This is a genomic window from Photorhabdus viridis (assembly GCF_040256935.1).
GTDB lineage: Bacteria > Pseudomonadota > Gammaproteobacteria > Enterobacterales > Enterobacteriaceae > Photorhabdus > Photorhabdus viridis.
Window position 1 is genome coordinate 57,672 of record NZ_JBEJZY010000001.1, and the last position, 115,343, is coordinate 173,014.

General features: G+C 43.8%; 105 protein-coding genes and 6 pseudogenes (2 of these 111 cut by a window edge). 54 read left to right on the forward strand and 57 right to left on the reverse strand.

Features of this window, described 5'->3' with window-relative positions:
• The 5 genes from ABR397_RS00270 to mcf all read left to right on the forward strand — a co-directional run.
• Nucleotides 1–87: the 3' portion of a hypothetical protein gene (locus ABR397_RS00270; RefSeq protein ID WP_350303954.1), read on the forward strand. It extends 1,152 nt beyond the left edge of the window; 87 of the gene's 1,239 nt are visible here — the last part of the coding sequence; the start codon falls outside the window, past its left edge; its stop codon occupies nucleotides 85–87.
• A gap of 16 nt (nucleotides 88–103) precedes the next feature.
• A complete protein-coding gene (locus ABR397_RS00275) occupies nucleotides 104–730 on the forward strand; it encodes a response regulator transcription factor (RefSeq protein WP_350303955.1) in 627 nt (208 codons plus the stop codon).
• Between the two features lie 3 nt (nucleotides 731–733).
• The gene (locus tag ABR397_RS00280; protein WP_350303956.1) at nucleotides 734–4,333 is read left to right on the forward strand and encodes a transporter substrate-binding domain-containing protein; all 3,600 of its coding nucleotides are present in this window, start codon (nucleotides 734–736) and stop codon (nucleotides 4,331–4,333) included.
• Between the two features lie 224 nt (nucleotides 4,334–4,557).
• On the forward strand, nucleotides 4,558–5,217 hold the full coding sequence (locus ABR397_RS00285) for a nucleoside deaminase (RefSeq protein WP_350303957.1): 660 nt from the start codon (nucleotides 4,558–4,560) through the stop codon (nucleotides 5,215–5,217).
• A gap of 501 nt (nucleotides 5,218–5,718) precedes the next feature.
• Nucleotides 5,719–14,493 (forward strand): insecticidal toxin MCF, encoded by an 8,775-nt coding sequence (gene mcf, locus ABR397_RS00290; protein WP_350303958.1) that lies wholly within the window; start codon nucleotides 5,719–5,721, stop codon nucleotides 14,491–14,493.
• Between the two features lie 76 nt (nucleotides 14,494–14,569).
• Here mcf and ABR397_RS00295 read toward each other — a convergent pair whose 3' ends face one another.
• Both ABR397_RS00295 and ABR397_RS00300 read right to left on the reverse strand, forming a co-directional pair.
• The gene (locus tag ABR397_RS00295) at nucleotides 14,570–15,736 is read right to left on the reverse strand and encodes a cupin domain-containing protein (RefSeq protein ID WP_350303959.1); all 1,167 of its coding nucleotides are present in this window, start codon (nucleotides 15,734–15,736) and stop codon (nucleotides 14,570–14,572) included.
• 114 nt (nucleotides 15,737–15,850) lie between these two features.
• A pseudogene (locus ABR397_RS00300) lies at nucleotides 15,851–15,994 on the reverse strand (GyrI-like domain-containing protein); the annotation flags it as partial.
• 218 nt (nucleotides 15,995–16,212) lie between these two features.
• Here ABR397_RS00300 and ABR397_RS00305 point away from each other — a divergent pair.
• The 5 genes from ABR397_RS00305 to ABR397_RS00325 all read left to right on the forward strand — a co-directional run bounded on the left by ABR397_RS00305 (nucleotide 16,213) and on the right by ABR397_RS00325 (nucleotide 21,029).
• A complete protein-coding gene (locus ABR397_RS00305) occupies nucleotides 16,213–17,091 on the forward strand; it encodes a PhzF family phenazine biosynthesis protein (protein WP_350303960.1) in 879 nt (292 codons plus the stop codon).
• A gap of 157 nt (nucleotides 17,092–17,248) precedes the next feature.
• Nucleotides 17,249–18,580 (forward strand): aspartate aminotransferase family protein, encoded by a 1,332-nt coding sequence (locus ABR397_RS00310; protein WP_350303961.1) that lies wholly within the window; start codon nucleotides 17,249–17,251, stop codon nucleotides 18,578–18,580.
• 18 nt (nucleotides 18,581–18,598) lie between these two features.
• The gene (locus ABR397_RS00315) at nucleotides 18,599–19,849 is read left to right on the forward strand and encodes a DmpA family aminopeptidase (RefSeq protein ID WP_350303962.1); all 1,251 of its coding nucleotides are present in this window, start codon (nucleotides 18,599–18,601) and stop codon (nucleotides 19,847–19,849) included.
• Nucleotides 19,850–20,202: 353 nt separating this feature from the next.
• A complete protein-coding gene (locus ABR397_RS00320; protein WP_350303963.1) occupies nucleotides 20,203–20,481 on the forward strand; it encodes a type II toxin-antitoxin system TacA family antitoxin in 279 nt (92 codons plus the stop codon).
• Nucleotides 20,478–21,029 carry a GNAT family N-acetyltransferase gene (locus ABR397_RS00325; protein WP_350303964.1) on the forward strand — a complete coding sequence of 184 codons (552 nt, stop codon included), beginning with the start codon at nucleotides 20,478–20,480 and terminating at the stop codon, nucleotides 21,027–21,029. The genes ABR397_RS00320 and ABR397_RS00325 overlap by 4 nt, the downstream gene beginning before the upstream one ends.
• 223 nt (nucleotides 21,030–21,252) lie before the next feature.
• On the opposite strand, the gene ABR397_RS00330 is transcribed toward ABR397_RS00325, so the two are convergent.
• Together ABR397_RS00330 and ABR397_RS00335 are read right to left on the reverse strand one after the other, a co-directional pair.
• A complete protein-coding gene (locus ABR397_RS00330) occupies nucleotides 21,253–21,561 on the reverse strand; it encodes a type II toxin-antitoxin system RelE/ParE family toxin (RefSeq protein WP_350303965.1) in 309 nt (102 codons plus the stop codon).
• Between the two features lie 17 nt (nucleotides 21,562–21,578).
• A complete protein-coding gene (locus ABR397_RS00335) occupies nucleotides 21,579–22,043 on the reverse strand; it encodes an antitoxin PaaA2 family protein (protein WP_350303966.1) in 465 nt (154 codons plus the stop codon).
• Between the two features lie 100 nt (nucleotides 22,044–22,143).
• Between ABR397_RS00335 and ABR397_RS00340 the strand changes: the two genes are divergently transcribed.
• Entirely contained in the window at nucleotides 22,144–22,266 is a 123-nt protein-coding gene (locus tag ABR397_RS00340; RefSeq protein ID WP_350303967.1) for a hypothetical protein, read from the forward strand.
• A gap of 311 nt (nucleotides 22,267–22,577) precedes the next feature.
• Here the strand turns inward: ABR397_RS00340 and ABR397_RS00350 are convergent, their stop codons facing one another.
• Nucleotides 22,578–23,111, reverse strand: coding sequence for a hypothetical protein (locus tag ABR397_RS00350; protein WP_350304067.1), 534 nt, complete (start codon nucleotides 23,109–23,111; stop codon nucleotides 22,578–22,580).
• A gap of 121 nt (nucleotides 23,112–23,232) precedes the next feature.
• Here ABR397_RS00350 and ABR397_RS00355 point away from each other — a divergent pair, with 121 nt between their 5' ends.
• On the forward strand, nucleotides 23,233–23,739 hold the full coding sequence (locus tag ABR397_RS00355; protein ID WP_350303968.1) for an FAD-dependent oxidoreductase: 507 nt from the start codon (nucleotides 23,233–23,235) through the stop codon (nucleotides 23,737–23,739).
• 90 nt (nucleotides 23,740–23,829) lie between these two features.
• On the opposite strand, the gene ABR397_RS00360 is transcribed toward ABR397_RS00355, so the two are convergent.
• The gene (locus tag ABR397_RS00360; RefSeq protein WP_350303969.1) at nucleotides 23,830–25,524 is read right to left on the reverse strand and encodes a glycosyl hydrolase family 18 protein; all 1,695 of its coding nucleotides are present in this window, start codon (nucleotides 25,522–25,524) and stop codon (nucleotides 23,830–23,832) included.
• A 410-nt stretch (nucleotides 25,525–25,934) separates the two neighbouring features.
• On the opposite strand from ABR397_RS00360, the gene stlA reads away from it, so the two are divergent.
• The 4 genes from stlA (at nucleotide 25,935) to ABR397_RS00380 (ending at nucleotide 29,154) form a co-directional block, all read left to right on the forward strand.
• On the forward strand, nucleotides 25,935–27,533 hold the full coding sequence (gene stlA / locus ABR397_RS00365; protein ID WP_350303970.1) for a phenylalanine ammonia-lyase StlA: 1,599 nt from the start codon (nucleotides 25,935–25,937) through the stop codon (nucleotides 27,531–27,533).
• Nucleotides 27,534–27,630: 97 nt separating this feature from the next.
• Nucleotides 27,631–28,380: a bifunctional NADP-dependent 3-hydroxy acid dehydrogenase/3-hydroxypropionate dehydrogenase YdfG gene (gene ydfG / locus ABR397_RS00370; protein ID WP_350303971.1), complete on the forward strand. Its 750-nt coding sequence runs from the start codon at nucleotides 27,631–27,633 to the stop codon at nucleotides 28,378–28,380.
• Nucleotides 28,381–28,494: 114 nt separating this feature from the next.
• Nucleotides 28,495–28,857 (forward strand): DUF1283 family protein, encoded by a 363-nt coding sequence (locus tag ABR397_RS00375; protein ID WP_350303972.1) that lies wholly within the window; start codon nucleotides 28,495–28,497, stop codon nucleotides 28,855–28,857.
• Between the two features lie 21 nt (nucleotides 28,858–28,878).
• Nucleotides 28,879–29,154, forward strand: a complete 276-nt coding sequence (locus tag ABR397_RS00380) for a DUF1161 domain-containing protein (RefSeq protein ID WP_350304063.1) — start codon at nucleotides 28,879–28,881, stop codon at nucleotides 29,152–29,154.
• 157 nt (nucleotides 29,155–29,311) lie between these two features.
• Here the strand turns inward: ABR397_RS00380 and bioD are convergent, their stop codons facing one another.
• From bioD to ABR397_RS00395, 3 genes are all read right to left on the reverse strand, one after another.
• Nucleotides 29,312–29,983, reverse strand: a complete 672-nt coding sequence (gene bioD, locus ABR397_RS00385; protein ID WP_350303973.1) for a dethiobiotin synthase — start codon at nucleotides 29,981–29,983, stop codon at nucleotides 29,312–29,314.
• Nucleotides 29,984–30,159: 176 nt separating this feature from the next.
• Nucleotides 30,160–31,377 (reverse strand): sugar metabolism global transcriptional regulator Mlc, encoded by a 1,218-nt coding sequence (gene mlc, locus ABR397_RS00390; RefSeq protein ID WP_350303974.1) that lies wholly within the window; start codon nucleotides 31,375–31,377, stop codon nucleotides 30,160–30,162.
• 123 nt (nucleotides 31,378–31,500) lie between these two features.
• Nucleotides 31,501–32,415, reverse strand: a complete 915-nt coding sequence (locus ABR397_RS00395) for a LysR family transcriptional regulator (RefSeq protein ID WP_350303975.1) — start codon at nucleotides 32,413–32,415, stop codon at nucleotides 31,501–31,503.
• A 146-nt stretch (nucleotides 32,416–32,561) separates the two neighbouring features.
• Here ABR397_RS00395 and ABR397_RS00400 point away from each other — a divergent pair, with 146 nt between their 5' ends.
• Together ABR397_RS00400 and ABR397_RS00405 are read left to right on the forward strand one after the other, a co-directional pair.
• Nucleotides 32,562–33,806: an MFS transporter gene (locus ABR397_RS00400; RefSeq protein ID WP_407072844.1), complete on the forward strand. Its 1,245-nt coding sequence runs from the start codon at nucleotides 32,562–32,564 to the stop codon at nucleotides 33,804–33,806.
• Between the two features lie 259 nt (nucleotides 33,807–34,065).
• A complete protein-coding gene (locus ABR397_RS00405) occupies nucleotides 34,066–35,097 on the forward strand; it encodes a hypothetical protein (RefSeq protein WP_350303976.1) in 1,032 nt (343 codons plus the stop codon).
• Nucleotides 35,098–35,166: 69 nt separating this feature from the next.
• Here ABR397_RS00405 and ABR397_RS00410 read toward each other — a convergent pair whose 3' ends face one another.
• Nucleotides 35,167–35,700 (reverse strand): hypothetical protein, encoded by a 534-nt coding sequence (locus ABR397_RS00410; RefSeq protein WP_350303977.1) that lies wholly within the window; start codon nucleotides 35,698–35,700, stop codon nucleotides 35,167–35,169.
• A 348-nt stretch (nucleotides 35,701–36,048) separates the two neighbouring features.
• Here ABR397_RS00410 and ABR397_RS00415 point away from each other — a divergent pair, with 348 nt between their 5' ends.
• Both ABR397_RS00415 and ABR397_RS00420 read left to right on the forward strand, forming a co-directional pair.
• On the forward strand, nucleotides 36,049–36,267 hold the full coding sequence (locus ABR397_RS00415; protein WP_350303978.1) for an antitoxin MazE family protein: 219 nt from the start codon (nucleotides 36,049–36,051) through the stop codon (nucleotides 36,265–36,267).
• Complete coding sequence (locus tag ABR397_RS00420) at nucleotides 36,236–36,439, forward strand: type II toxin-antitoxin system PemK/MazF family toxin (RefSeq protein WP_350303979.1); 204 nt, start codon at nucleotides 36,236–36,238, stop codon at nucleotides 36,437–36,439. Before ABR397_RS00415 ends, ABR397_RS00420 begins: the two co-directional genes overlap by 32 nt.
• A 223-nt stretch (nucleotides 36,440–36,662) precedes the next feature.
• On the opposite strand, the gene ABR397_RS00425 is transcribed toward ABR397_RS00420, so the two are convergent.
• From ABR397_RS00425 to ABR397_RS00445, 5 genes and pseudogenes are all read right to left on the reverse strand, one after another.
• Nucleotides 36,663–38,204 (reverse strand): NAD(P)/FAD-dependent oxidoreductase, encoded by a 1,542-nt coding sequence (locus ABR397_RS00425; RefSeq protein ID WP_350303980.1) that lies wholly within the window; start codon nucleotides 38,202–38,204, stop codon nucleotides 36,663–36,665.
• Between the two features lie 54 nt (nucleotides 38,205–38,258).
• Nucleotides 38,259–38,630, reverse strand: coding sequence for a DUF805 domain-containing protein (locus tag ABR397_RS00430; protein WP_350303981.1), 372 nt, complete (start codon nucleotides 38,628–38,630; stop codon nucleotides 38,259–38,261).
• A 95-nt stretch (nucleotides 38,631–38,725) separates the two neighbouring features.
• Nucleotides 38,726–38,836, reverse strand: a pseudogene (locus ABR397_RS00435) (aminotransferase class III-fold pyridoxal phosphate-dependent enzyme); the annotation flags it as partial.
• Nucleotides 38,837–38,961: 125 nt separating this feature from the next.
• Nucleotides 38,962–39,735 carry a nuclear transport factor 2 family protein gene (locus ABR397_RS00440; RefSeq protein ID WP_350303982.1) on the reverse strand — a complete coding sequence of 258 codons (774 nt, stop codon included), beginning with the start codon at nucleotides 39,733–39,735 and terminating at the stop codon, nucleotides 38,962–38,964.
• A 15-nt stretch (nucleotides 39,736–39,750) separates the two neighbouring features.
• Nucleotides 39,751–41,181, reverse strand: coding sequence for a gamma-aminobutyraldehyde dehydrogenase (locus ABR397_RS00445; protein WP_350303983.1), 1,431 nt, complete (start codon nucleotides 41,179–41,181; stop codon nucleotides 39,751–39,753).
• Nucleotides 41,182–41,542: 361 nt separating this feature from the next.
• Between ABR397_RS00445 and ABR397_RS00450 the strand changes: the two genes are divergently transcribed.
• Entirely contained in the window at nucleotides 41,543–43,150 is a 1,608-nt protein-coding gene (locus ABR397_RS00450) for an ABC transporter substrate-binding protein (RefSeq protein ID WP_350303984.1), read from the forward strand.
• A gap of 230 nt (nucleotides 43,151–43,380) precedes the next feature.
• Here ABR397_RS00450 and hcaD read toward each other — a convergent pair whose 3' ends face one another.
• Genes hcaD through hcaE form a run of 6 tightly spaced genes read right to left on the reverse strand, consistent with a single transcriptional unit; the run spans nucleotide 43,381 to nucleotide 48,554 of the window.
• Entirely contained in the window at nucleotides 43,381–44,550 is a 1,170-nt protein-coding gene (hcaD, locus tag ABR397_RS00455) for a phenylpropionate dioxygenase ferredoxin reductase subunit (protein ID WP_350303985.1), read from the reverse strand.
• A gap of 1 nt (nucleotide 44,551) precedes the next feature.
• Nucleotides 44,552–45,505: a 3-carboxyethylcatechol 2,3-dioxygenase gene (locus ABR397_RS00460; RefSeq protein WP_350303986.1), complete on the reverse strand. Its 954-nt coding sequence runs from the start codon at nucleotides 45,503–45,505 to the stop codon at nucleotides 44,552–44,554.
• Complete coding sequence (gene hcaB, locus ABR397_RS00465) at nucleotides 45,495–46,337, reverse strand: 3-phenylpropionate-dihydrodiol/cinnamic acid-dihydrodiol dehydrogenase (protein WP_350303987.1); 843 nt, start codon at nucleotides 46,335–46,337, stop codon at nucleotides 45,495–45,497. Before hcaB ends, ABR397_RS00460 begins: the two co-directional genes overlap by 11 nt.
• Nucleotides 46,337–46,654 carry a 3-phenylpropionate/cinnamic acid dioxygenase ferredoxin subunit gene (hcaC, locus tag ABR397_RS00470; RefSeq protein ID WP_350303988.1) on the reverse strand — a complete coding sequence of 106 codons (318 nt, stop codon included), beginning with the start codon at nucleotides 46,652–46,654 and terminating at the stop codon, nucleotides 46,337–46,339. Before hcaC ends, hcaB begins: the two co-directional genes overlap by 1 nt.
• Nucleotides 46,654–47,196, reverse strand: coding sequence for a 3-phenylpropionate/cinnamic acid dioxygenase subunit beta (gene hcaF / locus ABR397_RS00475; protein WP_350303989.1), 543 nt, complete (start codon nucleotides 47,194–47,196; stop codon nucleotides 46,654–46,656). Before hcaF ends, hcaC begins: the two co-directional genes overlap by 1 nt.
• A complete protein-coding gene (hcaE, locus tag ABR397_RS00480) occupies nucleotides 47,193–48,554 on the reverse strand; it encodes a 3-phenylpropionate/cinnamic acid dioxygenase subunit alpha (RefSeq protein WP_350303990.1) in 1,362 nt (453 codons plus the stop codon). Before hcaE ends, hcaF begins: the two co-directional genes overlap by 4 nt.
• A gap of 136 nt (nucleotides 48,555–48,690) precedes the next feature.
• Between hcaE and hcaR the strand changes: the two genes are divergently transcribed.
• The 3 genes from hcaR to ABR397_RS00495 all read left to right on the forward strand — a co-directional run bounded on the left by hcaR (nucleotide 48,691) and on the right by ABR397_RS00495 (nucleotide 51,438).
• Nucleotides 48,691–49,569 (forward strand): DNA-binding transcriptional regulator HcaR, encoded by an 879-nt coding sequence (gene hcaR, locus ABR397_RS00485; protein WP_350303991.1) that lies wholly within the window; start codon nucleotides 48,691–48,693, stop codon nucleotides 49,567–49,569.
• A 117-nt stretch (nucleotides 49,570–49,686) separates the two neighbouring features.
• Complete coding sequence (locus ABR397_RS00490) at nucleotides 49,687–50,586, forward strand: alpha/beta fold hydrolase (protein ID WP_350303992.1); 900 nt, start codon at nucleotides 49,687–49,689, stop codon at nucleotides 50,584–50,586.
• A gap of 69 nt (nucleotides 50,587–50,655) precedes the next feature.
• The gene (locus ABR397_RS00495) at nucleotides 50,656–51,438 is read left to right on the forward strand and encodes a fumarylacetoacetate hydrolase family protein (RefSeq protein ID WP_350303993.1); all 783 of its coding nucleotides are present in this window, start codon (nucleotides 50,656–50,658) and stop codon (nucleotides 51,436–51,438) included.
• A 119-nt stretch (nucleotides 51,439–51,557) separates the two neighbouring features.
• Here the strand turns inward: ABR397_RS00495 and ABR397_RS00500 are convergent, their stop codons facing one another.
• On the reverse strand, nucleotides 51,558–51,950 hold the full coding sequence (locus ABR397_RS00500) for a hypothetical protein (RefSeq protein ID WP_350303994.1): 393 nt from the start codon (nucleotides 51,948–51,950) through the stop codon (nucleotides 51,558–51,560).
• Between the two features lie 645 nt (nucleotides 51,951–52,595).
• On the opposite strand from ABR397_RS00500, the gene ABR397_RS00505 reads away from it, so the two are divergent.
• Entirely contained in the window at nucleotides 52,596–53,351 is a 756-nt protein-coding gene (locus tag ABR397_RS00505) for an FNR family transcription factor (RefSeq protein ID WP_021325777.1), read from the forward strand.
• A gap of 122 nt (nucleotides 53,352–53,473) precedes the next feature.
• Nucleotides 53,474–54,424, forward strand: a complete 951-nt coding sequence (uspE, locus tag ABR397_RS00510) for a universal stress protein UspE (RefSeq protein ID WP_350303995.1) — start codon at nucleotides 53,474–53,476, stop codon at nucleotides 54,422–54,424.
• A gap of 67 nt (nucleotides 54,425–54,491) precedes the next feature.
• On the opposite strand, the gene ABR397_RS00515 is transcribed toward uspE, so the two are convergent.
• The 7 genes from ABR397_RS00515 to ABR397_RS00545 form a co-directional block, all read right to left on the reverse strand.
• Nucleotides 54,492–55,457, reverse strand: coding sequence for an urease accessory protein UreD (locus ABR397_RS00515; RefSeq protein ID WP_350303996.1), 966 nt, complete (start codon nucleotides 55,455–55,457; stop codon nucleotides 54,492–54,494).
• A complete protein-coding gene (ureG, locus tag ABR397_RS00520; RefSeq protein ID WP_021325780.1) occupies nucleotides 55,454–56,089 on the reverse strand; it encodes an urease accessory protein UreG in 636 nt (211 codons plus the stop codon). The genes ABR397_RS00515 and ureG overlap by 4 nt, the downstream gene beginning before the upstream one ends.
• A gap of 32 nt (nucleotides 56,090–56,121) precedes the next feature.
• Nucleotides 56,122–56,808 carry an urease accessory protein UreF gene (locus ABR397_RS00525; RefSeq protein ID WP_350304065.1) on the reverse strand — a complete coding sequence of 229 codons (687 nt, stop codon included), beginning with the start codon at nucleotides 56,806–56,808 and terminating at the stop codon, nucleotides 56,122–56,124.
• Nucleotides 56,805–57,401, reverse strand: coding sequence for an urease accessory protein UreE (ureE, locus tag ABR397_RS00530; RefSeq protein WP_407072843.1), 597 nt, complete (start codon nucleotides 57,399–57,401; stop codon nucleotides 56,805–56,807). The genes ABR397_RS00525 and ureE overlap by 4 nt, the downstream gene beginning before the upstream one ends.
• A 76-nt stretch (nucleotides 57,402–57,477) precedes the next feature.
• Nucleotides 57,478–59,193, reverse strand: coding sequence for an urease subunit alpha (locus tag ABR397_RS00535; RefSeq protein WP_350303997.1), 1,716 nt, complete (start codon nucleotides 59,191–59,193; stop codon nucleotides 57,478–57,480).
• Nucleotides 59,194–59,226: 33 nt separating this feature from the next.
• Nucleotides 59,227–59,616: an urease subunit beta gene (locus ABR397_RS00540; RefSeq protein WP_350303998.1), complete on the reverse strand. Its 390-nt coding sequence runs from the start codon at nucleotides 59,614–59,616 to the stop codon at nucleotides 59,227–59,229.
• A gap of 92 nt (nucleotides 59,617–59,708) precedes the next feature.
• The gene (locus tag ABR397_RS00545) at nucleotides 59,709–60,011 is read right to left on the reverse strand and encodes an urease subunit gamma (protein WP_118984795.1); all 303 of its coding nucleotides are present in this window, start codon (nucleotides 60,009–60,011) and stop codon (nucleotides 59,709–59,711) included.
• A gap of 362 nt (nucleotides 60,012–60,373) precedes the next feature.
• Here ABR397_RS00545 and ABR397_RS00550 point away from each other — a divergent pair, with 362 nt between their 5' ends.
• Nucleotides 60,374–61,387 (forward strand): HoxN/HupN/NixA family nickel/cobalt transporter, encoded by a 1,014-nt coding sequence (locus ABR397_RS00550; RefSeq protein WP_350303999.1) that lies wholly within the window; start codon nucleotides 60,374–60,376, stop codon nucleotides 61,385–61,387.
• Between the two features lie 238 nt (nucleotides 61,388–61,625).
• Here the strand turns inward: ABR397_RS00550 and pntB are convergent, their stop codons facing one another.
• A complete protein-coding gene (gene pntB / locus ABR397_RS00555) occupies nucleotides 61,626–63,014 on the reverse strand; it encodes a Re/Si-specific NAD(P)(+) transhydrogenase subunit beta (RefSeq protein WP_350304000.1) in 1,389 nt (462 codons plus the stop codon).
• An 11-nt stretch (nucleotides 63,015–63,025) separates the two neighbouring features.
• Entirely contained in the window at nucleotides 63,026–64,558 is a 1,533-nt protein-coding gene (gene pntA / locus ABR397_RS00560; RefSeq protein WP_350304001.1) for a Re/Si-specific NAD(P)(+) transhydrogenase subunit alpha, read from the reverse strand.
• Between the two features lie 421 nt (nucleotides 64,559–64,979).
• Between pntA and ydgH the strand changes: the two genes are divergently transcribed.
• Nucleotides 64,980–65,933: a DUF1471 family protein YdgH gene (gene ydgH, locus ABR397_RS00565; RefSeq protein ID WP_350304002.1), complete on the forward strand. Its 954-nt coding sequence runs from the start codon at nucleotides 64,980–64,982 to the stop codon at nucleotides 65,931–65,933.
• Between the two features lie 77 nt (nucleotides 65,934–66,010).
• On the opposite strand, the gene stlE is transcribed toward ydgH, so the two are convergent.
• The 3 genes and pseudogenes from stlE to stlC form a co-directional block, all read right to left on the reverse strand.
• Nucleotides 66,011–66,253: a stilbene biosynthesis acyl carrier protein StlE gene (stlE, locus tag ABR397_RS00570; protein WP_350304003.1), complete on the reverse strand. Its 243-nt coding sequence runs from the start codon at nucleotides 66,251–66,253 to the stop codon at nucleotides 66,011–66,013.
• Between the two features lie 76 nt (nucleotides 66,254–66,329).
• On the reverse strand, nucleotides 66,330–67,478 hold the full coding sequence (gene stlD, locus ABR397_RS00575) for a beta-ketosynthase StlD (RefSeq protein WP_350304004.1): 1,149 nt from the start codon (nucleotides 67,476–67,478) through the stop codon (nucleotides 66,330–66,332).
• Nucleotides 67,479–68,427 (reverse strand): annotated as a pseudogene (stlC, locus tag ABR397_RS00580) (stilbene biosynthesis aromatase StlC).
• A gap of 941 nt (nucleotides 68,428–69,368) precedes the next feature.
• Here stlC and ABR397_RS00585 point away from each other — a divergent pair.
• Nucleotides 69,369–70,760: an amino acid permease gene (locus ABR397_RS00585; RefSeq protein WP_350304006.1), complete on the forward strand. Its 1,392-nt coding sequence runs from the start codon at nucleotides 69,369–69,371 to the stop codon at nucleotides 70,758–70,760.
• A 231-nt stretch (nucleotides 70,761–70,991) separates the two neighbouring features.
• Here the strand turns inward: ABR397_RS00585 and ABR397_RS00590 are convergent, their stop codons facing one another.
• A complete protein-coding gene (locus ABR397_RS00590) occupies nucleotides 70,992–71,834 on the reverse strand; it encodes an alpha/beta fold hydrolase (RefSeq protein ID WP_350304007.1) in 843 nt (280 codons plus the stop codon).
• A gap of 611 nt (nucleotides 71,835–72,445) precedes the next feature.
• On the opposite strand from ABR397_RS00590, the gene ABR397_RS00595 reads away from it, so the two are divergent.
• The 4 genes from ABR397_RS00595 (at nucleotide 72,446) to ABR397_RS00610 (ending at nucleotide 77,370) form a co-directional block, all read left to right on the forward strand.
• Nucleotides 72,446–72,976, forward strand: a complete 531-nt coding sequence (locus ABR397_RS00595; protein WP_350304008.1) for a fimbrial protein — start codon at nucleotides 72,446–72,448, stop codon at nucleotides 72,974–72,976.
• Nucleotides 72,977–73,100: 124 nt separating this feature from the next.
• Entirely contained in the window at nucleotides 73,101–73,775 is a 675-nt protein-coding gene (locus ABR397_RS00600) for a fimbrial biogenesis chaperone (RefSeq protein ID WP_350304009.1), read from the forward strand.
• Nucleotides 73,776–73,817: 42 nt separating this feature from the next.
• Nucleotides 73,818–76,358, forward strand: a complete 2,541-nt coding sequence (locus ABR397_RS00605; RefSeq protein WP_350304010.1) for a fimbria/pilus outer membrane usher protein — start codon at nucleotides 73,818–73,820, stop codon at nucleotides 76,356–76,358.
• Nucleotides 76,359–76,377: 19 nt separating this feature from the next.
• On the forward strand, nucleotides 76,378–77,370 hold the full coding sequence (locus tag ABR397_RS00610) for a fimbrial protein (RefSeq protein ID WP_350304011.1): 993 nt from the start codon (nucleotides 76,378–76,380) through the stop codon (nucleotides 77,368–77,370).
• A 152-nt stretch (nucleotides 77,371–77,522) separates the two neighbouring features.
• On the opposite strand, the gene ABR397_RS00615 is transcribed toward ABR397_RS00610, so the two are convergent.
• Complete coding sequence (locus ABR397_RS00615; RefSeq protein ID WP_350304012.1) at nucleotides 77,523–77,708, reverse strand: CcdB family protein; 186 nt, start codon at nucleotides 77,706–77,708, stop codon at nucleotides 77,523–77,525.
• A gap of 274 nt (nucleotides 77,709–77,982) precedes the next feature.
• On the opposite strand from ABR397_RS00615, the gene ABR397_RS00620 reads away from it, so the two are divergent.
• From ABR397_RS00620 to tssD, 3 genes are read left to right on the forward strand one after another with little or no spacing between them, the layout of a single operon-like run.
• Nucleotides 77,983–78,348, forward strand: a complete 366-nt coding sequence (locus ABR397_RS00620) for a tlde1 domain-containing protein (protein WP_350304013.1) — start codon at nucleotides 77,983–77,985, stop codon at nucleotides 78,346–78,348.
• Nucleotides 78,345–78,875 carry a hypothetical protein gene (locus tag ABR397_RS00625; protein WP_350304014.1) on the forward strand — a complete coding sequence of 177 codons (531 nt, stop codon included), beginning with the start codon at nucleotides 78,345–78,347 and terminating at the stop codon, nucleotides 78,873–78,875. The genes ABR397_RS00620 and ABR397_RS00625 overlap by 4 nt, the downstream gene beginning before the upstream one ends.
• Nucleotides 78,876–78,877: 2 nt before the next feature.
• Nucleotides 78,878–79,363 (forward strand): type VI secretion system tube protein TssD, encoded by a 486-nt coding sequence (gene tssD, locus ABR397_RS00630; protein ID WP_350304015.1) that lies wholly within the window; start codon nucleotides 78,878–78,880, stop codon nucleotides 79,361–79,363.
• Nucleotides 79,364–79,520: 157 nt separating this feature from the next.
• Here the strand turns inward: tssD and hrpA are convergent.
• Nucleotides 79,521–83,252, reverse strand: a pseudogene (gene hrpA / locus ABR397_RS00635) (ATP-dependent RNA helicase HrpA); the annotation flags it as partial.
• Nucleotides 83,253–83,517: 265 nt separating this feature from the next.
• On the opposite strand from hrpA, the gene ABR397_RS00640 reads away from it, so the two are divergent.
• The 3 genes from ABR397_RS00640 (at nucleotide 83,518) to hslJ (ending at nucleotide 86,059) form a co-directional block, all read left to right on the forward strand.
• On the forward strand, nucleotides 83,518–84,120 hold the full coding sequence (locus tag ABR397_RS00640) for an FMN-dependent NADH-azoreductase (RefSeq protein WP_350304016.1): 603 nt from the start codon (nucleotides 83,518–83,520) through the stop codon (nucleotides 84,118–84,120).
• Nucleotides 84,121–84,606: 486 nt separating this feature from the next.
• Entirely contained in the window at nucleotides 84,607–85,611 is a 1,005-nt protein-coding gene (locus ABR397_RS00645) for a 2-hydroxyacid dehydrogenase (protein WP_350304017.1), read from the forward strand.
• Nucleotides 85,612–85,633: 22 nt separating this feature from the next.
• Nucleotides 85,634–86,059: a heat shock protein HslJ gene (gene hslJ, locus ABR397_RS00650; RefSeq protein ID WP_350304018.1), complete on the forward strand. Its 426-nt coding sequence runs from the start codon at nucleotides 85,634–85,636 to the stop codon at nucleotides 86,057–86,059.
• A gap of 127 nt (nucleotides 86,060–86,186) precedes the next feature.
• Here the strand turns inward: hslJ and ABR397_RS00655 are convergent, their stop codons facing one another.
• Entirely contained in the window at nucleotides 86,187–86,825 is a 639-nt protein-coding gene (locus tag ABR397_RS00655; protein ID WP_350304019.1) for a hypothetical protein, read from the reverse strand.
• Between the two features lie 209 nt (nucleotides 86,826–87,034).
• On the opposite strand from ABR397_RS00655, the gene ABR397_RS00660 reads away from it, so the two are divergent.
• From ABR397_RS00660 to ABR397_RS00675, 4 genes and pseudogenes are all read left to right on the forward strand, one after another.
• Nucleotides 87,035–87,160: a hypothetical protein gene (locus ABR397_RS00660; protein WP_350304020.1), complete on the forward strand. Its 126-nt coding sequence runs from the start codon at nucleotides 87,035–87,037 to the stop codon at nucleotides 87,158–87,160.
• A 34-nt stretch (nucleotides 87,161–87,194) separates the two neighbouring features.
• Nucleotides 87,195–87,440, forward strand: a complete 246-nt coding sequence (locus ABR397_RS00665) for an AbrB/MazE/SpoVT family DNA-binding domain-containing protein (RefSeq protein WP_350304021.1) — start codon at nucleotides 87,195–87,197, stop codon at nucleotides 87,438–87,440.
• Nucleotides 87,440–87,772, forward strand: a complete 333-nt coding sequence (gene mazF, locus ABR397_RS00670; RefSeq protein ID WP_350304022.1) for an endoribonuclease MazF — start codon at nucleotides 87,440–87,442, stop codon at nucleotides 87,770–87,772. Before ABR397_RS00665 ends, mazF begins: the two co-directional genes overlap by 1 nt.
• Before the next feature lie 108 nt (nucleotides 87,773–87,880).
• Nucleotides 87,881–88,045: pseudogene (locus ABR397_RS00675) on the forward strand (helix-turn-helix domain-containing protein); the annotation flags it as partial.
• A 114-nt stretch (nucleotides 88,046–88,159) separates the two neighbouring features.
• Here ABR397_RS00675 and ABR397_RS00680 read toward each other — a convergent pair.
• The 3 genes from ABR397_RS00680 to ABR397_RS00690 form a co-directional block, all read right to left on the reverse strand.
• Nucleotides 88,160–88,594: a YcgN family cysteine cluster protein gene (locus ABR397_RS00680; RefSeq protein WP_350304023.1), complete on the reverse strand. Its 435-nt coding sequence runs from the start codon at nucleotides 88,592–88,594 to the stop codon at nucleotides 88,160–88,162.
• Nucleotides 88,595–88,615: 21 nt separating this feature from the next.
• Nucleotides 88,616–89,272, reverse strand: coding sequence for a fumarylacetoacetate hydrolase family protein (locus tag ABR397_RS00685; RefSeq protein WP_350304024.1), 657 nt, complete (start codon nucleotides 89,270–89,272; stop codon nucleotides 88,616–88,618).
• A 172-nt stretch (nucleotides 89,273–89,444) separates the two neighbouring features.
• On the reverse strand, nucleotides 89,445–89,717 hold the full coding sequence (locus ABR397_RS00690) for a YcgL domain-containing protein (protein ID WP_021325808.1): 273 nt from the start codon (nucleotides 89,715–89,717) through the stop codon (nucleotides 89,445–89,447).
• 140 nt (nucleotides 89,718–89,857) lie between these two features.
• Between ABR397_RS00690 and minC the strand changes: the two genes are divergently transcribed.
• The 3 genes from minC to minE are packed head-to-tail and all read left to right on the forward strand — an operon-like array spanning nucleotide 89,858 to nucleotide 91,650.
• A complete protein-coding gene (gene minC, locus ABR397_RS00695; RefSeq protein ID WP_350304025.1) occupies nucleotides 89,858–90,541 on the forward strand; it encodes a septum site-determining protein MinC in 684 nt (227 codons plus the stop codon).
• 23 nt (nucleotides 90,542–90,564) lie between these two features.
• The gene (minD, locus tag ABR397_RS00700) at nucleotides 90,565–91,377 is read left to right on the forward strand and encodes a septum site-determining protein MinD (RefSeq protein WP_350304026.1); all 813 of its coding nucleotides are present in this window, start codon (nucleotides 90,565–90,567) and stop codon (nucleotides 91,375–91,377) included.
• 3 nt (nucleotides 91,378–91,380) lie between these two features.
• Nucleotides 91,381–91,650, forward strand: a complete 270-nt coding sequence (gene minE / locus ABR397_RS00705) for a cell division topological specificity factor MinE (protein ID WP_023045613.1) — start codon at nucleotides 91,381–91,383, stop codon at nucleotides 91,648–91,650.
• Between the two features lie 196 nt (nucleotides 91,651–91,846).
• Here the strand turns inward: minE and rnd are convergent, their stop codons facing one another.
• Together rnd and fadD are read right to left on the reverse strand one after the other, a co-directional pair.
• On the reverse strand, nucleotides 91,847–92,974 hold the full coding sequence (gene rnd, locus ABR397_RS00710) for a ribonuclease D (RefSeq protein WP_350304027.1): 1,128 nt from the start codon (nucleotides 92,972–92,974) through the stop codon (nucleotides 91,847–91,849).
• 89 nt (nucleotides 92,975–93,063) lie between these two features.
• On the reverse strand, nucleotides 93,064–94,752 hold the full coding sequence (gene fadD, locus ABR397_RS00715; protein WP_350304028.1) for a long-chain-fatty-acid--CoA ligase FadD: 1,689 nt from the start codon (nucleotides 94,750–94,752) through the stop codon (nucleotides 93,064–93,066).
• Between the two features lie 354 nt (nucleotides 94,753–95,106).
• Here fadD and ABR397_RS00720 point away from each other — a divergent pair, with 354 nt between their 5' ends.
• Complete coding sequence (locus ABR397_RS00720) at nucleotides 95,107–95,403, forward strand: hypothetical protein (protein WP_350304029.1); 297 nt, start codon at nucleotides 95,107–95,109, stop codon at nucleotides 95,401–95,403.
• Nucleotides 95,404–95,588: 185 nt separating this feature from the next.
• Here the strand turns inward: ABR397_RS00720 and ABR397_RS00725 are convergent, their stop codons facing one another.
• From ABR397_RS00725 to ABR397_RS00740, 4 genes are all read right to left on the reverse strand, one after another.
• Nucleotides 95,589–96,170 carry a Slp family lipoprotein gene (locus ABR397_RS00725; protein WP_350304030.1) on the reverse strand — a complete coding sequence of 194 codons (582 nt, stop codon included), beginning with the start codon at nucleotides 96,168–96,170 and terminating at the stop codon, nucleotides 95,589–95,591.
• Between the two features lie 112 nt (nucleotides 96,171–96,282).
• Complete coding sequence (gene tsaB, locus ABR397_RS00730; RefSeq protein ID WP_350304031.1) at nucleotides 96,283–96,978, reverse strand: tRNA (adenosine(37)-N6)-threonylcarbamoyltransferase complex dimerization subunit type 1 TsaB; 696 nt, start codon at nucleotides 96,976–96,978, stop codon at nucleotides 96,283–96,285.
• Between the two features lie 134 nt (nucleotides 96,979–97,112).
• Nucleotides 97,113–97,316, reverse strand: coding sequence for a Tn3 family transposase (locus ABR397_RS00735; protein WP_407072845.1), 204 nt, complete (start codon nucleotides 97,314–97,316; stop codon nucleotides 97,113–97,115).
• Between the two features lie 268 nt (nucleotides 97,317–97,584).
• Nucleotides 97,585–97,713: a hypothetical protein gene (locus ABR397_RS00740; protein ID WP_350304032.1), complete on the reverse strand. Its 129-nt coding sequence runs from the start codon at nucleotides 97,711–97,713 to the stop codon at nucleotides 97,585–97,587.
• Nucleotides 97,714–98,090: 377 nt separating this feature from the next.
• Between ABR397_RS00740 and ABR397_RS00745 the strand changes: the two genes are divergently transcribed.
• Together ABR397_RS00745 and ABR397_RS00750 are read left to right on the forward strand one after the other, a co-directional pair.
• Nucleotides 98,091–98,486 carry a hypothetical protein gene (locus tag ABR397_RS00745; RefSeq protein WP_350304033.1) on the forward strand — a complete coding sequence of 132 codons (396 nt, stop codon included), beginning with the start codon at nucleotides 98,091–98,093 and terminating at the stop codon, nucleotides 98,484–98,486.
• 3 nt (nucleotides 98,487–98,489) lie between these two features.
• The gene (locus tag ABR397_RS00750) at nucleotides 98,490–99,437 is read left to right on the forward strand and encodes an aspartate/ornithine carbamoyltransferase family protein (RefSeq protein WP_350304034.1); all 948 of its coding nucleotides are present in this window, start codon (nucleotides 98,490–98,492) and stop codon (nucleotides 99,435–99,437) included.
• Here the strand turns inward: ABR397_RS00750 and ABR397_RS00755 are convergent.
• Together ABR397_RS00755 and ABR397_RS00760 are read right to left on the reverse strand one after the other, a co-directional pair.
• Nucleotides 99,410–99,686 (reverse strand): annotated as a pseudogene (locus tag ABR397_RS00755) (transposase); the annotation flags it as partial. The gene ABR397_RS00750 and the pseudogene ABR397_RS00755 overlap by 28 nt on opposite strands.
• Nucleotides 99,687–99,804: 118 nt before the next feature.
• Complete coding sequence (locus ABR397_RS00760; RefSeq protein WP_350304035.1) at nucleotides 99,805–101,736, reverse strand: ATP-dependent DNA helicase; 1,932 nt, start codon at nucleotides 101,734–101,736, stop codon at nucleotides 99,805–99,807.
• A 99-nt stretch (nucleotides 101,737–101,835) separates the two neighbouring features.
• On the opposite strand from ABR397_RS00760, the gene ABR397_RS00765 reads away from it, so the two are divergent.
• Complete coding sequence (locus tag ABR397_RS00765; protein ID WP_350304036.1) at nucleotides 101,836–102,180, forward strand: RidA family protein; 345 nt, start codon at nucleotides 101,836–101,838, stop codon at nucleotides 102,178–102,180.
• A 250-nt stretch (nucleotides 102,181–102,430) separates the two neighbouring features.
• On the opposite strand, the gene mdtI is transcribed toward ABR397_RS00765, so the two are convergent.
• The 3 genes from mdtI to zwf form a co-directional block, all read right to left on the reverse strand.
• A complete protein-coding gene (gene mdtI, locus ABR397_RS00770) occupies nucleotides 102,431–102,763 on the reverse strand; it encodes a multidrug/spermidine efflux SMR transporter subunit MdtI (protein ID WP_350304037.1) in 333 nt (110 codons plus the stop codon).
• Nucleotide 102,764: 1 nt separating this feature from the next.
• Nucleotides 102,765–103,181, reverse strand: a complete 417-nt coding sequence (gene mdtJ, locus ABR397_RS00775; RefSeq protein WP_350304038.1) for a multidrug/spermidine efflux SMR transporter subunit MdtJ — start codon at nucleotides 103,179–103,181, stop codon at nucleotides 102,765–102,767.
• Nucleotides 103,182–103,688: 507 nt separating this feature from the next.
• The gene (gene zwf, locus ABR397_RS00780) at nucleotides 103,689–105,164 is read right to left on the reverse strand and encodes a glucose-6-phosphate dehydrogenase (RefSeq protein ID WP_350304039.1); all 1,476 of its coding nucleotides are present in this window, start codon (nucleotides 105,162–105,164) and stop codon (nucleotides 103,689–103,691) included.
• 346 nt (nucleotides 105,165–105,510) lie between these two features.
• Between zwf and ABR397_RS00785 the strand changes: the two genes are divergently transcribed.
• Both ABR397_RS00785 and pyk read left to right on the forward strand, forming a co-directional pair.
• On the forward strand, nucleotides 105,511–106,371 hold the full coding sequence (locus ABR397_RS00785; RefSeq protein WP_350304040.1) for a MurR/RpiR family transcriptional regulator: 861 nt from the start codon (nucleotides 105,511–105,513) through the stop codon (nucleotides 106,369–106,371).
• Between the two features lie 769 nt (nucleotides 106,372–107,140).
• The gene (gene pyk, locus ABR397_RS00790; RefSeq protein ID WP_350304041.1) at nucleotides 107,141–108,583 is read left to right on the forward strand and encodes a pyruvate kinase; all 1,443 of its coding nucleotides are present in this window, start codon (nucleotides 107,141–107,143) and stop codon (nucleotides 108,581–108,583) included.
• Between the two features lie 396 nt (nucleotides 108,584–108,979).
• Here the strand turns inward: pyk and lpxM are convergent, their stop codons facing one another.
• The 3 genes from lpxM to znuA form a co-directional block, all read right to left on the reverse strand.
• Entirely contained in the window at nucleotides 108,980–109,948 is a 969-nt protein-coding gene (gene lpxM, locus ABR397_RS00795) for a lauroyl-Kdo(2)-lipid IV(A) myristoyltransferase (RefSeq protein WP_350304042.1), read from the reverse strand.
• A 152-nt stretch (nucleotides 109,949–110,100) separates the two neighbouring features.
• Nucleotides 110,101–111,408 carry a murein DD-endopeptidase MepM gene (gene mepM / locus ABR397_RS00800; RefSeq protein WP_350304043.1) on the reverse strand — a complete coding sequence of 436 codons (1,308 nt, stop codon included), beginning with the start codon at nucleotides 111,406–111,408 and terminating at the stop codon, nucleotides 110,101–110,103.
• 20 nt (nucleotides 111,409–111,428) lie between these two features.
• Entirely contained in the window at nucleotides 111,429–112,376 is a 948-nt protein-coding gene (znuA, locus tag ABR397_RS00805; protein ID WP_350304044.1) for a zinc ABC transporter substrate-binding protein ZnuA, read from the reverse strand.
• Between the two features lie 76 nt (nucleotides 112,377–112,452).
• On the opposite strand from znuA, the gene znuC reads away from it, so the two are divergent.
• Nucleotides 112,453–113,208: a zinc ABC transporter ATP-binding protein ZnuC gene (znuC, locus tag ABR397_RS00810; RefSeq protein ID WP_350304045.1), complete on the forward strand. Its 756-nt coding sequence runs from the start codon at nucleotides 112,453–112,455 to the stop codon at nucleotides 113,206–113,208.
• On the forward strand, nucleotides 113,208–113,993 hold the full coding sequence (gene znuB / locus ABR397_RS00815) for a zinc ABC transporter permease subunit ZnuB (RefSeq protein ID WP_350304046.1): 786 nt from the start codon (nucleotides 113,208–113,210) through the stop codon (nucleotides 113,991–113,993). The genes znuC and znuB overlap by 1 nt, the downstream gene beginning before the upstream one ends.
• Before the next feature lie 102 nt (nucleotides 113,994–114,095).
• On the opposite strand, the gene ruvB is transcribed toward znuB, so the two are convergent.
• The gene (ruvB, locus tag ABR397_RS00820; protein ID WP_350304047.1) at nucleotides 114,096–115,097 is read right to left on the reverse strand and encodes a Holliday junction branch migration DNA helicase RuvB; all 1,002 of its coding nucleotides are present in this window, start codon (nucleotides 115,095–115,097) and stop codon (nucleotides 114,096–114,098) included.
• A gap of 15 nt (nucleotides 115,098–115,112) precedes the next feature.
• Nucleotides 115,113–115,343 carry the final stretch of a Holliday junction branch migration protein RuvA gene (gene ruvA, locus ABR397_RS00825; RefSeq protein WP_021326558.1) on the reverse strand. The gene runs 387 nt beyond the window's last position, so only the last 231 of its 618 coding nucleotides appear in the window; its start codon lies beyond the right edge, outside the window — the gene reads right to left on this strand; the stop codon is at nucleotides 115,113–115,115.

The window sequence follows — 115,343 nt, forward strand, 5'->3', positions numbered from 1 at the left end:
CCGGTGATTATCGCCTTGATCGTTCATGTAGGTGAAAATGCCGGTTTTATTGAAGGAACGATGCGTGAAATAGCGGATAGAGAATAATATGGAGAAATAACTAATGCCGAGACAAGTCATTATTGCTGATGATCATCCAGTCTTCTTATTAGGACTACGCACCGTATTGGCAACATTACCCGAGAATTATCAGGTTGTGGGGGAGGCGCATGATGTGACTGCACTTTTTTCTCTGCTGGAGGAAAAAAAGGCAGATATGCTGATTACGGACTTCAATATGCCAGGCGATAACCAGATCGACGGTTTGCGGATGATTAGCCGAATTCGTGAGCTATATCCGAATTTGCCTGTCGTGGTGATCACGATGCTCAGCGACCGGAAAATAATTGCTTCATTAATTGATTATAAAGTGAAAGCAATTTTGAACAAAAACAGTCTGTCTCACGAGTTAGTGAAAGGATTGTACAGTACAACAGGGCACGATAAGCCTTATTTAAGCGAGCAATTTATTGAATCTCCGAACGAGGAAGTCGTAAAAGCGCTGACCGGCAAAGAGCTGGAAGTGATTAAATTATTGGGACAAGGATTGAGTGTAAATGATATCGCTGCACGTTTATACCGTACCAAGCAGACGATCAGTGCACAAAAAATTAGCGCGATGAAAAAGCTGGGGTTAGATAATGAAGCAGCACTTTATAATTATTTGCATCAGGTTGGATTGGGATTGTAATCGATGAAAGGCGGTCGGAAAGGATCACGATGGTTAGCTATATTGATACTCCTGTTGCCATTATCTGGCCGGAGTCTCAATCTGTTTGAATACCGTAATGCGCAAGAGCTGCCTTCAGACGGGCTACCGGTGGAGTTTTATTCTAATGTCGTCACTCAGGAATTTGCGCCATTACCCACCAAAGAGCAAGGGGGTGTGGTCTCACACTTTCCAACACTAAAAGTCGGCATTCTCTGCTGCATCGGCGCGCCATTGGTGATCCATCGTTGGGATGGCAAATTGGAAGGGATTTACGCTGACTATCTGCGCCTGATTGAAACCGTATTAAAAAGGCCAGTGGAGGTACGGCTGTTTGGTAACTGGGAATCAGCCTATGCCGCATTGCAGCGTGGAGATATTCAGTTGCTATCGCATTCTGCTTCACCCCAGTCGGGAAATAGGGATGATAACACTTATCCGATTCTGGTACAGCCGCTTGCCCTGATTGTGCGCAAAGAACAAGTCAATAAGCCGTTTGCACAAATGAATATTATGGCAGCGCCAGGCAGTAACCCGAATACCATTGAGCAATTGCGTAAGCATTACCACAGTGTTTTGGTGGCGAAAAACCAACAAGAGGGAGTACAAGCCGTGGTGGATGGTGAAATCGATGCCTATCTGGACGGACAAAGCCAGATTGCCTATTTGCTGGCTTTTCGTCCGTTTACAAAGCTGACTTACCGTCGAGATATTTCTCAGGGAGAGCGGTATGATTTTCTTGCCCACAACGGCGATGGCATAACTGAAACAATAAATCTCATCCTGACTGCCATTCCTCACGAAATCAGAAACAAGGTTTATCAACGTTGGGTTTCCGGGCTGGCTCTGAGCGGCAATAACGACACCACAATCTTTTCGCCGCAAGAAAAAGCCTGGATTAAAAAGAATCCTGTCGTCAATGTTGCGATTAGCCGTACTGCGCCGCCTTACTCATTTCTGGATAAAGATGGACAACTCACTGGTCTGGATGTGGATATTTTACGTCTGCTGGGAGAGAAAAGCGGTATTACCTTTAATTTTATTCCGGCAGATGGCGCGGTGGGGATCAAAAAACTGTTATTAGATGGCGAAGCTCAAATGACTTCTTTGGTCGATACGCCAGAACGTCGTCGCTGGCTCACTTTTAGTCATCCCTATGGTACTGTGGAATGGGTGATGATCACTCGCAATGAGCGTAATGCGCCCTATGAGTTTGAACAACTTAAACACCATCGGGTAGCGATTCAGCGCGGTCATGCTCTCCTGTCGGTATTGAAGCAATATCCGGAGATCTTCGTCATGGAAGTTGATAATGTGACGCAAGGTATTGATATGGTGCTGGCCGGCGCGGCAGATGCAACTTTTGATAGTTTGATAAGTGCTGATTATCTGCAAGCAAGTCACTATGGTACCAATATTTCTATTCAGTTTTTTGAAGGCTCATTGCAACCGGAACAATACGCCATCATACCTGCTTATCCTCAATTGGTTGATATATTAAATAAAAGCATTGATGCATTACCGCCAAATGAGCTGCGGGTGTTGCGCCTGAAGTGGTTATCTATGGGGAATGTGACAGCTTATGCTGACAATAAAATTTCTCCCTGGGTGAAATTGTGGGGAAGTGCGTTATTTGTCATTGCGTTGAGTTCGGCCTTTTGGGGGAGTTATCTTGCCCATCAAATCAGACGACGTAAAAAAGCGGAAAACAACTTACAGGATTTGCTGACATATTGGGAAACCCTATTTAATAACATGCCTACGCCAATGTTTGTCTGCGATCCGACCATGTGCGTTACGGCAGCGAACCTCTATTTCCGCCGCGAGATGAATACTCTCGGATCTGATGTGATTGGCCGTAGTCTCTTTTCTTTGTGCTTTTTAAAACCTGCCGATGAGAAAGATATCAGTATGATTTTTCTGCGCTGTCTGGAAGGGGAGCCTGCGCATTTTTCCGATCGTAGCATTGCCGTCCAGGGGCAGGACAGAGATGTTTATTTGTGGCTTGAAAGTTACAGCAATACCGAAGGCGTTGTTCAGGGAATAATTGGTGGCTGGTTTGATGTGACCGAGCGTAAATTGTTGGCGCAAGAACTGCGTCAGGAGCGCGATAAGGCTGAACTTGCCAGTTTAGAGAAATCAGATTTTCTGGCGCACATGAGCCATGAGATCCGCACTCCCTTGCAAGCAATTATCGGTATTCTCGATCTGGAGGTAAAACAACAAACTTTGCCATCTACGCCATTACATATCGCATGGCACGCAGCAATGTCTTTACAGGGAATAATCGGTGATGTGCTGGATTTTTCCAAGATAGAATCTGGACGTATGGTGCTGAATCTGAAACCGGAATCATTGCAAGAAGTTCTGGGAAGTTGTGTGGTGGCTTTTAGTCATCGCGCTAAAGAAAAGGGGTTGTTCTTTGCCCGGCAATTCGATTTACCGTCTGAATATTACCATCTGCTGGATGCAACACGTTTAACTCAAGTAGTCAATAACTTACTGAGCAATGCTATTAAATTTACTGAACAGGGCGGTGTGCAAATCAGCGCCAGCTATCAGCATATTCCAGAGAGTAACCAAGATGAAATTACGCTGGTGGTTGCAGATACCGGTTGCGGTGTCCCGGAAACCATGTATGAAGCGGTTTTGCTACCTTATGTACAGGTGACGCAAAACTGTGGTGGTAAAACCGGTACTGGGTTGGGATTACCCATCTCGGTACAGTTAGTTGAATTAATGGGCGGCAGCCTGAAAATCACCGGTGCACCCGATGGCGGCACGCAGATTACAGTAACGTTACCACTTATGCGCAATGTTGTTGAGAAAGAAACAATAAGCGAAAAAACTGAAAATATTGAAGGGGAAATTCACGAATCTCTGAATATCTTAGTTGTTGATGACTTGCCTGCCAATTTACAGGTGTTGTCATTGCAGTTAGCCCCATCGGGTCATCGTGTCGTATTAGCTGAAAGCGGTGAACAGGCGATGAATCTGATGGAAGAGGGGTATTTTGACCTCGTGCTGACGGATTGCCAGATGCCGGTGATGAATGGTTATGAACTGACTCAGTTATTGAGAAAACATGAGCGACTACGGCAATTACCACCGTTTATTATTCTGGGGTGCACCGCGAATGCATTTTCTACTGAGCAAGCTCGTTGTCTGGACGCAGGAATGGATGGTGTATTGACCAAGCCGCTGGTGCAAAGCAAATTGCTGGCAGAAATCAACCGTTATTACCGACAGGTGAATGATGAAATCACGTTACAGTTTGATGAGATTCAGGCGCTGGCCCAGCGAGATGCTACTGTAGAGTACCAATTACTCAGTGCAGTGTGGCAAGGCATGTCGGAAGATATTGCAGAACTGAGACAACCGGAAAATCAACAACTACATGAAAAAGTCACACACCATGCGCACCGTATGAAAGGCGCTTTTGCTCTGCTGCAATATCAGCAAGGAATACGTATATGTCTGCGTATTGAAAAGGGTGAGCGTTATGATGAGAAGACGATTGAGGTTTTGTTGACTCGTGCGGAATATTTCCAACAACAGATTAAGCAGCAATTGGAAAAATTATAAGGTGAATCAAGGTGAATGAAATAGCTTTTAACAAAGGGTGCTAAATGGGGGGGGTCCACATTATTTTATTATTGTCATGATAATAAAAATACAGATTAAAATATTTGACAGTCTCAATAACTGAACATAAGGTTTATATATCAGTGTGAAAATTAATATATATTTAATTTCACTAGAATTAAATAACAAATCAACAACATCATTTATTTTAAATGATGTTGTTAATGGTAGATATTATTAAAGTTGTAATTTTTATTTACCACTCCATCGTAATTACAATTAAAACCAAGAAAGGATTAATCATGAATAAAACCAGAAGGAAATTATTGGCAATGCCTGGTATTATGAGTATCAGTATGTCTTTTATCACACAAGCAGGAGAGAAAAAAACACAGGTCATTAATAACATGTTATCTAAACAGGAAATTACCGAACATGAAAAATATATGCGGGAGGCAATAAAAGAGGCCATAAAGAACCCACGGTATCCTTTTGGCGCTGTAATAGTCAGCAGAAACAATGGGGAAATATTAAGTCGTGGCGTGAATGCAGGCAGAAGTAATCCTATCTTGCATGGGGAAATTCAGGCAATAAATCATTATATCACTCAATATGGCAACCAAGGATGGGAGAATATTGCACTTTATACCACGGGAGAACCTTGTTCGATGTGCATGAGCGCCTTAGTCTGGATAGGAATTCGTGAAGTAATATGGGCAACATCTATCAGTGTTATTCGTAATTCAGGGATCCGTCAGATTGATATTTCTGCACATGAGATTGCAGAAAGAGCATCATCATTTTACAACCCGATAACTTTAGTCGGTGGGATCTTGGCAAATGAAACAGATAAGTTGTTTCTTGAACGTAAGAGAGGTAAATAATTGAAGCTATTTTTACCTGGTGTGGCGGCTAAAAATCCTCCTTTAAGGTTATCTGCGTGCCCAATCTTTATATTAAATATAAAAAAATCAACTATAACAATTCGCCAATAAATAACCTTTCTAAAATTCGTCATTATTTATTCAACGTCTTATAAAAAACGCAACAATATAACTGAAAGGTATGTTTACATGAAAATAATCATATCAATAAATAATTCAATCTATTAATAATTAATATGTAAATATTTGTAAAGGTGACTATAATTCGCCGTTATTATTCATGGTTCTACGATATAAATGAAAAATAAGGAGATAGTTTATGACCACAACTACAGAGCAAATCAGCCGGTTTCCTCTTTCTTCTGGTAACAATACACATGCCGAATACGTTCGTACCTACGGGTATGATCTTTAAGCCGGAGAGGATGTCAAACCCGTATCGATAGACATCCTTTCGCGGCGCGAAGGGCTTCGCTTAAAAACAGACAAAGGATCACTACAATGGCTTTTATATCCAAAGACTTCACGCACCTGCTAAATACCTTGATCGATCGACAGATCAAGGCAGCGGGTCGTCAGACCGAATGGTTCAACATGAGCGCTGATGAGCGTGCCGACTACATCAGGCAAGTAGACGAGCGGCTACAGGAAATGCAGCAGAGCACCCTGAGTGTGCTGGCTGCCCAGCATTTTCAGATGCAGGACAACCCCGTTTCTGTCGGCGACCAGTTGCAGACGTTGCAGCAAAGACGGCAGCAGATGAACAATGTACCCAGCACGCCGGAGATCAACGCCTACAAACAGCAACTGGATCGCGACATCCGGTTATACCGCCGCCAGCAGACGGCCATAACGCACTTTGACAGCACTTGGAACAAGGCTTTGGCCATGCTCAATTCCGGAGATTCCAAGACCCTGAATGCGACGATCCTGCGGGAGGACGCAGCGGGCAAGCAGACCAAGCTGGATACCAAGATCAAACATCTGGAACAGCAACTGATCACACAAGTGGCCGACTCCACGTTTAGTCAAGAATACGTGACGCTGTTTTCCGAGCTACAGGCCTACAAGGAGGTCAATACCCGCTACAACGCCTTGCTCAAGGCATCCACTGCGGAAGAGGCCGCAGCTCTCGGTGCGCTGAGCAAAGTTCCTCAGGCCTCCGATGATCTGCCAGTAAATATTTCACTGCTGATGATGGAAGAGCGCCCCGGCTACATCCGCATGAACGTCGCTCTGGTCAATGCCAGCACCGATGGTCGCTTCAAGGACTTTTTCCTAGAAAACGGCAGGCTGGTTGTGCCGACAGACGGGGTACTCAACTTCTCTTTCGGTACCGCAGCTCGCTCTCTGGCCTGGCAACAACAATACCGGCTTAAGAGTGAGCCGCCATCCTTTCGCTCGCCGACCTATACACCAATTCGCTCGGTACTGGTCAAAACCAAATTCGTCGAAAAGTACTTCGCCAACCACTTGGTTTCTGAAAGCACCTTACGAGAAGGTTTCAAGGCGCAGTTACTGGGTAACGGTCGCAAGATGCTGCTGACCAACGTTGACCGCAAGGTGCCGAACCAGGTTGGGATTCAGGTGTCCGGTCAGGCTCCGAATACTACCATCACCCGTGAGGTACCATTGGCAAGCGCCTTGAGTGACCTGATCAACCAGAATGCTGATATTACCAGCTTCCAGACTATCGGACTGGAGGGATTTCGCCAGAGCAGTTATCACCCAGACCGTGACGGGCTTTTCGTCAACATCCATGAGCTGGAACACTCGGTCGGTTTTGCCGATCGCCAGTACTTGCTGGAAATGCCTCAGGGCAATGACTACCTGTCCGCAACGCCTTTTGGGGTGATGAGCGTTGACGGCGACAAGGTCAGCAGCAGTCACTTGAGCAAGGCGCAGACCGAAGCACTGTATCAATACAACGCCGAATTTTTCAAGAAGCTGGAACAACTGCGTGACGACGGTACAAAGGTCAGTCGCCTGTTCAAAGACACCAGAGAGCGCACAACGTTCGAGCAGCAGCTGGTACGTTTGCTTGAGCGCAACCACATCACCCCCGCAGGGATGTTGGCGCCGGAGTACCCCCGTGACAGCATGCGTGATATCAAAGGCAATAACTTGAATAAGGTGCTGTGGGAACAGGCGTTTGCCGCTTCGGTCTGGCAGAGCGCCGATAATGACCGGCTGCTGTTCGAGATGGCGACGAGACTGGCAGGGAACCAACTCATGGACAAGCCCCTGAAAAGCGGCTATGTGCAAAGTGACATCGCCCAGGCCAAGGGACTGCTGGCGCCGCTGTACGAACAATGGCGCACTCGGGCCATCGAAGAGGAAACCCAGCGGGTCGCCAGCGCCGATGCAGCGCGGCATCCAAACAACCCCAAAACACCGGTCTTCGATCAAGCAAAAGTTGAGCGCTTGCTGGACAAAAAGCTGCTCAACCTATTGCTGACCGGTCACCGAAACCTTGAGAGCGCCGATGAGCCACTGCGTTCGGTGGTTAAGGAGGCACTGTTGAGCAATGAGGGCAGGAGTCTGCGCAAACAGGTTTTTTTCCATGCCTTACGACCGGTAGCCGATAGTCTTTCCGAGGCCGCAGTCCCAATCAATCCTCATGCCAAGTTGGGTAACGACAAGGTCATAATCAATAACCGGCTGAACCAGCCCGACCCGTATCTGATCCTCAATACCAACCAGCAGGCGTATCACGATGGTTCGTTCTTGATCAAGGACGATAAGTACCGCAGTTACAACCAGTTCCGCCCGGATCCCAAGAATAAAACCACACGCTACATGAATGACCTGGACATTCCGTTTGTGGGAGGGATTTCCGGAACCACTCAGACCGTCAGCAATACCTTACCGAAATTGTTTGGTGACACATTGAGCGTCAAGCAGTACTGGCAGTTCCAGATGGCCAATGCAGCCTTCATGATCCGTAACGGCTATCACTCGTTCTTTGAAACCTTCTACGTTGCTGCGCGTTACGAGCCGAAGGCTAAGGGCAATATCGGAAAGAGCATGTTGGATATGTTCGACAAGTACCGCGCTGAAGGCAGCAAGAGGGCGTTGCAGGGTGAACTGTATGATGGCGTGATGGTACGAGTCTTACCGATCATCAATCAAGGCTTGCCGGCGGCGGATGAGTTCCATCCACCGCGTTTTACCCGATTTGGTCCAAGTCCGGCGCTGCTGGGGCAGGCGGTTAAGGATCTCAAACTCAAGGCTGGGCTGGCATCTGTCAGTGATGGATTTAAGTCCCGTCAAGGCAGCGCCGACATCCATCAATTTGCCATCGATCCTGCACTGTTTGCTAAAACCCATACCCTCAGTGCCGAAGTGCTGGTCAAGTCAGGTCATCTACCGGCAAAGGGTCATGCCCAGCTGGTGAAAGTTGCGCCCAACCTGTATGAGTTGGAATACACCGAGAAAAACGCCAATCACATATCTTCTGCAACAAGTGTGCCGGCGTATTTCCTCGGCTACAGCGGTCCAAATCAGGCCAATTCGTCGCCCGCTTATGTGGACATACCTAAGAAGACAGCACCGGGCAGCTTCCTTTTCACCGGCACGTTGTCGGGTAGCTCACTGGTAGTAACCAATCTCGACGCCGATACCTACCGGGTTTACCACGACAGCCGGATCAACAGCTCATTGCTGTACGACAACGTGGTGATGGCGATCGACTACAAAGATTACCAAGTATCCGGTACCGTCGAGGGCCTTGCTACGGCGTACATGCAGTTCGTCAATGACAAATGGCAACTGGTGTTCCAGCGCCAGGAATATCAACGAGACGGACAGCAAATTTGGCTGAAACTGCGCGATGGTGCGGAGTCCGTCTCAATCCAGAACGCCGGTAGTCAGGTGGTACAGCGCAAACAGGCCGAGTTCGCCACTTATCGTGAGCAGGTTCATCAACAATTGAAGAAGGTGGCGACGCAGTTTGGGGTGTCGGTCGAAGGGGTTGCCGACGGTGTCTATACAGAGGGCGCGTTTTCTCCCGAGCATCCGGCAATCGCTGCATGGACCCGGTTGCGCGAAGCGGTTCAGGCTAAGGTCAAAACCGATATAGACCAGGTGGAGGACAAACGCCACCCGCTCCAGGAAGCACGACACTCCTCAAGCGATACGGCCTTGATCGACCAGCAGATCAAGCAACTCAATCTTACACAAGACTACTACAGGACGCAGTACGATCCGGTATTGCGTGAAGCGGGCGCTGTCGAAAATACCTGGCTCTGGCAGCAGATCAAGGCCAAAGACGGCAGTACTGCGGTGGTAAAAATTGACGATACCGCCATTCAGGGCGAGGAGCACGCCAGTAGCGTGGGCGAACGTTATGCGGCCTCCGAAGCCTATCAGCGTGGAGCACAGGGCGCCGGGTTCGGCGATGGCTTGCACAACTTCCGGGAGATTAAGATCCCCGGGGTAGATGACAAAATGTCGGCCGTGGAGATGAAGCGCCTGTTTCTTGATGAAAAATTCACCCACAAACAACAGTATGCCTTGAGAGATCGCATCACCGAAACCAGCCAGGCCGAGTACATTGACAAGGTCCTGAAGCAGACCGCGGTGTTTAGCGAGAACTTTCATGACGCCGGCAGTGTCTTCGAGCGTCTGGTGCCACAGGACTTTTATCTGTCGTTGGTTGGTGACCAATCCGGGGGCCGTTGCTACCCTTTGGTCAGGACCATGGCCGTGGCATTAGCCAGTGGCGGGGAGGCTGGCATCGACAGCCTGGTGCAAAAGCTGTTCTTCGCCTCCGCCGACCCGGAAGCGGGCAGCTCCACGCTGCTCAAGAACAGCCTGCTCAGGCTGCACGCCAATGTTGAAGCCGTACAAGCTTCCACGGATCTGGGCCAGTTCAATTTGTCCAAAATAGTGTCGCGACTGGACGCAACGACCCGCACCTCAATGTTCGCACTCAATACCCAGAATCACTCGATGATGGTAGGGAGCGTTGTCACAACCGAAGGCCGCCGTTACTACTTCTATGATCCGAACGTCGGGATCTTTGCCTTCGACAACCCTAATAACCTGTCCAAAGCCATGGAACAGCACTTGGTGGGGAGTAATCTGACCGCACACTACGGCTTATTCGGCAGTAACTCGGCGCCAGCCTTTAACCTGATTGAGATTGATACCGGCAAGATGGCTGATGTACCCGTGAGCAATGGCTTGAACGTGGCTGATCTGACCCGGTTCGAGGAACTGGCTAGTGTCATCGGGCAACGGCGTCAGGTCGAGCAGGCGGTGAGTACACAAGAACGGATCATGGAAGACTTGCAACTGGGCGCCGCGCTGAAGACCTTTGACGCCGAGCAATGGGGCGCACGGTTTGAAGCCGCCAGTACCCGGCTGGCGCAAGAGCACCAACTAGACAACCACTGGCTACCGATCATCGCCACAACCGAAGACCTGGGAGAAGGTCGCTACCAAGTCCAGTTCATCAACCGTGATCAACCTGAGCAGACCCGCTGGTTGACCACCGACGATAACACCTTTGTTGAATTCCGACGCTTCGTCGATGAGCACATAAGTGTGCTGAATGAGCACTTTACCCTAGAGCACGGCCAGATACGGCCTCGCGGCGGGGTTGGCGAGGCCGCTCCGGTGGACGGGTTGAACTCAGGATTTGCAGTCCAGACGCTGATCCAGTGGTTTGCTGACAAGAACCGTCACGATACGGCAAGCGGAGTAGCTTCGCCTGATCTTGCCACCGCGCTCAAGGTCCACAGTTACCTCAACTTTGCCCAGATGGCTCACGGTGGCGTGCAGGATGTGGTCAAGGTCACAACGCTGGTACGCACGGCGCTGCGCGGCGAAGTGGCGGCCGCCGAAACTTCGCTCAAGGGTTTTGCTTTGAACCTAGGCCATACCGTCAACGAAGGCGCTGGCTTGTTGTTTGGCGGAGCCATGGTCGGTCTGGATGCCTATGAGTTGGCCCATGCCGAGAACGATGTGCAGAAGGCGGTGTTCGGTACCCAACTGGCGTTCGATTCAGCTAGCTTCGTCACCGGCGCAGCCGGGGTGGGGGCAGGGTTAGTCGGTGCCTCGACAGCGAGCGCGGTGCTTGGTGCCGGGGGGGTGATCTTGGGCGGTCTCGCCGTGGGCTTTACGGCACTGGCACAGGCCTTTGGCGCGGTCGCCGAAGATGCCAAAGCGGTGGGCCGTTACTTCGACATGGTCGACAAAGCGTACAAAAACAACGGCTATCGTTATGACGATAAGAACAAGGTGCTGGTGCCTCTTGCCGGGGCGGTGGTCAAAAGCCTCGATTTGAGCAAAAACCAGATCAGCTTCGACAGCCAGTACATCTATCGCACCCATTCGGGCTCTACTGGTTCAGGGAAAATCAATTATTTCTTCTGGGTCGGTGACTTTCCACGAATGGTTCACGACCGTAGCCAGGCGATTGAGGTGCGCAGCGGCATTGGTTACAAGGACATCTCCCAGCCTCTTGAGCACAGCGACAGCAATGTTGTGATCTTGCCGGGTACGCCTAAGTCCTACATTAGCTACGAATACATGCTGTTGCCTGGAGCCACCACACGCCACGACGCAGGCTTCGACGTGATCCGCAGGCTTGAGGAAGATAAACGGTTTGACTACGACTTCTACATCTTTCCGGGTGAAGAGACGATCCGCAGAATTCGTCATGAGTACGTCGACACCCCGATCGAGGTGGTGCTCGATCAGCACAACTGGCAACTGGTGGTGCCCGAACTACCCAAGGAGCTGCATAACTACTTGCATTACGAGATCAAGGGTGTAGGTGGCAAGTATCAGATCGGCCTTAACGAAGGCGCCAAAGTTAAGCTCACGAACGATGTCGCCAGTGAGTTTTCGCACTGGATCATCGATAGCAGCCAGCTAGACAACGACAGCATCAACGTGTCGGAGAACCAGCTGGAGATTGGCGGGGTTGTGGTAAAGCTTGATTCGACCCAGAACCGGCTGGTATCGGTGGTCAACGGCAAGGGTGAGGTGCGCGAAGTCGATTTCACCAGCCAGTCCAACCAGCCCCCCAAAGTGGTGGCTGTAGATGCGAGTAAGCGGCAGCAAATCGAGCAGCACCTAAGCGAACTGGCCAAAGCACATCAGCTACACGGACAGTACGTGGTGGTCGAGAACTACCGCCACGATGGGCGAGATATCGGCAGAGCGTTCTACGATGTAGCCAAGGATCGCATGCTGTTCACTGACACCAGCCAGGAACAGGCTAAGCATGCCCAACTAGGAGCAGTGATTGACGACCATGCCTATTTCTACGATGCCGACAACGCGGTGGCGTGGCGAGTAGACATCGCCACCGGACAGGTCGATGCGCAGTTTGAGCCATGGTTCAACCGGAATGCGGGCAATATCAGCCGGTTCTGGCAGGAGGGAGATGCGGTCTACCTGGCGCGCCGTTATCAGCTAAAGGAGAGAGAGTCCGAGCTAAGCTATCGGATCCTCGGTGACCGAATGGAGGTGGTTAGTGTGGTGGGTGATGATGCGCTGCTCCAGCTTTCGGCACGTATCGGTCGGCATGGTGATGAACTCAAGGCCATACTCCAAGGCTACGAAAGCAATAGTACCCAACGTGTGACCCCGATGTATACGCTGGGTGCACAGCTGATCAAGCCGACCAGTGCGGCGCTGGTCACGGTGTTCGGCGTGGATGCGGCTAACGTGCCGCACCGCTACTGGATACGCACCAGTGACGGGACGCTAATTAAGCCGAATCTGGCACTACCAACGGATCAGACCCGGCACTTCGAAGAACATGAGCAGACCCGCAGCGCCTGGCAGATCCCGGCTGACTTGGTATTGGTAGGAAGCATACCGCAGCCCGGAGACAAGGAAGTATTTTTCTTCTACAGCAAGGAGCAAAAAGCCCTGTTCCGCCAGGAAGGACCAGGACAAGCAGTACTCGACGCCAATCAGCCAAGCGCATTGCGGGTCACCACGCCGGCCTTGGCTAACGTGATCAATGTGAACGGTCATCTGATTGCAATCACCGAGGATGGGTGTGTTGCCCAGCTTGATGCACTGGGACAACTTAGCTACGCAGCGGTCAACGAACATTGGCTCAAGAGACATACTCACTGGTGGAAGGACTTGGCCGATGTTACCGGCTTCAGCACCACCCTGGCCGTGTTCGGGGTCAAGGACGCCGACGGCAAGAGCGTGCTGCCGGTGTGGTACCACAACGGTCAGGTGGTTGTGGCTTCCCTGCAAGACAAACATTTACAGTTCTTGGGTTTTGAAGCGGATGGTTCCAGCGCGCGACTGTTCGAACCCGCTAGCGGCAAATTGTATCGTCAACCACCTATGACTGCCGATGCGCTGGCTGCCGCGTTCGGTACCGACGAAATACTTAACGCCTCGGCGCAACTTCCCGCTGCCAGTGAGCTGATGCCTGAACTGCACCTCAAAGCGGCGGAACAAGTCGATGCCGGGCTGCGTCTGACCACCGTCAAGGGCGAGATCCTGCTGCGAACCAATGGCGGCAAATTGCAGTTGGTTGCCGTCGACAAAGGTTGGCAACAGGACAACCTTACCCAGCTGCCACAGGCACTTGCTGAAGTCGCCGGTCAGTGGCGAGCCAAAGGCGTGCTGACCTTGCAAAGCGATGACAAACAAGGCTGGTTCGATGTCGGCAGTGGTCAGGTGTTCTTCCTTAGTGGCATCCTTGCCGCGGACAACCTACGTTTCGTTGGCGTTGCTGCCGAGAAGAAGGGGGCGTATGTGTACAGCCCAACGGACCAGACGCTGTACTGGGTCAAGAATGGCGATATGCAGAAGATAAACCATTACACAGGTGTCGAACGCATTGGTTCATCACTGTTGCTTCAGAACGGGGATCGCCAGGACGATCTAATCCCACCGCTGATTGTCGGTGTTGACAGCGTGGTACTGCATGGCGGCGTTGATGACGATACCTACCGCCTCAGCCAGGCGATGTGGTCGCATTACCGCACGATCGTCATTGACAACGATGACCCCGGCCAAGCTCTGGACCGCTTGATCATGCCGGTGACCGATGTGGAAAAAATCCTCGTCAGCCGCCATGAGGATGACCTGATGCTGACCGATTCGACCAATGGCACGACACTGGTGATGCGCAAGGTGTTCGGTAGCCAAGCGGAAACGCACCGGCATTTGCAAATCAAGCTGAAAGATTCCTCGGTCGTGATCAGCGTTGATCACTTGGTCAAGGGCTTTGCTAGGGTGGGAGCAGCCAAAAATGGCTTGTTCGAACTATCCTGGGTCATCCAGTAGCTTCATTGTCTTAAGCTAGCAGGAGAAACTACAGGAGGGGCGTAAAGCCCTTCCTGTCTCTTCGATGAGGGATATATCAAGTCCTGCGGCGCGATATAACCAACTTATCCTTGGGACGGTCTGCCCAATCGGCAATCTGATTGTTGAAATTATCCGCCAGCAGATAAGATGGCGTTTTAGCTAACCAATCGGATAGTGAAATATCTTGGTAGATGCCATTATCCAGCACAACAAGCACCTTAAGATCCTCATTCCCAATATTCTCGATATAGTGACCAAATCCTTGCGGCACATAACCGACGTCGGTCGGTTCATATTTCTCGGTTTGTGCGTGTCCGTGGGAACCAAATACCGTCATACGTCCTTTGCCTGAAATGTAGTATTGCCACTCATTGGCATTAGGATGCCAATGTAACTCGCGTACTGCGCCGGGTTTGATGATCTCTATAATACCGGTAATAGTTGTAGAAATGGGAAACTCCAGCGATGACACCTTATGAATACTTCCTGCATCATTTTCGAAGAATGGTTTTTTCTTCATGAGCTCATACCTGTGGGTGAGTGGTGCATTATTCAGCCCTCCGTCGTTAACCGGCAAGGGCAGTTTTGGCGGGATAGCGCCACCGACGATATAAGCTTCTCCCTGTTTGATTTTAGAGAAAACCTCTGCCGGCATGTTAACGCTCTTTTCAAGTACTTCTCTCGGTATATGCGTCACCCAATCAGTGATACTGAAAGTTCCAAATTCTGAGAAGTGCCCGTCATCGAAAGTCAGCACAAAATGTGCGCCATCTTCAAGTGCTTGAATAGAATGACCATGCCCTTTAGGAAAATACCACACATCACCGGGGCCAAAATCCGCCACTTCACACTTGCCCTCCGGATCGATAATAGTAATACGTGCATGGCCTTCAAGCATAAATGCCCATTCAGCGGCAATAGCATGCCAATGGAGTTCACGTACACCACCAGGTTCAAGCTTCATATCAACACCAGCAATACCTTCGGATATCGGGAATTGCTCTACCGTGGCTTCTCGTGCCCATCCATATTCCAATACACGTTTTTTACTGTTTGTGAATTTATATTTATATAAGTTTTTGGCATTTCCTGACAATAAATTGTCAGGTGAGACAAGATTACGTTGATCATCAGCAACAGCGGATTTAATCATACTGCCCATAACGCTGGCTGCCGCCGCGCTAACTGCGGATGCCTTCAAGATATCACGACGCGAGAACATATTGCTTTCTCCAAATAATTAGATACCTGCAAGAGTGGTTGCAAGCTGATGTATATCAATCTGATTTTTTTAAATTAACTGTTGTCACGAGAGGGAAAAATCAAAGGTGACTTATTAATAATAGTAAAAAACGGATTTTAAGATGAGGAAAAAAAGAGGGAAATCTCGCAGATCCTCTCCACTCTCCGGTAACCAAACACAATATAAGTATCGTGCACTCTCCGACAAAGATTCATGGGAACCATGATGGCGGACTACAGCACTTTTGCATAACCATTAGTTTTATCATCGTGCATTGCATCCTCCATGGCGACCATTATGCTTGAGCACAAGAAGCATTGCCTGACCGATATTGCTGTAATAATGGTGGATTGTTTGACATCAGACTAACATTTTGCCATATTTTCAGTTCTTAACATCACTCCCTGACACACTTACAAATTACTTTTCGCTTTGGCACGATATAAGGAAATTTTATGTCCCTCGTACCATTTAAGCAGGTTGATGTATTCACTCACCAGCCTTTCAAGGGAAATCCCGTTGCCGTTGTCATGGATGCTAGGGAACTCTCACCGATACAGATGCAGGATATTGCCAACTGGACCAATCTTTCAGAAACTACATTTGTCCTCCCCGCAGAAAATCCATTAGCAGATTACCGTGTACGGATTTTTACACCTGGCAGTGAACTCCCTTTTGCCGGTCATCCTACGATAGGTACCGCATATGCTCTTCTTGAAGCCGGCTTAATTCAGGTGAGCAGGGGACAACTGATTCAGGAATGTGAGGCGGGATTAATTACACTGAACGTGACAGAAACACAAGAAGGTCATATAACAATCACCTTTGAACTACCAGAACCGACCATCACACCGCTCAGTGCTAGGCAAACAGATCACCTCGAAAGCATTCTCGGTTGTCAGATAGATCGCACGTTGGCCCCTGCACTTATTGACGTTGGAGCTCGCTGGATTGTCGCCTATGCCACAGGAGCAGAAGCCGTTCTGGCAGCGGAACCGGATTATACCAAGCTGCGTGAGCACGACATTCAAATGAACATCACTGGGATTTGTCTCTATGGAGCCTATCGGGAAGGAGGAGTAGCCGATATTGAAGTGCGCTCTTTCGCGCCTTCATGTGGTGTGAATGAAGATCCTGTATGTGGCAGTGGAAACGGCAGTGTTGCTGCATTTATGCGTTACCACAAAATCGCTATGATTAACGATAAAATTGTTCATTCATCACAGGGTAAAAGACTTGGCCGTCAGGGAAGTCTACAGCTTAGTCACTCTGACGGTAAGATTTTTGTCGGTGGCAGCGCAGTGACTTGCATTAATGGTACTATCACGATCTAAAAAGTCTCTCATCTTTAGGAAGCGCGCAAAATAAAGCTTACGAGGTAATTACACGCTAGGTCATGATATATCTACATAACAAATCGGGCAATTATTGTTGGCAAAAACTGGAGGTTGAACTAAACTCAAATTTTACTTTTGTGAGAGGAAGTTAACTATGTCTGAGACCCGTTTTTCTGAATCGTTAAACCTGAAATCTCACTGGATGCCATTCAGTGCTAACCGGAATTTCCACCGCGATCCACGTCTTATCGTTGCTGCCGAAGGGCAGTGGCTGAAGGACGATAAAGGGCGCCAGATTTATGACAGCCTGTCTGGTCTTTGGACCTGTGGAGCTGGTCATACCCGAACAGAAATTCAGAAGGCAGTCGCTACTCAATTGAGCACACTTGATTACTCACCAGGCTTTCAGTTCGGTCATCCCTTGTCGTTTCAACTGGCAGAAAAAATTGCCAATTTGACACCTGGTGATCTTAATCACGTCTTTTTCACCAGCTCAGGCTCTGAATCTACAGACACCTCCGTCAAAATGGCGCGCGCCTACTGGCGTGTGAAAGGCCAGCCTGCAAAAACCAAACTGATTGGTCGTGTACTTGGCTATCATGGCGTCAATGTTGCTGGTACTAGTTTGGGGGGAATAGGTAGTAACCGCAAAATGTTCGGACAATTGATGGATGTAGATCACTTACCCCATACGCTACAAACTGATATGGCGTTTACGCCAGGCATGGCGGAAACCGGCGGTGTGGAGTTGGCCAATGAGATGCTCAAATTGATCGAACTGCATGATGCTTCAAACATCGCGGCGGTTATTATCGAACCGGCGTGTGGTTCCGCCGGTGCAATTATTCCGCCTAAAGGGTATCTACAGCGTCTGCGTGAAATTTGCGATCAGCATAATATTTTGTTGATTTTTGACGAGGTTATTACCGGCTTTGGTCGAATGGGGCGCTGGACCGGTGCTGAATATTTTGGTGTGACGCCAGATATTCTTAACTTTGCCAAGCAAATTACCAATGGCGCTATTCCTCTGGGAGGCGTAGTGGCAAGCAGTGAAATTTATGAGACCTTTATGTCTCAGCCATTGCCAGAACACCTTGTGGAATTTAGTCATGGTCATACCTATTCGGCACACCCTGTAGCCTGCGCCGCCGGGTTAGCAACTTTAGATCTGCTGGATAAAGACCACCTCATCCAGCGTTCAGCCGAGCTTGCCCCTCATTTCGAAACGGCTCTTCATGCCCTCAAAAACTGTCCAAACGTGATTGACATCCGCAACTGTGGCTTGGTGGGAGCAATTGAGTTGGCTGCTCGTAACGGTGATACCGCCGTACGTCCTTTTGATGCCAGTATCGCGCTTTGGAAAGCGGGTTTTTACGTACGTTTTAGCGGAGATACGTTGCAATTCGGACCTATGTTCAACGCGGAAAGGGCAGATTTGGATCGTCTCTTTGACGCTGTCGGCGAAACATTGCATCACATTAGCTAAGGATTAAGGAAGAAACTCATGATCGTACTTATTAACGATCATGAGTTTGGTAAATATACAAGTATCGTTACTTGTGATAAACAAGGAGTATTTGTGAAAATATTGAATATTATAATCTTATCTATATCGACAATGATATCCTCTAATACTTTAGCCAATGAGATTAGAGCAAGGGATTTAGGCATTCCTTTCTCTGGAGTGACGGGAAAATATAATGCGATTACAGATGTTAGTGGTGTAGAAGTTGGCTATTCAACCATAATAGAAGGCGATGGAAAACTAGAGGTTGGGAAAGGTCCAATAAGAACAGGCGTGACAGCTATATTGCCAAGAGGAAAAAAATTTAGCCCCGTATTTTCGAGTACATTCTCTTTAAATGGAAATGGAGATATGACAGGCAATCAATGGGTCAAAGAAAGTGGTTTTTTGGAAACACCAATATTGATAACCAACACTCACAGTGTTGGTGTTGTTAGAGACTCAACAATTAGTTGGATGATTGATAATAATCTAACATCACCACTAAAAGATGATTTATTTTGGTTATTACCTGTAGTTGCAGAAACTTGGGATGGAATATTGAATGATATAAACGGTATGCATGTAAAGAAAGAACATGTCTATAATGCGTTAAATAGTGCTAAATCAGGAGCGATAGAAGAAGGTAATGTCGGCGGGGGAACTGGAATGAACCTTTTTAAGTTTAAGGGAGGCACAGGTACTTCATCAAGAATTCTAGATAAAAAAGATGGAGGATATACTATTGGCGTTCTTGTTCAAGGCAACTTTGGTGATAGAGATGACTTAATTATTTCTGGGGTTCCAGTTGGGAAAGAAATAAAGGATCTCAAGCCGATATATCATGGAGACAAGAAAAAAATAAAAGATGCCGGTTCCATAATAGTAGTGGTGGCCACAGATGCGCCATTAGCTCCTCATCAATTAGAAAAAATAGCTAAAAGAGTATCGCTTGGGCTCGCAAGAGTAGGTGGTGTAGCCAGGAATACCAGTGGTGAGATATTTATTGCATTTTCAACCGCAAATAATGATGTATTTTCCAGAGAAGATGTAAGAACAATAAAAATACTGCCAAATGACAAACTAGATCCTTTGTATGAGGCAACAATCAATGCAACAGAAGAAGCAATAATTAATGCTATGATTGCAGCCAAAAAAATGGTTGGGAGGAATGGTAATACTTCATATTCTATTCCTAAAGATAGAGTTAAAGAGATATTAAAAAAATATAATGTACTTAGTATCACCTGAAATGTATTAACTCAGACTCAATCTGACACTTCGATTTGAAAAGAAACGAGTTACCGATTTAGATTAAAAGTTCTTGGTTCAGCAGATGCTTTTGCTGGGCCAAGATATTTATTTCTCTTCCTGAAATACAGATGACCGCTCAAAACTGCCTCAAGCAGTTTTTCGAAGAAAAGCAAAAGATAGGAACGGCCAAGAGAAAAATCGCACCCCAACCAAAAAACTCCAATAAAGCTCCACCAATTCAAAAACGTTCGTATTTGACATTATTAATGTACGCCTTCATTGTGTACACTTTGCTAACAGGCACACCTTGATGTACAATTTTAGTGTGTACAAATTAGGAGAGCTTAACCATGCCTCAAATCCCTGTGGAAACTAATGACCGTATGTCGCTACGTATAGCCTCAGACGAAAAGTCGCTGTTAATGCGTGCAGCTGCTTTGCAGCACACCAACTTGACTGAGTTTGTGCTCCGCAATGTGATGTCAGTAGCACGGAAGATTATCGACGAGAATGAGCGACTGGCGCTGACCGAAAGAGACAGTCTGCATGTTCTGGATCTGTTAGATAATCCGCCAGCCCCCAATGATAAATTAATGGCCGCAGCATTTGCCATGCCGAAACAATCATGAAACAACCAATCTGGCACGAAGAACCCATTGGCAAACATCATGATCGCGGTGCTTTCGATTGTGGAGATGGGGCATTGAATCAATTTCTATATCGACACGCCCGGCAGAGCCATGAAAAAGGTGGGGCAAAAACCTACCTTGCTATTAGCGAGCACAATGAAAAGATATTGGGTTACTACAGCCTAAGTCCCGCCTCCATTGCCTATGAATGGGCACCAGAGGTGATTAAACGCGGCCTAGCTCGACATGATGTGCCGGTATTTCGGCTTGCCCGTCTGGCTGTAGATCTTTCAGTACAGAGTCAAGGACTCGGTGGTCAGTTATTGCTTGCAGCTGGGCGGCGTTGCTTGTTGGTAGCTGCTCAGGCAGGCGGCGTAGCATTGTTGATTGATGCCAAGAATGAACGTGTTGCCGAATGGTATGCCAGCTATGGTGCTGTTTCGCTATTGGATGCCCGTCTATCCTTACTGTTACCATTCAAAACAATACATGCCGCGCTGACTACTAGTGATGAACAGGCTGTAATGGCGTGGGAGCGAAGGGGTTGATTAGCACGAGAATTAAGAAATGGAAAATTCAAACTTTATCGAAACTCACAGTTATGATGAAACGGTCAAGGCATTAAAGTGTACGCCTTAACTATTTAACATAATATACATTATGCGCACCATTGTTGTAACAGCAAAGTTGTAATATCCAGCTCTCATCGAATCCATGCCCCACACTTTTTTACGCTCTCCATCTCCTGCAGGGAGATCCGCTGTCACCATGTCACGGCGTTTGCTGCGCCGCGTGTTTCACTCGCAAAATTTCGACGGTGCGCGCCTCGTCCAGCACGCGATAAAAAATAATGTAGTTCCGATGCGCGACCAGCTCGCGCACATAATCCGGCAGGCCGGGCCGCCCGGTGTGGCCAAGCTCCGGGTGCTGCGCAAGCGGCAAGGTCTTGTCGCGTAGCTCCTGACCGAAGCTGCGCGCCCTGGTCGGGTTGTCTTTGCCTATGTATCGAACAATGGCGCGCAAATCCTCGCGGGCCTTCGGTCGCCACTCGATGCGGTAAGGGGTCTTTGCCTTCGCCATAAATCAGCCAGCCGCGCTCAAGCGCGCTTCCTTTTGGCGGGCTTGTGTTCGGCGGCCAAGGCGGCAATATCGGCGTCCATCTCGGCCATAACCTCATCGTGTGAAAGATTCGGGCGCGGGTCGTCGATAGCATCCTGAATCTCGGCGGCCAGCCACTCCGAGTAGGCGGCGGCTTGGTGGGCCTTGCGCATTGCCTCGGCCCGGCCACGATTGCCGGCAGTTTCTTCTTTCTCGTCCGGGTTCCACTCACTGGCGTCGAACTGGCCGATGGTGATGCCTACGTCGCGCAACACGTTCAGGGCGGCAATGGGGTTGCCGAAACGGCGCGGCTCCTGGCTGCGGGCCTTCGCCAGCAAAGCGGCGGCACCGCTACGGGTTGCGATCTGCACAAGGAAGGTTCCGCCCTGCCCTTTCAGGGTCACACCTTCCACGCCGCCGGCATCGCTTGCGGCGCGTAGCTGCTCAATGGTCATGCTTTGCATGATTCACTCCTTATAGGGTGATGAAAGTAACAAGGTTGATTGTGCATGTTTTCTAGGAAACGCGCAAGCACCTAGACAAAAAAGGTTAGTAGGTTAGGCAATGATCGATGCCTCAGAACTCCATACTAATCCAGTCACGAAACCGCCACCGGTTGAGATCACATCAACAAAATCTCTCTGGAATGTTTTTGGCAGTGATGTCGGTGATTTTGATAAAGTGTAATCACCATCGTTTCAGAGCTCTGACTAGATTTATGGTTGTAACTGAGAAAACGGAGACAACGGGATACGGATGCATTCAAATACAGGTGTTTGCTTATGAGACACTTCTATCTTTCAGGTCAAGGTGACACTTTAAAACTGCATTGAAACATGGTGTAGCACCAATAACCGGGTTAAACATCATTCAGGCAATTTGTGAAAAACGACTCAGGAGGCATGATGCATGCCGGTCAGTTAAATCTGACTGAGCGTCAGGTACAACGGCTCGTCAACCGTTACCGCGAGTCAGGCGTTGCTGGACTGGCAGATCACTTATGTAGTTTCAACCAAGTCTATTGCCGACATAAAATGGCCGAACTCACTCAATGTCAGCCTGTCACTGTTGGTAAGGATTTCATTGCTGAATCCCGGAATTTCAATCTCTTTTCCTTCTTCATCCCTGACCAAAAATGCGTTATGCGTGTTGATTTGCCCTCGTCCAAGCATATATGCCACAACATCGAGGGAGTCCTTGATTACAAAGTCGGCCATAATTCTGGCTGCAAGAACGGAAACGGCCTGAACCTCTATTTCTGCTCTCGCTGAACGTACCCCTCCTTTACTACTGATAAAAGGGACATATCGGCAACCATTGAAAATGGTTTCATCGCCAGCCTGTTGCAGCATGTCGTAGAGTTTATCGTTTTCCATAATAAGGCTGACGGTATATCGCTGTGATCTGACATTGATCTTTTCAGCCCAGGAGGCAAACCGGTCGTCAAAATTACTCTTCTTATTCATCAATATACGAGTATACAGCAACGAACACTCCGTTAGCGGCATACCCAGTGTCAGCAGAAAACTCATTATGTTTTTACAGAGAGAAGCGATACAGGCGTAATCTTGGTCAGCAGGGTTATCTCCTTATTTCCTGGATGGATCACCCAACAGTATCATACCGAAAAGCCCGGACTGGCTGTTTATTTCTATGTGGCGTGCTCCAGTTGATACCCATGTAGAAGCTACTTTGGCAGAAATCGATAATTTCATAGTATGGGCCTACGTAGCAGCAACAGATAGTTTTCCTGATAATGTGACTGATTTTTCTGCTGAAGCTCTCTGCAATCTAGTTCGGTCCCGCATGATTTCATGGGGTCCAAACCTGCATGCGCTGGTTAAACAGAGTGATATGGAAAATGTGTCTCTGATACCTTTACGCAGTATGCCCTATCTTCCACCGTGGCGATCCAACCCTATCACATTACTTGGGGATGCTATGACGCCAATGGCCGGCGCAGGAGCGAACATAGCGCTGCGAGATGCGCTTTTACTCACACAAACACTTACCCGCGTAGCGTCCGGGCATGAAGAATTAGTCAAGGCAATTTCAAATTATGAACAACAGATGCGCACATATACTAATGAGATCGTTGGGATTTCGCTGCGCAGCACACAAAACGCTGTAGAACATTTTGCCATTCCGCCGTTAAAATAACGGCATTTAGGTCGAAAGCACTAAGGAAGAAATAAAGGTAAATAATCAGCCATCAGTACATATATCATACTGATGGCTTCATTTAACTAATTATGAAATTTTAACCCAAGGATAAGCATCAGATGTTCCAGCGTCATCTGGTGCTGTGCCCCTATTCCACCACTTAGCTTCCCAGTTTTGGTCTTTCCAACTGACTCGATCACCCGCCTTATATTCCTTGTTTGCATCCCATGCCGGGTAATCACCGCCCTTACCTTGATCACCCGGATCAACATTGAAGCCTTTGAAGTAGAATGGTGTCATATCTATCTTTTTCGTGATTAACTCACAACCAAGACCTTCCCTAGCTGCATTGACTAATAAGCCACGGTCTTGATCCGCAGTCCATGTAAATATTCCCCCCAGACTCTTTTCCAATACATATTGAGCCTTAGCTTTAACAGAACGAGGAGTATCAATAGAAATGAACAACTTGCTCTCCTTATTATAGAGATAATCAGCCTCTGCTATATCATCAGTATAAAAATCAAAATTATTTCTCCCCCTTTCATTTTCCAAATCCAGATAATTATATATAGTGTCGTACCATTCTGTTGTTCCTGATTCAAATGAGCCGGTTGTCGTAATCTTTGGCTCCTTTTTCGGAATATAACCCGGATCATAACTGCCGGATAATGGAGAATAACTATCAACAACCGCATTTCTGGCATTACGTGAGTATGCAGCATAACCAATATTAATTGCAGATGCAGGAACACCGATACTCAGTAAATATTCAACTGCTTTTTCTACACTATTTTCACCTCCAGAATAATCACGAAGATTCGTGTGATGCATCAGTTTTTCGGCCCACGGAGTACCAAAGAAATCATAGGTCATAACGTTAATACCATATAGTCCAACCTTTAATAATTCTGGTATTTTTGATTTCTCCATTTTTTCTGGCACTGCGGAACAGGCTATACTTATTTTTACATCCGAGCGCCCCGCTTCTTTAAAAGCAGCAGTTAAGTCTCTAATTAAACTAACATAATAATCGCCATCATCTGGAGCATAAATATTACCGTCATTTCCGGCAACACCTGGGTATTCCCAGTCAATATCAATTTCGGTAAACATAGGGAAACGTCGAAATATATCAACCAGACTCGAACAGAAATAGGATTTCAGTGTTTTGTCTCTGACCATATTATAAAAACCATTACTCATGGTCCAACCACCGACACTGAACGACATAATAAGATCATGGCCCTGGGCTTTTGCAGCCTGTTGAATCTTAGCCAATCCACCTAATACGCCCATACTTTTAGATTGCTCGAAATCCCTTGGCATTTGGATATCTTGCCAGCCAGAATAAGTACAATTCTGATAAGACTGGCAATCACCCCAAGCATCTGTAAATGTGACCTCACCGTTATTGGTACGGGAAAATAATGGTGCTTGTTCTTTAATTTGCTGCTTCTTTTCACCCTCATCACCTAATATTCCACAGAAACCAATAACTAATTTATCATACGCAAAAGGATTATCTAAAAGGTGCTGTAAATCTATTCCTCTACCACGACTGGCGAGATCTTGATTTCCTTGTAATCTGCCGTCATATTGCGACCAATCTGTATAATAGCCAAAAACTTTAGGCTTATTTCGCGTGTCATACTTATTATAAACAGGTAATGCAATTCTCCCCGATGTGTAACTGAAATTTATTGTTTCAGTTGATGGATTGAAATTATCTATTTTATAAGATTGTTCACTAAGAGAATCTGTCTTGATTATTTTTGACATAAAATCACCTCGACTAGATATCAATTTATTCTTCGATGAACATTTAAATCATTTTACTTCGCGTGGTAATACAATTACATTCTAGCTTGTATTCTTAGGAAAACAAATAATTGCTATTTGTTTGATTGTCAATGATCAACTTAATTTTATGTCAACAAATTGTACATTATCATCTATTTATTATAATGAGGTAAAACTAAAAGCAATAATCTTAAATTGAAAATATATTATATCTTTATTGTTATAATCCATAATATTAATGAATTTTTGTAAATTAATTTTTACGATTAATTTATTTTGATTTTACTTTCAAGTGACTATTTTTTTATTTTATATCTATACTAAATTGTATCATTAAGGATATTTGTTTCTTTAATTTATTATTATCACTCTTATATATGGAGATTAAAATGAAAGCTAAAGATGTTCAGCCAACTATTATTATTAATAATAATAACGTTATCTCTCTGGAAGACATCTATAATATTGCTATAAAACAAAAAAAAGTAGAAATATCAAAGGATATCATTGATCTTTTGAGCCGTGGTCGTGAAAAATTAGAGGAAAAATTAAATTCTGGAGAGGTTATATACGGGATTAATACGGGGTTTGGCGGAAATGCTAATTTAGTTGTGCCATTTGATAAAATCTCAGAGCATCAGAAAAATCTGTTGATTTTTCTTTCTGCCGGCACTGGGGACTTTATGTCCAAAACTTGTATTAAAGCGTCACAATTTACTATGTTACTTTCCGTTTGCAAAGGTTGGTCTGCAACCAGGCCAATTGTCGCTCAAACGATAGCCGATCATATTAATCATGATATTGTTCCTCTGGTTCCTCGCTATGGCTCAGTGGGTGCAAGCGGTGATTTGATTCCCTTATCTTATATTGCACGCGCATTATGTGGCATTGGTAAAGTTTATTATATGGGAAAAGAAATTAGCGCGGCTGAAGCAATTAAACATGCAGGATTGACGCCATTATCATTACAGGCAAAAGAAGGTCTTGCCCTCATTAATGGCACTCGAGTCATGTCAGGTATCAGCGCGGTTGCCGTTATCAAACTGGAAAAACTATTTAAAGCATCAATCTCTGCCATTGCCTTGGCTGTTGAGGCATTACTTGCATCTCATGAACATTATGATGCCCGAATTCAGCAAGTAAAAAATCATCCTGGCCAAAAAGCAGTGGCAAGTGCATTACGTAATCTATTGGCCGATTCGACTCAGATTAATTTATTATCCGGGATTAAAGAACAGGCAAATAAAGTTTGTCGTCACCAAGAAATTACCCAACTAAATGATACCTTACAGGAAGTTTATTCAATTCGCTGTGCGCCACAAATATTAGGTATAGTGCCGGAATCTTTAGCCTCAGCCCGAAAAATATTAGAGCGGGAAGTTATCTCTGCGAATGATAACCCACTGGTAGATCCAGAAAATGGCGATGTTTTGCATGGCGGGAACTTTATGGGACAATATGTCGCCCGGACAATGGATGCATTGAAACTGGATATCGCTTTAGTTGCCAATCACCTCCATGCAATTGTGGCACTTATGATGGATAACCGTTTTTCCCGTGGGTTACCCAATTCACTTAGCCCAACTCCCGGCATGTATCAAGGTTTTAAAGGTGTCCAGCTTTCTCAAACCGCTTTAGTTGCTGCAATACGCCATGATTGTGCTGCATCTGGTATTCATACCCTCGCTACAGAGCAATATAACCAAGATATTGTCAGTTTGGGATTACATGCTGCACAAGATGTTTTAGATATGGAGCAGAAATTACGCAATATCGTATCAATGACAATTTTGGTCGTTTGTCAGGCAATTTATCTCCGTGGCAATATTAGTCAAATTGCACCTGAAACAGCGAAATTTTACCATGCAATACGTGAAATCAGCCCTCCTCTGATAACCGATCGCGTATTAGATGAGGATATAATCCGAATTGCAGATGCCATTATTAATGATCAACTCCCACTGCCAGAGATTATTCTGGAAGAGTAAAAAGAAAATGACTGAAAATTTTCAATGATCTCTTGACTAAAAATGCAGAACCCCATTTACTGCAATAAAAACAGTATTAGTGAACAAGGGGTTTTGCATGATTATCTTTGTAACAGGAGCAACATCAGGTTTTGGTGAAGCGATCACCCGAAAATTCATTCAAAATGGCGCTAAAGTTATTGGAGCTGGCCGCCGTAAAGCACGATTAGAAAAATTAAAAATTGAACTGGGTGATGATTTTTACGCTGTTCAACTTGATATCACTGATCAGGCTGCTATCAACCAGGTTATTCAACAATTGCCAGAGTCACTTTGTAATATTGATGTTTTAGTTAATAACGCAGGTTTGGCGCTTGGATTAGAACCCGCGTATCTGGCTAACCAAAGTGACTGGGAAATAATGATTGATACCAATGCTAAAGGCGTTGTGAATATGACCCGTGCCCTACTGCCTGAAATGGTGGAAAGAAATCATGGGCATATTATTAATATCGGTTCTACCGCTGCGAATTGGCCATATTCAGGTGGGAATGTTTATAGCGCGACTAAAGCTTTCGTCAAACAGTTTAGTCTGGGCTTACGGGCAGACTTACAGGGAAAAAATATCCGTGTCACTAATATAGAACCTGGTTTAGTTGGCGGTACCGAATTTTCTTTAGTCCGCTTTAAAGGTGACAATAACAAAGTGAATAAAACCTACGATGGAACTCAGGCACTAACAGCCGGAGATGTCGCAGAGGCTGTTTTTTGGGTTGCTAACTTACCTGCCCATGTCAACATTAATACATTGGAAATGATGCCGGTTTGTCAGTCGTTTGCCGGGCTTAGCGTGCATAGAAATATATAATCACATTCTTCTTGATAATTTGTTGAACATCTTCATGTTATCTTATAATTTATCTATCTGATAATTTCTTATTGCGCCATCGAATTTGGCTCCACTCTTTCAAGAGGATAAAAGATGAATTTTTGTAATTCTTTGATATTAAAAGCTATACCTGCTATCGCACTGGCAATTCCTTTGTTATGGCAAGCACCGGCACTGGCGGCAACCTGCTCTTCCGGGGGAACCTGCGTCACAGTAAATGGCAACGGAGATACTGCGCTAAGTAAAGAAGCAGCCCGTCAAAGTAAAGAGCAATGGGATGAGACCAAGAATCTTCGTACCAAAGTTAATAAACGTGCTGAGAAGGAATTTGATAAGTTCGATAAAGCGATTGATGCTCGCGACGCATGTATGAAAAGTACCAATATCAATGCTTATTGGGAACCCAATACCGAACGTTGCCTGGACAGCAATACTGGTATGCCTATCAGACCGTAATATAAGGTGATAATAATGAAGATGAAAAAAGCACTTTTATTCAGTGCGTTGATCGTTACTGTGTCTCCATTTACGCTTGCTGCACAAGCTTCATGCGAAAGCGTAAAAGAACAGATTGTGCAGAAAATTATCCATAATGGTGTGCCGGAATCTAGCTTTAAATTGGAAATTATTCCTAATGACCAAACCGAACAAGCCGGTAGTAAGATCGTTGGTCATTGTGAAAATAATACCAAAAAGATTATGTATACCCGGCAAGGGAGTCAATCTACAACCCCGTCGTCAGTCACAAAATAAACCCTTATTGTTTTTCTGGGGATGCGCGGAATTCAGAGAAAATATTACGCAAATACTTTCCAACCTAAATAAAGGTCGAATCTGTACTTCTTCGACCTTTATTTAACCAGCCATCACCTGTTAATCTCACCAGTCAGGCGGGTATGTCAGCCCATGATTATTTTGCAACTTGTTTTAATAGAGTGGAAATATCCAGATAGCAGGATAGATCTTTTTCTTCCGGACGTAAAATATAAGGAATTTCACCTAACTGTGGTGCATTAATATAACAACGTAACCTATCCATAATTTTCGCATAATGAGATATACCTGGATTAACTCTATTTGCTACCCACCCAATTAATTGCAACCCATCATTTATGATCGCCTGCGCGGTTAAAATTGAGTGATTTACACAGCCAGGTTGAATGCCTACTACCAAAATGACTGGAATTTTTTCCCGAATCACCCAATCAAAATAAAAAGTTTCATCATTCAGCAACACACGCCAACCGTCGTTACCTTCAATAATAACACAATCTGCCTTATTGCTAAGATTATTTAATCCTTGTTTCATCTGATCGAAATCAACCTGGTTTTCTTCACAGTAACTATTTTTCCAGATAACGGGGTTAATTTCTTCATATTTAAATTGAACGGGAGAGGATTTTTGCAAAATTATACCATCTCGATTACGCATTCCTTCTTCTGTTTCATACCCTTCGGTGGCTATAGGTTTATAACCTACGGCCGTTGCTCCGTCACGATTAAAAGCTTGTAATAAGGCACGGGTAACAACTGTTTTACCTATATTGGTATCTGTCCCCGTAACAAATAGGCGAGTTAACATAAATTCTGTTTTCCATAATGACGGATAAAATCCGGTTAATGAGCACTTAAGTTTAGAGGGTACGGCTATAAGGGAGATTGCGTTAGCTCAATGTTTTGTTTAATTATTTCGTAAATTGAGTAACAAAAAATTTATATAAAGCAAATATTACTACCAGAGAACGTTTATCAGATCTACTATCCTTTCATTAAATTGACTAATAATGAACCATCATATAAAGCCTTTTTAACTGATGACACCGCAGATAATGTTCCTGAGTTATTGAATTCTGTTGCAACCAACTTAACCTGTTCACTATAAGCAGGCAAAGCATGTCGTTGAATACACTCATTAATGACAGGATATAAAATTTGCTGTGAAGCATTAAGTGGAGAGCCAATCAGAATTTTTTCCGGGTTAAATAAATTCACCATAATTGCGACAATATGACCAATTTTTACCCCTATATCACGAATAATATCTATTGCTAGAGTATCACCTTTATTCGCCGCCTGACAGAATGATCCAACAGTTAGTGGTTCACAGTTAAGTAAAGAATCTGGTACCGTTATTAATTGCTGCTTTGCTCTGGATAAAATGTGATTGATACCTGCAACTGTCTCCAAACAGCCCAGGTTCCCGCAATCGCAACGTTCACCATCAAGTTCAACCTGAATATGCCCTATTTCCATAACACTGCCATTGCCTGCATGTAATGTTTGTCCTGCAATGATAACGCCGACTCCAACATTTTCATCAATAACAATCTGAATAATATTCTTACAATTTTTCGCTGCGCCATATAATGATTCAGCTATCGTCCAGGCTGTGATTTCATGTTGGAGAAATACGGGTAATCCGGTACGACGATGCAGATATTCCCCTATTGACAATTCTTGAACCTGATAATAAGGAAGATTACGGATTAAACCTTTAGTCGGATCAACAATCGCATTTACCGTAATGCTAATGGCTGTCAGACGCTCAAGGCAGGATTGATAACGGCCGAAAAATGCGTCAATTTCATCAGTAATACAGTCCAAAAAGGACTTTTTATTGCTGGCAGGTAATGGTAAGACATCTTCAACAATTAATTTGCTGCTTAGATCACGTAGGCCCAGAATTAAATTCCCTAGGCCAATACTGACACATAAAAAATGCCAGCTTTTAGAATCAAGTTTCAGTCCGGTCGCTGGGCGTCCTCTGAATCCCAAATCCAAAAATTCTGTTTCCATCACTAAGTGCGTATCGACCAATTCACGAACAATCTTAGTAATACTGGCAGGAGCAAGTTGTGCTTTTTTAGATAGCTCAATACGGGAAATTGGGCCATATTGATCAATTAAGCGATAAACAGCACCAATATTAGTCTGTTTTATATGATCAATATGACCCGGTTGTCCATCCATACTCACCCTTTTGCTCTTTAATTAATTTGCACTTCAAAATAATTGTCGGCTAATTATGTCGATGTTTTAGGCAAAAGGTATCATTCTTTCAATCAATATGTGATATTAAACACGAAATTTAGCTGATTCTTACTCATGCTTCTCATCCAGAATATTAGATATGAGTAGTTTTGTCAGTCTGTTTGCTGCAGCTGATACCGGTCGGCTTTTATGATTGACTAACCAAACCTCAGAGAAAGATCGGTTATCAGCTAACGGAATATACTGAACGCCATCGACTTTCAGGCGGGTAAAAGATTCAGTCACAACGCTGATCCCGAGACCAGCAGAGACAAGACCAAGAATAGTCATTGCCTCACCAGCTTCCTGTGAAATCATCGGCGTCACACCTGCCTGGGCAAGTAAAGTAATGATTTCATCATACAAAGCAGTTCCAACTTCGCGTTCAAAAAATACCAGTGGATGGCCCGCCAACATTTCGAGCTTTATTCCCTGCGGAGCATATTCTAATAAAGGGTGTCCATCATAAACAGCCAGCATAAAAGATTCACGGAATAATAGCCGATGCTCAAGATTATCCGGTAATTGCGTATTACGCATGATGCCAATATCTAACCGTCCAGTCAGCAGCGGAGCAATCTGACGCTTGGTATTCATTTGATGCATATGAATAGATACCTCCGGGTATCGTTCGCGGAATTGCCGTAAACTCAAAGTGACCTTATGCATAAAAGGTGTTGTAGAGGTGAAACCGATAGATATTTCACCTAATTCTCCTTTTTGCATTCTTGCGGCTTTTGTCGCTGCGGCATCAACCTGAGCCAGAATCTGATAAGATTCCTCCAGAAACATGTTACCTGCCGGAGTTAATCTCACATTCCGATTATTACGTTCTAATAACTGTGCGTTTATACTATTTTCAAGTGACTGAATTTGTTGGCTTAACGGAGGTTGTGAGATATTAAGCCGCTCTGCTGCATGACCAAAATGTAATTCCTCTGCAACTGCAACAAAGTAACGTAAGTGCCGTAATTCAATAGCCATAATCACCTTTGAGATCTAATAAATATCATTATTAATGATTAATATATTAGACAAAATATTTTGCAATTCATATGCTTGATCTACATTAAAATGCAAGTTACTTATTATGAGTTAAGTAAGGAATTCATGTGAGCACCACCCGTAGCATCGGCGAAAATCCAACTCCCGATAATCATCTTGTCCAAGATGCTCAACAAATTAAGAGAAATTATATTCAGAAAACAGATCCTTTATATATCAGAGTGACGTTGTCACTCTTTACCATAGGATTAGCAACATTTGCCCTACTCTACTTTGTTCAACCCATTTTACCTATATTATCGGAAGATTTTGGTGTTTCTCCGGCCACCAGCAGCTTATCTTTATCGCTTTCGACTGGAATGCTGGCGCTGGGGTTATTGATAACCGGCCCTTTGTCTGATGCCATTGGCCGTAAAAATGTTATGGTAACCGCGCTATCTGCCGCTGCATTTTTCACTTTACTCAGTGCATTTATGACCAGTTGGCATGGAATTCTGATTGCGCGCGCTCTGGTTGGCTTATCTCTCAGTGGCGTAGCCGCCGTTGCAATGACTTACCTTAGTGAGGAAATTCATCCTAATTTTGTTGCTTTATCAATGGGACTTTATATCAGCGGTAATTCTATTGGCGGAATGAGTGGGCGATTAATATCAGGTGTGATAACTGATCATTTCTCATGGCGGGTTTCTGTCATCGTATTAGGCTTATTTGCCTCAATTGCTGCAATTATGTTTTGTCGTATGTTACCTGAATCCCATCGTTTTCAGCCAAGTTCCCTCAAACCTAGATCTTTATTGATAAATCTGAGATTACATTTTCGTGATAAAGGGTTGCCATTATTATTTTCTGAAGCATTTCTGCTCATGGGTGGTTTTATTACGATGTTTAATTATATCAGTTATCGTTTATTAGACTCACCCTATCATTTTAGTCAATCGACTGTCGGTATGTTATCCATTATCTATTTGGCTGGTACATACAGCGCATCTAAAGTAGGTGGATTAACAAGTCAATATGGACTAGGGAAAATGCTGATAGTGACGATTAGTATGATGCTAACGGGTACTCTTATTACCATGCTGCCCTCTACTGTGATGATTATGATTGGGATGGTCATACTCACTTCCGGTTTCTTTGCCGCACACGCTGTCGCCAGCAGTTGGGTTGGACGTCGTGCTCGTCGGGCTAAAGCACAGGCGTCATCTCTCTATCTCTTCTGTTATTATGCCGGCTCAAGTGTAGCGGGTACCTTTGGCGGCATATTCTGGCTGCAATGGGGCTGGAACGGCGTTGTTTTATTTATTACCATTCTCACCCTTTTAGCCCTATTTCTGGGGATTAAGCTCGCTAAACTCCCTGAGGCAAAATAATCTAAAGCAACAATTTTATCCATAATTAATGGCGGATTACTATCCACAGTAATATTACTATCTACTTGGATTGAAATTCGCTTAACCTTATTGTCGCCCTCTGTTTACCGGAATTTTACGTTATATTCTCGCCTGCCAGTCAATACGCTCCACTATCTGATTTGTCAAAAATTTATTTATTTTTTTCACGAAGCGCTAAAAAACGTGGGAATATTATCTGATCAGAAGAAAATCATTCTTATTTAAAGGAAAAGTTAATATGGGAAACTCCAGATTTGAAGGTTTCACCAAAGAGGAAATAAAACTGGCATATGAATTTGATATGCTAAATAAATCAATGGTCATGGCGGGACAGAATGTACATGCACTGCAAAAGCAGTTGTATCGTCTTAGCTCACCGCAAAAGCTGTTGAATAAAATGGGGCGAAATGCACTGGTGGAAATTAAAGACACAATGATACGCTCAGTTCCCGCCTCAATAAGTGCAGGGTTAGCTGGCGCTGCTGCGGCTCCAGGCGGTCCTGCTATCTCTTTTCTCGCCAGTGCGGCAGCGGGAAGCCTTGGTGGTGAGTTGGCAAAGCCCATTACGTCAAGAACAGGTGTTCATACCCAGCTATATCCGACTTGTGCCAACAATACGACTAAAGATATTGAACGTGAGGTAATGGGGAAATTACAGGATAAATTAAGCGGCTACCCCAGGCTACATGAGCTATATCGTACCTATGTGAATAAAGAATATGCGCAGGATTTTGTGCTGGATACTGCACTAGCAAACACGCCTGATGTGATGACCAGCGCTATAACCGAAGGGGTTAGTAACTGGACAGCCGGTACTTTCAGCTCCATGCTGCAATATGGTTCAATACCCGTTAGCTCAAAATTAGCTTTGAGTTTGACTGCGGCGGCGGGACTGGATCCCCGTGGTATTTATCACAAAGGAAAAGATACATTTCGAGCAATGGCTAACATGAAACCGGGCCCACATGCGGGTGGTAATCTGAAAACAAAAAAATTAGAAAAATTGCTGCATACTTATCAAGAATATTTACCCTATCTGGAGCAAAATTTACTCCGGGCAAGAGATTGCCTGTCCCAGTTGATAGCCTCATTGAACAACAATCCGAATAGAAAGTTAAATATCAGCGCATTCATGAATAAATTCCCTGATCTTGCCTTATCACATAGCAAGGCCCGCGAAGTATCTAAAGATATTATCAGTATGCTTGAATTGCTGATTATGCTGGAAAAAGAGAGGGAAAATGAAATAGTTAAGGAAACCAGTTTATAAGGTGAATCCTCTTTTGGGTGTATTGACTCAGGTCAGCCACCCGAGAGAGGGTTTCAATATAGAATGAAACTAATTAATAATAATTTTGAAATCTGTAGGAATTAAATTTGCCAGAAAATTTGAAGTGACTTTATTCTTCACCCGAAGAACAAGGTTTGGGAAAGCGGAATTCTTATCACTATAACTCAATTCACCATTCTTTATAAGATAGAAACAGGGATCAATGAGATTTACACTGTATTCTCCACTCCCCGTATCACAGGAATATATGCCGAAATTATCAAAACCATTCTCAATATATGCACCATTATTGAAAAACCAATCTTGAATTGGCTGCGCCCTTGACATTTCTGCTGTTGAGCTTAATGGAGTGAGAAACTGTGCTTTAAACGTGAATGCAAGATAAAGATTTGTAACACCTGGAAAACAAAATAAGTTGTGAAACTCTGAAATTTTTTGACCATCCAACCATATAAATCCCGGGGTCCAAATGCGAAAATCCAAATTCTCCGCATTCCATTTTTCTATTTTTTTATCAGATGCCAATGGGAGTTTCGCAACGATACTATTTGGAGCATATTTGTTTATATAAATATTAGTCATAATTGCGCCTCATCTCTTAATTAATCTACTTGGCTAAATAGCCTCACCTTGTTTATTATCTCTTTTTTACAGTATACAGCCATAATTGGATTGCCGCTAATTATTTACCCAAATTGCTTCATAATTGCCACATTCCTAAAAAATAACTGGAAAACTGTGTAATTCAATTAAGACAAGCGCAAAATATTCACCTACCGAAAAATTATTGTAAGCATCGATATCAATATTAAAATAATATACGGTAAGATTATCCCCATGTGCGAATAAAAAAGTGATGCACACAAAGTGTTGCATGTAACGTTTTTTTGGTTATATTGTGAGCATGGTTACATGTCACGAGGATGAAAGATGAATAAGGTTGCAGATCGTGTAAAAAAACACAGACAACAGCTTAGAAAGTCAGGATTAAGGCCCGTTCAAATATGGGTGCCTGATACACGCCTTCCTCATTTTAAAGAAGAGTGCCGGCGTCAAAGCCATCTGGCTACAGCAATGCAAGACAAGGAAACAGATGCACTATTAGAAGGTGCGATGAATGAATTGGCTGATTCAGGAGACTGGGAGTGAAGCGAGGAGACCTTTCCTTGAAACAAATCTTGAAAAACTATCACAGGTCATGATTGATAAGGCAATGACTCTCCCGAAAGAAAAAGCCGGAGCAGTATTTGGTAAACTGGATTACGCGACGATGCAGCAGGTAGATCGCTGTTTGGCCTTGTTTTTAGGCATCGCAAAATAAGCAAATCATCAACTGACATCCTGTATGTACACAAGATTTTATTATTTTGATGTGATCCACGAGCTGGTTTCAAAGGACGCTGTCACCGAAAGTGCTTTGACATAACGACCCATCAGGCGAAGGCGTGTTCGGCAAGTGCCCGTGCTGGCATAGCCAGAAATAACATATTCATCAGAAACTGATTGTCCAGCAATGCCAGTTAGCGCTTGATGCCTACCTTAGCTCAGAACGAAACCATCTCTGCCGGATTAAACGTGCTTATCACTCCCAGAATACCCTTAGCCAACGGAATGGCTACCGGAGAGAGATAGGAACCCAGCGGGATGCTCGCGTGGTCAATGCGGGTAAGCATAGTAAAGTCGTCGTTACGTCCGGTAAAATCATCGCTGATCGCTTTGCCAATGCGCACCGTCTGCGCCACTCCATGGCCGCTCCAGCCATGTACCATATACACGGGTACGCTGTCGCCGCTCTTGCGGGCGTCGATGGCGCCGTTCAGGGTCAGATCACTGATCCCGCCCCAGGAATATTCCAGTTCGTTTTTTTCCAGCTGCGGGAACACGGTTCTGATACGCTCAAGCAAATAGTTGTTCACATCACGCGGTGACCAGGAGTTGCCAGTACCCTGGCCACCGAACAGCAGGCGATTGTTACGCACCGCACGATAGTAGTCGATCTGTAACTGTGTATCGTAGACCGGCAGATCTGATGGGATCAGCTCTTTTACATCTACTGGCAACGGCGGCGTTACCGCCACGTAGGTGAAAAAAGGCACCGTAGTGGAAGGGCTGGAGATAAACTCCCCCGTTGAGACATGTACACCCAGAACCACGGCTTTGCTCGCCTTGATAGCCCCCCGCTCAGTTTCTACGACTGTGCCGCCAGCATCCTGTCTGATACTCTTCACTTTGGTACTGTCATAGATTCGCCCACCCAGTCTGGCGAAACCATAAACCAAGCCACGCAACAGCGCCAGAGGCTGGACTTGCCCGCCGATACTGTCGATATTTGCTCCATGGTAGATGCCAGAACGCACATACTCTTCCTTCAACTCGTACGGTCCGATAACCGTCATCGCCGTATCTCCCATCCGGCGCCGAGCATCGGCATTAGCCACCAGCGGCCCCATGTGGCCTGCGTGCACCGCAACAGTAATATGACCATATTTGCGGTCACATTCGAAACTGTAACGCTCACGGAGTTCATCCACGAGATTCATCGCTTCAACCGATGCAAAACGCCACAAGCGTTTAGCCTCATCGGATGAAAATTTCTCCAGCATGGTTTCAGCTTCCCAGCGCGCAAGCCCGGGGGTCATCTGTCCCCCGTTGCGGCCAGAAGCGCCTGAACCAATATTATCCTTTTCAACCAGAATCACGTCCACGCCCGCTTCAGCAAGATGCAATGCCGTGGAAGCGCCCAGCAACCCACCACCGATGACCACAACCTCGCAGTTCTGGTCTCCAGGCAGGCTTCCAAAAGCTGACCAGTCAGCCAAAGAAGCTTCATAATAGTTGGCTGGCATGGCGTCAACAGCAGCCTCTTTATGCCAATTCCAGATACGCGGATCCAACCCCAACCGGCTGGCTCTATGCTGCGCATCCTCCAATAGTATCGGCCGGAGCTTATCAACATTGATGGCAGGAGCATCGGCCGTGGTTAAGGTCCGGGCGAGCAGGGATAAGTTGGGAAGTACGGATGAAAGCACTCCGACCCCCGCGAGCGTCGCGGCGGTAGAGATAAAATCTCTTCTGTTCATTGTCATTTCAGCACTCCTTTCATGATCTTGAAATCACCCGCTGGCCTGGTCCGGAGCGTTTCACTGTGAATGAATCCGGCTCTCTGAGCTGTATTTATTGCCGCCGGCGCTCCCTTTCAGACCGGCTAGAATCAGCAGGATAACAGTGCCGATAAACGGTATGAGATGCAGCAGTAACCACCAAGCGCTGCAATTGATGTCATGCAGGCGACGGGCATTCACTGCTAGCGCGGGCAAAAATGTGAGCAGCAGATAGACAGCGCTGAACCAGCCCATATAAATTTCAGGATTGGCAACGGCAAAGTAGCTTTCAAGGAAAGAGATAATAAATACAGCCAAGATCTGGAACAGAACAAAATACCAGAACTCCTTACGTTCGGCTCGACCCCTGAAGCATGCATAGTTTTTTAATACATTTAAATACCAGTGCATTGTTGTCCCCTCTTGTGAGGCAGCAGGTTCTACCTACTGTTCAGTCAGATCGAGCAGCACAGACTCCAGAATATTGAGCGCTTCGTCAAAAACGTTATTTTGTTACCACCATAGGTTCCCCCCAGACCACCAACCACTACAGCGTCCATCAACTCTGCACGTCCCGTTACAGCCGCCAGCGGCAAACCACCCGCCAGACCTTTCGCTAACATAGATTCAGTCATAAATGAAAACTCCTCAGCAATCTGAAATAGCGGGCTTCAACAGGCAGACGCCCGATGTGATTCGGTTCTCCCCGTTCGCATTCGACGAGGATTTACAGCGGTTTTTGCTAAAAAATACCGTGGCGATGCAGCGCTTTCTCATCCTCCGGTATCGGGGTAACAGCATCCCAAAGTTCAGCCACTTTGCCGTTCTCAATGCGCCATAGCTCGAAGAAGCTGTGACGCGCTCCGGCGATACTCCCCTCCGAATGGGTCAGAACAAATTGCCCATCGGCTACCGTACGGTGAATTTTAGCGTAATACAGATCCTGCCCTTCATCCCTGAGTTGCTTAAGAAACGAGATAACCGCCGCCGTACCATCGGGAATATCGGGGCTGTGCTGGCGAAACAATTCACCATTGGTGTAGTTCCCAAACTCTTCGTAGTAACCCTCGATTAGGGTACGTGTAAAAAAGTTAACCACCAGCTCGCGATTCTTCTCCCGGTCATGACCATGACCTGTTTCAGTCGGGCCGTCTAACTGAGTTCGGGCACTGGCGTTGGGTGCAGCCTGCGGCATCAGACCGTCCCAGTGCTCTACGATTAAGCCGTCGGCAACCCGGTATAGATCGAAACCGACCAGCGGCCGGTCGTCTAATCCCGTAAAACGACCATGAATGGCAACCAAATCACCATCTTGCAATACACGATACGTTTCGTGATGCAGTTCAGGATGTGTCCGGACCAGCTCACTCAATCCGGCAAGACCATCTTTGACCAACGGGGAATGTTCGATGAAATGCGGCGCAAAATAACGCTCAAGCGCCCCTACATCACGGTCAGTAAACAGCTCGTAGTGCGCACGCGACACCAAGTCGCGCGGAGATCTATTCTGAATCATTACGGATGTCCTATGTCAGTCGTTGGAACTCATCACATGTTTGATACGCGTATATTCATCAAAGCCATAAACTGATAGATCTTTACCATATCCTGAGCTTTTGAAACCGCCATGCGGGGCCTCCGCCGTAAGAGGAATATGGGTGTTAATCCAGACGGTACCGGAATCGAGTTCACGTGACAGACGCAACGCACGGCCATGGTCGCGAGTCCAGACACTGGAAGCCAATCCGTATTTCACGTCGTTAGCTTTCTCTATAGCATCCTGTTCATCGCAGAACTTCTGCACCGTGATGACCGGGCCGAAAATCTCGGCCTGGATTGCTTCGTCATGCTGTTCCAGACCGGTAATGACCGTAGGTTCAAAGTAATAACCCGAACGTTCGGCCTGACGGCCTCCTATTTCGATGCGGGCATGAGCGGGCAGACGCGCAATGAACCCTTTGACCTGCTCCAGCTGACGAACATTATTGAGCGGCCCATACAGCGCCTCTTCATCTTCCGGATAGCCAAAGCGGGTGGCTTTAGCTGCCGCCACCAGTTTGGCGACGAAGGTATCGTAAACAGATTCATGCACCAGCACACGCGAAGCTGACGTACAATCCTGACCCGCGTTGAAGTACCCTGCGGTCGCAATGGTTTCCACCGCTTTGTCCATATCTGCATCGGCGAAAACAACCACCGGCGCTTTGCCGCCTAGCTCCAAATGTGCTCTGGTGAGATTAGCCGCCGCCGAAGAGGCAACCTGCAAACCTGCACGCACGGAACCAGTGATGGAAACCATAGCGGGCGTCTTGTGTGAAACGACCAGAGCGCCTGCGCTGGCATTACCCAACACCACGTTGAATGCACCTGCCGGGAAGAACGGAGCGGCCAGTTCAGCCAGCAACAGAGTACTTTCCGGCGTGGTATCGCTCGGTTTGAGTACCACAGTATTGCCCGCTGCCAGCGCAGGCGCTATCTTCCATACTGCCATCATCAGCGGGTAGTTCCACGGAGTAACTTGCCCCACCACGCCCAGTGGTTCACGCCGGATGCTGGTCGTCATATCAGGAAGATATTCAGCAGTAGCTTTTCCTTCCAGAAAACGGGCGGCGCCGGCGAAGAAACGAATATGATCCACTGACGTCGCAACTTCCTCGGAAGCAATCAGATGTTTGAGCTGCCCCGTATTGCGGCTTTGCGCTTCGATCAGACATTCAGCGTTTTTTTCCACCGCATCGGCTAATGCCAGCAACGCCCGCTGACGTGCTGATGGTGTGCTGCGCCCCCAGATCTTGAACGCCTCTTTAGCTGCGGCATAAGCTTCATCAACATCTTCCACAGTCGCGTTAGGAGAACGCATATAGACTTCACCAGTGACCGGGCTTACCAAATCAAAATATTCGGAATCTTTAGATTCAACATACTGACCATTAATGAAATGCCTGAGCATGGGTACCGCCATGGTTACCTCCTGATGGATGGGATAACATAAAATATAACTTATGATTTAATATATTCAATGGTTACATCACTGATAATTTTGTAATAAAAAAGTAAAAACAAAATTATGATTATATACATAGATATAACTTTCTATACTTTTGTTCAGGGAAATATGCCAATCTGTGAGAAGGATCGAGGATTTCAGATTTTACCGACTGGGTAATATAAGCAAACCAACGGATTTAATCTGGTCTGCCTCCGGGAAGAAAAGATTCAGCAGGCTATTCCACGGCAGGATTATTTACAATAGAGCCAATATCAGATATTGCTCAATTTGCAATATCAATATTAAAAAACGAAGTCTTATTGGAGAAAACACGATGAAAAAGACAATAAAGAATATATCTTTATTCACAGGAATTATATTTGGAAGCTTAACATTATCTCATGCAGCAATTATTCCACCTGGTACACAATTGGCGATTAATCAGGATATTGTTCTTCATAATGGTTCAGAACCTGCGTCTCTTGATGTCCATAAAGTTGAAAGCGATGTTGAATTTGATATTATTCATGATTTCTTTAGTGGATTAATTGACACAGGCATTGATGGTAAGTTGAATCCCGATTTAGCCGTCAGTTGGGAGACCAAAGATAATAAAGTCTGGCTATTTCATTTAAGAAAAGGAATAAAATGGTCTGATGGTTCTCCTATTACTGCCCATGATGTGGTTTTTAGTTGGCGGCGTTTAATTGATCCTCAAATGGCATCTCCATATGGCAGCTATATTGAAAACATGTATATAACCAATGCCAAAGATATTCTTGCCGGAAAGAAAAAAACCGATACATTAGGTGTCAAAGCACTGGATGATATGACAGTAGAAGTGACATTAGAGCAGCCGCTATCCTATTTCTTACAGATGGCGGCACATCCGGTTATGGTGCCTATCAGTCAAAAAGCGGTTGAAAAATATGGTGAGAAATGGACTCAACCGAATGTGTTTGTCGGTAGTGGCCCGTTTAAACTGGCTGAATGGATCGTCAATGAGAAAGTCATTGGTATCAGAAATCCACAATATTGGGATAATGCACATACCGTTATTAATAAAATCACCTATCTTGCCGTCACATCAGATACAGCGGTGGTGAACCGTTATTTAGCAGGGGAAATAGACATAACAAAAAGTATCCCATCAGTTTCATTTAACTCCTTAAAAACTAAGTTAGGTAGCCAAGTTCACATTTCACCTAAATTAGGTGTTTATTATTACGAATTTAATACCCAAAAAGCGCCTTTTAATGATATCAGAGTCAGACAGGCATTAAATTTGGCTTTAGATAAAACCATCATCTCAGATAAGGTGTTAGGTCAAGGTCAAAAAGCCGCTTATAATAATACTCCACCGAATACCGGAGGAATGAATTTAAAACAACCTGATTATGCATCATTGCCGCTGGCAAAAAGGATTGAAAAAGCCAGACAGTTATTGAAGGAAGCCGGTTATAACAGAAATAATCCATTGAAATTCAATCTTCTTTACAATACATCAGAGGATCACAAAAGAATTGCTATCGCAGTTTCCTCAATGTGGAAGAAAAATCTGGGCGCGGATGCTGTCTTACAAAATCAAGAATGGAAAACAATGTTAGATACAATGCATCAAAATAATTTTGATTTGGTGAGACATGCGTGGATAGCTGATTACGATCATCCAGCCTCTTTTTTAAATAATTTTGTGACTAACAGCTCTAATAATACTTCATTATATAGTAATGATATTTACGATGATCTGATGCAAAAGGCCAAAACAACAAACGATATGAAATATTTTCAGCAAGCACAAGATATTCTTACAAGTGATGTGCCATCAATTCCTATTTATTACTATGTCAGCGCCAGACTAGTAAAACCTTATATTGGTGGATATTATATCAGCCCGCTAGGTTTTGTATCATCGAAAGATCTTTATATTATCGAACATTAAATAATCATCTGCTGTTTCTCTGCAATTTGAAGTCAAAAATTGTAGTGCTTTGAACCACTAATAAAAACTCAGTCCGATTCATAAATTTAATTGCACAATTCGGACTGAGTTTCCTTTCTGCCCACGGAGTCCGAAAAAGAGTATCCAGCTTTGCATACCATGCATACCATGATTGTAGCAAGCTGGATAAGATATTTGAACGTTGCCATTAGAACTTGGAGTTTGTACGCTTACACCGAAGCCACCGTTGAATTAGCCAGTAATTTCCGTAAATTCCGCATTTCCCTTCCCTGATTAATCGCAACAGCGCCCACTAAGATTTCATTTTCTGTACCCAACAAAACAGCTTTATCTGATTGCAAGTCACCTTGAATATGCCATTTCTCAGCCTGCATTTTGCCGACCATCTGGATATTAATGCCCCACTGATCTGTCCAGAACCACGGAGCACCCGGCTGTGGGGGCTCCAATCCCATCATTGCATGTGCAGCGATAGTTGCCTGGCGGTTAGCATTTTCCCAAGTTTCACGACGCTGGAGATCCCCCGTTAAAGGCTCTCTCTGAAGGCAAACATCCCCGGCAGCAAAAATATCCGGTTCAGACGTCTGACAACAGTTATCAATGACGATACCACCATTAGTAACCAAACCGGCATCAGCAGCAAGTCTGTCCCTGAATTCCGCACCGATACCATAAATAATAATATCTCCGATCGCTTTTTCTCCGGTGTTCAGCATAAGAACTAACTCATGCCCTCGCCTTTGTGCGGAAACAATCTTGGTATCAAGGAAAAATTGCACCCCTTTTTCCTGATGGCGATTTAAAAGATAATCCTGCAACAACGGAGGCGCGCAACGCCCCATGATGTTATCCGCCTGTTCAATAACCGTCACATTCGCGCCCATTTCACAGGAGGTTGCCGCCAGCTCCAGACCAATAACACCCCCGCCGACAATCAAAACCCGTTTACCTTTTTTCACCGCCTGGCGTAAACGTTGCGCATCATCCAATGTTCTCAGGGTGTAAATATTTTCACCCAGCCGATCGAGCAGCGGAAACCGTCTGGCTCTTGCGCCCATGGTGAGCAGGAGTTTGTCATACCTGAACTTATCGCCATTTTCCAAAACGACACAATGCCCTGCGGGAATAATACGACTGACCGGCTGACCCATGCGTAAATCTATCCGGTTTTTCAGATAGAAATCTTCGGAGAACAAATACTTCGGTTCTTCTTCCGGGTTCATTAAATACTCTTTTGATAAAATAGGCCGCTCATAAGGTGCATGATATTCTTTGCCAATTAAAACAATATCGCCATCAAACTGTTGCTGCCTTAAAGTTGCGGCGGCCATTGCCCCCGCTTGTCCTGCTCCGACAATAATAAAAGTCTGATCCCGCATATTACGCTCCTATCTGATTCACAGGTTGAGCACTGACCATTGCCATTCCAGCCAGCCATTCCTTAATAGGTTGGTAATAGTGCCGTTGGGCTTTATATTCACCATAAACAGAAAGCGCGGCAAAAGCGGCAATCCAGCAGCGGATTTCCTGCCCACCCTTACCACCCTGAATAGCGATCCCGCCATTTGTTAATGAAGAAAGACGCCGTATATCGCCACTGCAAAAAATACTCAGCAGTTCTTCATCCCACAGAGGGTTCAATGGAGCAACGACATTTTCACCACGCGCCAACGATTCTCCAACCGCAATTACCCGGCTTTGCCGTCTTTGACGCACTTCTTGTGTCGGGTTTCTCCCGGCAATCAAGCCCTCTTCAACTTCCGGCGAAACCTGTCCAATCTGCGATATCGGTGGATCATGTGATAAACCACCAGAACCCAACAACAATACCCGCTGATCTGTTTTAAACAAGAATTGTCCAATCGCACGACCAAGCGCAACGGTACGGCAACATGTCGGTAATGGACTGGCTGCACAGTTAATAAAGACTGGGATAGTTGGATAGCGCTGTAAATCCTGGCAAAGCAACATCAATGGTTGAACAAAACCATGATCAGCCTGCATACGCCAGGATTGGGCTACATCAATACCAGTGTCGTATAAAGCAGAAATGAGATCCTTCGCGGTGTTTTCAGGAACATTGAGTGGACCGTTGCCAATATCCCAGTCCCCCACGGCATTCGCTCTGACCCCAACACAAAATGCCGGCATCAGGTCATAAAAAAAACCATTAAAATGGTCAGGTGCGAAAATCACTATCAATTCTGGATCATATTCTTTCACTTGTTCAGCCAATTGTTGAAAAACCTGCCGAACGTGCTTTTCTGTCGTTCCAGGTGGAGAACAAAAATCCATCAAAGGTGTATGTGAAGTACAGATCAATTTAATGGTCATCTGAATTCCCCTTTTTATTCGGTGACATGACACCCGCAGTGATCCGGCGAACTCCGCGAATACTTAATCCAGCGTCAGCCGTTATCATGACACCGGTTAAGGTACGGTTGTTTGCACGGGAAGCTAGCATGACATATGGGCCGGTGAAATCTTCCGGCTGAGGCGTGAATTGCAAAGGTAAAGCTGCGCCAATACTTTCCAGAGGCAGACTGTCTGTGATGCATTTATCCTGCTGGGATAATGTGGCCGGGCCACGGAGATCACTCGGCATACCACACGGTGCGACACCATTCACTCTGATAACCGGCGCCAGTTCATACGCCAACTGGCGTACCATCCCAACGGCGCCATGCTTGCTGGCGGTATACAATACACCGCCGCCGCCAGAAAACCATGATGAACCCGACAACGTAAAAATCATGCTGCCTTCTGATGCTGTTAACGCAGGTAATGCCGCTTTAGCCCCCAGAATGTACCCTTTCAGGTTAACACCCATCAGTTCATCAAATCCTTTGTCAATCTGTTCTGCTGACGCGTCAAGCAGGCTGGTTTTGTGATCCCAAAGCCCGGCATTACCGACAAAGCAATCCAATTTACCAAAATACCGGACAGTTTCAGCAACTGCCCGCTCATTGTCTGCAAAAGAGGTGACATTCCCCTGAATAACACAGATATCTTTGCCAAAACAATGGGCCAGAGCTGTCGCTTTTTCCGCAGATAACTCTAATACGCCAACTTTGGCGCCTTCCGCAATGAAACGTTCTACTAAAGCCAAACCTAAACCGGAGCCACCACCTGTTAATAAAATGACTTGATCTTTAATCCAACTCATTATTGCTCCTCCGAAACAGTGATATAAATTTTTCCATCTTCAACAACAACAGGATATGTCTTCAATGGATCTGTCGCAGGAAGACAAAGCGCCTTCCCGGTTCTAAGACAAAAACTGGCCGTATGCAGTGGACACTCAACTGTCGCATTGTCTTCCAGATACCCTTCGGATATAGAAGCATTACCGTGACTGCACCGGTCACCAACAGCAAAGAATTCGCCGTTATAGTGAAACAACGCAATATCCGGTGTGTATTCCACCTTACGTGCTTCTCCATCGGGCAATTCTTCAACAGTACATGCAAATAACCGGCTCATCAGAATAAGACACTCAAGTTATGGAAAGTTAAGACGGCCTGATCCAAAGTAATTTCACGTCTGCAAACCAGACAACTACCCGTATTCAGATTGCGGCGAACACAATCCAGCCGCTTACCGACATAAAAAGCTTCATCTTTCTCTTTTTGTGAGCGGTACAGCAGATAATTGGACTGAACATGAAATTGGTCTGGCAAATCTGTTTCAGTAATCACTAGGTTCGTTAGTAGATGACGAGTGCGGGATGGCGGCTCTTCTGCCCAAGCCATACCGGTTTCTAACCGGGCAATCCGGCGTTCAAGCTGAAATTTATTATCATTGAATAACCAAGTGGTTGGAGGCTGGATACTTTTGCGGCGGTCGCGGGTTTGGGCATTAACAATGGTGCGCATGGTATAACTAAGATCTTCTGATAACAGCTCAAGCCAGTCACGAAATTTCCAGTCATCCAGTAACGCTACTTCGTAATACAAAAACTGACTTATTTCATAATGCAGCTCTGGCGATACTCGCTTTTCCTGATTGACGATTAATTCTTTCATTTGACCAACTCCTGCTGATAAGCCCGGCTTTTTTCCTCTATCTCATCCCAGGTTTCACTGGTCAGTAAGTCAGCCCAACGTTGATACATGCCACGGGCAACGGTTTCGGAAAAAACATAGTTGGTCACGCCTGGAATACCATCATCCCGCACTCTTTCTTGTCCCAGCCTCATTTCCATACACAACGGGCTGTTACGGGCTTTGTAGCCTCTGAGTACCTTCTGGATTTCCACCCAATTTTCTGAATCATCCTGCTCGAGAAAACCTGCCGGACCAAATGCTCGGGTTGCACTATTTTCAAAAGCCTCTTTTACCTCTGGAGAAGCCGCTTTATCTGCAATGCAAAATGCCCATACTTCCACCTGGTCTGGTCCGCGTGGATGCCATACTCGCATCGTTGCTGTACCGTTAAGCCAGGAGAGTGTTGGGAAAATATTATTGTGACCTGCAAGACGCAGCGCCCTGACTTTCCCCAGGCGCTGCTCTGCTTCGGCGTAGGTTTCACGGTAGTAACGGGCGACGGCGCCATCAACCCAGACATTGGCATCAGGTTTTTCAGTCAGGAAAAATCCACTACCGTGACCATTTTGAGCAAATTGCACCGCATCCTTTGCCGTTTCCCAGACCGGCCGGGAAGTCTGATCGGCACCCAACGCTTTTTTATTGTCGCCCTCCTTTACAGCTAAAACCTGTACAGCAGAGGCATGACTAAATAAAGCGTGGTATTGATCACCGGCAAACTGTTCAGCAGGTAATTTCCAGTTACAGTTGATGACCCACTTTTGCACACCGCCGATAACTTCTGTTCCTCCCTCGCGACGGTCAAGTACGCCATCAAGATACCAAGCCATATCACCAAGATAATCAATCAAGGAGGGGGCTGTCGTATCCCAGTTACCGAAAATCAACCCCTTATAACTTTCCACACACGGCACTTCCTGAAGTCCCCATTTCTCTTTGCAAAGCCCGTGTGGATAGGCGCACGACTCCAATGGGACGTCAACTAATCGCCCATCAACACCGTATGACCAACCGTGGTAAGGACAAGTAAACGCACGGGTATTACCACTATCCGCGTAACAAACCCGCATTGAACGGTGACGACATTGATTTAGAAAAGCTTTAACGGAACCATCTTTCTGCCGGACAACAACAACACTGTCCTCTCCCATATAAGTATTAAAAAAATCTCCCGGACGCGGGATTTGACTGTGATGAGCCAAAAAGAGCCAACAACGGCCAAATATTCTTTCGAGCTCTAATTGATAGAGCCCGGGGTCAATATAAATCTGAGGAGTTACACGACCGGCTCGGGCATCAATCAGGCGGTAAATCTCTGAGTTTTTGCTCAATGTCATATTATTGATCCTCATGTAAAAGAAAAGTTGACTTTTTGCCAACATGCAAAATGAATGCTATTAATAGATTAATAATTTGTGAAATACATTGTTTGTTTAAATTGAGACTTTTTTTCGATATGTAGAGGAAACGGCAATGGAATTAAGACACTTACGATACTTTATTGCAGTAGCAGAAGAATTAAACTTTACTAGAGCCGCAAAAAAATTGCATACCGCGCAACCTTCATTAAGCCAGCAAATAAAAGATTTAGAAGACTATATTGGATCTACATTATTAGAAAGAAATAAACGCAGAGTCTCTTTAACCAAAGCCGGGGAAGTTTTCTTCCAACAGGCTAGGATTATTCTTGATAATGCGGAAAAAGCAAAAAAAATGGCACGCAAAGCAGCACAAGAACAAATTGTGCTTACCATTGGATTTGTCCCATCAGCAGAAGTTAAGGTATTACCTGAAGTTATCCCAGTATTTCGACTTTCTCATCCTGAAGCTAAAGTAGAACTTATTAGTTTATTTAATCCAGGGCAAGAAGAGAAATTACTACAAGGTGACATTGATGTTGCTTTCATGCGCTCGCCAATAAAGAGTGATTATATTGATTTTAAAGTTATTCTTAATGAACCATTGGTAGTACTGATGCCAGCTAATCATAGACTACGGTATTGTGAGAAAATTTCAGTCGACGACTTGCATGGTGAGAACTTTATTATTCCTGATCCAACACAGTCCGGTATATTACAACAGATTATAGAAAATTATTTTGCTGAACATAATGTCTCTCCGAACATCATTCAAACAGCTAACAATATGTTATTAATTTTAAACATGGTTAGCCTGAATTTAGGATGTGCAATAGTACCATTCTATATTACCAGTATCATGACAGATGCTGTTGTTTGTCGGCCATTATCAGGATACTCACCGACAATAGAGTTAATAATGGCATGGCGAAAAGACTATACATCAGAATTATTATCACATTTAATAGATATTGTTGAGAATAAATATCTATAGAAAGTAAGCATTATCGTTTTTACATTTCAGATTAGACGTATTAAGTATTAGTTAATATTGCTCGCTATCGTTATATTAACATTAAATTAACCTGAAACAAGTAAGGAAAATATTATTATGTCAACAACAAACCGTCAATATAAACCTGTACAACCTGAGTTACGATCGCTTTGGTCAGCAATTGCTGGTGGTGAAGTTCATTTATACCATATTGATGTAAAAGGGATAAAAACCCGCGTACTTGAAGCTGGCAGAGGCCCTGAAACCCTGATTTTCTTGCACGGTATTGGTGGTCATCTGGAAGCCTATATGCGAAATGTTCTGCCTCATGCTGCACATTTTCGCGTACTGGCAATTGATATGTTAGGACATGGTTTCACGGATAAGCCGGTCCGCTCTTATGAAATTATCGATTATGCAGAACACTTGCGGGATTTTATCGAAACATTAAATCTGAAGAAAATTCACCTTTCCGGTGAATCTTTAGGTGGATGGGTCGCCGCCCGCTTTGCGGCAAAATATCCGCGATATATTCACCGTCTGGTGCTGAATACCGCAGGAGGTATGATTGCCGATCCAAATGTGATGGAACGCTTACGCACTCTGAGCCTGAATGCAGTGAAAAACCCGGATCTGGAAGCTACCCGCAAACGCCTTGAATTCCTGATGGAAGATCCTGCTATGGTGACAGAAGACCTGGTTGAATCCCGCTTTGCAATTTATCGTCAGCCAGAGATGTTACCTGCAATGGAAAACATTATGTGCCTGCAAGACATGGATACCCGCCTGCGTAATCTTCTGACCGAAGATGAGCTGGCAAAGATTCGGGCCGAAACTCTGGTGCTATGGACAACTCATGATCCAACTGCCGCGGTTTCCGTGGGCCAGAAGCTTGCCGGACTTATCAAAAACAGCCGTTTTGTCGTGATGGAAAAATGTGGTCACTGGCCTCAATATGAGGATCCAGACACGTTCAATCGAATTCATATCGATTTTCTGCTAAACGGCAACAAATAATGTCGCTTACAGACGAGTGATATTCCTCCTGGAATATCACTTTTGTCGCCTGATCAGGAGCAACAACCAATGAATAACGTAATAAACTATCTTGGCGAAAAATTGTTTCAATCATGGCGGAATAATCAGGCTATCACTCCGATTTCTGATGAATATCCAAAACTGACACTACACGATGCTTATCTTATCCAGCAAAAAGTCATTTCCCTCCGTCTGGAAACAACCAATGAACGAATTGTCGGTAAGAAAATTGGCATTACCAGCCAGGCAGTGATGGATATATTAGACGTAGATCAGCCAGACTTTGGCATTCTCACCTCAGATATGTATTACGAAAATAACGCCACTGTGCCTATTAAACAGTTAATTGCTCCAAAGGCTGAAGGTGAAATTGGCTTTATCTTGAAACACAACTTGCGCGGTCCAGGTATTACTGCAAAAGATGTACTGCAAGCAACAGATTATGTCGTGCCCTGTATCGAAATTGTCGATTCACGTATTCGTGATTGGAAAATAAAAATCACGGATACCGTTGCTGATAATGCCTCATCAGGTTTATTTGTCATTGGCAACGGTACCCGCCTGCCATCAGAAATTGATTTGTCTTCCGTTACTATGACACTGAAAAAGAACGGAAAACTGATTGATACTGGCATAGGTGCCGCCGTACTAGGGCATCCGGCTAACGCCGTTGCCTGGTTGGCGAATATGCTGGGAATGCTGGATACGACACTACTCCAGGGAGAAATTATTCTCTCAGGTTCCCTTGCCGCAATGGTACCGGTTAATGCCGGTGATCAGTTGAAAATCAACTTACTGGGCCTGGGATCTGCCGGGATAAATTTTGTCTGAAAAGATGAGTCTGGAAAACACAATCAGCAAAAAATAGAATAAAGTGGACTTAGCTAGGAAATATTATCCCAAATCCAGCTAAGCCCACCTCTTTCTCAAACTGACAGATTATCCCTTAATTATGCCATTTCAAGCCCAACAATAGGGAGTCCATTCTCTTGAGATAATACAATAGAGATAAATAAGACTTTATCTCCTCCACCTCGATTATTTCCCGGGATTTCCTTTGCAAAACCATAAACCAGTCCACCGACACTATACTTAATTGCACTTTTATGAGCAGGATGATGGTAATCTTGGTAAAGGTAAATGACATCATATCCACCTTCTACAAATATCTTAATTGCCTTCCAATCCTCGCCTTGATGACCAATCCATGGGACCCATAAATCCCCTTGCCAACTCAAGCCACTTAAAATTTCAATACGCTCATTATTTTTTTCACCATTCAAAATAACAATTTTATTGGTAGTTCCATTCACAATATTTTTAATGTTTGTTACATAAGACATATAATATCTCCTTCATTAATATCATTATTTAGTAATGTAAACTTAATAATTCAATAAACATTATTTTTTCTGCATTAATATTTTAAGCACCAAGAAACATGATAAAAATTTTATTTTTATCATTAACACAAGATAAATAAAAAATACTATTCATTATTTAATTCCATAAGAAGTTTATAAAAAAATAAACCATATGAAAATATTATTTATCAGCTATTTTGCAACATAAAAAAGATTATCAGACTCAAGTTCAGCGCACCTTAAACACTCACTGTGAATTATTTATCGAAAAGTTAATAATTACACGAACATATTATTTTCTCTGTCATCAATTGTGACCGCAAGAAATGTAAAAATACAATGTTATTGGTCGCATATTGTCGATAATGTCACAAACATTAATGAAAAAATCTCAGCACGTTGCCTAATATCACAATATCTTGTTTTCCTCGGTAACGGATACTGATATAGTCTTGCTATGACAATGACGGAACATCCACTTTATACCATGTAATAATTTCTTATAATCAAGATAAAGGTAATTATATTTCTCCGAATAAATCGCAGAAAGCTATTATAGTTCTTACCAGAATCATCAATAGATGATAAAGTTGAGCTATATCAATATTTCAACGAGCATACCATATGATCCAGGAAAAACGTGTTATTCGTCGAATCCAGTCTGGTGGTTGTGCGATCCACTGCCAGGATTGCAGCATTAGCCAGCTGTGCATCCCTTTCACCCTGAATGAGCACGAGCTTGACCAGCTCGATAATATCATTGAGCGTAAGAAACCTATCCAGAAAGGGCAAACTTTATTTAAAGCAGGAGATGAGTTGAAATCTCTTTATGCTATCCGTTCTGGAACTATTAAAAGCTACACCATCACTGAAGAAGGTGATGAACAGATCACAGGTTTCCATCTTGCAGGGGATTTAGTGGGTTTTGACGCTATCCTTAATACTCAGCATCCAAGTTTTGCTCAAGCCCTGGAAACATCGATGGTTTGTGAAATTCCGTTTGAAACACTGGATGACCTGTCCGGTAAAATGCCTAATCTTCGCCAGCAAATGATGCGCCTGATGAGCGGGGAAATTAAAGGCGACCAAGAAATGATATTGTTGTTGTCCAAGAAAAACGCTGAAGAGCGATTAGCTGCATTTATCTATAATCTCTCCCGTCGTTTCGCTCAACGTGGTTTCTCACCAAGAGAATTCCGTTTAACCATGACTCGCAGTGATATTGGTAATTACCTTGGTCTGACTGTTGAAACCATTAGTCGTCTGCTTGGGCGCTTCCAGAAAAATAATACTCTTGGCGTAAAAGGTAAATACATCACTATTGAAGATATGGATAAATTGGCCGACTTAGTCGGGAAAAAATCTGTTTCAGTTACCTGATCTTAAAACCAGATCATTTTAATTTTTTGATCTGGTTATCCTCTGACCTGTTCGGTTTGCCTATATTGGTTTATCTTTAGTATTGAAGCGTATTTTGTCTAGCCTCTATGAGGGTACTATTTATGGCAAACTATCAAAACCTTTTAGTTGCAATTGATCCAAGTCAGGACGATCAGCCGGCATTAAGACGTGCAGTTTATATAGTGCAACGTAGCGGTGGCCGGATTAAAGCTTTCTTACCTATTTATGATCTCTCCTATGAAATGACAACCTTGCTCTCCCCTGAAGAGGCCAGTGCTATGCGCAAAGGTGTTACCAGCCAGCGCACCGCCTGGCTTAAACAACAAGCGCACTACTATCTGAAAGCCGGTATTGATATTGAGATAAAAGTGGTATGGCACAATCGGCCTTATGAAGCCATTATCCAGGAAGTCATTACAGGTGAACACGATTTGCTTCTGAAGATGACGCATAAGCATGACAAGCTGGGCTCCCTGATTTTCACCCCGCTTGACTGGCAGTTACTACGCAAATGCCCATGCCCGGTATGGATGGTAAAAGATCAGATATGGCCGGATCAGGGCTCTATTCTGGTTGCGGTTAATTTATCTAATGAAGAATCGTACCATCATGAACTGAACCTAAAACTGGTCAGGGAAACCCAAGCGCTGGCACGCCAGATAATGCCGGATCCCGAAATTCATTTGGTCAGCGCTTATCCTGTCGCACCGCTGAATATTGCTATTGAACTACCGGATTTCGACCCAAGCGTTTATAACCATGCGCTGCGTGGTCAGCATCTTATCTCAATGAAAGAGCTTCGCCAGAAATTCTGCATTGATGAGAAATACACTCATATCCATGAAGGGTTACCGGAGAGTGTTATTCCTGAAATGTGTGATGAGATGAACGCCGGTATTGTCGTTTTTGGTATCTTGGGCAGAACAGGGTTGTCTGCTGCTTTTCTGGGGAACACCGTAGAACATGTGATAGACCATCTAAAATGTGACCTTTTGGCTATCAAACCTGATGGTTTTGCATGTCCTGTCAAAGTGGCTAAAGAGCAACAGTAACAAAAAAGTATTCATTTTGCTAAAACCCGGAACAGATTTTCTGTCCTGGGTTTTATTGAAAAGCGTTTTAACGCCAGATAAACGGTTCAGGCAATGTAACGCCAAGGATCTCCTCGCGTGCTATGCGCCAGAAAAGACGAATACCCGCTTTAACTTGATGAGTTTCTTTTCCCAACATTTTGAAGATTAGACCGCATTGATTAGGTAAGCGACTGGCGCCACTGGCTATGCCGGTTTCAGCATCGTATTGAGGCGTGATGCGCGCCAGAATACGGTCATGGTGAACCAGAGGTGTGAGTAAGATCACGTTACCAAACACATGAAATGGCCCCATCACTCCTACACTATTCAACGGTTGTTTTTTAGGCTCCAATACATAACGTTCAGCAAATAATATTTTGTCTTCGAAATCCGTTGCCGTAATCCGTGATGAATAAACGTCAAATTTAAACCCCTGATCAGCTAGATGGTATTTGCGGCCAGACATGATTATCTCGGAATAAATTAACGTGGCAGTTGGATGAATGGTTATCTGGGTATCAGTAATAAACCGCGAGCCACTATGAGGTATAACCGGATCGGGCATCATTTCCAAATAGCCGCCCTGCTCTATCTGAATAGTTTGCGCCTGCGCCGCATAGTTATTCACCATTGAATGAATCTTCGTAGCCGATTGAGTGGTGACATGACCAAATGCATCCTGTGCAACATGAATGTCGAGCGCCAGCCGATCCCCCTGCAATATACATCCCGATGTGGAGATCATAAATACACACGGCATCTGCGGCAGTGCCTCATCCCAATACAGCGCCCGTTGCACCAAATAAGGAACCCGGCGTTCCATGCAGGCCAGAATACTGCGGTCGCCACGCCGGGCAAACCCCAATCGCAGATAGCCGCTTTTACCTATATCACCGCTTGCCATCTGAGGAGGTTCATCCTGAAACAGGGCGAGTTCCGGCGCATTGATACCAAGCTCGCTAACCCGTTTATATGCTTCACCAATGATTCTCTGCGAGCAGGTAGAGGTCATTGTGTCGCCTGTAACGAATGAGTAAATAAGAAATCACGCATGATCATATCTACCAGCGTTTCAACGCCTTCTCCCGTCTTGCAGTTAGTGAGGATATAAGGGCGCTGACCACGCACAACCTGAGTATCACTCTCCATCACCGCCAGACTGGCGCCGACATAAGGCGCCAAATCGATTTTATTGATCACCAGAATATCCGCCTGTACTAGTCCAGGCCCGTTTTTACGTGGAATCTTTTCCCCGTCAGCCACATCAATCACATAAATATAAAAGTCCGCCAATGCCGGGCTAAAAGTGAGTGTCAGGTTATCTCCACCACTTTCAATTAACACGACATCCGTGTCAGGAAAACGAGCTTCCATTTCCTCTACCGCGGAAATATTCATACTGGGATCTTCACGCACCGCTGTATGTGGACAAGCACCGGTTTCCACCCCGAGTATCTTCTCCTCATCCAAAATGCCTTTCAGTGTCCGTTTGACCTGCTTAGCATCTTCAGTGGTAACAATGTCATTGGTAATAATCAGGGGTTTTATTCCTCGCTGAATCAAAATAGGCGTGATCACTTCAATAACAGCTGTTTTGCCTGAACCTACCGGGCCGCCAATACCAATTCGGGTAATTTTTTTCACAGAAATTTCCTCACTCGATTAAGACGTGGTTGTTAATTACTGAACAACCGGGTAAATGCACCGACGTGCAGTGCAGCCAATACATCAGTTACGGGTGCATAAGATGTCATCTGATCAACCCCACCCTTTTCCGCCTCATCACAAAACAGTTCAATATCCTGATTCAGTGAGAATAAGATACGCTGAATTTCAATATGGGTAACGCGCATCAAACGTATAGCTGCACTGAGTATCGTCATTGCGACACCATATTGATGCATAACAATGATTTCACGCGGAACAGCACCTAATGCACTCATGACGACTGCCAGGGTAATCGGATAAGTACCTGCGGCAATATCACTCTTTATTTGAGCCAGCCACCATGCAATCAACGGCTCACCGGTTACCTCAACCGCCATTTCCGCTAACTTTTTCCCCATCCGCGTCACCATAATGCGACTTTCTTCATTCAATTTTCGGTTAAATACTGCCCAATCATAGGAGATAGCGGCGTCACGCTGTCCGCTATTCAATACCTGACACGCAGCAACCACAGCCCGGCCATCACCACTAACCGCCTGTAACAACGCCGTTCGGGTAAAATCGCTTAACGTTGCCACGTTATGCACGATTTTATTCTGAATGGCTGATTCCAGGCCGTTTGAAAAAGAAAACGCACCAACAGGCAACACGGAATCAGCAAATTGCATGATTCTGATTAAGTGGAGCGCATTCATTTTAATTTGATCACATGCTGGTTCAGAAACGTGTTATCAACATGAACATGTGTCGCGGAATCCTCTGCACCACCAAATAATAAGCGTGCCTCGGAGTTGTTGAGGTAAGGCAAAATCTCTTCGCCTTTGATAAAGGAATAAGGTAACGCATGAAAACCATGCGTTTTCATTACCGAATCCATCACCTTAGTTGATACTGTCAGCGGAATATAAATCTGGTTATTTTTAATCACTGACTTCCAATGCTGGTTACCTAAAGCATGACCCAGTTCAAAACTGGTTTTCATTACGGTCTCTGAATCTAATGACAATAATGACTTCAAATGAATAACCATCACATCACGCAGGCTCATCTGGACAATAACAGCCAGTCCTTTAACTTCATCCCACAACAAAATATCGCCGTCCGACAATACCTGATTACGGTCAAGAGAAATCCCCAAATCCAACCCGTTAAGCGTAGATTTGCGGCAACGGCTTTTTTGCGCTTCCCATTGCGAAAGCACTAAGATATCCGGCGAGACGCCTTGCAAGCGATCTCGCCAAGAAGCATCTTTTTTGGCATTACCAAGAATCTGTTCAATAACAATCATAAAATAAATCCTCTGAACGCATGGATCGGTTAATCCGGCCAGAAAAATATCCTCTGACCAAACAGCAAAAAATATATCAACTAAAGAAATAGCGCTGATTGAGCGCTACCGTCCTAACGGGTTTTACCGTGGCATATTCACCATTCACCTTGACGGCAAAGGTTTCGGCATCCACTTCAATGGTTGGCGTTTCAGCATTACGCACCATATCTTTCTTGGAGATAGCCCGGCAGTTACGTACCGCCATAACCTGGCGTTCCAAACCCAGTTTCTCTTTTACTCCTTGTTCCATCGCCGCCTGGGAGACAAAAGTCACACAGGTTTCCTGAAGGGTTTTGCCCAATGCGCCAAACATCGGACGATAAAATGTCGGCTGTGGCGTCGGCAATGAGGCATTCGGATCACCCATCACCGCCCAGTTAATCATACCGCCTTTGATGACCAGCTTAGGTTTTGCGCCAAAGAAACGTGGCTCCCACAACACAATATCAGCCATTTTTCCCACTTCAACCGAACCCAGAACGTGGCTTATCCCCTGCGCAATTGCCGGATTAATCGTAATTTTGGCGACATAACGTAAGACACGGAAATTATCGTTACCCGCCGCATCTTCCGGCAACTTGCCCCGCGCCGCTTTCATGGCATGAGCCGTCTGCATCACCCGCAGCCAGTTTTCGCCTACCCGCCCCATGGCCTGGGAGTCACTGGAAAACATCGACAACACTCCCATATCATGCAAAACATTTTCCGCAGCAATGGTCTCCGGGCGTACGCGGCTTTCCGAAAATGCAACATCAGCCGGTACCTTGGGATTAAGGTTATGGCAAACCATAATCATATCAAACAATTCCGCCTGGCTATTGATACCGTAAGGCAACGTGGGATTGGTTGAGCTGGGCAACACGTTCATCTGGCTGGCAACTTTGATGATATCCGGCGCATGTCCGCCACCCGCGCCTTCGGTATGAAAAGTATGAATGGTACGGCCTTCGAAAGCGTCGATGGTATCTTCGACATAACCACCTTCATTCAAACTGTCGGTATGGACCGCTACCTGGATATCCATTTCATCCGCTACACGTAAAGCATGACGCAATGCAGAATTGGTTGCTCCCCAGTCTTCATGCACTTTCAGCCCGGCAACACCCGCTTTGATCTGTTCTACCAGCGGCATAGCCACCGCAGCATGGCCTTTTCCCAAAATACCGACGTTAACCGGTAAACCTTCAAAAGCATGCAACATACGATGGATATGCCAAGGACCGGCGGTAACAGTAGTGCCGTTAGTTCCGTCAGTGGGACCAACACCCCCACCAAAGAAAGTCGTCACGCCATTAGACAAAGCATGTTCAGCCTGTTGGGGAGAGATAAAATGAATATGGGTATCAATGCCGGCAGCCGTGAGGATAAGATGTTCACCGGATATCGCATCAGTACTGACGCCAACTACCATGCCAGGTGTAACGCCATTCATCATACTGGGGTTACCGCTTTTACCTATCCCGACGATACGCCCCTCTTTTATGCCGACATCGGCTTTAATGACGCCTTGACGTGCATCCAAAATAGTGACGTTGGTGATCACCAAATCCAATACATTTTCACTGGTCATGCGGTTATCGGCCCCCATGCCATCACGCAACGATTTACCTCCGCCATAGACCGATTCATCACCATAACCGCGCGGATCTTTCTCAATTTCAATAAACAGATTGGTATCTGCCAGGCGAATCTTATCACCAATAGTCGGACCAAAAAGACCGACATATTCCTGCCGGGAAATTATTGGCATAGTTTATTCCTTTGTGCGAAAAGTTTTTCGACGTTACCCAGCGTGCAGCCAGGTCTTTTCTACATATTCCTCAGCGGCAACCAGGCTTTTACCTGCCCAACCATCGACTAAGTTATTAAATCCATAAACGTTTTGTTTCCCACCAACAGGGATTAATGACACCTCAATTTCATCACCGGGTTCGAAACGGATTGCGGTTGTTGAAGTAATATTGAGTCGTTTGCCGAACGCAGCCGCCCGATCAAATTGCAGGGCTTTGTTCACCTCAAAAAAATGGAAATGAGATCCCACCTGGATTGGGCGATCACCTGAATTACGAACCCTTAATTGAATAGCCGGACAATTTTCATTAAAGGATATCGGGCCTTCAGCAAGAATATATCCCCCCAACGGAGTAATATCCTCTTTATTATTTTCTTTCATCGGAAAATCTCCACGTCAATACGTGAGCCAAAACTATAAATTAATATTTTGTCCAGATAACTTTTCCTGCTATTTATAATTTGTTTCAGCAATTATTGGATGGGATCATGCACCGTCACCAAACGACTGCCATCTGTAAATATGGCTTCAACTTGCACATGTGGAATGAGATCAGCGACACCATCCATTACATCTTCTTTAGTCAGAATGTGCCTTGAATCATCCATGACTTCTTCCAGCGTTTTCCCTTCTCTGGCCCCTTCCAGGGCAGCCGCGGTAATAATAGCGACGGCCTCAGGGTAATTGAGTTTTAAGCCGCGGGATTTACGCTTTAATGCGACATCGGCCAGTGTATATACCATGAGTTTCTCAATTTCCCTTGGCGTTAATTGCATAAAACCCCCTAATAATTGGTTATTCCATACGGTCGCACTGTCATGTCAATAAGCTATAACTTAATACGCTTTTCCCAACAGACTTTATTCAAAATTTGCTCTTTTACCAATTTAAATATTGGAAAATATATCCTTTGGTAAAAAAGTTTTGACACCAGAATTATAATATGTCAATTAAGTTACTCCCCTTACAACAGATTAGTCCTCTTACCTTTTATTTAAGTTTATCTAAGTTAATATTACAAGTTAATTAGTATTATGATTTAGTAAAAGACCGTACATTATTACGTACAGAGGATGCTTACCGTTTTTGTTTTTCAGAAATCACCCGCAAACGGGTTTAACATTGACAGGTTTCTTATATGAATAAAAAACATGCACTTTCGCTTCTTGTTGTTCTGATTGCCGCCAACGTACTTGCCTGGATTTGGGCATTTATCGCTTTCCGCCATCATGCAGTCATGATGGGGGCGGCTCTGTTAGCTTACGGTTATGGGCTACGCCATGCAGTCGATGCCGATCACATCGCGGCAATTGATAACGTCACCCGTAAACTGATGCAACAGGGTAAATCACCTATTGCCGTCGGCGCTTTCTTTTCTCTGGGACACTCTACCATTGTCATTCTGGCCTGCCTCGCTATTGTCCTGACTTCAATGGCTTTTAAAGATCAGATGGGCTGGGTTCATGACTATGGCGGCATTATTGGCACCCTCGTTTCTGCCTGCTTTCTGTTGGCGATAGCACTGATTAATTTGCTGATATTGAAAAGCGTTTATCAGAAGTTTCAGGAGCTCAAACGTGGAAGAGAGTTGACGAACAGTGATTTAACGTTGCTGGAAACAACACCGGGAGGAGTAACGACCCGCTTGTTTCACTCGGTCTTCCGACTGGTAAGCAAAAGCTGGCATATGTATTTGGTCGGTTTCCTGTTTGGACTGGGTTTCGACACCGCAACCGAAGTTGGGCTGTTGAGTATATCTGCCGCCGGCTCTCTTAGTGGACTGCCTTTATGGTCGCTGATGGTATTCCCGGCGCTATTTGCCAGTGGCATGGCGCTAATCGATTCACTGGATAATTTTGTTATGGTAGGGGCCTATGGCTGGGCTTTTTCCCAACCAGCACGCAAACTTTACTACAACATGACCATTACTGCGGCTTCCGTCGCTGTAGCGCTGTTCATTGGCGGGCTAGAAGCACTCGGCCTTATCGCTGATCAGTGGGATCTGCATGGCGCTTTCTGGGGCACCATTGGGGCATTAAACGATAACATGGGCAATGTCGGTTTTTGGGTTGTCGGGATTTTTATTCTGTTCTGGACATTATCAGTAATGAATTATCGCTGGCAGGGATACCACACATTGGAAATTAAGTAGTAAAAACAGCCTGCTTAGATAGAGAGAAAATCTGATTACTCAGGTTTATGATTACTAACGAACCTCTAAAAAGGTTAACGACAAACTTAAAGAGCTTGCAGATGAAATGGAATTAATTCTGGTGCCCAAAAATATTACATAAATACCCGATGATGAAATCATTTGATCTGTCTCTTAATCAGCATATGACTAAGAGACAGGAACCCAATCAAGATTTGTAAGTTATAGCGATAAGGAATTACAGTGCACGAAGGATTGCTTCGACACTCGCTTTCGCATCACCAAACAACATCTGACTATTGTCTTTAAAGAACAGCGGGTTTTGTACACCAGCGTAACCTGTGTTCATAGAGCGTTTAAACACAATAACACTCTGTGATTTCCACACTTCCAGCACTGGCATCCCCGCAATCGGGCTGTTGGGATCTTCCTGTGCCGCAGGGTTAACAGTGTCGTTGGCTCCAATAACCAGTACGGTATCTGTATCAGAGAAATCATCATTGATTTCATCCATTTCCAGAACAACGTCATAAGGGACTTTGGCTTCCGCCAACAACACGTTCATATGCCCAGGCAGACGACCCGCAACCGGATGGATACCAAAGCGAACCTTAATCCCCTTTTCACGCAGTTTGGCTGTAATGTCATGTACCGGATACTGCGCCTGGGCAACAGCCATACCGTATCCCGGCGTGATGATGACAGATGTTGAGTTTTTCAGCAGTTCAGCAACCTCTTCCGCTGTGGTTTCGCGATATTCGCCCATATCCTGATCATCACCAGTCGAGGAACCATCAGTCCCAAACCCGCCAGCAATCACACTGATAAAAGAACGGTTCATTGCCTTACACATGATGTAAGACAGAATGGCCCCCGAAGAACCGACCAGCGCTCCCGTAACAATCAGCAAATCATTACTCAGCATGAATCCAGCGGCCGCGGCAGCCCAACCCGAATAGGAGTTCAGCATCGAAACCACCACCGGCATATCCGCGCCACCGATAGAAGCAACCAAATGCCAGCCAAATACCAATGCGATTGCCGTCATGATCAACAGTGTGGAAATTTGCAGGCCAGTACTTTCCGTTTTCACAAAAATAATTAACAGGACAAAAGAGATAACCAGCGCTGCAAGGTTTAATTTATGCCGATTCGGCAACATCAGCGGTTTGGAAGAAATCTTTCCGCATAATTTACCAAAGGCCACAACAGAACCGGTGAAGGTAACTGCGCCGATGAAAACACCCAGGAATACTTCTGTCAGATGGATATTCTCCATCACAGGTTCCGCGAAACTATCGTGAGCAATAAAGCTGTTAAAACCAACCAGCACCGCAGCCAAACCGACGAAACTGTGCAATATGGCAACTAATTCCGGCATTTCAGTCATTTCAACTTTGTTTGCCAGACGAATACCAATAACCGCACCGATCACCATCGCCAGAATAACCCAAACAACGTTTCCGGTATCAGGCCCGAAGATAGTCGCAATCAATGCGATTGCCATCCCGGCGACACCCAAAATATTCCCGCGTTTGGCGCTTTCGTGACGAGACAAACCCGCAAGACTGAAAATAAATAAGATGGCAGCAACAATATATGCCGCTATAACGACTCCACTCGACATTCAATTACCCCTTAGTCCTTACGAAACATTTTCAGCATACGTTGAGTGACAGTAAAGCCACCGAAGATATTAATGCTGGCAATTAAGATAGCGATAAATGAGAAGAAGCTTACCCATCCACCATCACCAATTTGCAATAACGCCCCAACAACGATAATGCCAGAAATGGCGTTAGTTACTGACATTAGCGGTGTATGTAAAGCATGGCTGACATTCCAGACCACGTAGTAACCCACCACACAAGCCAATGCAAAAACAGTAAAGTGAGATAAAAACTCTTTTGGCGCGACGTTGGCTAACCCACTGAACAAAATAACAGCCAGTGCCGGCAAGCCATATTTCAACCAGAGGGAAGCAGGTTTAGGTTCTGGCTTTTCTACTTTTTTTATTGGTGCTGGTTTTGCGGTCTGTTGAGCAGAAACTTGAATTGGCGGCGCCGGCCAAGTCACTTCCCCCTCTTTTACAACGGTCACGCCACGAATAACAACGTCATCAAAATCAATATTGATTTCGCCATTTTTCTCTTTGCACAATAGTTTGAGCAGATTAACCAAATTAGTCCCGTACAGTTGTGAAGATTGCGTTGGTAAACGGCTTGGTAAATCGGTGTAACCGATAATCTTCACACTATTTTCTGTCACAACTAATTTGTCTGCCTGCGTTAATTCACAGTTCCCCCCCGTCTGAGCCGCCAGGTCAACAATCACACTGCCCGGTTTCATTGATTCAACCATCTCTTTGGTAATAAGACGCGGTGCTGGTTTCCCCGGAATAAGCGCTGTTGTTACAATAATATCAACTTCTTTCGCCTGTGCTGTAAAAAGCGCCATCTCAGCCTTAATAAAGGCTTCAGACATGACTTTTGCATATCCGTCACCACTACCGGCTTCCTCTTCAAAATCCAGTTCGAGAAACTCCGCCCCCATGCTCTGAACCTGCTCTTTAACTTCAGGCCGGGTATCAAACGCACGGACAATAGCGCCTAAACTGCCCGCTGCACCCACAGCAGCCAGGCCAGCAACACCGGCGCCAATAATCATCACTTTGGCTGGTGGAACCTTACCTGCGGCTGTAATCTGACCAGTAAAGAAACGACCAAATTCATGAGCAGCCTCTACTATCGCCCGGTAACCTGCAATATTCGCCATAGAGCTCAGTGCATCCAGCGACTGAGCACGGGAAATACGCGGTACTGAATCCATAGCCAACACAGTGACTTTACGGTCTGATAATTTCTGCATTAACTCAGGATTTTGTGCCGGCCAGACAAAACTCACCAACGTACTCCCCTCCTTCATTAATGCAATCTCGTCATCCTCAGGAGCATTAACCTTTAGAATGATATCTGAACCCCAAATATCATTACGATCGGTAATTTCAGCTCCAACCTGTTGGTAAGCACTATCCCCAAAGCTGGCTAAATGCCCTGCTCCATTTTCAACAACGACATCGAATCCCAATTTCAACAGTTGTTCCACAGTACTCGGCGTGGCTGCAACACGTGCTTCATTGGCAAGTCGCTCTCTCGGTACACCAATACGCATAATGTTCCCTTCCTAAAGCTTAAGATTAAGATTAATGATGATTATTACTTGCTGAGGCCAGTTTAGCGATTAAATTAACTTTATTACTGCTATCAGCAAAATCTATCAACGGATATTTTGATAACCAGCCGAAAATATTATTGGCGATCCATCACTAATGAGTAAGAAAAATAGCTAAGTGGTATTACCGGCTCGCACTTTTCAATGCCAGTTACTATGATGTTGATAAAAACGCAATGTTGATAAAAACGTGTTGATGAAAACTTATGACGCCATTTCTATGAACTTGTATTCATTCATACTGATAGCATAAATTCGTGGGACATTAGCTATTATTACATGTAATAATTGTCGGCTATGTGATACACAACGATGTTCAGCAAGTTATAAGTAATTAATGCGCAAGGCGAAAGGATTTTTTATGAAGCTGAAAACAACGATCATCGCAGCCGCGGTGCTCTCATTAACTGGTATTACCGCTGCTCAGGCAGCTCAGGAATTATCCCCTGAAAAAGCAGCAGAACTGAAACCATTTAAACGTATTACGGTTACAGGTCCTTTTAATGCTATTTATGAAGCTGCCGACGCCGTTTCCCGTCGGGCAGATAAAATGGGCGCAGATGGATTTTATATCCAAAGCCTTGATGATCTGAATAATAGTGGCAACCTGCGCGTCGTAGCTGATCTGTATCACAAAGATGCAGAGAAAATTGACAATTCAATTAAATATCGTATGTTCCGCGGTATCAAAGAATTACCCAAAACAGAAGCGGTAACACTGGAGCCATTCGATACGGTAACCGTCAGTGGTTTTTACACCAATGAGCCAGATTTAAATGAGACCATTGCAAAAGAAGCCAAGAAAAAAGGTGCAGCTTCTTTTTTTATTGTCCGTCAGGTTTCAACCAACGATGGCGGTAATCAAACCGTTACCGCTTATGTTTACAAAGATGATGCGCCAAAACGCCAAATTCAGGCTAACGAAGCAGTAATCCCAGCTGATTCGGACGCAGGACGCGCTGCATTAGCGGCTGGTGGCGCAGCCGCTAAGAAAGTAGAAATTCCTGGTTTAGCCTCTTCAACTTCAACCAATAGTTCTATTGGCCGCTTCTTTGAAACACAATATTCCAAAGGCGAGCGTTACACTGTCACACTTCCAGATGGTACGAAAATACAAGAATTAAATAAAATCAGTGCTGCCCAGATGGTACCTTTTGATTCCATCACCTTTTCAGGTTACTACAACAGCATGCCTGATGTTGCCTATGAAGTCGCTAAACGCGCAGCGAATAAAGGCGCTAAGTATTACCATATTACCCGTGAATGGCAATCCAGCGGCGGATCCTCTACTATCAGTGCAGACCTGTTCAAATAGCTTGTTTAATTTAAGAAAAAGGCACATATATACCCGTATGTGCCTTTTTTACTGCAAGGATAATAAAATTCTTCAAATCAGCCGGCTGATTCTAACTTCAAACGGATACAATCAATGGCGTTTTGTACCGTCACCATTTTTTCCGCCTCTGTATCGTCAATAGTTATCTCGAAACGTTCTTCCAGAGCCATAATCAACTCGACGCTATCTAACGAATCGGCACCCAATTCCTCGAATGTTTGTGTGGTAAGAATCTGGGCTTCGGGTATTCCAAGTTGTTCTGCAACAACATTTTTAACATGATTCTCTAAATTTTCCACGCTATTATCTTCCTAATGTACTTATATTTAGGGAAACCAGTCGTTTCCCCTTTTTTCATTAATTAAGGTTAAATATTTACACAACCGTCAAATGCATGAATGCCCCTGTGAATCTGGCACTTTCAGGGATAAAACATAACAGACGCTGATCTTTCTTTAATTTATCCGACTTCATCAGCTCATCCAACATGATATAAATAGAAGCCGATCCGGTATTTCCTTTCACTGTTAAGTTAGTAAACCAACGCTCTTGTTCAATACCAAAATTAATATCTTCAAGACCCTCGGAAAATTTCATGCGGAAATATTCAGATGAATAATGAGGCAAGAACCAATCAATAGATTCAGCGGATAAATTACGATCAGCAACTATTCGTCTCAATGGCTCGCTAAGTGTAAATTTAACGACCCTATCATTTAAATATCTGACATCTTGCTTGATACAGAAAGCAGAATATGCAAGCCAATCAGCCTGACTCATTTGTGTCCAGCTTTTCAAACTGCCATCGGCTAACTTCTCCCCACCTGCGTACATGCATGTCTCTTGCTCATTAGCAAAAGAGTAAATATCTATCCAGTCAATTCGTAATGAAACACCATCAGGTCGAGGTTTATTTTCAAGTAAAGCAGCGCCGGCGCCATCAGAAAGCATCCAACGCAGAAAATCTTTTTCAAAAGCGATTTCAGGGCGTCGTTCCAGTTCTGCAACCCGGGCTTCGTTTTCACTCTGGAAATTACGGGCATGCAGTACTGTTGAAGGTGTTTCCGAGGTAGTTGAAACCGCATTACTTGTCGTCCCCGAGAGAACAGACAAATAAGCATATTTCATCGCTGTCATACCCGCAGCACAAGCACCGGAAGTTGAGATAACTTCACAAGGTTTATTCTTGAGCTCGCCATGAACCATTACACCATGGCCCGGTATAATTTGATCAGGAATACCGCTGCTTGCTGCCAAGCTTTGCATATCATCTAAAGCAAAGTGTTCATCAACCAAGCCTTTTACTGCTTCAGCCGCCAATTGAGCACATGAATAAGTTGTCTCTCCCGTTTCCGGATCCAACGCGTAATGGCGATATTTAATACCATTATTACGGAGCACGATATGACGAGATCTTGATGGGCGATCACCAACAAAACCAAGAACAGATTCCATTGTCTCATTATCTATTGGGTTTCCCGGCATAAAGGCGGAAACTTTAGTGATATAAACGTTGTTACTCATTTACTTATTTATCTCCTTTATCATCATAACGGGCAGAACCAGATGGTTGTTCATAGTATTTTTGTAACTCATTAAGACGTTCTTTCAGTAATGCGGTCAGCAAACGACGAATAACCATCGATATAGGTAAAACAATCAACACCGTCAGTACCAAATAGGTCACAAACATGGCTAATAGAGAACACCTTACCCATTTCCCCCGTTTACCCACACGGTGAATAAACCCAGACCACAATCTAAATCCACGATGTATAGCACGTTCACCAAAAATAAAAGATTTATCGACAAATACCGCCCCTAAACCTTTCAACATTGGGGCGTCAACTTTCTCTTTATCCGCTTTAAGCGCTGTTACCAACGCATCCCCAAAACGTTTAGCTCCTTGAATATCTTCTTCCGATACCCCAGCAGGCGGTAAACTGGCAATGGGTTGTTTTTTTCCTGTCATTAGCCATAGCGGGGTTATAAACAATGTTACAAAGAAGTTTGCTTTATTGATAAAAACCACGTTATCGCGCAGGTGCGCTCCACTTTCATGTAATAATTTTTTGACCGTTTCTTGGGCTGTCAGCCACATATCTCGACAAGCAATAACCGTTACCACGGGTCGACCATTGAGTAGTCGTTTTCCTTCTTTACTCTTAAGAAATGCAGTTATCGGAGGAGATGGTGACAAATACCAAACTTGATAGCCTAATATAACCAGGTCAAAAGGCGCTTCATCTTCCAGATGTAAAGGCGCTAGCTCAGGTGAATGTAACTGCACCGTTTCTGGAAAAACATCAACAAATTTAGAAAATGACCAAGGAAATGGATACTCTGGAATTGGTTTCAGAACCACTTCACGAATGTATATCTCGTCAGACTCATGCAAAGGTGCGATTAAACTTTTTACCACCTCGATCAATTGGCCGCTTTGGGAATACGATATCACCAGAACACGCTTCATATGTTCTAACCTTTATGAATATTTAATACCAAGCCATTCGTCGGCGCCTAAAAAATAATAATTCGAATAACAATTATCTCCTAACTATCCAAATTTTTTTGGCATATGTACATATAATCATTCCTGAAAACTAAAAGCATATACAAGAAAATGAATTAATAGATAACAGGTTAATATTTTCACAAACAATATAAATCAAAATGGTCGTTGTCAACATGATTTTTTTGTTTTTATATAATAATAGTATTACATCACATTAACCAAAATTAATTTGTCACTAGTAAAAATAGTTGATAAAAAACATATTAACTCCGATCTAAAATTAACAAAAACAATTGAAAAAACACAAAATAATATAATTAAATCAATTAATTAAAAAACAACAATAGATATTTTAATTTAAAAAAATATTCATGAGACTATAAGTCCGCATACTAAAAATATTAACTTACCGACCTGGTATGGAAACAAATGATTATTGTCACTTGGTAATAATATTACATAAGAAAATAAAGATTAAAGAAAAATATTTACCTCTTACAATTATTCTCACTAATTTTTGAGATTGATTGGATAAATTAAAATGAAAATTACTTAATTAGGTAATAGCATCACGGTGTTTTATATTCATTATTTATTTCTCTTAGAATAATAAGCCGCATTATAAAAATATCCTATATAAATTTATAAAAATAAATTGTATGGCATGACGTCTTAACCATCACTCTAACAGTGCATAAATTTTATAGTTATCTGCATAGAAAACCATTGCATCCAACCCATACCCTCCGTAAAATTCCCCTCTATTTCTAGGTTTAACCAGTCTGTTTTTCCGTTCTATACAGCTTGGAAGCGACAAAAACCCAATGCCCAATTCATTTTTGTGATCGGGGTAATGAACTGGCTAACAATGCAGTTTGTGTCATATTAGGAACATATCTTTGGAAAAAAAACTAGGTCTTACAGCTCTTACTGCTCTGGTGCTCAGCTCTATGGTCGGCGCTGGTGTTTTCAGCTTACCGCAGAATATGGCTGAGATCGCCAGCCCGGCAGCATTAATGATCGGTTGGGGGATAACAGGTGTCGGTATCCTGTTTCTGGCTACCGCCCTGTTATTTCTCTCTCGTCTTCGCCCGGATCTTGATGGAGGCATTTTCACTTATGCCAAAGAAGGCTTTGGTGAACTAATAGGCTTCTGTTCTGCCTGGGGATATTGGTTATGTGCGGTAATTGCCAATGTTTCTTATCTGGTTATCGTTTTTGCCGCCCTGAGTTTCTTTACTGATAAAGAAGGTATCATCATCTTTGGCGACGGCAATACCTGGCAGTCCCTGTTGGGAGAATCTATTTTACTCTGGTTAGTACACTGGTTGGTACTCCGTGGCGTTCAAACCGCAGCTGGAATCAACAAATTGGCAACAATGGCAAAATTGCTGCCTTTAGGCGCTTTCATTATTCTTGCTGCAATCGCGTTTAAAATGGATATCTTTAATCTTGACTTTACAGGTATCGAATTGGGTGTTCCTGTCTGGCAACAAGTAAAAGACACAATGCTGATCACCCTTTGGGTATTCATTGGTATCGAAGGTGCCGTTGTAGTTTCAGCCAGGGCAAAAAAACGTAAAGACGTTGGTATTGCGACTATGCTGGCCGTTGTCGCCGCATTAGGAATATATATATTAGTTACCCTGCTCTCTCTTGGGTTAGTACCACGGCCTGAGTTAGCTGAAATACGCAATCCATCGATGGCAAACCTGATGGTAGGACTTATTGGTTCGGCAGGTGAAATCATTATTGCTACCGGATTAATTATCTCTGTTTGCGGTGCTTATCTAAGCTGGACGATCATGGCGGCGGAAGTTCCATTTATCGCTTCCCAACATGGCTCTTTCCCGAAAATTTTTGGCCTGCAAAACTGCAATAACGCACCATCATCCTCATTGTGGTTAACTAATGGCGCAGTACAACTTTCCCTCGTTCTGATTTGGTTAAGCGGGAGCAACTACAATTCATTACTGGCAATTGCATCAGAGATGATTTTACTGCCCTATTTCCTTGTTGGCGCATTTCTGTTGAAGGTCGCTTTTGATCGTAGCAACAAGGGATTATTACTGATTGCTGTTGGGGCTTGTGTTTATGGCCTATGGCTGCTTTATGCATCCGGTTTAATGAATTTGTTATTGTCCGTTGTTCTCTATGCACCGGGTGTTATTGTTTTCCTGTATGCCCGCCGTCAGAATCCACAAAAACACAATCTTTATCCGGCTGAAAAATTAGCTATTGCTGCGTTACTAATAACCACAATCCCTGCAACTTGGCTATTAATCAAATAATCCCGTCGAATTCAGGCTATTACTCCTTGTAGTAGCCATTCGTGTTTTCATATAGCAATTTGTTTTATTTCTGCACTGATCCTGGCATATTTTTTAAGTGTTGTTTTACAAAGTATGTTGTAACTAATTCTATGTTTCCCAAAACCGGCCATCGGAATCGTCCCTATCTGAGAAATTCGCGCCGAAACAAGCGCAGTTCGAATACCCTGACAGAGACTGGATTGCTCTTAGTTATTTCAGTTTATCACCCCAGTCCGCAATCGCATCTGCGGTCTCGATCGGTTTCACAGCGGGCAGCGCATGGCTGGCCCCTTTGATCACAACCACAGTAACGCGGTTACCGAACTCGTCCTTTGCCTCCATCCGCGACTCTTCAGGTCTGAACGGGTCGGCCCCAGCTTGCAGATCGAGAATCGGCGCCGTCCCACCAGCCCACCAATCCTTACGATTAGTCAGCTCACGTGCCGCAGACTGGCTTTTTACGACATCGGAATGCCAACCCTCAAGCCAAGGCGTCGGATCATTACTTTCCGTGAAGAAGGCAAGCTGAAGCCGCGCCAGTCGCTCCTCGCGGGTAGATTTAGGATCATTAATAACAGTTATCGCATCCGAAAGCTCCGGAGGCCAAGATTTCGCGGCCCCTGCCAGAAGCACTATGCCACGCGTCATTTCGGGATAATCCGAAGCGATTGTCTTGGCAATCCAGTGACCATAAGCATGACCCACCACGATTGCCTTGCTACCTTCCGCTGCAATCACTGCCGCAAAATCATCGGCAAAGTCGTGGAAAGTCACGTTCTCCATCGGACCGGTTGACCCCGAGATTCCGCGTGGCTCGGGCAGAGCAACGCGATAGCCACGCATCGCCAGTCGATCCGCGAGCGGTGCGAATTCCGCCGTTCCCCGACCGGTTGAAGCGATCATCACAATCAGCGGTCCCTCTCCTCGCACCGAATATTCGATTAATGCCGCACCATTAGTGACGGTTTTCTGCTCTGCTTCCATGGCCGAAACGGGCTGCGCGAATGCGAGTACGACGGCCAATAAGCCCGATACAAAGACAAACTGTTTCATTTTTCCTCCGCTAACCGTGTTGAATACGTTCGAGATATATTGCAGTCCAAAGCTCATATCAGCAATAAAACAGAAATATAAATATGATGAGTTATAACGTAACTTGATCTGGATAACTTACCCTATTATGTATATACACTCCAAAAAGCAAAAAAATAGCAATATGAAACAATAACCTCAAGATAATAAAATAGAAAATAAAGAATAAATTTTTCAGTGCGATATATGAATTGTGATTTACATCACAATTATTTTTATAACTAATTATTAACTAATAAATATTCTTATCCGCTAGCATAATATTTTATTCCATATAATAAATCACAATAGACTTTAAAAAAAATCCTGTCTAGTCATTAATTATAGATAAAAATCTCAAATGCAGCATATTACCGAGTCATTCTTTGGATTCTTCCGAATTAATCGCTATTATCATTCACACTTTATCCTAAATAAGAAACACCAAACAAAACACCGTTTGACCTATGGTTCTGATTATCGGATAAGAGCTTTAGATACTTATGTGCTGTATTGACATTTATACAGTCTCGGTTCAACCAATGTTTCTGTTTCCCTGTCGTAATACTCGCCAAGGTTAGGATCTATTTACAATGAACACTAAACTGATTATTTCATCCTTACTTGCATCTTCTGTATTTATCTCTGTAGCAAATGCAGCAGATGGAAAGATCAATTTTACAGGTAATATCATCGCTAATGCTTGTAAAATCGATACCGATTCTGCAAATCAAAACGTTAACATGGGGACAATTAGCTCAAATGCATTTAGTGGTGTAGATAGCACCGCTGCCGCAACACCTTTTAGCATTAAGATGAATAATTGCCCACCAGAATATAATCATGCTCAAGTTAAATTTGATGGGCAAATAGATAGTAAAAACAGTAATCTTCTGGCTTTATCCAATGATAAAGGCCAGGCAGTCGCCGATGGTGTTGCTATTGGTATCTATGAAGAAGATAATTCAACTCTGATTCCTTTGGCAAAAGCATCCAAACTTCAGACTTTTACTGATCAAAATACCGCAGAATTAAAATTTATTGCAAAGTATATTGCTACAGCTCAAATAATCAGCCCAGGATCTGGGGATGCAGTCGCTAACTTTACTATTGTTTATAACTAAAATAGGACAAACTTTAGAACAAAACTTCCTTCACGTTTTGTTTCTAATAAAGCAGTATGGAGCATGGATGCCCATAAATCCCACAGGATAGCGTATAAAAATACGATAAAATGGAGAGAGCACCGTGCAATTCCAACGCCTATTAACTATGATATTTGTATATATTATCAGCATAAATTTTGCTATCGCAGGTGTCGTCATTGGCGGAACCCGTGTTATTTACATGAGTGATAAAAAGGAAGCGTCCATTTCTATAAATAACCCGGAAAAAGATGCACCTTATCTGATTCAGTCTTGGATCCAAGATGAAAACGATAATATGAAAACCCCGTTTATCGTTACTCCCCCAATATTTAAACTCGCAGCAGGTCAAGAAAATATTCTACGGATTGTAAAAACAGGGAGTAATCTACCTGAAGATCGGGAATCACTTTTTTGGTTGAATGTAAAGTCTATCCCGACCTCGGTGAAGTCAGATCAAAATCAATTACAAATTACAGTTAAGTCAAAATTTAAATTGTTTTACCGCCCAGCGAATTTAGCAGAAAAATCAAGTACTGCATACAAAGAACTCAAATTCAGAACGGAAAATAATTTGTTGATCGCAGAAAATCCTACCCCTTATTTTATCTCGTTCTCTCACCTTAAAATAGATCAACATGAAATAAAACCTGCGGGAATGATTAGACCTTTTAGTCAATTAAGCTGGACTCTGCCTGTAAAAAACATAAAACAGGTAAGTTGGAAAATTATTAATGATTTTGGAGGCGTCACTGCCGAAGAAAAAACAATCATTTAATAAAATAATCACATAAATTTATTCTATGCTAGAAAGTTAATTATGGAAAAGTACCCACAGCATAAAACTAATAAGAAATCATATGATATTGAACATTCATGGCTCTTATTACCATTATTTATGGCAGTTGGAGTACTTTTTTACTCTACTAAAACCTATTCTGAAGATTATTTCAACATCCATGCATTAGAAACTGGAACTGATTTTGGTTCGCCTGAAGATATTGATCTCTCTATTTTCACACAGGATGACCAACCTCCTGGTATTTATTGGGTAGATATTTACCTTAATAAAGATAAAATAGATACCAGAAATGTGAACTTTATTATGATAAATAATAAATTGCTTCCTAAACTAACTATTCAGCAATTACAGGATATGGGGGTAAAAATTGATACATTCTCAGAATTAATCAGTTTACCACCAGAAACAGAGCTGTCTGATTTAGGTCAATATATTCCATCAGCAAGTACTACCTTTAATTTTGGTCAACAAAGGTTAGATATCAGTATTCCACAAGCAGCATTAAACAATCAGGCAAGAGGTTACGTTTCACCTGAATTATGGCAACAAGGATTAACTTCATTATTGGTTAATTATAATTATAGTGGTTCAAACACCTGGCAAGATAATCCGTCTGGTTCTACACAAACCAACTATCTGAATCTTCGAACAGGCGCTAATTGGCAAGCATGGCGTCTGCGCAATTATTCCACCTATACCAGCCGCGATAAGAGTTGGAAAAGTATTAATACCTATTTACAACGAGACATTCACCCACTAAAAGGACAATTAACGCTGGGTGACAGCTTTACATCTTCCTATATTTTTGATGGCGTCCAATTTCGTGGCTTACAATTAGCTTCTGACGATAATATGTTACCAGATAGCTTAAAAGGTTTTGCCCCTACTATCCGAGGAATAGCCCAAAGTAATGCACAGGTCACAATTAAACAAAGCGGCTATATCATTTATCAAACTTATGTTTCACCGGGTCCATTTATCATTAATGACCTTTTTCCAACCACAACAAGTGGAAATCTGGACGTTATTATTAAAGAAGCCGATGGTCAGGAACATCGCTCTATCCAATCTTTTTCCACAATACCTATTATGTTACGGGAAGGAGGTATTCAATATTCAGTCACTCTGGGCCAATACCAATCATCAAATAACCGTGGGCGAGAGCCTAACTTTTCCCAAGGGGCACTAATCTACGGCCTTTCCAATAATATCACTACCTATGGAGGAGCTATTTTTTCAAAAGATTATCAATCGGTTGCCTTAGGCTCAGGTTATAATTTTGGTATATTTGGCTCTCTTTCTTTTGACATAACACATGCAAATACTGATTTGCCATCAAATATAAGTACCAAAGGGCAATCTTACCGCTTTCAATATGCAAAAGATCTTTCATTAACAGGAACTAATTTTACTCTGGCAGGTTATCGCTATTCAACACGTGGCTTTTATGATTTTAAAGAAGCCAATGATATAGATAACCCCAATAAAAATGACTGGCATTATCGCACCAATAAAAAAAGCAAATTGCAATTGCATATTAATCAATCTATTGGAGATTTTGGTAGTTTATATCTATCCGCTTTTCAGCAAAACTACTGGCAAAAACATGGCTATGAACGTAATATCAATGCAGGCTATAGCATCAATTACAACAATCTTAATTACAGTTTAAATTATACCTATAACCAACTCCCCGACACGAATAAAAATGAACAGCTTTTTTCATTCAGCATACAGGTTCCATTAGATCGTTGGCTAAAAAATAGCTGGGCCAGTTACAATTTAAATACCAATAAAAACAAAGATATTTCTCACCAAACGGGTTTAAATGGTACGACACTGGAAGATAATAATTTAATTTATAGTTTACAACAGAGTTATGCTAATCACGGTACTGGAGCTGGCGGCCATATACACACAGAATATAAAGGATCTTATGGTCAATTTAGTGCCGGCTATAGCTATGATAATCATTCCCGCCAGCTGAATTATGGCCTTCAAGGAGGAATTGTTGCTCATCCATATGGTATTACTCTTTCACAACATTTAGGAGATACATTGGCATTAGTCCGGGCTGATGGCGCTCAAGGAATAAAGATCCAGAATAATGTAGGTATTACCACTGACCGGAATGGTTATGCCGTTATTCCTTATGTCAGCAGCTATCGGAAAAACCGAATTGCGCTGGATACCCACTCATTAGCCGATAATATCGATATTGACGCGAATGCCCAAACAGTCATTCCCACTCAAGGGGCATTGGTCCTGGCTAATTTCAAAACCCGAATAGGCCACAGGGCGCTGATAAATCTTTATTATCAAGAAAATCCGATTCCTTTTGGTGCTATTGTCAGGTTAGAAAAACAAGATGAGATTGATGAAGCAAACAGTGCAATGGTCAGCCATGAAGGGCAGGTTTATCTCACTGGTTTACCCAATAGCGGACAGTTACTGGTTAAATGGGGTTATAAGGATATTCAGGAATGTATAGCTCATTATACATTGCCAGAAAAAAAACCTTTATCTGGCATTTATATAATAGAAGCACACTGCAAATAACTATTTTTAGGAAAACACTATGCTCAGTACTTACAATAGGCTTAAATATTTGTTAGTTGCCATCATCTTATTTTCTGGTCTGGCAATTATCCCTTATAGTTTTGCCGCTAATTGCCAATTTGATAAAGGATTTAAACCAGAAATCACTAACTTATCTTTTGGAACCTTGTATGTTCCAAGGGATAAGCCTATTGGCACAACCATTTACGAATATCGTGCAGATGAGTTAGCCAATAAAGGCAATGTTTTCTATTGCGATACGAGAATAAATACATCATGGGGATATACAGCCTATAAAAACGCAGATTACAACAAAGATGCTATTTACGAATCTGGTGTTCCCGGTGTGGGTATCAGAATAAATACCTGGGGTCCTGGCTATGGTCTGGATTGGTTACCCCGTATTACCAATGACCCTGTTAGTTGTGACCATTCAGGCCATTGGTATTGCGGTAATACATGGGGCTATTTGACTATTCAGTTGATAAAAATAGCACCGACAACAGGTTCCGGTTTTATCAAAAATGATCAATTAATTCAGGCACGGGTAAATGATCACATCGTTCATACCTACCGTTTAGGTAATACCAAAATTATTACCAAAAGCTGTTCACTAAAAGATACCAATATTACTGTTCCTATGGGCGATATAAAAAAAATCGATTTTTCCGGTATTAATAGTACAGCAGGAGGAAAAGATTTCGAGATTATTTTAGATTGTGATGATAATATTCAAATTCAATTAATGCTTGATGGTAAGAAAGCAAAGAATAGTTTAAATCATGTATGGGCACTTGATCAGAATTATAATCGCACAACGGCCTCCGGTGTTGGTATACAAATCCTTTATAACAATCAACCGGTAATTATTCACTCACAAATAAATATCGGTAACAGCTATTCAGGCGGGAAGTACTCTATTCCTTTACATGCTCGCTATTTTCAGACAGACCACAATATTACCCCCGGTCAAGCAAATGCAACCGCAACAATGACATTAACTTATCAGTGATAAATTAATCTTCATCAGCTATAGAAATTTTATTTCTTAGCTGATGTATTATTGTTTAATTATTTTATTTCTAGCTTGGGGATTTTTAAGATAATTGAGAGTAAGTATTAATTAATGTAAATTTCAACAAATTACGCTCACTAATTAACACACTATGCGTTAGTAATAATAGCATCAATTGCTGAAAAAATTTCCACTCGTGAAATTACAACATTATATATAAAATCTTTTTTCTTTATTTTATTGGAGTCAAGGAATGTAATAGCCGGAGCAAATACGTAATATTTATCCCCATTGATATCGACTACTGGCGTAATACATTTACGGGTTAGTTCCATTTCTCCTGTTGAAGCATCATTCCTGCACGTTCCATAAACGTGTTAATTGCCTGTATAACATTTTACGAGTTTTCTTAGCATGATTTTTTCTTCAACCATACCAAACATCTTTGACAATCTGTTTAAAAATTATCTACAAACGATATCTATTCTTAATTTATTGACTTCATAAATTAATTTACAAAAAATTTCTTTTTTTTACAATATTATGCTTTTAAAAATTCTTTTTAAGTTTAAAGTTAAATTACTTAATATTTACTGAATGGAAATAAGTATGACGTGGAAATATTCACAAAGCACTGGTGTACTAACACATAATGGTTCTTTTATTGCCAAAGGTTATAGTGGAAAAGGCGCTGGTATAAACAACCCGTCAATGCAAGATGTATATATGACAGGCCCCATTCCACAAGGCCATTATAGAATCGACGGATACAATAAACATAAAGGTCCGTATACTGTAAAATTAGTTCCCATCTTAGGAACAAACACTTATGGGCGAGGTGAATTTAGAATCCACGGAGACAGGAGCGATGGCTCATATCATCAGGCCTCCGAAGGTTGTATCGTTATAAATGGTGCAACATTGAGAAAAAGTATTGCTTCATCCAGCGATGATATATTGGTTGTAGTTCCATGAAAAAATTACTCTCAATAATAGCTTTAAACCTTTTGGCTTTTAATTCCTTTGCCGTTGAATTAAAAACAACTAATCCATATCCCAACCTGATGCCAGCACAAGTTACTGAAAAAGTAAATTCAATGGGAGTGAGGAAATTCATAATATCTACCTCACCCAATGTCGATGGCAGCACATGGGATTACATCTTATCTCATATATCAAGTGGTAATATTGAATGGCTAAGGATTGTTCCAATATTATCAACCGGTGTCGACGCGGGCTCAGCAGAAGATTTATCAACAGCCGTTGCAACCGCATTACCGAAAAACGCAAGTGGTGTATTATCTGTCCTTAATGACTCCAACGTTTCAATTAGTACTGAATCTGTGTGTTCACTACCTTTTTATCAGGGAACAGAAGCGGAGCTGAATCAATATGTCATTGATAGCATTCGTGCTTTGTATAAAAACAAAGGTGGTGGAAAATGCCTGCAAAAGCTTATTGAGACAACCGGAAATTCAAAATCATTTTCTGAAGGAGATTAACAATGTCTATTCCTCTATATATGTACATAAAAGATGACGGCAGATCTGATATTAAAGGATCAGTTGATGTTTATGGTAGAGAAGGCAGTATTGAGATCTTGGGTCTTCATCATAGTGTAAGTATCGCTAATGATGATAATACAGGAAAGTTGACTGGAACGAGGAAACACCTCCCATTTATGATTGAAAAGGAAGTGGATTCATCCTCCCCCTATCTTTATAAAGCATTAACCACGGGGCAAACATTAAAGTCAACAGAACTTAAATGGTATAAAATAGATGCTCATGGTCAAGAAAAGGAATACTTCAATACCTTAATGGAAAATGTAAAAGTGGTTAATATTGTTCCTGTCATGCTCGATATCAAGGATGTATCGAAAGAGAAATTCAATCATATGGAAATTGTTGAACTTCGCTACGAAAAAATCACTTGGAAGTACAATGATGGGAATATAGTTCATTCCGATAGCTGGAATGAAAGAGCTTAAATCCCGGAGAATAAGGCCAAAAAACATGGCCTTTCTCTTATTATTCTATCGTCCCCTCATTATAAAGTGTTTAAGTAAATATAATAGGTAGAGATATCTGGCTCAAAGATTTGTTATTACAGACTCTAAACTAAAAGAGGTAGCCTTTCTTCTTTAACTAGGAAGCAATCTGTTCCATATTCTGCAAAATACGTTTATCAGAAACCGGATATGGCGTACCCAGTTGTTGGGCAAACAAGCTGATCCTTAATTCTTCTATCATCCAACGAATCTCTTGCACCTCAGGTAACTGCTTCTGTTGCAGTGATAATTTCGCCAACCATTGCTGCCACTGCTGTTGAACATTCTCGATACGCCCCATTTGCGTCCGATCCCTGTGTGGATCAATCGCCAATTTTTCAAGGCGGCGGTCAATACCGTGCAAATAACGCAAAACATCCGGCAAACGTTTCCAGCTGTTAGCAGTGACAAATCCTTTGAAAACCAAACCAGAAAGCTGCGCTTTGATATCAGATAACGCCAGAGCCAGCGAAATATCAACCCTACCCTTAAGACGTTTATTAATAGCAAAAACAGTAGTGAGTATCTGTTCCACCTGCCTGGCAATTTCCACAACGGTATCATTCAACTCAGCCCGAACCTTATTTTGTAGTTGAATAAAAGCCTGTTCATTCCAAGCCGGCCCACCATTCCCCGCGATCAATTTATCAACGCCACAAGAGATACAATCGTCAATTAAATCCAATACCTTGCCATAGGGATTAAAATAAAGCCCCAATTTGGATTTGTTCGGCAATTTCTCATGTAAATATTTAATGGGTGAAGGAATATTTAGCAATAACAAACGACGGGTACCTTCCCACATGGCGGTCTGTTGTTCCAATTCAGTTTCAAACAATCTGATACCGATGCTCTCTTTTTCATCCACCAGCGCTGGATAGGCTTTAACGGAGTAACCTCCACGTTTTTGCTCATATCGTTCGGGTAATTCACCGAAGCTCCAAATATGCAGCCCACTCTGTTCAATACCGTCATCGGCAACAGCTGAAAGTGTCTCCTGCACTTTCTCTTTCAATCGTACTTTCAACGCAGCTAAATCTTTGCCTTCAGCGATAGTCCGGTTCTTCTCTCCTGCCACCCGGAATGTCATTTTGAGGTGATCAGGCACCTGTTCTAACTGCCAATCATCACGTGACACTGTCACACCAGTCATACGCCGTAATTCTCTCTCAAGACTATCCAACAAGGTAGATTGGGGTTGAGGTACCCGCTCCATAAATGCCTGAGCATAGTTTGGCGCCGGCACAAAATTACGACGCACCGGTTTCGGCAATGATTTAATCAGAGCGACGATAAGATCATAGCGAATACCTGGGATCTGCCAATCAAATCCTTCATTTTTAACCTGATTCAGTACCGGTAACGGAATATGGACCGTCACACCATCGGCTTCTGTGCCCGGCTCAAATTGATAACTAAGCCGTAATTTCAGTGCATCTTGATGCCAATAATTAGGATAATCCAACGCGCTGATTTTATCCGCATCACCTTTGATCAACATATTTTTTTCAAAGTTGAGCAGGTCCGGTTGCGCTCTGTTTATCTTCAGCCACCAACGATCAAAATAACCCGTAGAAACCACACTCTGAGGTATGCGTTGATCATAAAAACTGAACAGAATTTCATCATCCACCAAAATGTCACGACGGCGAGATTTATGCTCCAGCGCCTCAATTTCCTCACGTAATTTCAGATTTGCCCGGAAAAATGCATGCCGGGTTTGCCAGTCACCTTCCACCAGCGCATGACGGATAAACAATTCACGGCAAAGCATTGGATCAATTTTACTGTAATTAATCAAACGACTCGCCACAATTGGTAATCCATATAAAGTGACTTTCTCCTTAGCCATTGTCGCACCTTGCGATTTTTGCCAATGCGGTTCGCTATAATGGCGCTTCACCAGATGTGTGGCTAACGGTTCAATCCACTCAGGTTCTATCCGCGCAGCAATACGCCCCCACAAACGATTGGTTTCAACCAATTCCGCAACCATTGCCCATTTAGGCGGCTTCTTGAATAAACCGGAGCCAGGAAAAATAGAAAAACGAGCATTGCGCGCACCAGTATATTCTTGTTTATCTGTATCTTTTTGGCCGATATGCGATAACAGCCCTGAGAGTAACGAAACATGAATACTGCGATAATCTGCATCCTGACTGTTTACCGGCAGACCGACTTCCTTTACAACTTGTCGTAACTGGGTATATACGTCCTGCCATTCTCTGACTCTCAGATAGTTAAGATAATCCTGACGACAAAGCCTGCGGAATTGCGAAGAAGAAAGTTCTTTTTGCTGCTCTTTCAGGAAATCCCATAATTTCAGGAATGCAATAAAATCAGAATCTTTGTCGGCAAACCGACGATGTTTCTCATCAGAAGCCTGTTGTTTTTCCAATGGCCTCTCTCTTGGATCCTGAATAGACAGCGCAGAAGTAATTACCATCACTTCACGCACACAACCGTGATGACGGGCTTCCAGCACCATACGCGCCAACCGGGGATCAACCGGAAGTTGAGCAAGTTGACGCCCTATTAATGTCAAGCGGTAATTACCCTTCACCGTTGCGTTCTGGTCAATCGCCCCCAGTTCTTCCAAAAGCCGGACGCCATCCTGAATATTACGTTTATCAGGTGGTTGTACAAATGGAAATGCGCCAATATCCCCAAGACCAATTGATGTCATTTGCAGAATGACCGATGCCAGGTTAGTCCGCAAAATTTCCGGATCAGTAAACTCTGGCCGTGAAAGGAAATCATCTTCCGAATACAGGCGAATACAAATCCCGTCAGATACACGCCCGCAGCGTCCTTTCCGCTGATTAGCCGATGCCTGGGATATTGGTTCAATCGGCAATCGCTGGACTTTCGTTCGATAACTGTAACGACTGATACGTGCATATCCGGTATCAATCACATATTTAATTCCCGGTACAGTCAAAGACGTTTCTGCCACGTTAGTTGCCAGCACAATTCTGCGGCCTGCATGTGACTGGAAAATCCGGTTCTGATCACTGTTAGAAAGACGCGCAAACAACGGCAATACTTCGGTATGACGCAAATTCAATTTATTCAAAGCATCAGCTGTATCACGAATTTCCCGCTCACCACTCATAAAGACCAGAATATCCCCAGGCCCTTCACGGCCCAGTTCATCAACAGCATCAATAATTGCTTCAAGCTGATCCCGCTCTCCATCACTGTCTTCGGCTATTACAGGCCGATAACGCACCTCTACCGGATAAGTTCGGCCTGAAACTTCAATAATGGGTGCATGATGAAAATGACGGGAAAAACGTTCAGGATCAATAGTCGCTGAAGTGATGATGACTTTCAGATCAGGGCGTTTTGGCAATAGCTGACGCAAGTATCCCAGAATAAAATCAATATTCAGACTACGTTCATGCGCTTCATCAATAATGAGCGTGTCATACTGTTTAAGCAGCCGGTCATTTTGCAGTTCCGCCAGCAAAATACCATCTGTCATCAGCTTAACCAGCGTATTATCACTTACATGATCACTGAAACGGACTTTATAACCTACAGCTGAACCCACTGAGGTTTCCAATTCTTCCGCCAGGCGATTGGCGACCGCGCGAGCAGCCAGCCGACGGGGTTGAGTATGACCAATCAATCCTTTTATTCCCCTGCCCAATTCAAGGCAAATTTTGGGGATCTGCGTTGTTTTACCCGAGCCGGTTTCGCCAGCAATAATCACAACCTGATGATCACGAATAGCTTTGTAGATATCATCTTTCTTCTGGCTGACAGGCAAGTTTTCTGGATATTTGATTGTTGGACAAACAGCCTGACGATTAATGATTTTCTGAGACTCTTTCACCTTATCTTAGTCCTTAGTGACTTATTACTTTGCTGATTAGTCAGTTTTTGCTGATGATATAGTAGCATATCCTATTTATTGGCAATAATTTCAGCGGGTATTCCTGCTGCTGTTATCAACACGGATAAATGTTATTCAATAAATTTGAACTCTAATCTCTAAATATTGATCTATTACCAGAAGATAATAACTCATAGAATAGCTGTATTGCGATTAACAAGTGAACGAACAAAAGTTAATTTAAGGAATAAAAATGAGTAAAGTTCTGGTTCTGAAATCCAGCATTATGGCGCAGCATTCATACACTAGCCAAATGGCAGATTTCTTTATTGAAAAATGGCAAGCCAACCATGCTGACGATAGCATCACAATACGTGATCTGGCTGCACAACCTATTCCTGTTCTGGATAACGAGCTGGTTCATGCATTACGCCCAAAAGATAATGAAATGACAGCCCGTCAGAAAGAGGTATTAGCGTTATCTGATGAACTTATTGCGGAATTGCAGGATCATGACATCATTGTTATCACTGCACCTATGTACAATCTTCATATTCCAACCCAACTGAAAAACTATTTTGACTTAATAGCCCGTGCCGGCGTCACTTTCCGTTATACCGAGAATGGTCCTGAAGGTCTGATAAAAAGCAAACGCGCAATTATCCTGACTAGTCGTGGGGGAATTCATAAAGATGGACCCAGTGATCTATTAGTACCTTATTTGCGCCTGTTCCTCGGCTTTATTGGTCTTACTGATATGGAATTTGTGTTTGTTGAAGGTGTAGGATTAAGTCCTGATGCTGCAAATCAAGCGCAACAAACTGCCCGCGAAATTCTGGAAAAAATGACTGCCTGATAATTACACTCTATTCATACATTACCTATATATTATACTGCTGCATTTTGCGCACCCTCCCGGTGCGCTTTTATTTCTTCAACCATGTAGTCCCTTATCGATATGTGTATCAGAACACCCTATTTCTCTGAGGTAACCAGAGACCCTGGATAACCAATAGAGAATAGAAAACCAGGCCGTCAGCCAGCAACACCAACGAACGGCATCAGAACCATAATGAATATTTTTAACACTTTGATTATCAAATCATTGCCTCTCCTTATTAAACCTTAGATCGGTTACTTCTATTGTTATTCCATAATTTAGTAGATACATCTCAAACTAAGATATTGATTATTAAGAGAATTTTATTGAAGATATAGGGAAGCAACCAGCAATACCCTTATAGCGTTACTTAATTTATCGGTTTATTTAAACCTTTACGTCAGCAATAATTTAAGTCCTAAACAATTTATTAGCTACTTAAATTATGACGGAGATAATTCCATGAAATTAGTCGTTTACAGTACCAAACAGTATGATCATAAACATCTGGAGCTGGTTAATCAGAAGCTCGGGTTTGATTATGATTTTGAGTTTTTCGATTTTCCTCTTAGCCCAAAAACCGCCAAAAATGCTATCGGTGCAGATGCTGTTTGTATTTTCGTTAACGATAATGCTGATCGTGAAGTGCTTGAAGAATTAGCTGGAATGAATATAAAAATCCTCGCACTACGTTGTGCAGGTTTTAATAATGTCGATTTGGACGCAGCTAAAGAATTGGGCATTCAGGTTGTACGGGTTCCAGCTTACTCTCCAGAAGCTGTTGCTGAACATACTATTGGGTTAATCCTGTGCTTAAACCGCCGTATTCACCGTGCTTATCAACGCACCCGTGACGCCAATTTCTCTCTTGATGGCTTAATTGGTTTCAATATGCACAACCGTACAGCGGGAATTATTGGAACAGGTAAGATTGGTATCGCAACGCTACGTATTCTTAACGGGTTTGGTATGCGCCTATTAGCCTGTGATCCATACCCTAATCAAGCTGTTTTGGATCTCGGGGCTGAATATGTCGATCTGGATACACTGTATGCGCAATCTGATGTGATATCCCTTCATTGCCCGCTGACATCAGAAAACTATCATCTGCTGGATGAACTTGCTTTCAGCAAAATGAAAAACGGCGTCATGATCGTCAATACCAGCCGTGGCGCTTTGATTGATTCCGCAGCCGCTATTAACGCATTAAAGCAGCAAAAAATTGGCGCTCTGGGTATGGACGTTTATGAAAATGAACGCGACCTTTTCTTTGAAGACAAATCTAATGACGTGATTCAGGATGATATTTTTCGTCGCTTGTCTTCATGTCATAACGTGCTGTTTACCGGTCATCAGGCATTTCTGACAGAAGAAGCCTTGACCAGTATCAGTGAAACTACGCTGAGAAATATCCAGCAATTAATCAACGGGAAAAATTGCCCGAATATTGTTAGTAAGTACCCTTAAAATAATATATTAGGAGATTAATATGAAAAAAATACTACCTTTGGCAACTGCGACTTTATTGTTAGCCACATTCCAAACCTCAGCGACAGAAAACGTGTCAGTCGATGATTTACTACATCACAGATTTGTTCTGATGAGTGTTAATGGCGAAAGCTCGAAAAATCAAGAGGGTCGCGTACCCTCCATTGAATTCGGTGAAAAACTGCACATCTCCGGTTCCATGTGCAATAACTTTATGGGTCAGGGTAAGCTGAAAAATGGTGTACTGACAGTTAAAAACCTGGCCAGCACTCAGATGCTTTGCTCTGATGATAAGCTGAACAAATGGGATTACCTGATTGGTAAAGTATTAGCTGATGGAGTCAAAGTCACGCTGAAAGATCAAAAGCTGATCCTGTCCAATCATGACAATAAACTGGTTTATAAACTGAAGGATAGTGTCCAATAATCAGAAAGTCAGTTAATTTCAGGTGCCGGAAAGCGCTTTCCGGCACTTCCAGAACAAGAAAAAGCCGCAACTAAGCGGCGTGTGTGGCAAAACCCATAAGAAGTTAGAACTGTTTTCTATTAATTCACTATTTATTAGGAAGCCTAATCTTGGAAATAATGGCTAACCTATCCATATAATATTCTGCATCGCCCCACAACCAACTCTGCTCTTTACCAACATCATCTTCAGTTAAGATATTTCTCAGTTCACAAGTCATAACATCATAACCGTAAACATAAAGCCCAAACTGTAATGCTTCATACATTCGAGCTTGCCAAAAAGAGATATCGTCTACTATTTGATTGACGTTCGAGGCAGCGACATCATGGGTTCTAATCAGATAGTGAAAAAAGATTTTAGCTGCTAAATCACTTAACCCCGCTTTATGTTTTGGTTTCTTTGTTCTCCACACAAGAGTTTGCGACGCAGGACGACAGTTAAGCACCAAGTCATTCATCACAATCACTTTGTTGTAATAAACAACTTCCTTAGCGTCATCGCTGAGTAGCGCCAATTCAAAATGGGGCTCATCTATATCCAAATCTAACCGGCTATCAATTCTAACCAATCGGTAGCCTGGTGGAAGAATGAGTTCATCCACGTCATTCACAATATCAGTACCAGAGGAATCAAAAACATCATGCAGAGTCCGGTTGAGCTCTGGCTCATTCAGGTGGCTGAAATCATTGGTAATTTTTTCTATGTTTTCCGAATGTCTTGGCATATTTTATGCTCCCTCTAATAAACCACAGGTTTAATTACCTTTAGGTAATAGTATAGATGCAATTATATACAATCAACCTTTAGTTTATTTTCGGTGGATGAGAGCATAAAAACTGTGGGGCATTTAGCCACTTTAACGTATAAGTATTCATGGGCCGATAATGGGTAATAGTCCGGTTGAGTTGCCCATTTTACCGCTAAGTAACTCAAGTGCCAAAAAGCCGGTTTCTGGATGAGGCAATCACCGATCTGCTGGCGAAACGTGGATGTCCTGTCACGAAAGAAGATCTCGATAACCGTATCAACAAAGTTGACACCCCATCTAAAGACGGATAAAGTATCATCATTGTTGATACATGAGGTATAGAAAATGGCTCACGTTGTGGTTAAAAAATGGGGTAACAGCCCTTCGGTTCGTCTGCCCGTTGCCATCATGCAGGCAGTCTCGCTTAACGTAGACGATACTGTTGATATTGCTGTTGAAAATGGGCGCATTGTGATTATTCCTGTTAAAGCAAAAGAGTATTCGCTTGATACGCTGTTGGCAGGGATCACATCTGAAAATATTCATGACCGGGTAGATTTCGGTAAACCAGTCGGCAAGGAGCTACTCTGATGGTTTCTCGCTTTGTCCCGGATGAGGGAGACATTATCTGGATTGATCTCGATCCCGTTGCCGGACATGAGCAGGGGGGGCATCGCCCCGCAGTGGTATTAAGTCCATTTAGTTATAATAACAAAGTAGGTTTATTACTTTGTGTTCCCTGCACCACTAAATCCAAGGATTACCCTTTTGAGGTTGAGATATCTGGGGAACGGGAAGGTGTCGCTTTAGCCGATCAAGTTACCTGCGTTGACTGGCGAGCGCGAAAAGTCGCCAAAAAAGGAACCGTCAGCGGATCTGAGCTTGCTGATATCAGAGCAAAAGCAAAAGCGCTGATTGGATAATCAGGTGTATTAGTCGCGACTTGATCTGACACTGGACCTTGAAAGGTTGAGAGTTACCGGTTTTGATATGGGTGCCTGATCCTTAATACAAAATACGAGGTAACTATCATGCTTCACACTAACAATCCCATTATTAAACACAAAGCCGGCTTGCTCAATCTGGCCGAAGGACTCGGTAACGTATCAAAAGCCTGTAAAATCATGGGGGTGTCGCGCGACACGTTCTATCGTTATCAGGAGCTGGCTGAAGAAGGCTATATTGATGCGCTTTACGGCAGGATAATTGAAACTGGGGCAGAAATCGCGGGCCTTAGTGAATATGCCCCATTAGTGCCCCATCAATCAACTGCGGAAGAAAAATTTATTTAATATCAATATGTAATACCATCACGCCGGCTTATTAATGATATGGTCTTCCCATTCCACAACATCAATTTCCCGCACAGCGATATGCCTGACAGAGATTCTTTCGCTATGCATTGCTGATTTAGAACCTCTAATTAGTGGATGCCAAGGTAACAATGTCTTCCCCTCTGCAAGCAAACGATATGCACAAGTCATTGGCAACCATTCAAATGTTGGCAAATTGTAGCGGGTCAGTTTGATACAGTCCGGCTCATATCTAAAACGGTCTTCATAATTTTTGCATTGACAGGTTCTTATATTGAGTTGATTACAGGCAACGTTAGTAAAATAAATTTCATCGGTATCATCATCCATTAATTTATGCAGACAGCATTGTCCACAGCCATCACATAACGATTCCCATTCTTTGTCCGTCATCTGATCCAGGGTTTTTACCTGCCAGAAAGGTTGAGACATAACTTCTGCTATTCCTTATATTCAAATCACCCTTGTAGTGAGTACATTATCATTCAAAGTAATCTTTAATACATCACCGGATTCCAGCGCTCCGACGCCTTCAGGCGTCCCGGTAAGAATCACATCTCCTGGCCGCAAAGTGAAAAAGTGAGACATATAACTGATCAGAGGAATGATAGGGGTCAACATGTCATTGGTATTACCGTTCTGCCGTAATTCATCATTGACCGTCAATGAGAGCCGGGCATTTTGTGGATCGCCAAAACTGCTCATCCGAATGAACCCAGATATCGGACAAGAACCATCAAACGCCTTACTTTTTTCCCACGGCTGACCTGCTTTCTTGAATTTGGACTGCAAATCACGCAAGGTAAGATCCAATGCGACAGCAAAACCGGCGATCGCGATGCCAACACGCTCTTGATTTGCTTGTTTCAGCTGTGTACCAATCAATACAGCCAGTTCAACTTCATGATGAACAGCGCCAAAATCTTTTGGAATCGCAATCGGTTGATGTATATCACACAGTGCAGTTTCCGGTTTAATAAAAATGAGCGGCTCTTCCGCTGGCTGAAAACCCATTTCTTTAACATGCTTAGCATAATTACTGCCAACGCAAACAACTTTATTAACTGGAAGATCCAGTAATGCGCCCTGCCAGTCTCTGTGCTGATACATACTCATTCCTCACTCTGGTTTATCAGGCATGCCTCTGATTATAGCATTTATGCGCCACCCTATCAGCCATAACTCAACATAAATGGGAAAAAACACCATACCCGTTAATATTACAGTGGTTAATAAAACTGCAATAACGGTTAATTTCACTCACCAAATCTTCGGATTTTTCTTATTTTTTCATCTGTTCCAGATGTGCATTCATTAAATTTTCGGCCGGGGGTGGGATTTGCAGGTAAAAACCCTGTTCAATTAACGATATTTTTACTTTTTCTATATCAGCACCCGCCAGTTTCTTTCTGTCTGCCAGGGAAATCATCATTGCGTATTGGGGCTGACCAAAACTTCTTAGTAACTCTTCAGGAACACGAGAAAAATTATCTCTTTTTTCAACATAAAGATATGTTTGCTCCCGTTTAGGACTTCTGTAGATCACACAAATCATTATAATAAACTCTTTTAAATTAAGACCACGACTTGCTTGAATAATTTAGTAATTATAACATGCTTATTGTATTTCGAAATATCGTATCCCAGATGTTGTTCTGGGGGGATCTCAAATTTGCTGAATCTGAGTCAGGATAGATGTCACAGTCGCCAATTGAGCTAAAAGGCAGTAATTTTACGCTTTCAGTTGTTCATTTACACAATGACCAACCGGAAATTATCCTACAGGCCCTACAGGAAAAAGTGGAACAAGCACCGGATTTCCTGAAAAATGCGCCTGTTGTCATTAATATCTCCGCTCTGCCGGCAGGCGCTGATCTGAAAGCGCTGCATCACGCTATTGATTCAGCAGGATTCCGGGTTGTCGGAATTAGCGGTTGCCGTGATGAGCAGCAACGCAGAGCGGTAATAAAAGCCGATTTACCATTGCTGAATGAAGGCAAAAAACAAAAAGCTTCGGCACAGGAAAATAAACCAACAGAACCTACTGTAAAAAAAACCCGCATAATTAATTTACCTGTTCGCTCAGGGCAAAGAATTTATGCGCAAGGCAGTGATCTTATTGTCACCAGTAATGTCAGTGCCGGTGCCGAATTGATTGCAGACGGCAATATTCATATCTATGGCATGATGCGTGGCCGGGCATTAGCCGGCGCATCTGGCGATCAGGAATGTTTAGTTTTTTGCACCCATTTAAACGCTGAACTCATCTCTATAGCCGGACAATATTGGCTCGGCGATAAAATCCCGACTGAATTAGCAGGAAAAGCCGCAAAACTTAGCCTGGTAAATAATGAATTAACTATTGAACCTTTAATCTAGCCCTTTTAATAAGGAATCGCTTCATGGCACGCATTATTGTTGTTACATCAGGTAAAGGTGGCGTTGGCAAAACCACTTCAAGCGCGGCCATTGCTACCGGCCTTGCCCAAAGAGGTAAAAAAACCGTTGTTATCGATTTTGATATCGGTTTGCGTAACCTCGATCTGATTATGGGATGTGAACGCCGCGTAGTTTATGACTTCGTGAACGTTATCCAAGGTGACGTCTCGCTTAATCAGGCATTAATCAAAGATAAAAGAACCGAGAATCTTTACATCTTGCCGGCATCGCAAACCCGCGATAAAGACGCGCTCACTTCTGAAGGTGTTGAGAAAGTTTTGGTCGATCTGGATAAACAAGGTTTTGATTTTATTATCTGTGATTCCCCGGCAGGGATTGAAAGTGGTGCGTTGATAGCACTCTACTTTGCTGATGAAGCGATTATCACAACGAACCCTGAAGTCTCTTCTGTACGTGATTCAGATCGTATTCTGGGTATTCTGGCTTCTAAATCGCGACGTGCTGAACGCGGTGAAGATCCCATTAAAGAGCATTTGCTACTAACTCGCTATAACCCAGGCCGGGTAAGCCGTGGTGATATGCTCAGTATGGAAGATGTTCTGGAGATATTATGCATTCCTTTACTTGGTGTTATTCCTGAAGATCAATCTGTACTGCGTTCATCCAACCAAGGGGAACCCGTCATTCTGGATACGGAATCCGATGCAGGAAAAGCGTATACAGATACTGTTGAGCGTTTATTGGGGGAAGAACGTCCTTTCCGTTTTATTGAAGAAGAGAAGAAGGGCTTCTTAAAACGCCTATTTGGGGGATAAAACATGGCCTTGCTAGATTTCTTCCTGTCGAGAAAAAAAACGACAGCAAATATCGCTAAAGAACGCCTGCAAATCATCGTGGCAGAGCGTCGCCGTGGTGATTCTGAACCGGCTTACCTGCCTGACATGAAACGGGATATCTTGGCGGTAATCTGTAAGTATATACAAGTAGATCCTGAGATGCTCTCGGTACAATTTGAGCAGAAAGGTGATGATATTTCTGTGCTGGAGCTTAATATAACGCTACCTGAGACAGAAGAAGCTCAGAAGTAACGTGGGTAAACCGAGCTGTTTTATCATTAATCACCATCAAAGTGATCAAACTCATTATGTGACTGTCTGAGATGGGGTAACCCTAAACGGGGCCCCCGCTCTTTCATGCTTTAGTCTGACATCAGAATGACTGTTCTGCGCCCTGTCAAGAGTTTACAGTGGTTTTTGCTAAAGCAGCGCTCTCATCTAATTTTAGTTAATCAGGATAGTTCGCCAGAATCTCTACGACTGGCCCTGCCAGCAATTCTCCCCGCCATCCACTAAGCAGTTCAGGTTTGCCATTTAATTGCTTCAATTTCCAGTGAACACTGAGTAACTGATTAATCTGACGACGAGATGCCAGTAATTCAGAATTAAACCGATGCTGTTCACTTACCTGATTAATCAGCGCCTTAATATCCTTAAACGCTTTACGATAACCAGGTTGATCAATCAGATTTGTCACCAGCGGAGGGCATTCACTTTCTGGGATATTTCCGCTTTCGGCAACCATTGCCAACAGACGGCGTCCATGACAGCGAATCTCCTGCCCACTTAACCCCAGCGCATCCAATTCTGCCAAAGAGGTTGGCATATAACGCGCCACCTGCCATAAGTTTTCTTCACGAATAACAAAGTTCACAGCTAAATCACGCTCTCTGGCCTGATTCAAACGCCATGCAGCCATTTTTTTTAAACACGCAAGCTGTTGAGGGCGTAATTGACAGATATTGCCTATCTGTTTATAAGCGCATTCCGGTGTCAATATCTCTTTGCGACGTCGGCTAATAAGCTCACACTCACCCATTGCAGCTTTCATATACCCAGCCTGCTCCGTCGCAGTCATCAGAATATCAGCCAAAGGCAGCAGATAATAAACATCCGCCGCTGCATATTCACACTGCTTTTCACTTAACGGACGAGCAAGCCAGTCGGTGCGAGATTCGCTTTTATCCAACTCGACCTGGAGATATTCAGCCACCAGCGCGGCAAAACCACATGACAGAGGGTGTCCGATAAACGCAGCCAAAACCTGAGTATCAATCATGGGTTCCGGCAAGCATTGAAAAGCATTCAAAAAAACTTCCAAATCCTCACTGCCAGCATGTAACAGCTTCAATATCTGAGGATGGGTAATTAATTCACGAAAAGGTTGCCAGTTAGTGATATTAAGTGGATCTATCAGAGAAAGCTGTTCGCCATCATACAGTTGTATCAAACCTAATTGTGGGTAATACGTCCGCGTGCGTACAAATTCAGTATCTAATGCTACTTTTGAGTATTCTTTTGCTCTTTCGCAGACTTGTTGCAACTGAGCATCTGTGGTGATCAACTGATAATTCAAAACATAGTTCTCTTAGCCATTTCATGGAATAAGCACGACAACGCCGGCTGAAACCGGCGTTGTCGTGCTTATAATTATTATGAAAAGGATCAGGCTATAGCTGCATTCCTAACCTTTTCTTCTTCATCACGCAGTTCTCTGCGAAGAATTTTACCTACATTAGATTTAGGTAATTCATCCCGGAACTCAATGATCTTAGGTACTTTATACCCTGTCAGATAACGCCGGCAATGCGTTTTAAGTTCATCCTTGGTCAAACTAGGATCTCTTCGAACCACAAACACTTTGACAGTTTCACCGGAACTTTCACTTGATACGCCAATTGCTGCTGACTCTAGCACTTTCGGGTGAGCTGATACAACATCTTCAACTTCATTAGGATACACATTAAAACCAGAAACCAAAATCATATCTTTTTTGCGGTCTACGATATGAATAAAACCTTGTTCATTAACATTAGCAATATCACCTGTCGCTACCCAACCATCTTTCAAAACTTCCTCTGTCGCATCATGGCGATTCCAGTAACCAACCATAACCTGTGGGCCACGGACCCACAATTCCCCTTGCTGACCTATCGGCACTTCATCACCGTCATCATCTACGAGTTTAATTTCAGTTGAAGATACTGGAAAACCAATACTGCCAGTATAATGGTTCACGTTATAAGGATTACAGGACACTAATGGTGAACATTCTGTCAGGCCATAGCCTTCAAGCAGAGGCCTTCCTGTTACTTCCGCCCATCTCTCAGCAACCGCCTTCTGTACTGGCATACCACCACCAACAACGAGACGTAACGAGGAAAAATCAAGCTTCCTAAATTCTTCATTATTCAACCAAGCGTTAAACAACGTATTCACCCCAGTTACAGAAGTGAACGGGTAGCGGCTCAACTCTTTGGCTGTACCGGCAATATCACGCGGGTTAGTGATCAGAAGATTGCATCCCCCCAGGTAAATAAGCAGCAAACAGTTTACCAATAATGCAAATATGTGATAGAGAGGCAACGCAGTGACTATCAGTTCCTGACCAGAATGCAGTAACGGTGAATAAACCGCTTTTGACTGTTCAAGATTTGCCAGAATATTACGGTGCGTCAACATAGCACCCTTAGCTACGCCGGTAGTGCCGCCAGTATATTGCAGAAAAGCCAAATCAGCGCCGTTAATATCCGGTTTTACATATTGCATGCGATAGCCTTTGTGTATCGCACTACGGAATGAGATGGCATCAGGCAGGTTATACTTCGGTACCAGTCGTTTGATATATTTCACAGCAAAATCAACCAACGTACCTTTAGGACGGGATAGCTGATCGCCCACACGCGTCAAAATAACATGCTTAACTTCGGTATTAAAAACGATCTTTTCTAGTGTATGAGCAAAGTTGGACACAATCACAATAGCTGAAGTGCCGCTGTCATTAAGCTGATGTTCAAGTTCGCGTGGCGTATACATCGGGTTTACATTTACTACAACCATACCTGCACGCAAAACACCAAACAGTGCAACAGGATATTGCAACAAGTTCGGCATCATCAGTGCAACACGATCCCCTTTGTTTAATCCCAAACCATTTTGCAAATAAGCAGCAAATGCTCGACTACGCTCTTCCAGCTTACGGAAGGTCATAATCTCACCCATATTGATGTACGCAGGTTGATCTGCATAGTGCGCTACAGCATTTTCAAACATCTCAACCAATGATGCATAACGATCCGGGTCAATTTCCGCAGGAACATCCGCCGGATAATGTTTTAGCCAGACTTTCTCCAAGGTAGTACTCCTGAAATTTCAATTGCTATGTTATCACTCGCCTAATAAATAACGCACGCTTTGTTTTAACAAATTATTAACTCAGCGTACCAGTGTAAAAAAAGAAACATTGTTCAGGTTGAGATACACATCACTAATTTCATGTTAATCCTTACATACAAAAAACAAAGAGAACTGTGTCGTCTGTAAATTATTTTTTATAATCAGTATATTATTGCCATAATTAACATTTAACTTAGTTGCTATTGATTATACATTGACCTATCTATTTTCGTTTAAGATAGCATTTTTGGAACAGCATTTATTACTTTCATCTATTCCAATACATTATTAAAAAACTAGGGATAATAAAATATGACTATAAACAACATGACGGTCAGAATGGGAAACCATGAAGATAGTGCTGTTATTAACAATATAGAGCTACAAGCGGCTTGTCTTTTTCCAGACGAATTACTGCCGAAAGCACTCTGTGATAAAACCCTGCCTCTGTATGAAATTAAATCAGCCATCCAGGAACAGCAGCTTTGGATCGCTGAAATTGATCAAAAACAGGTTGGATTTGCCCTGATCTTATACCAAGCCGCAAATTATATGACAAATTTGGTTTTGTCTTACTGGAATCAGATGATATTCCTGATGAATTACTGAAAATTCTGGCCGAGGAAGTTACTGCGGGTTTAGGTACAAGGATTGCGATGAAACTCACGATAAAATCAAAGAAATAGTGACATGGATCACCGCCACATAAGAGCGGCGGCTCCGACCAAGAAATAAAGTTACAATGTCACAAATTACACATTAACAAAATAACAGCTCTCGGTACTGAAATGACCTTACTCAATCAAAATAGTCTCAACAGGCACCGAGCCAAGATAATATCCATCCCATCCCCAACCTGAATAATAGGGATAACCGTAATAGTTCCACGGCCCCGGACCAGAAGGCATCAATACCCGTTGAGCAATCCTCCAACGCTGATAACCCGTGACATTAATCACAACATAAGCGTAATCCGCCTTGCCAATTTTCCCCTTCTCTACACCCATAACCGGGCCAACGACAGTGACGTAATTTCCTTTAAAGTCGTTGGGATCAAGGAAATTATTAACATAAGCATAAATACGGCCGACGGAAGGCTCATGCAATCTCGGGCTGGCATCGGATGCTAAGGGTAATGACGATATTTCCAAGCGAGTACGGTTATTTTCATTCACCACATCAAGCACCTTACCACCAAATCTCCCTTCCTGGCCGATGAACAGATCAGGTGTATTCTTAACAAAAAGCAGATCCTGAACTGGCGTTGGTGATGTTCCCTTGACCGAATCAGGAATAGTGGCACAACCTGTAAGCATGACAGCACCTAACAAAATTGCCGCTTTAAAACCAGTCCGGCAGTTTATTACTCTTAACATAACTACCTTCTCCTGAAAATTGGCCTAATAACGATGTTTGAAATAACCATATGTTTAAAATAATGATGTCTATTAGATACTTTCTTTTACTATAAGTTTCATCAACCGATACTTAACGACCCGGTAATTTTTTCCAGGTCACTTCATTACGCAAATAGATCGGTTCAGCATGTTCTACGGCTGTCATCTCACCGTTCTGCCACATCTGTACAGCCAGAGGTAACATATCTTCAGCATGAGGTAATGTGATATCGCTGTCAGTCAGTATTAAGTGACTGGTCATCAACTGAGGATAAGCCTGCCAACCGGTTCCGGCAATGGCCCACCTGCCATTTAATGAAGCCATGATCGCCTGAACCTGTTCCGGTTTCAGCACCGCTTCCGTTTCACTCCCTTGCCATTCACCTTTCTGATCACGGGTATATTGGCCCCAGTAAACTTCGCCCATCCTGGCATCAATAGCCGTTAATACTTGAGTTGCCCCAGCCAGACGAAAAACACCTTGAGCCATTGTATTAAGCGTTGAAACCCCAATAACCGGCAGTTCAGCTCCCAGAGCCAAACCCTGAGCAATACCAACGCCAATACGTACACCGGTAAAACTACCTGGCCCACGGCCAAAAGCCAAAGCATCAAGTTGCTGTAAACTGATACCCGATTCAGCCAGAACAGACTGAACCATAGGTAAAATACGTTGTGTGTGTTCACGTGGAGAAATTTCAAACTGTGCCAGAACGGCGCCATCATTCCAAAGAGCAACAGAACAGGCTTCCGTTGCAGTATCAATAGCCAGAATTCGTGTAGACATGCCTTAACCTCGGCAAGAAATATGATTCGAAATAAGGCGCTATATTATCATAGCCTAGCCTGTTTTACCCAGTTGGCAACCATAAGAAAGCTATTACTCCTCGCCACATGTACAACACAAGGTTCAGGGTTCACTCACGTTACGGCCTGCATATTCACTGAATCACTAAAATAATCTTTTGAAGGACAATAAAACATGACATCACTCCAGTTTCTCATTCGGGGAAAAAATTTTATTCCGAGCAGATATGCCAGAACAAAAACAGGCTCACTCTGCCCCTGAATCTCCTGCATGTAATGTATCACGTTGATAGGCGGATTTATTAAGTAATAAAGCATCAATAATATAAGCAGCCTCCAAGACTCCACAGGATATAAAATGACTGAATAATAGTTCAATAATACGAAGGTATATGAAGATTTGACTCGCTGGGTTTTGTGACTATAATCAGTTACAAAAGGAGGCGTGTTAATAGGGAAGTTGGAAAAATTGAAAATCAGTTTTTTTCAGAGTCAAAAAACGCTTGCATGATCTGAACTGATTTCATTAATTAACCTGCTGGACTATGAAAAAGGTATGACAACAAATTCCTTTGCCAATAAAGCGCTAGAAAGCGAAATTAATAAATATACAGGCCAGCATTGAACTATATTGTCGCACCGGTAAATCCAGCAATGTCTGATAACCCGCAGTACAGCGCCCCACCATGCTGCTACGTGGTCTTATCAATTTCATCCGAAAGGGTCACACTTAGCATTCCATGACCATGCAGGCAAAATGGAGACGTTGAGTTTGATTTTTTATGTTTTCATGGATGGCTTCGATACGTATATCATGAAGCCAGTTTTCAAAGAAGTTGTATTCATCGGTAAACGATCACCAGAATCAAAGGCAAAGTCATCAATTACCACCTAGTACGGATTATCCGGGAAACTTATCCCGCCCTCACCGTCAACGTCGTAATTTTTGCAAATGTAAAATTGATGACGACACCACGAATAGCAACTTTAAGTTACATTATTGAAAATAGCTAACAATATTATTAATACTTTAAATATATATAATTTAATCATTTAATCATTTAATCATTTATAACAAAAAGAGGAATTAACATGTCAGAAACAAAAAGTTATACCGACTTGGCGCGAGAGGCATTTAATGAAATTGTTCCTATTTATTGGGATAATAATGATTATCTAAAAAAATTAATTGAGCATAAGGAGTTTTCTTTTTTATCTCTTATCCTTCTAAATGAGCTTAAAAAGGTTGGTTTTTTTGATAAAAATGTACCTCAGTTCAACTGTAATATTAGCAGTAACTTTCACAATAGCATGCTTCTTACAGAAAATTCGGATGTCGGTCTATTTTGGAGGATTGGTAGTTTTATTACTGTTCCTATTATAGGTGCAGCTATGGACTATCAAAACTCTGCCTACACTATTTTGCTTGGTGGTCTTTTCATTATCGTTCTTTTTATATCTATCATTAATATGAAAGTCCGGAGGTGAGTTATGATATCTGTGCAAAATTTTTTTCTAAAAGATAACCTTCTCTCTATTAAATCATTAGATTTAGACACTATAATGAATATTATAGAGCTGGCTCAGAATTTTAAAGTATCAAAGCCTGATAAAAAAATAAAAAAAAGAAATGAAGATATCCTTGTTGCTTCACTTTTTTTTCAGGCCAGTACAAGAACTCGCCTCAGCTTTGAAAGCGCAGCCAACCGTCTTGGTGCAAAAATTATAGGTTTTGCTGATGGCGAGTCAAGCCGTTCTGGTTCAAGCTGGAATGAAAAATTTACGGATACGGCACAAATGATCAATGCATATGCCGATATTGCCATTATGCGCCATGACAAAGTTGAGCCTGTGTATAACTATTGTATAAAAAGCCGCCTTCCTGTTATAAATGCGGGAAATGGTGAAGGATTAAATGCAGAGCATCCAACGCAGGCTTTGCTTGATATTTTTACCATTCATCAATCTTTCCCTCTTCATAAACCATTAACTTTATTATTATGCTGTCATCCCTCTTCCCGATCAGCGCGCTCCCTTCTCTTTTGTATAGCTATATTTCACAATATAAAATTATTACTTTGCACTGAAGATAATTGTAAACTTTTACCAGAAGACGAAACGTACCTTCGTCAAGCTGGCGTCACCTACGAATATCTCCGTAACATAAAAGAGGGGTTGTATAATGCGGATGTTATTTATATGGCGGGTTATAAAGAAACAGCAGATCATTTACCCGATTCCAATTTAATGCTTACTCCTGATCTACTTTCATACTTACATCCCCGCGCCATAATTATGCATCCTCTTCCGCGAGGTTATGAGCTTCCTTATGAGTTAGATAATTCAGTACATTGTGCTTACTTTTCTCAAGCTGAGAACGGAGTTTTTGTTAGAATGGCCATTCTCCAAGGTTACTTCAACGTTATTGGGGGACAATAAGGATTCGTGCGTAAACACGAAGAGGTTTGGTGGTAGTTGGTCAGGCGGCGATCACCGAACTCGATGATAAAGCAGCTCAGCGGCATCGTCCATTTCTGCGATGCCGTCTGGATGACCAACCACACCACCTTTTTCACCGAGTCGTCTGTAACGGGAACACTTTGTGCTTTTTGATAGTATGCCGGACACACTGTTCAGCGATTCGATGGCGTTGGTGGTGTAGATCACCTTGATGATGTCGAGAGCATAAAAAACATGGGGCAACCATTTAAGCGCTTCCCTCGGACAGCCGTTCTGAATGGCCTTTTTCAATCAGATAACCCTAGGATCATAGTTTCATAATTGTTCGCTCAATCAGCAGATATAATTAATCTTTCCTACCGGAACTCTTCAGAGATTGCCGGGCTTGAAGAAAGGCAACGGCTTTTGTCAAATCACGGGTTCGTGGTGAAGGCGGCAAACTGTTAAGAAACACTTCACCATAAGGACGCATCACCAAACGGTTATCACAAATCACAACCACACCATAATCATCGACATCACGAATAAGCCGCCCGACCCCCTGTTTCAGGCTAATGACCGCATCTGGCAACTGAACTTCATTAAATGCATCACCGCCTTTAAGCTGACAATCTTCAATACGGGCTTTTAACAGCGGATCATCCGGCGCTGTAAAAGGCAGCTTATCAATAATGACACAGGAAAGCGCATCCCCCCGCACATCCACACCTTCCCAAAAACTGCTGGTTGCCACCAATAGCGCGTTCCCAGCAGAAATAAACTGAGAAAGTAACTGGCCTTTACTGGTTTCACCCTGAACCAAAACCGGTAACGTCATGCTGGCCCGGAACTCTTCTGCCAAACTGCGCATCATCTGGTGTGACGTACATAAAAAGAAACAGCGACCCTTATTAGTTTCAATCAGCGGTTTAAGCATTCTCGCCAGCCATTTTGCACTACCAGGCTGATTCGGTGACGGCAGATGACGAGGAACACAAAGCAGCGTCTGACTTTGATAATCAAATGGACTTGGCAACAATAAAGTTTTCGCTTCTTTTAGTCCAAGCCGTTCGGTGAAGTGTGAAAGCTGTTCGTTGACAGATAATGTAGCTGACGTAAAAACCCAGCAGCCTGATTGCTCATTAATAATTTCACTGAATTTGTCAGAGACAGACAGAGGTGTTAACGCCAGAAGAAAATGGCGACCATAACTTTCAAACCAATAACTGTAACCGGGGATAGTCACATCTTTCAGGCGCTTAAGACGGTTACGATAAATTGTCGCCCGTTCAAAAGCCGCATCCAGCATAACTGAACGCCCCAGCGACAATTTCATCACGTCATAACAAAGTTCAAGTGCGTCATCAAGCAATACCAGCGCCCGTTGCACCTGCGGATTTTGCAACAGCTCCCGCAAATTCCCCCGATAACCATTCTCCCCCAATGCCAACCGGAAATCCTGTGTGCTTTGACTCAGACGATCCGCACTCTTCTGTAACTGAGCTTGATCCCGTACTTCCGTGCGATACGCCATAATGATGTCTCGGGAGAGATCCAACAGTTGGCGGCTACTTAACTGCTGACCAAAATACTGGCTGGCAATATCGGGAATCTGGTGCGCCTCATCAAATATCTTCACTTCTGTTTGTGGGATCAACTCACCAAATCCGGTCTCTTTCACAACCATATCCGCCATAAACAGATGATGGTTGACGACAATAACATCCGCATCCATTGCCCGGCGACGCGCTTTCAAAACAAAGCACTCCTGATAACGCGGACAATCACTGCCAAGGCAATTATCGTTAGTACTGGTGACCAAAGGCCAAACCTGGCTGTCTTCCGCTATCTGATGACAGGTGCTGATATCACCCTCTTCAGTTTGTGAAGACCAGCTTCTCAACCGGACGATATCTGACAGAATGTCTGCTTCCAGCTGTCCCCCGCCAAACGACTGCTGTTCCAGCCGTTCCAGACAAAGATAATTCGAACGACCCTTTAACAGCGCCAGTTTACCGGTGAAATTAATTGCTTCAGCGACAGTCGGCAAATCACGATTATAAAGCTGATCCTGCAATGCCTTAGAACCTGTAGAAATAATCACTTTTTGCCCAGAACGCAATGCAGGCGCCAGATAAGCAAATGTCTTACCTGTTCCTGTGCCTGCTTCTACAACCAATTGTTGATGGTTTTTAATCGCACATTCAATAGCAGTTGCCATTTCTCTTTGAGCATCGCGGGGTTTGAAACCTTTTATTGCTTTGGCAAGGGAACCGTTTTTCGCAAAATCGTCTGACACAAACTGTCTCTTTCAATAGAATGGATGGAGATTATGCCAATACTGTGTTCTGATCACCACCCAAAATCAGGCACATGGCAGTTAACTTAAGGAGTATCCATGACAATTGAGCGTATTGATCCACAGGATCGCTGGTCCGAAGCTGTGGTTTACAATAAGACAATTTATTACACCAGCATACCGGAGAATCTGGATGGTGATATTACTGAGCAAACGGCAGATGCACTGGCCGCGATTGATATCATGCTACAACGCCTCGGTTCTGATAAAAGCAAAATTATCGATGCCACCATTTTTCTGGCTGATGGAGACGAATTTGCCGGCATGAACGCCGCCTGGGATGCATGGGTTGTGGCAGGAAGTGCGCCTGTACGCTGCACAATTGCAGCTAAGTTAATGAATCCAAAATACAAAGTCGAGATGAAAATTATCGCAGGCATTTAACATTCATTCCGGGATATTTTCTATCACTGCTTTTATAAGTTGATCACCTAGAAATAAGTTGATCACCTAGAAGCGATTGAGAATATCCATTGAATTTTCCTTCCATATCTTGCACTTTTAATGACCATCATAATGGTCATTAAAGTCATTAAAGACCAGCATAAAAGTCAAAAGCAGGAAGAATGACATCGCTTAAACAAAGCTCAGATTATTATAAATTAATCAATTAGAATCCGAGCCACGCTTACGGCTACGCCATCTTAATCATCACCATCCCGAGCAACAGCAAAACAATACCGCCCCAACCTTTACAATTCAGACGTTGATTAAACATAACCCAGCCGGCAGCAATCGTGGCGATAATACCGAACGCGCCCCACAAAGCATAAGCGATGGAAAGTTCGATTCCCTCCACTGCCTGGGCAAGCGCACTGAATGCCCCAAGAACAGCAACCAGTGAGAAAACCCCCACCCAACGGTGTCTAAAACCATCAGACAGTTTCAATAAAATATTCGCTAAAATTTCCAACATGACAGCAAGAAACAGGAACGCAGCATGCCACCATTCAAATTGTTGCAGCATGTTATGCCTCCTTAATTTTACTGTTTTTAGTTACAGCGACATCAACAGCTTTGTCTGCCATCTTTTTAACTGCCTCAGTCGATTTTTTGACTACCGCTTTTTTAGTCCCGGATTTAATCAGCATAATCCCTGTCACCAGCAGAGCCAGACCGCCCACTTTCATCAACGACAGTGATTCATCAAACCACATTACACTAAAAACAGTAATAAACAGGATACCAATCCCTTCCCACAACGCATACGCAACACCCAGCGCAACTTTTTTCACGGCCATTGCCAGCAAAATATAGGATGTAGCGATCATGACATACATCACTGCCATGCCCCCCATCCCACCTGAAACGCTGGCGTGTTTCATCGACAAAGTACCGATAACTTCGGTGACGATTGCCATTGCAAGGAATAACCAGTAAATCATTTTCTTTCTCCTGAACACGCAAATACGCACGTCAAGACGCAAGCCAGCAAAAACACTGAACTCATCAGCAAATGAGATGAGAAATAAATAACCTAACGTTTTGACGAAATAGAAACACCGGTTGAAAACCGGTCAACAGGAGTAAGACGCTATAATGCACCGCACCAGTAGTGCTCACTGGATAAAATGGCAGAAAGGAAAAGCATGTGGGTGGATCTTTGAAACCGGACGCTTTTGGCGCTGTTCATGATATCTCATTCTTTCATCGCACTGATATTCCGCGCGATATACTAAGAATCCTCATAGTTATAGTGTTAGTTAGCCTATTACTTCTATCATATAGAATAATAGAAAGCAACTGCTCAATTTTATTCTCTTCTTGACTGAAAACACAAATGAGCGAAAAAAACCGGGATATCCGATATCTTGATGACACCAACCCAAGCCGCTCATAACACAGCCTGGGCCTCAATATAAGGACTCTTACAATCCCACGCTCATTACCCGTTATTCAAACTCATTCCACGAACGGCCATCACGGGTGATCATGGCAACAGAAGCAACCGGCCCCCATGTTCCCGCCTGATAAGGCTTAGGCGCATCATTATCCGCAGCCCATGCATTCATAATCGAATCAACCCACTTCCAGGCCTCTTCTACCTCATCACGACGGACAAACAGCGCCTGAATACCGCGCATGGCTTCCAGCAACAACCTCTCATAAGCATCCGCCAGCGGAATATGGTTGAACGTTTCAGAGAAACTCAGATCCAGCTTGGTTGTTTGCAAACGATGTTTATGCTCAAGTCCCGGAGCTTTATTCAGCACTTCAATATCAATACCTTCATCCGGTTGCAGGCGAATCGTCAGTTTGTTCTGCGGCAGTTGCTGATAGGATTCAGAGAACAGGTTCAACGCTGGTTTTTTGAAATAAACCACCACTTCAGAACATTTGGTTGGCAAACGTTTACCGGTTCTCAGATAGAAAGGAACCCCAGCCCAGCGCCAATCATCAATATCGACCCGGATAGAGACAAAAGTTTCTGTCCTGCTGGATTGGTTCGCACCCTCTTCCTCCAGATAACCCGGCACCTTATTTCCCTGAACAAAACCGGCAGTATATTGACCACGTACCGTTTTCTCCCGCACGTTGGTGTGATCAATACGGCGCAAGGAACGCAATACTTTCACTTTTTCATCACGGATATGGTCCGTTGTCAGATCTGCCGGAGGAGACATGGCAATCATCGTCAGGATTTGCAACAGGTGATTCTGAATCATATCGCGCATCTGCCCGGCTTGATCAAAATAACCCCAACGGCCTTCAATACCAACTTCTTCCGCTACCGTAATTTGCACATGATCAATAGTCCGGTTATCCCAATTATTCACAAACAATGAATTAGCAAAACGCAGCGCCAGCAAATTCAATACAGTTTCTTTACCCAGATAATGGTCAATACGATAGACCTGACATTCATTAAAATACTTGGCAACTTCATCATTGATGGCCTTGGATGATTCAAGATCGGTACCTAAAGGCTTTTCCATGACAACCCGGTTTGGCTCTTTATTCAGCCCCGCCAGCCCCAATCCGTGGCAAACAGAACCAAAAGTACTCGGCGGCATGGCAAAATAGTGGATTGCAGGCCGGTTATCTTGCTTAAGAATTTTTTTCAGTCTGGTGAAATCTTCCTTTTGGTTAACATCCAGATTGCAGAAATTCAGACGCGCGCTCAATGCGTTCCATAATTCTGGATTCAGTTTTTCCGGCAAGAATGTATTCAGAGCTTCTTCAACAACCTGGGTATAAGCTTTTTTATCCCAATCCGCCCGGCCAACACCGATAATCCGGGTTTCTGGGTGGATATAACCCGCTTTTTCAAGCTGATAAAGGGAAGGTAATAATTTCCGGCGAGCCAAATCCCCTTTAGCGCCAAAAATAACTAAATCACAAGCCTGAGCCGTAGAAGTAACCGCCATATGTATCTCCTCATTGCGGGATATTGTAATTTTGTTACAGCCTTTACCGATAATGTACCCTTTTGGCTATATCGCGTAAACAGCTATAACAAATAACCCTCGCCTTCATGTCAGCAACATGTACCACCATGGCTAAAACAGTGATAATTTTATGTAATTTTCCAACTTTTATGAAATATAATTACCAATATGAAAGTTAGACACTTGTCATACTTTTATGAAAAATATTGGATTATTGTAACTTCCTGCTGCCAGCTTCAATATATTACTAGTAATATATTTTCATAAAACTTATATAGATTTCTCCTTTGAATGAAATCGCTAAAACCACAGGTCACTGCGTTTTATGAATACACTGGAACGAGTCCAAAACAGTATTGAATACTTGAGCAAGTCAGAAAAAAAAGTGGCGCAGATAATCCTGGCTTCACCACAAATTGCTATTCATTCCAGTATCGCAACGCTGGCAAAAATGGCAGAAGTCAGTGAACCCACTGTAAACCGTTTTTGCCGTCGTCTGGATACCAAAGGTTTCCCTGATTTCAAACTCCATCTGGCCCAAAGCCTTGCCAATGGCACACCTTACGTAAACCGTAATGTTGAAGAGAGCGATACGGTCAGTACCTATACCAATAAGATCTTTGAATCAGTCATGGCGACGCTGGATACGGTAAAAAACAATTTGGATATCGCAGCCGTTAACCGGGCTGTCGATTTACTGACTCAGGCGCGGAAAATTTCATTTTTTGGCTTAGGGGCTTCTGCTGCCGTCGCTCATGATGCGATGAATAAATTCTTCCGGTTCAACATTCCGGTTATCTATTTTGACGATATCGTGATGCAAAGAATGAGCTGTATTAACAGTGCCGAAGGTGACGTGGTCGTGCTGATATCCCATACCGGCAGAACCAAAAGCCTGGTTGAAGCGGCACAGCTTGCACGTGAGAACGAAGCGACAGTCATCGCCATTACCTCTCATGATTCCCCTCTCGCCCGCGAAGCAACCCTGGCGATACTTCTAGATGTACCGGAAGATACGGATATTTACATGCCAATGGTATCAAGAATTGCTCAATTAACCATCATAGATGTTCTGGCTACCGGATTTACCCTGCGCCGTGGCGCAAAGTTCAGAGATAACTTGAAAAGAGTTAAAGAAGCACTACGAAATTCACGTTTTGATAAAATTGACTTTCCCCCGATCTAAAAGCCCTATAGCTGTTGGGCTGACTCTCAACGCATTCAGTTTTCGATTACATAGCCAGTAGCTGCTTATTGTTCATTACGTGTTTGTAAATAAGTCGTTGCCCTGCTGGCTTATCCAACTTTATCGTTCATTTTGGTCATTACGACAACTCTAGAAACAATCAGGGCTCAAGAGCTACAGATTCAGACAATTACAAATTCAACACCAGCACTAATGGCGCCCATTCTCATGCGGTATCAATAGGATCACATAACCATACAATTTCAGGTAATACGGGAGACACAGGTGCCAATGCAGCGATTTCAATTACGAATTCATATATCAAATTGATGGGATGGTATCGAAAAGCATAAAGACCCTGCATCTCCCTGACCGTTGACAAACCTCACGTAAATAGCTGTCTCTTGAACACAAGCCTAACTTAAGAGACAGCTCATATAGTGGAATTTATCTTTCACCATTGAAAATACCGCCTACCGTTTTTCAATACCAAAACCCGCCAGAACCATTAGATTATTGATAAACCGGGAACAAATCATGATAGGATAGAAACGCGACAATAAATATCCGTCATAAAAGGGTTAGCTGATTCGCCGGGGCATAGTGATTGTGCTGACCGTTCCCCCTGTAGTTCCCCTGCAGAGACAACGGTCAGCACAGGCACTACAGCGAAAAGTATCGGTATAAACTGATACAAGGTCACAACAAGCCCTACGATAGTCGCTTGCGACTTTGCGGTGGGCATACTAACAGGTCAACGGAGTAATGCATGTCTAGACGGCTCAGAAGAACTAAGATTGTTACTACACTTGGTCCGGCTACCGACCGCGATAATAACCTTGAAAAGATTATTACTGCGGGTGCAAACGTAGTCCGCCTCAACTTTTCCCACGGCACCGCAAACGATCATATCCAGCGTGCCAATAAAGTCCGCGAGATCGCCGCCCGCCTGGGGTGCCATGTCGCTATCCTTGGCGATCTTCAGGGACCTAAAATCCGCGTATCAACGTTTAAAGAGGGCAAAATTTTCCTGAATATCGGAGATAAATTTCTGCTTGATGCCAACCTTGGCAAAGGCGAAGGCGATAAGGAGAAAGTCGGTATTGATTACAAAGGCTTACCCGCTGATGTTGTCCCGGGCGATATTCTGCTGCTGGATGATGGCCGTGTTCAACTGAAAGTATTAGAAGTTCAGGGAATGAAAGTCTTCACGGAAGTGACAGTGGGTGGCCCGCTATCCAATAATAAGGGTATCAACAAACTGGGCGGCGGTTTATCCGCTGAAGCCCTGACCGAAAAAGATAAAGAAGACATTATCACCGCCGCCAGAATCGGTGTTGACTATCTGGCTGTCTCTTTTCCCCGCACCGGTGAAGATCTCAATTACGCCCGCCGTCTGGCGCGGGATGCCGGTTGCGAAACGCAGATCGTAGCGAAAGTTGAACGTGCAGAAGCCGTTAGCAGTGATGAAATCATTGATGAAATCATTCTGGCTTCCGATGTTGTGATGGTTGCCCGTGGTGACCTCGGCGTAGAAATCGGTGATCCGGAACTGGTTGGTGTGCAGAAAAAACTGATCCGCCGCGCCCGCCAGCTGAATCGTGTAGTGATTACCGCGACACAGATGATGGAATCCATGATCACTAACCCAATGCCTACCCGTGCAGAAGTTATGGATGTAGCAAACGCGGTTCTTGACGGTACTGACGCGGTGATGCTCTCCGCTGAAACCGCAGCGGGCCAATACCCTGCCGAAACCGTTGCCGCGATGGCGCGGGTCTGTCTGGGCGCGGAAAAAATGCCAGGGCTCAGTGTATCCAAACATCGGCTAGACACGACTTTCGACAGTACTGAAGAAGCAATTGCCATGTCCACCATGTACGCAGCAAACCATCTGAACGGTGTTAAAGCGATTATCGCAATGACCGAATCAGGCCGCACTACACGAATCATGTCCCGCATCAGTTCTGGTCTGCCCATTTTCTCTATGTCCCGCCATGAGAAAACCCTGAACCAAACAGCCCTTTACCGTGGCGTTACACCGGTTTATTGCAGCAGTCATACTGACGGCATCACAGCAGCCAATGAAGCCGTTAACCGCCTGAGAGACAAAGGTTATCTGGTTTCCGGTGACCTTGTTCTGGTGACTCAAGGCGACCAGATGGGAACTATTGGCAGTACCAACACTTGTCGTATTCTTGAAGTGGAATAAAAGCTCATTACATTTTAGCGTCGGCTTTCGGGGAGGAGACAGGTTAAATCGGGAAGACTGGCGCGCTTTGCTTATCCAACACAACCGACGGTAAAAAAATTTTTACCGTCTCAGATTGTTGACAAGATGCTGTTTTTTATCCGTATCAAATGTACCCTCTGATAGATATTCATATTCCCCAGGAACTGAATTAACGATTTCTATATTAATGAGGCTGATAAATATTTCATATGACTCTGATTATTTATATTGACGAGTCCTTTACTTCAAAAAGAGAATTTCAAGTTGCAACGCGGCGGCAAGTGAACGCATCCCCGGGAGCATAGATAACTATGTGGCCGGAGCGAGCGCAGCCAACAAAGAGGCAACTTGAAAGATAACGGGTATATATTAAAATCACAGATCTTCCCTATTATACGGCTCAATATCCCCTTCTTTGCGGGTCTTAAGCAATTTAAGGATCCAAGTGTATTGCTCAGGATTTGGCCGCACTAATTGTTCCAACTCTTCATTCATCCGGCGAGCAATAAAAACATCATCTTTGCCTTCAATATCATCCATTGGAGGGCGAATATAAATATCAAGCTGATGAGTACGGTAATTATAAACCGGAAACAACGGCACAATCGCCGCACGGCAAATCTTCATCAGCCTCCCAATGGCCGGTAATGTCGCTTTATAAGTCGCGAAGAAATCGACAAATTCACTGTGTTCCTCGCCATGATCTTGATCAGGAAGGTAATATCCCCAGTAACCCTGGCGAACTGTAGCAATAAAAGGTTTAATGCCGGCATCACGGGAATGTAAGCGACCACCAAAACGACCCCGGACTTTATTCCACAGATAATCTGCTACAGGGTTCTTCTGATGATGAAACATCGCTGCTGCTTTCTGTCCATTGGCTGTCAATAATATCGCCGGAATATCCACAGCCCAGCCATGAGGAACCATGAAAATAATGTTTTTCCCCTGCGCTTTCAGTTGGCGGGTAATCTCTTCACCATGCCAATGCGTCCGGCTTAACGCTGATTTTGTACCACGTAAACAAATCTCAGCCAGCATAACAAAAGGTTGAGGCGCAGTAGAAAACATCTCATCAATCAACGCCTCACGCTGCTGCTCTGTCAGTTCCGGCATGCAGTAGCACAGATTGATCCTCGCTCTGCGGCGCGCCCCTTTCGCAAGCCTGCCGGCCAGCCACCCTATTTTAGCCAACAAAGGATCACGCATTTTAACCGGGAAGTAAGTCAGCCCAGCCAATACACCCACTCCCAGCCACAATCCCCAGTAGCGAGGATGCAGGTAGGATTTATGAAATGTCGGCACATAACCCACTTTACTGTCTGTATCTGTCTCTTTATGCATGAGCTAACTCTTTAGAACAAAACGATGATCTGCCATTTTAGTACAGAGATTTATATCAGTGGATATCAACCCATCTTTTTCTGGCATAGACAAAACAACGGCGGATGATATCAATCATCCACCTTAAAGTCTGTCATTAATGTTCAATTAAGCTAATCCAGCAAAAGTTGAGGTGTTACCTCTTTTACCGTTGCCAGGAATTCTGTGCGATCTTTACCACTCAGACCACCAGAACGCGGTAATTTCGCCGTTAATGGGTTTACCGCCTGCTGATTGATCCAGAATTCATAGTGCAAATGAGGCCCCGTAGAACGACCGGTACTGCCGGACAACGCGATACGATCACCACGTTTTACCTTCTGCCCTGGTTTCACCAACAGTTTTCTCAGGTGCATATAACGGGTGGTATATTGGCGGCCATGACGAACAGCGATAAAATTCCCCGCCGCCCCATTATATTTGGAGACAATAACCTCACCGTCCCCTACCGCCAAAACCGGGGTTCCCACCGGCATGGCAAAATCCACCCCTTTGTGCGGTGCAACACGCCCTGTTACCGGGTTCACACGCCGGGGATTAAAATGAGAAGATACACGGAATTGTTTGGTTGTTGGAAAACGTAGAAAGCCGCGCTCAAGACCGGAACCTTCACGATCATAAAAACGCCCATCTTCCGCACGGATAGCATAATAATCTTTACCGCCACTGTTTAGGCGAACACCCAGTAATTGACTCTGTTCACTGTGACCATCCAGCATTTCACGGGAAAGCAATACAGAAAAGCGATCACCTTTATGTAATTTGCGTAAATCAATTTGCCATTGCAGCGCCTTGGTGACTTCACGCGCTTCACTGCTGGTTAAACCCGCATTTAAAGCACTGCTGGTAAAGTTACTATCAACCACACCGGTAATCGCGCTGTTTTTCCACTCTCCCTTCTGAAATGATTTCGTTTCTTTAAAGACATCGCCTTCACGGGTATAAATACGGCTTTCACGACGGGAAACACCCCAGGTCAAACTTTGCAGATCACCCGCTTCATTTACCGTCCATGATAATGGCTGACCAATGTTCAGCCCCCTTAACACTTTGTGCTGACTCGCCAGTAACGCCACGTCGGAAGCATCAATACCAAATTGCGTCAAAATGCTACTGAGGGTATCACCGTCAGAGACAATATACTCATGCACAGTTTGAGCCGTCGTTTCCGAATTCGTCTCTTCATCGGGAATGCCCTCATCCGGTAATTGTTCACTGCTATCCGCAATAATCTCATCAGTATTTGCCGGGGCATTGATAGCAATACTGCCGGTGCTTATTTCTTCCTGTTCATGATGATAAGCAATTGGCTGCCACATCGTGACAACCAATGTCGCCAAAGTCAGCGAACCCAGCATAATCTTATGCGGCCGCGGTAACTCCCTATACACCAGAACGATAGTTTTAACTATCTGCTGCACTAATCGAATTCCTTATTACTTTAATTCAGGCAACTCGCGTATTGTTCCGACAACTGAGTTATAAATTTCATATAGCTGTCCTTATCCAATACGATGCGGCCTCCTAACGGGTCTAAAGTGCCCATACGCACTCCCGTATTCTTCGCTACCGCATTAATAACGGCCGGCCTGAATTGCGGCTCAGCAAAAATGCAGGTTGCTTTTTGCTCAACCAACTGTGTTCGTATGTGATGTAACTTTTGCGCGCCGGGCTGTATTTCAGGGTTAATGGTAAAATGCCCTAACGGAGTCAAGCCATAATGCTGTTCGAAATAGCCATAGGCATCGTGAAAAACAAAATACCCTTTACCGCGCGCCAGCTTAAGAATATTAGCAATATTTTTGTCAGTTTGCGCAAGATGAACGTTGAATTTACGTAGGTTTACGTCCAGTGCCGCTTTTTTCTGCGGATAACGCGCTAATAATTGGTCATGGATCCCCTGAGCAGCCTGTTTCGCTATTTCTGGCGACAACCAAATGTGCATATTATATTCACCATGAGAATGATGTTCCTGCTCCTCTTCATGGTTATGATGATTTGATTCCTGTAAATCTTCATCATTCTTTAGCAATAGTGATTTAATCGCCGGCAATTGCGCTAATACCAGCTGCTTATCTTGTGGCACTTTGGTTAACGGTTTAGACAAAAAGATTTCCATATCAGGGCCAACCCATACAAATAAATCTGCCTGATTAATCTTCTTAAGATCAGACGGTTTTAATGCATAATCATGTGGTGAAGCGCCATCAGGCAATAATACCTGCGTATCAGTGACACCCTCCGTTATTGCGGCCGCAATAAAACCCAACGGACGAATTGATGTCACAACATCAGCATTAGCCGATTGTATTGTCCCTGACATAAAAACAGTGGCAATTGCGGCTTTGCAGAAAAATTTCTGCGCCAGTTTATATGATTTGTGCAACATAATGTAAATATCTCGTGAATAGAAACAATAATTGTTATATTATAACATCTCAATGTTCACGCAAGATATATTTAGCATGTCGACACTTATCACTTTAAAAAATGTTGCAGTTACCTTCGGCAACCGTCAGGTATTAAACAATATTTCTCTTAGCTTGCAACAAGGGAATATCCTGACGTTGCTGGGTCCCAATGGTGCTGGTAAGTCAACATTAGTCCGTATTGTTTTGGGGCTTATCGAACCGTCATCCGGTACGATTGAGCATACCGATGGACTGAAAATCGGCTATGTTCCACAAAAGTTGCATCTTGATCCTACCCTGCCATTGACAGTCAAACGCTTTATGATGCTGAAACCCGGTGTAAAATCCGCCGATATATTGCCGACGCTTGAACGGGTTAACGCGGCTCACCTCTTGCAGCAACCGATGCAAAAATTATCCGGCGGAGAAAACCAACGGGTTTTATTAGCCAGAGCGCTATTAAATCAACCCCAATTATTGGTGCTTGATGAACCGACACAAGGAGTTGATGTTAATGGTCAGTTAGCGCTCTATGATTTAATTAATCAAATTAGAACCGAATTGCATTGTGCTGTACTGATGGTCTCCCACGATTTACATCTGGTGATGGCGAAAACAGACGAAGTTTTATGTCTTAATCAACATATTTGCTGTTCTGGTACACCGGAAGTTGTTTCAACTCACCCTGAATTTATCGCGATGTTTGGTCATCATGGTGCCGAACAATTGGCAGTATATCGGCATCAGCATAATCACCATCATGATCTGAAAGGGAAAATTATCTTGAAAAATAACAGGGAATGCCATTGATGATTGAATTATTACTCCCCGGTTGGTTAGCCGGCATATTATTGGCGATGGCTGCCGGGCCATTAGGATCATTTGTTGTCTGGCGTAGAATGTCTTATTTTGGCGATACTCTGGCTCATGCGTCATTATTAGGTGTTGCTTTCGGATTATTACTGAATATCAGCCCTTTTTACGCGGTTATCGCGGTCACTTTAATATTGGCAATCATGCTGGTCTGGCTGGAGAAACGTCCGCAACTGGCCATTGATACGTTATTGGGGATTATGGCTCACAGCGCATTATCATTAGGTTTGGTGGTTGTCAGTTTAATGTCCAATGTGCGGGTTGATTTAATGGCTTATCTGTTTGGTGACTTACTATCAGTTACTTATGAAGATATCTGGTTGATTGCAATCGGTGTCGCTATTGTCACCACACTGCTGTTCTGGCAATGGAACGCCCTGCTTTCTATGACAGCCAGCCAAGAAATGGCTTTTGTAGATGGCATTAAAACACAGCGGTTGAGAGTACTGTTAATGCTGGTCACAGCCTTGACAATTGGCTTGGCAATGAAGTTTGTCGGCGCTCTGATTATCACCTCTCTACTGATTATTCCCGCGGCCACGGCTCGCCGTTTTGCCCGTACACCGGAGCAAATGGCCGGTATTGCTATTGTAGTTGGTATGCTCGCTGTCACCGGCGGATTAGCTTTTTCCGCCTTTTACGACACACCGGCCGGGCCTTCTGTTGTTCTGTGCGCTGCGGTGCTATTTATTACCAGCCTGCTCAGTAAGGCAAGAAGCTGATCCACTGAGTTGCTACACTCAATTACCAATGAGGAAAACACGGGATAAGGTTCCCTTGAAGGAGCCCCATCCCGATTAGCTCAGGCTGTAAACTGATTGCGCCTAATCTCTGACCATACCAAAATGGCGATAAGCATGATCGGTGGCGATTCGTCCACGGGAAGTCCGTTGAATAAAACCCTGCTGGATCAGGAATGGCTCCAGCACATCTTCAATCGTTTCCCTCTCCTCACCAATGGCAGCCGCAAGGTTATCCACCCCCACAGGCCCGCCCATAAATTTATCAATGATGGCAATCAATAACTTACGATCCAGATAATCAAAACCGGCAGAATCCACACTCAGCATATCCAGCGCTCTGGCAGCAATATCACCATCAATCGCGCCATTCCCTTTCACTTGAGCAAAATCACGCACCCGACGCAGTAAACGGTTGGTAATACGCGGTGTTCCACGGGAACGCATAGCAATCTGCCGCGCGCCATCATCAGTAATATCCACCCCCATATAACGGGCACTGCGGGAGACAATACTTTGTAAATCATCCACGTTATAAAATTCAAGGCGCTGCACAATACCGAAACGATCACGCAGTGGAGAAGTCAAAGAACCTGCACGCGTGGTAGCGCCAATCAGGGTAAAAGGCGGCAAATCAATTTTGATCGAACGGGCTGCCGGCCCCTCACCAATCATAATATCCAGCTGATAGTCTTCCATTGCCGGATAGAGAATTTCTTCCACCACCGGAGATAAACGGTGAATTTCATCGATAAATAAGACATCGTGCGGCTCAAGATTTGTCAGCATTGCCGCTAAATCCCCCGCCTTTTCCAAGACCGGGCCAGACGTTGTGCGAAGATTTACCCCCATTTCATTGGCAACAATATTCGCCAGGGTTGTTTTCCCCAACCCAGGCGGGCCAAAAATCAGCAGATGATCAAGAGCATCACCACGCTGTCTGGCAGCCTGAATAAAAATCTCCATCTGCTCACAGACCTGCGGCTGCCCGACATATTCAGACAACAGTTTGGGTCTGATTGCACGGTCAATAGCTTCATCATCTTGCAAAACTTCCGCGGAAACCAGACGGTCAGCTTCAATCATGGTATACCCCTGTGATTAAAGAGCGGCGCGAAGTGCTTCGCGGATAAGTGTTTCACAATCAGCCCCCGGTTTAGCGACTTTACTGACCATTCGACTGGCCTCCTGCGGCTTATAACCCAGAGAGACTAACGCAGCGGCGGCTTCCGCTTCAATATCCGCATCAGAAGTTGTCTGTTTGGCGGTTGCCGGCAAATTAATATCACTGCTCTGATTGAACAGATCGCCATTAAGCCCTTTAAAGCGATC

Bases quoted from the DNA above. Each gene is read 5' to 3' on its own strand.
- ABR397_RS00275 (WP_350303955.1), top strand. From the start codon at position 104: ATGCCGAGACAAGTCATTATTGCTGATGATCATCCAGTCTTCTTATTA.
- ABR397_RS00280 (WP_350303956.1), top strand. From the start codon at position 734: ATGAAAGGCGGTCGGAAAGGATCACGATGGTTAGCTATATTGATACTC.
- ABR397_RS00285 (WP_350303957.1), top strand. From the start codon at position 4,558: ATGGTAGATATTATTAAAGTTGTAATTTTTATTTACCACTCCATCGTA.
- mcf (WP_350303958.1), top strand. From the start codon at position 5,719: ATGGCTTTTATATCCAAAGACTTCACGCACCTGCTAAATACCTTGATC.
- ABR397_RS00295 (WP_350303959.1), bottom strand. From the start codon at position 15,736: ATGTTCTCGCGTCGTGATATCTTGAAGGCATCCGCAGTTAGCGCGGCG.
- ABR397_RS00305 (WP_350303960.1), top strand. From the start codon at position 16,213: ATGTCCCTCGTACCATTTAAGCAGGTTGATGTATTCACTCACCAGCCT.
- ABR397_RS00310 (WP_350303961.1), top strand. From the start codon at position 17,249: ATGTCTGAGACCCGTTTTTCTGAATCGTTAAACCTGAAATCTCACTGG.
- ABR397_RS00315 (WP_350303962.1), top strand. From the start codon at position 18,599: ATGATCGTACTTATTAACGATCATGAGTTTGGTAAATATACAAGTATC.
- ABR397_RS00320 (WP_350303963.1), top strand. From the start codon at position 20,203: ATGCCTCAAATCCCTGTGGAAACTAATGACCGTATGTCGCTACGTATA.
- ABR397_RS00325 (WP_350303964.1), top strand. From the start codon at position 20,478: ATGAAACAACCAATCTGGCACGAAGAACCCATTGGCAAACATCATGAT.
- ABR397_RS00330 (WP_350303965.1), bottom strand. From the start codon at position 21,561: ATGGCGAAGGCAAAGACCCCTTACCGCATCGAGTGGCGACCGAAGGCC.
- ABR397_RS00335 (WP_350303966.1), bottom strand. From the start codon at position 22,043: ATGCAAAGCATGACCATTGAGCAGCTACGCGCCGCAAGCGATGCCGGC.
- ABR397_RS00340 (WP_350303967.1), top strand. From the start codon at position 22,144: ATGATCGATGCCTCAGAACTCCATACTAATCCAGTCACGAAACCGCCA.
- ABR397_RS00350 (WP_350304067.1), bottom strand. From the start codon at position 23,111: ATGAGTTTTCTGCTGACACTGGGTATGCCGCTAACGGAGTGTTCGTTG.
- ABR397_RS00355 (WP_350303968.1), top strand. From the start codon at position 23,233: ATGTGGCGTGCTCCAGTTGATACCCATGTAGAAGCTACTTTGGCAGAA.
- ABR397_RS00360 (WP_350303969.1), bottom strand. From the start codon at position 25,524: ATGTCAAAAATAATCAAGACAGATTCTCTTAGTGAACAATCTTATAAA.
- stlA (WP_350303970.1), top strand. From the start codon at position 25,935: ATGAAAGCTAAAGATGTTCAGCCAACTATTATTATTAATAATAATAAC.
- ydfG (WP_350303971.1), top strand. From the start codon at position 27,631: ATGATTATCTTTGTAACAGGAGCAACATCAGGTTTTGGTGAAGCGATC.
- ABR397_RS00375 (WP_350303972.1), top strand. From the start codon at position 28,495: ATGAATTTTTGTAATTCTTTGATATTAAAAGCTATACCTGCTATCGCA.
- ABR397_RS00380 (WP_350304063.1), top strand. From the start codon at position 28,879: ATGAAAAAAGCACTTTTATTCAGTGCGTTGATCGTTACTGTGTCTCCA.
- bioD (WP_350303973.1), bottom strand. From the start codon at position 29,983: ATGTTAACTCGCCTATTTGTTACGGGGACAGATACCAATATAGGTAAA.
- ABR397_RS00395 (WP_350303975.1), bottom strand. From the start codon at position 32,415: ATGGCTATTGAATTACGGCACTTACGTTACTTTGTTGCAGTTGCAGAG.
- ABR397_RS00405 (WP_350303976.1), top strand. From the start codon at position 34,066: ATGGGAAACTCCAGATTTGAAGGTTTCACCAAAGAGGAAATAAAACTG.
- ABR397_RS00410 (WP_350303977.1), bottom strand. From the start codon at position 35,700: ATGACTAATATTTATATAAACAAATATGCTCCAAATAGTATCGTTGCG.
- ABR397_RS00415 (WP_350303978.1), top strand. From the start codon at position 36,049: ATGAATAAGGTTGCAGATCGTGTAAAAAAACACAGACAACAGCTTAGA.
- ABR397_RS00420 (WP_350303979.1), top strand. From the start codon at position 36,236: ATGAATTGGCTGATTCAGGAGACTGGGAGTGAAGCGAGGAGACCTTTC.
- ABR397_RS00425 (WP_350303980.1), bottom strand. From the start codon at position 38,204: ATGACAATGAACAGAAGAGATTTTATCTCTACCGCCGCGACGCTCGCG.
- ABR397_RS00430 (WP_350303981.1), bottom strand. From the start codon at position 38,630: ATGCACTGGTATTTAAATGTATTAAAAAACTATGCATGCTTCAGGGGT.
- ABR397_RS00440 (WP_350303982.1), bottom strand. From the start codon at position 39,735: ATGATTCAGAATAGATCTCCGCGCGACTTGGTGTCGCGTGCGCACTAC.
- ABR397_RS00445 (WP_350303983.1), bottom strand. From the start codon at position 41,181: ATGGCGGTACCCATGCTCAGGCATTTCATTAATGGTCAGTATGTTGAA.
- ABR397_RS00450 (WP_350303984.1), top strand. From the start codon at position 41,543: ATGAAAAAGACAATAAAGAATATATCTTTATTCACAGGAATTATATTT.
- hcaD (WP_350303985.1), bottom strand. From the start codon at position 44,550: ATGCGGGATCAGACTTTTATTATTGTCGGAGCAGGACAAGCGGGGGCA.
- ABR397_RS00460 (WP_350303986.1), bottom strand. From the start codon at position 45,505: ATGACCATTAAATTGATCTGTACTTCACATACACCTTTGATGGATTTT.
- hcaB (WP_350303987.1), bottom strand. From the start codon at position 46,337: ATGAGTTGGATTAAAGATCAAGTCATTTTATTAACAGGTGGTGGCTCC.
- hcaC (WP_350303988.1), bottom strand. From the start codon at position 46,654: ATGAGCCGGTTATTTGCATGTACTGTTGAAGAATTGCCCGATGGAGAA.
- hcaF (WP_350303989.1), bottom strand. From the start codon at position 47,196: ATGAAAGAATTAATCGTCAATCAGGAAAAGCGAGTATCGCCAGAGCTG.
- hcaE (WP_350303990.1), bottom strand. From the start codon at position 48,554: ATGACATTGAGCAAAAACTCAGAGATTTACCGCCTGATTGATGCCCGA.
- hcaR (WP_350303991.1), top strand. From the start codon at position 48,691: ATGGAATTAAGACACTTACGATACTTTATTGCAGTAGCAGAAGAATTA.
- ABR397_RS00490 (WP_350303992.1), top strand. From the start codon at position 49,687: ATGTCAACAACAAACCGTCAATATAAACCTGTACAACCTGAGTTACGA.
- ABR397_RS00495 (WP_350303993.1), top strand. From the start codon at position 50,656: ATGAATAACGTAATAAACTATCTTGGCGAAAAATTGTTTCAATCATGG.
- ABR397_RS00500 (WP_350303994.1), bottom strand. From the start codon at position 51,950: ATGTCTTATGTAACAAACATTAAAAATATTGTGAATGGAACTACCAAT.
- ABR397_RS00505 (WP_021325777.1), top strand. From the start codon at position 52,596: ATGATCCAGGAAAAACGTGTTATTCGTCGAATCCAGTCTGGTGGTTGT.
- uspE (WP_350303995.1), top strand. From the start codon at position 53,474: ATGGCAAACTATCAAAACCTTTTAGTTGCAATTGATCCAAGTCAGGAC.
- ABR397_RS00515 (WP_350303996.1), bottom strand. From the start codon at position 55,457: ATGACCTCTACCTGCTCGCAGAGAATCATTGGTGAAGCATATAAACGG.
- ABR397_RS00525 (WP_350304065.1), bottom strand. From the start codon at position 56,808: ATGAATGCGCTCCACTTAATCAGAATCATGCAATTTGCTGATTCCGTG.
- ureE (WP_407072843.1), bottom strand. From the start codon at position 57,401: ATGATTGTTATTGAACAGATTCTTGGTAATGCCAAAAAAGATGCTTCT.
- ABR397_RS00535 (WP_350303997.1), bottom strand. From the start codon at position 59,193: ATGCCAATAATTTCCCGGCAGGAATATGTCGGTCTTTTTGGTCCGACT.
- ABR397_RS00540 (WP_350303998.1), bottom strand. From the start codon at position 59,616: ATGAAAGAAAATAATAAAGAGGATATTACTCCGTTGGGGGGATATATT.
- ABR397_RS00545 (WP_118984795.1), bottom strand. From the start codon at position 60,011: ATGCAATTAACGCCAAGGGAAATTGAGAAACTCATGGTATATACACTG.
- ABR397_RS00550 (WP_350303999.1), top strand. From the start codon at position 60,374: ATGAATAAAAAACATGCACTTTCGCTTCTTGTTGTTCTGATTGCCGCC.
- pntB (WP_350304000.1), bottom strand. From the start codon at position 63,014: ATGTCGAGTGGAGTCGTTATAGCGGCATATATTGTTGCTGCCATCTTA.
- pntA (WP_350304001.1), bottom strand. From the start codon at position 64,558: ATGCGTATTGGTGTACCGAGAGAGCGACTTGCCAATGAAGCACGTGTT.
- ydgH (WP_350304002.1), top strand. From the start codon at position 64,980: ATGAAGCTGAAAACAACGATCATCGCAGCCGCGGTGCTCTCATTAACT.
- stlD (WP_350304004.1), bottom strand. From the start codon at position 67,478: ATGAGTAACAACGTTTATATCACTAAAGTTTCCGCCTTTATGCCGGGA.
- ABR397_RS00590 (WP_350304007.1), bottom strand. From the start codon at position 71,834: ATGAAACAGTTTGTCTTTGTATCGGGCTTATTGGCCGTCGTACTCGCA.
- ABR397_RS00595 (WP_350304008.1), top strand. From the start codon at position 72,446: ATGAACACTAAACTGATTATTTCATCCTTACTTGCATCTTCTGTATTT.
- ABR397_RS00605 (WP_350304010.1), top strand. From the start codon at position 73,818: ATGGAAAAGTACCCACAGCATAAAACTAATAAGAAATCATATGATATT.
- ABR397_RS00610 (WP_350304011.1), top strand. From the start codon at position 76,378: ATGCTCAGTACTTACAATAGGCTTAAATATTTGTTAGTTGCCATCATC.
- ABR397_RS00615 (WP_350304012.1), bottom strand. From the start codon at position 77,708: ATGGAACTAACCCGTAAATGTATTACGCCAGTAGTCGATATCAATGGG.
- ABR397_RS00620 (WP_350304013.1), top strand. From the start codon at position 77,983: ATGACGTGGAAATATTCACAAAGCACTGGTGTACTAACACATAATGGT.
- ABR397_RS00625 (WP_350304014.1), top strand. From the start codon at position 78,345: ATGAAAAAATTACTCTCAATAATAGCTTTAAACCTTTTGGCTTTTAAT.
- tssD (WP_350304015.1), top strand. From the start codon at position 78,878: ATGTCTATTCCTCTATATATGTACATAAAAGATGACGGCAGATCTGAT.
- ABR397_RS00640 (WP_350304016.1), top strand. From the start codon at position 83,518: ATGAGTAAAGTTCTGGTTCTGAAATCCAGCATTATGGCGCAGCATTCA.
- ABR397_RS00645 (WP_350304017.1), top strand. From the start codon at position 84,607: ATGAAATTAGTCGTTTACAGTACCAAACAGTATGATCATAAACATCTG.
- hslJ (WP_350304018.1), top strand. From the start codon at position 85,634: ATGAAAAAAATACTACCTTTGGCAACTGCGACTTTATTGTTAGCCACA.
- ABR397_RS00655 (WP_350304019.1), bottom strand. From the start codon at position 86,825: ATGCCAAGACATTCGGAAAACATAGAAAAAATTACCAATGATTTCAGC.
- ABR397_RS00665 (WP_350304021.1), top strand. From the start codon at position 87,195: ATGGCTCACGTTGTGGTTAAAAAATGGGGTAACAGCCCTTCGGTTCGT.
- mazF (WP_350304022.1), top strand. From the start codon at position 87,440: ATGGTTTCTCGCTTTGTCCCGGATGAGGGAGACATTATCTGGATTGAT.
- ABR397_RS00680 (WP_350304023.1), bottom strand. From the start codon at position 88,594: ATGTCTCAACCTTTCTGGCAGGTAAAAACCCTGGATCAGATGACGGAC.
- ABR397_RS00685 (WP_350304024.1), bottom strand. From the start codon at position 89,272: ATGTATCAGCACAGAGACTGGCAGGGCGCATTACTGGATCTTCCAGTT.
- ABR397_RS00690 (WP_021325808.1), bottom strand. From the start codon at position 89,717: ATGATTTGTGTGATCTACAGAAGTCCTAAACGGGAGCAAACATATCTT.
- minC (WP_350304025.1), top strand. From the start codon at position 89,858: ATGTCACAGTCGCCAATTGAGCTAAAAGGCAGTAATTTTACGCTTTCA.
- minD (WP_350304026.1), top strand. From the start codon at position 90,565: ATGGCACGCATTATTGTTGTTACATCAGGTAAAGGTGGCGTTGGCAAA.
- minE (WP_023045613.1), top strand. From the start codon at position 91,381: ATGGCCTTGCTAGATTTCTTCCTGTCGAGAAAAAAAACGACAGCAAAT.
- ABR397_RS00720 (WP_350304029.1), top strand. From the start codon at position 95,107: ATGACTATAAACAACATGACGGTCAGAATGGGAAACCATGAAGATAGT.
- ABR397_RS00725 (WP_350304030.1), bottom strand. From the start codon at position 96,170: ATGTTAAGAGTAATAAACTGCCGGACTGGTTTTAAAGCGGCAATTTTG.
- tsaB (WP_350304031.1), bottom strand. From the start codon at position 96,978: ATGTCTACACGAATTCTGGCTATTGATACTGCAACGGAAGCCTGTTCT.
- ABR397_RS00735 (WP_407072845.1), bottom strand. From the start codon at position 97,316: ATGCTTTATTACTTAATAAATCCGCCTATCAACGTGATACATTACATG.
- ABR397_RS00740 (WP_350304032.1), bottom strand. From the start codon at position 97,713: ATGAAATTGATAAGACCACGTAGCAGCATGGTGGGGCGCTGTACTGCG.
- ABR397_RS00745 (WP_350304033.1), top strand. From the start codon at position 98,091: ATGTCAGAAACAAAAAGTTATACCGACTTGGCGCGAGAGGCATTTAAT.
- ABR397_RS00750 (WP_350304034.1), top strand. From the start codon at position 98,490: ATGATATCTGTGCAAAATTTTTTTCTAAAAGATAACCTTCTCTCTATT.
- ABR397_RS00765 (WP_350304036.1), top strand. From the start codon at position 101,836: ATGACAATTGAGCGTATTGATCCACAGGATCGCTGGTCCGAAGCTGTG.
- mdtI (WP_350304037.1), bottom strand. From the start codon at position 102,763: ATGCTGCAACAATTTGAATGGTGGCATGCTGCGTTCCTGTTTCTTGCT.
- mdtJ (WP_350304038.1), bottom strand. From the start codon at position 103,181: ATGATTTACTGGTTATTCCTTGCAATGGCAATCGTCACCGAAGTTATC.
- zwf (WP_350304039.1), bottom strand. From the start codon at position 105,164: ATGGCGGTTACTTCTACGGCTCAGGCTTGTGATTTAGTTATTTTTGGC.
- ABR397_RS00785 (WP_350304040.1), top strand. From the start codon at position 105,511: ATGAATACACTGGAACGAGTCCAAAACAGTATTGAATACTTGAGCAAG.
- pyk (WP_350304041.1), top strand. From the start codon at position 107,141: ATGTCTAGACGGCTCAGAAGAACTAAGATTGTTACTACACTTGGTCCG.
- lpxM (WP_350304042.1), bottom strand. From the start codon at position 109,948: ATGCATAAAGAGACAGATACAGACAGTAAAGTGGGTTATGTGCCGACA.
- znuA (WP_350304044.1), bottom strand. From the start codon at position 112,376: ATGTTGCACAAATCATATAAACTGGCGCAGAAATTTTTCTGCAAAGCC.
- znuC (WP_350304045.1), top strand. From the start codon at position 112,453: ATGTCGACACTTATCACTTTAAAAAATGTTGCAGTTACCTTCGGCAAC.
- znuB (WP_350304046.1), top strand. From the start codon at position 113,208: ATGATTGAATTATTACTCCCCGGTTGGTTAGCCGGCATATTATTGGCG.
- ruvB (WP_350304047.1), bottom strand. From the start codon at position 115,097: ATGATTGAAGCTGACCGTCTGGTTTCCGCGGAAGTTTTGCAAGATGAT.